Here is a 115,343-nt window from a genome sequence, read left to right as displayed (position 1 = left end):
ACTGAAGCGCTTGCTGCGACGATCCCCCATCTACCTGACGCTCGCGCTGGTCGTCGCCACCGGATTGAAAGCCGAACAGCTACTGGGTATTTCCGACCGCGGCCCGCTGTTGTTCAAACAGGAGAAGCGAATACAGGGGAACGAGACGATCACCGTCTGGAAGTTCCGGACCCTGCCGGAGGACGAGCCGGAAGGACCCACCAGCAGCGCCGCCGTCGATCGGGCCATGCCCTTCCAGCGGTATCTGCGCGACACATCGCTCGATGAACTGCCGCAACTGCTGTCGATCGCGAGAGGAACCATGTCCTACCTGTCGGGCAGACCGATGCTCGACGGCGACCGTGTCCAAATGCGGAAAGTACTCACACCCGAGGAATACGCATTCTGGGAGCAGCACCGCAAGAACGACCTGTGGTCGGCGCTGCACTTCCCCGGCTGCCGCGGTTTCGAGGACCGCGAGTCGCCGGAATTCCTGCGCACCAGATATCTCGCGGCCCGGCTCTATTCGCTGATCGGAAGCCGCTCGGTCGACGAGTACATGCTCGGGGTAATCGACCGGTACCTGCTCGGCATGGTTGGCAGCAAGGGCCGAGTACTGATACAGCAGCTCGCCGCCCACCTGCATGGCCGTTTCCTCTCCAGCCCCGCTGTGAATACGGGGACGACCGATGCCGCGGCACAACCGTCGTCCGACGCCGAACCCACGCGATCATCCGCTGGTGACACCGATCGACCGGCCATGGACAGCGGCGCGGCGCAACCGTCACCCACCCCGGTGGAGCCCGCGCCCGACGACCCCTTGCTCGCGCGGATCCGCGGCATCAACCCACTGCGCAACCGGGACAACAGCGCCGAGTGCACCATCGCCGCCGACCTCCGGCTCAGCGGCCGACCCGACATCGTCGCCGAACCGTCGGCAGCAGGACGAGTACCCGGTGACGACAGCCGATCCCACATCCGGTTCATCCAGGCCCACTACGACACGACGTTCCAGCACGTCGAGAGCTGGACCGACCTCGAACAGCAACTCCTCGACGCCGGCCACCTGGCACGCGGCATCATCGCCTACCGCCACCAACCCTTCGGAGATCCGCAAGGCCACACCGTCAACGTCGTCAACGACCACGACACCATCCGGTACCTCGATGGCCAGACCGGCCGAGACGTCACCGAGAACATCCACGCACTGATCGGCCGGTTCACAAACCCCGAACACCAACGCCTCCATGGTTATCCCCTGGTGGAGATCGACGCTCACTTCCTCCGCACCGACGGCCACTACACCGGATCCCGCCCCGGCGCACCGGGTGTAGCGACGCCCGTCCCTGGCTCGCCCACGGTCGACGAACCCGCCCGCGAGCCCGGGCACTCCGACCGGGACCCGCAAAGCCCGCCGGAATCCGGAATTTCCTCGAGCACGTCGAGCACCCGCGGTAACACAAAGACCCCCGGCAACAGCGTCGACTCCGTCGCGATCGACCTCGACGACGAAGACGCCGAGGACGATAATTCTGCCGAAGGTCCGCCGGCCGACGCTCCTGTGAATCCGCTCGACGGCGCTCAGGTGGTACGGCTGATCCTCGACGGCCCGTCGGTACCCGTGCGATGGCAACCGGCCGCGCAGTTGCCGGACAGTGTGCTGCTCGCCTCGGCCGTCGAGCAGGATGTCGACCTCGACACGATCCGTCGGAGGTGGGAAGAGCTCCAGGAGGAGTATCCGGAATCGGGGTGGCGTATCGGCGGAGGGCTGTTGTTCCGTGGCGACACACGTCCGCGCAGCGACCTGTGGGCGAACGGGTTCGTCCCGCTGTCACAGCGCGACGGCAGGGTTGTCTACACGACGGTGCGGGTGAATCGAGCCGCCGATTACGGCGAATCGGTGCTGGTGGACGACGAGACCTCGGAGTGGACCCTCGTCCATCAGATCTACGTCGTCGACGCGCCCGGCGGATTCGGAGTGGTGGACGAGAACGGCGGTGTCGTCTCCGTGCACTGGCCGGGAGGCCTGCGTAGCGATCGCGTCATGGGCTGTTTCGAGATCCCCGCGCAGATTTGGCGGGGCAATTTCGCCGCACTTGCCGACGAATTACCGCAGTACTGGCGCCCCAACCCCGGATACTTGCCGGACGGCCCCACCGATACAGGGACGACTCCCGGCACGCCCCAGGACCCCGTCGCGATCGACCTCGGCCCCTACGACGACGACTCCGCGGGCCGCGATGTCGTCGTTCCCGGGCACGCTACCGGTACCCCGGCGGGGGTTGCCGAGCTGGTGGGCGAGGATCTGTCGTTTCGCGGCGATGTCGCCGAACAGCTTTTCGCACAGCACATCCCGGAGGGAGAGCCGCCGGTGACGACGACTCGCGCCGCCTGGGAGCGGGATGTCCGCCGTGCGGTGCGCGGTGCGGAGGCGAGGCTCGCGGGCCTACGCCCCGGGCCGGGGACGGAATCGGGATCGGGCTTGCTCGGCCTGCCGCCGTTGTCCGAGATGTTCTGGTCACGAGAGGATCCGGAGGACGACGGCGCGCAGCCTGTCGGCCTGCACAGCCCGCCGATACTCGACGGCCTCGTCCGGGACAGCGCACAGGCGGGATCGCATGAGAATCACACCGCGTTCGGCCCACCCGCCTGGGTGTACGCGGCATTCGCCGTCCGCAATCCCTGGCCGCCCGAGGTACGGCCGCAGGTGCTCAACTGGTGCATGCAGCAGATTCGGCAACGGCACGACGGCGCTGCGGAAGCCGACTTCCACCGCTACCTCGCGGTCGAAGCACGAATCGCGGCCATCCGCCAGGCACTCCACGCGCCCACGGACATCGCTACCGACCCCGGCCGGTACACCGATCTGGTGTCGGCGTTTTCCACGAACCTCACCTTCGTGCGCCGCGAAGCGGCCATCGGCCGGGCCCTCCGGAATCGTGGGAAGCTCAGCGCCGGGTCCGCGTACGTGGCCGGCCTGCGTCGGGAAACGGAACATCGACCGGTACCCGAGGACGAAGGTCAGCGTGTGCTCGAAGCCTTCGCGAGCCACCTGTCCCGGGGACGGCCGTCGAACCTCGACGCCTATATGACACCGGCACTCGATGAGCCGCTCCCACCGCGGCTCGGGTCTTCGATTCGAAGATTGCTGGAAAAGCGACGGCAGGTCGAGTTGAGCAGCGCTCTCCGGCCTCCGGCGACACAGACACAGCGCAGAACACACAGACTGAACGTGACCGGCGCCGCCTACGAGCCGGACCCAGCCCGCGAGGGGGCGGTACGCCTCCGCATGCACGCCGCGGTGATGATCGATGGAGCCGAATTCGGCGATATAGAACTGATTTTCGAGCTCGATGCCGCCGGAATCGTCACGGCTTACGTCGATCCCGGCCCGGCCGGCGACTTCCTACCGGAGTATCGGTCCGCTCGGGGCGGCACAGGACGAGGGTCGTTCCTCGACTTGGTTCGGCACTTCGTGCGCGGCATCGGCGCCGATGTGCTGCAGGTGAAGGTGACCGACGACGCGGGCGCCGCGGAACTGTCCGGTCGCGACCTGCTGTCGCGCGCGGGCCTCGTACCGGTCGAGAACGCGCCGCAGTGGCTGAGCGAACGCTGTGCACCACCGGCGGTCGCGGCCGACCCCGTCCCTTCGGGCCTGGATCGACGACTCACTCGCGAGCAGGTGCTCGGGTTGATGGAACAGGTCCGCGTGACCTCGCCGCACGAATCCGAAAACCAATGCGGTGTCTGGCATCTGCCGCTGCCCGCCGAGCCGAGCGCGACCTCGGTACCGATGGTGACGGTCCGGGTGTACCTGGACGAGGCGCAGCGTTTGGGCTTCGATCTGGACTCGCTGGCCGCGCCGGCAGCGGAAGCGTCGGACCTGTTCCACCAGGCGGGGGTGCGTGGCCCGCGGCTGCTCTATGACTCCGAATCGTCGTCGATGGCACTGGACTTCAAGACCCGCGTGACGATTCACGAGCACATCGCGGGCGATGAAGTCCTGCCGGACGAGGGTTGGGACCGCACAACCGAGGACGTCTTCCTCGAGTTGTCTCGACTACACGGCCTGTCCTCCACTCCCCACACGAAGCATCTATGGGACCGGCAGCAAGAACACCGGGTGCTGGAACTGGAGCACGGCGACTTCGACCACAGGCTGGACACGCTGATCGGCGGCGTCCCGCTCTTCGTCTTGTGGCAACCGACGCTCCTCAACGATGGCAGCGAGCTGATGGGCTTCACGCACGGCAACCCGATCCGCCGTAAGATGCGGCGCGGCGCCGACGGCCGCATCGGGTTCACCGATTCGAAACTCGCGCAATACGCGCCCATCGCATGGGATTGGGCCCGGTATTACCTCGTCAACGACTGGGCCGACGACGCAGAACGACGTGCCGTGCACTCCGAAATCCGCACGATTCTGCAACACCGATACGGAGACGGTGTCGGTGACGAACTGGTGGCGGACTTCGAGCGCTACGTGCTGCTGGAGGCACGCAAGTCGATCATCGGCGACGCCTACCGGCTACCCAAGAAGATCGCCACAGGGTTCGCGACCATCGAGGAGGTGCTTCCGGACTTCTACCGGAACATCGCCCTCGTCCGCCGCGCCGCCGGGCAGGACCCCATCTCCGAGGACGCGGTGCACGATCTGCTGGCGGAATGGGCGCTCCGTGAGCTGGAACTGCTGGACACGTCCGCCGCCGCGGCGACTGCCTGGGAGATTCCGCCCGCCCGCGCGACGGAACCACGCCGGTGGATGCGGCGGCTGCTGCACGCGGCCGACAGAGAGCTCGGTACCGGTCAGCAGGATGTGGACAAGTCGGCGGCACTGGCCGCCGTCCAACGCTGGGACGGACCGCGCCGGCTGGAGCCGACCAGGGTGCGGTGGCTGGGCTCCTCGGAGGGCTTCGTCACCGCCGTCGTCACGGCTGCGGTCGTGGAGGGCACCCGCATCAGCAGCGAGATCTATTTCACCTTTTTCACGGATGCCTCCGGCCGGATGGTCGCAGATTGCGTCGGCGACCTGGAAGCCCAGAAGGTCGAACCTCTCGTGCTCGACTTCGTTCGTGACGCGGGCGCGGACCGGCTCCGGGTGACGTTGATCAGCGACTGGCCGGCGGCGGCTCGGGCCGGATTCGACTTGAACAGGGAGCATCCCGGTGAGAGAGAAGCAATCCGCGAGGCCTTGTGCGACGCCATAGACGACCTCGAACAGCGCGTGCCGACCGTCCCGCCCGGCGTCGCAGAAATAGGCCGAAGGTTGCGAGCAGGTGACCTCCCTACGCTGAGGGAACTGTGGGATGCCGGGCTGATCGACGCCGGTGTTCCGCTCGAGGAGATCCTCGCACCGTGGGCCGCGTGCATCGACATGGCCGACGCACCCGCTGCCACGGACCTCGAATGGAGCCAACCCGAAGCGCGGCCGGTCGTAGCCATCCCCACGGACCCGCCTGCGCAGGAAACGTTGCTGGACAACATGAAACGCGAAGGCCGCGGCACGCTGGACTCGAAGGTTGCCGCCAGGCAGATCCTGCGGGCCCGACTCCGAGCACCCGACTACGAGGGAAACAACAAGCGAGCGTGGCGCTATCGAGACGACAACGGCAACCGGATAGTCGTGCACCAGATACTGCCGACGACCACAGGTGAAAAAGACCTCACCCGCAACCCCGATCCGTCGCATCGGAATGTCCGCTGGTTCCATTGGCTTCCGTTCGATGCACCCGATGCCGTGCAGCTTGCCGGAACTGTGACCGATGTTCCCGCACGGGTATACCGGTGGCGCGATTACTACGTGGAGGAGTATGCCGACGGACGCACCCCGGAGCCGGATGATCCGAACTGGGAGTTGAACTTGAACAAGATGTTCGAGGTGAAGCGACGTCTGCTGAATGTGCAGCTACCCCCGCATCTGCAGGTGCGCCCTGTGACCGAACACCTTCACCTCTACCTGGATCATCAGCGCCGCAATTACCGTCGCCGCGCGCCCTGGCTGGATCGGCTGTTCCGCCTCGCCCCGCATCAGGCCTGGTCGCCGGAGACCGACGACGCGATCTGGCGGCCGAGCCTCAATCACAACGACATGACGCTCAACAACCTGCGAATCGACGACGAGAACGACACCGCGACGCTGATCGATTGGGACAACGCCGCCGTCACCCACCCGCTGTGGGATTACGTGACGATGCTGTGGTCGAACTGGCCGCCGGAGGTCGCCGAGCAGGTCGAAAACAAGATCAGAGCCGAGGTCCGCGACCTCGAGGCCGAGGGGCTGGTCGGACCGGGCGCCGAAGCGGAGCTGGATCGGCTGCTGACAATGGGTTGCCTCGACTCGCTCTACGCCGATTCGCGCAATTTCGTCCAGCAGATCGCGGAGGATGCCGGCAAGGCCGACCGGCTCACCGGACGGTTCTACTCCGACTATCGACGGCTGTGCCGCCTGCGCGGATGGGAGCCGGAGTCGCCGGATGTCGTTCGCACACTGATGCTGGAAGCGGTGAACGAGGTGTGCAGGAGGCAGGGTCTGCCGCCGCTGCCGAATGAGCCTGCGGCGCAGCCGAGTCGGCAGGCCCCATCATCCGCGGAACGTCCGGAGGCTGTCGCGCCCACCGCACGTCCGCATCCGGTTCTCCCGGCCGCCGAGGTCGCAGGCGACACCGAACTTCTGGCTGTCGTGAACGGTCTGCTGGATCGACGGTACGGTCCTCGCGACTACGCCGTGACACCGACCGCCGCACGGTACACCGACAACGCCGGAAATCGGTGCTTGACCGTATCAGCCACCATTGTCGCCGCGGGCACGTGGCGCGTCGGCGAATCGGGCGACTTGCGTTTCCATGTCAGCCAGGGCGGAGTCGCCGAGGGCCTACCGGGCGTCGATGAAGCAGGCGATATGCGTTTCCATGTTCGCCAAGACGAAAACGGCCGGGTCACGGTGACTTTCGACCACCTGGTGGTCGACCCGGCCTTCGCGGGCGGGCACTTCGCGCAGCACTTCGTTCCGCAACTGCGCCAGTGTGTCGGCACGGATGGCCGGGTCATCGTGCCCGTCAACGGCCCGACCGGCTTCACGATCGCGGCACAGCACGGTCTTCGGCTGGATTCCGATCCGCGCCATCTGGCCGAATCGCGGGAGAGCACGGCGCACCTGCTGAGCACCGACCCGCGGGAACTCATCGCCGACCCGATGCTCGACCGGTTCGACCGGCCCGCCGAGGCACGACCGACCTTCACGGAGCTGGCCGCGTATCTCCAGCCGCCATCACAGCAGTGGCCGCAAGACCGCCGGTGGTGGGGCGTGCTTGACGGTGCGCCCACGGACGTTTCCGATCCACTCCCCGGTGCGGCTCCGCGACCGACAGCCCGGATGACGTCCCTCGGTGCCGAGACCGAGGATCCCGCATTGACCGGAACCGACATCGAACTTCTCACCACGCTGTTCCGCAATCGAGCCCACTTCGCCGGGAATCATCACGGGGTCTGGATCTTCGAGCTGAACGGCCGGAAGGTTGTCATCCGGGCGTCGATCAATACGCCGAATCCCAATTTCGATCCCCGGATCGGCCTCACGTTCGGGGAATCCGCCGCGGTCCAGCTGTGCCGGAAGGCCGGTGTCCGGGTACCGGCGCTGTATCACGTCGGCGCCCAGGAGTCCTATCCCGAGCACTACCTGTTCCACGAGTACCTCGACGGGGAACACCCCACACCGGATGATCCGTGGCAAGACGTCGCGGAGGCCCTGTTCCCGGCGCTCGATCGCCTGCACGCCCTGCACGCCGAGCACTGGGCCGAGGCCGAACCCGAGCAACAAGTACCCACCACCCGCGTCGAATGGGAGCAGCGACTGGTTCGCGAGGTGGCACGGATCCCCCTGGAGTTCGACACCGATGATCGGCTGCACGGCGAACTGGGTCTGCCCGGCCTGTACGAGATCTTCGCTGTCCGGCCCGCAACGGACGACGATATCCAGCTCGGTGTACTGCACGGCGATCCGACCTTCCTCAATATGAAGCTGGGCCCCGACGGGGCCGGGCTGCTCGACCTGGAACTGACCCAGCCGGGATCGCCGGTGTGGGATTACGTGGCGTTCGCGACAAGGAACCCGTGGCCTACCCCCACCGTCCGGAGCAAGGTCATGAACTGGTGCCGGGCGCGACTGCGGCGCGACCACGGCGCGGACGCTGCTGCGGACTTCGACCGATATCGGGTGCTGGAAGCATGGAAATCCGTTGCCGGAGACAGCTTCCGGTTGCCGCTGCTGATCGCCCGCGACCCGAGTTTCCTCGCCGACGCGACGGATGCGTTGCACCGCAACCTGAAGGTCGTGTTCGCGGCCGCGGGTCGACGGGCACCGGATGAGGCCCAGGTGCGTAGCCTCTTGCAGCGATGGTCTCGCCAATTCGTACGGCAACGCGAAAACCACCTGACGGCGACGGATTCGGCTGCCGACCGATCGGCGGCCGTCGCACCGGCTATCCAGGCGACGAATCCGGACACGTCCTGGCTGCCGCGGCTGTCGGTGCGCGAGTTGCTGCTGCGGGGCACGATCGGGCACGACAGCGCCGCAGCGGAGGCCGGCCTGTCCGAAGCCGTCGCCACCCTGCGGTGTGCCGACGGACCTGCCAGGCTGGAAGCTCTCGCGGCGGAATACGAGCCACTCGATGACGCCGACCCGGGCGTGGTGAGACGCATTCGGCTGCGCACCGTGCTGATGGACGGCACCCGCGAATACGGCGAAATCGCCGTGCGTTTCGACCTCGACGAGCACGGACGAGTCACCGCACGTCCGGAACCGATCGGCGCCGACCTCGATCGCCTCGCCGCCGACTACGGCGGCCCGTACCTCCTCGGACCGGCCGAAGACCTGGCCCGGCGGATGGGCGCCGATGCGGTCGAGGTCGAGGTTTCGCGCAAAGACGGCGTCCGAGCGGCGCGGTGCGGGTACAGCTGGGTCGCCGAGCCCGGCGGGCAGGCCGGGCCGAGCGCGTGGTTCGCCCGGCGATGGGCGTCCAAGGACCTCACCGATCCGGCGCTGCCGACCACCCCGATCACATTCCGCCCTGCCCTACGCCGCCCGCAGGGCACCGATTACCTGCTCGACATCGCCGAACCGGTCCCCGACGGCGGCTTGCAGCTCGACGATGCGGCCCGCATGCTGATCACCGTCGTGACGAATTCCCCCGATGTCGCCGGCCATTACACGGAGGTCTGGTGCGTCACCGACGGCGGCGGAAAGCCGGTGAAGGTGCGGCGCATCGTCGCCAAGCCTGGAGACAAGGATCTGGCCGCCAATCCCACGCATCCGAAACTGCTCGCCGGAGACCGGCTCGTCGACCAGGTCGCCCTGGACGACGAACGCGCGGAAGATCTGGCCCGGCAGGCAGGTGTCGACGTGCCGACGACGATGGCCCACTCCGACGACTACTCGTTCCGCGAAATGGGCCCCGGCCGCGTCCCCACGACCGGTGACCAGGACTGGCCACGGACTTTGCGCGCCCTGCTCCGGCAGTTGCGGCGGTTGCAGGCGGTCGAGCTGCCCGACGATCTGTCGGTCCGCACCGTAGCCGACCAGGAACAGCTGTACCTGAGCATGCAGCGGATCAAGCAGGAACAATCTCATCCGTTCCTGCACTGGATGCGAGTACCGCTGCCGCACGAGATCTGGGTGCCGGGCGACACCACCTGGACGGCCGGGCTGAGCCACGGCAACGCCACCTTCCGCAACCTGTGGGTCCGGCCCGACGGCGAAGTACGCCTCGACAACTGGAATCTCACCGGCGTCCGGCACCGGTTGTGGGACTACGTCACCATCTTCTGGAACTCATGGCCGCCGGAAGCCCTGGGCCGGGTGACGATCATGGTCGAGGACGAAATTCGCGACCAGCACGGTGAATCCGGTGTTCTCGAGTTCCGGCGGCTGCGCGCCATGGCCGCCCTCGACTCGCTGTACACCGACTCCCGATACTTCGTGCACAAGATCAGCGTCGACCCCACCACAGCCGGCCCCCTGACACGTCGCTTCTACTCCGACTACCTCGCCCTGTGGAGCTACGCCGAGACGACCGGGCAGTGGCCGTCACGGGGGACGCGACTGACCTATCAGCAGGTCCGCGACCTCATGCTGCATGCCGCCGACCCGAGCAGGCCCCGCCCCGACCTGCCCAGCACGGGTCTCGACACCACGACGCACTCGACTCGGCGGACCACCGTCGCACCGGACCCGAATCTGTCGGAGGTGCCGGCCATACCGGATCTGCTCGCCGAACCCCCCGCCGAAAGCGAGTTGCTACCGAGATTGGCCGGCCTGCAACGGGCGTACGGCCTCGAGCTCGAGCTCCGGCTGACCCGTGTCGACTATCTGCGCACCGACGACGAGTCCATCTCCGGAATACGAATCCGCGGCGTGTTCGTCAGCCGTGGCGAGAATCCTTCCGAGGCGGGCGATCTGGATCTCTCCATCGAGTTCGACGAAAAGGGCCGGCTCACCGCACGATTCGACAAGCTGTGGATAGAACCGTGGCAAGCCAACACCAGAGCGGGTGACCAGGTTGTCTCCCCACTCCGCGCTTACCTCCGCCGGTCCGAGGTGGAAGATGTGACCTTCACGGTGCACGGCCGCCGCGGGGCTCGCGCCGCGATCAGGCACGACCTCGACTGGAACGGCGTCACCGATCCCGACCATCTCGCCGCAGGCATGCGGGCGCTGAGCAGCCGCATCCGTGCGGATCTCGCCCTGGAACCGGACGCTGTGATCACCCGGGAGTTGCGACAACTCCTCGACGAACTGGATTCCCCACCGAACGACGCCGCACCGAACGACCGCTACCCCACCCTCGCCGAAATCGACCGCCACCTGCCGAGAGGAATGCACGCGGCCGACTTCTTGAAGGGATTCCACTGGATCGGCCACACCACGCCGTGAGATCGGTCAGGGTTGCCCCGGCTCCTCGCCCGGTCGTTCTACGAGCGTTTCCACGAGGGCCGAGGCTATGGCCGCCACGGTGCGATCCTCATCGCAGGACAGGTGCCGCAGGGCATCCAGCGCGATGGTCCCCGGCATTTCAGCGAGCGCCTGGGTCAGTCGGATTCGCACCGCCGAGTCCGCCGCATCTGCGGTGAGCTGTTCGACCAGCGCACTGATGATCCGATCCGCCCACTCCGCGTCCTGCGCCAGCGTTCCCAAGAGTTCGGCCGCCTCGACGTCGTTCGGGCCTTCGACCACCGTGTCGACAAGCGCGGGCACGGCCCGGGTCACGCCGCGCCCACCCAGGGCGAGAGCAGCGTGTCTGCGGACCGTCGTGTCCGGGTCCTCGAGCGCGTCCGTGAGCACCGCGGTCGCCTCGTCGCCCGGCAACTCGGCGAGCGCGAGGACCGCGCGCCGCCGGACGTCGACGTCCTCGGAGCCCAGGCCGGATGCCACGCTCGCCACGCCGTCACCGCCGGACCGCGCGAGTGCCCACCGCAAAGCCCCGGCCACATACGGATCGGATTCGGTGAGCACTGCCTCGGCCAGCAGCTCGGCCGGCACCGCAACGTCCTCGGCCGGGGCCAGGACGGCCTGCTGCCGCCGGGCGGGGCTCTGCGAACCGAGTCCGTGCAGCAGTTCGACGATACGCAGGACATCTTGCCAACCAGAGGGCTCGGCCGAATCCACCGTACGCAGCCGCTCCAGGAGTTCTCGCTCCCGGTTCAGTCGTTCTTCGGTCTTCCGGATGAGGTCGCCGACCAGCGTGGACGGGGTGAATCCGGCATCATCGAGAGCGCGTCCGATCTGGCTCAGTGACAGCCCCAGGGAGCGCAGGCCCTCCACGTGGAAGATGCGCCGGATGTCCTCCGGGGAGTATTCCCGGTAGCCACCCACGGTGCGGCCGGTCGGTCGCACCAGCCCGAGCGAGTCGTAGTGCCGGAGCATGCGGGCGCTCACACCGGAGCGGCGCGCCACCTCACCGATCAGCACGCAGTTGTCTCCTCCTGGTCCGGACCGAGCGCGACGACCCGTCTCGCCGCGTCGACGGCGAGGTCGAATCCGGCATCCGGGTCGCGCAGGAGCCGCTCCGTCGCGCGCGCGTGCGCCCGCACCGTCGGGTCGGAACTTGCCATCGCCGTCCGGAGGACCGGCTCGATCACCTCACCGAGCGCGACGAGAGCGCGGCTCAAACTCAACCGTACCTCCCGGTCTCCCCGGCCGAATTGCCTGGCCAGTTCCACACCCAGCCATTCTTTCGCTTCGTCGGGCACGAGAACGACGGCGGCACGCCAGGCACTTCGCGCGACTTCATCGTCGGCGTCGTGCAGCAATGAGCGCGTGATCGCCGACCACGCGCTCGGATCGCCGATCTTGGACAGCGTGTGCAACGCTTGGCTCCGGGCCTGCGCCCGCTCGGAACGAACCTCCGTGAGCAGCTTCGGCACCGTGAGCTCCGCCGGGAGCCGAGTCAGCGCCCACGTGAGCATGTCCCGCACGAAGAAGTCCGGTTCGATCGCGCACCGCTCCACCAGCGCATCGATGAACCCGGGATCGGGATGAGTGCCCGCTGCCAGTGCCGCCTCGAGCCGCGTCGACGAACTCCCCGCCGCCAATGCGTCGAGCAGCCGGGCGTGCTGTGGATTCTTGTGTGTCGAATTGATGGGAACCACCTCCGACAGCCAGTGAAGGCCTTGACACAGTGCGAAGGTCAAGCGAACTTCGGTGCGCTCGTCCACTTCTCCCCCGCGATCACCACGTGGTCGAGGAAGCGGAGGCCGACGGTGTGGGCGGCTTCGGTGAGCAGGGTGGTGGTGTGGCGGTCGTCGGGGCTGGGGGTGGGGTCGCCGGAGGGGTGGTTGTGCACGATGGCGAAGGCGCGGCCGTCGTGGCGCAGGACGGTGTTCAGGACCTCCCGGACGGGGACGGCGACCTGGTCGACGGCGCCCTCGGCGACGAAGACCTTCTGGCGGAGGCGGTTCTGCGCGTCGCAGACCAGCACGAGCAGGCGCTCGACCCGGCAGCCCGCGAACAGCGGGAGGGCGGCGGCGGCCACGTCGGCGGGGTTGGTGAGCCGGATCGATGTGTCCGGCCTGCCGCGCGCCCGCGCGCCGAGGTGGAAGGCGGCGATGACGGCGGCGGCCTTCGCCGCGCCGATGCCCGCCCGGCGCGACAACTCCTCCGGACGCGCGGACGCCAGCCCGGCGAGCCCGCCGTGCTCGACCAGCAACTCCACCGCCAGATCCAGCGCGCTCGCACCGCGCCTGCCCTGCCGCAGCAGCAATGCCAGCAACTCCGCGTCGCTCAGCGCGTGCGGCCCGAGCGCCAGCAAGCGCTCCCGCGGCCGCTGCTCCACCGGCACGTCGACAAGAGAGACCGCCATGACTCCCACCCCTCGGTCACGCCAACAGTGCCCGGGATTCTGCCAGGGGCCACCGACAGTTCGACCCCATATGCTGGCTGGTGTGCGGTTCGGTAGCCGAGTCGGTCGCGAGCTGGGGAGCTGATGACGATGTGGTACCTGAAGGCGCAATGGCACCACGATTTCGACGACGAGCCGGTCGAGCTGTTCAGCGAGATCGGCGACGACGGTTTCGAGGTGCGCAAGATCGAGGTGTTCCGCGACGGGCACCGCGACTGGGCCGATTCGGGCCGCGGCACCGGCACGACCGAACTCGGGCAGATCCCGGTTCCGGCGCCGGACGAGCTGAATGCGCAGACCGAGTTCACCGCGCTCCAGATCGACGCCGAGGAGTTCGACGAGGTCTGGCAGCGCGCTCTCGACGAGCGACGGCCCGCTTCTCCCAGATAGCCCGGGCCTAGCGGTCCACCACCGCGACGTCCGACCCCACGAACGCCTTCGCGGCGAGCCGCTGCAGATTGTGCAGCTGGCGCTCGTGCACGACGATCCGGCGCAAGGCCTCGTTGACGGTGGTGTCGCTGGTCGACGTGCCCATGATGGCGGCGGCCGCGGCGAGCAAGTCCTGGTCGAGATCGATCCGCACGGATTTCATGCGCCCTCCTTCATACTTTCGCCATCTTGCGGCATGACGCCCGCTCATGTCCGGCAAATCGCCAACTCCACCTTGCGTAGATACCCTACGGGGGTATAGTTCCAGTCATGGAACACAGGCACCACCCGTCGGGCGAACACCTCTCTCACGTCACGCACGCCGAACACCACAGTGGGCACCATGCCCCCGCTACCTGGCGGATGGCGGCCATGGCCACGCTGCACTGCCTCACCGGCTGCGCCATCGGCGAAATCCTCGGCATGGTGATCGGCACCGCGCTGGGCTGGAACAACGCCTCGACCATGGTGCTGGCCATCGTGCTGGCGTTCGTGTTCGGCTACGCGTTGACCATGCGCGGCGTGCTGCGGGCGGGCCTGCCGCTGGCGGCCGCCATCGGCACCGCGCTGGCCGCCGACACGGTGTCCATCACCGTGATGGAGATCGTGGACAACGCCGTGATCCTCGCCGTTCCCGGAGCGATGGACGCCCACCTGGACACCCTCCTGTTCTGGACCACCCTCGCCTTCTCCTTGGCGGTGGCCTTCGTGCTGACCACGCCGGTCAACAAATGGATGATCGGACGCGGCAAAGGCCACGCGGTGGTGCATTCACTGCACGGCGCGCACTGATCAGCACGCCGCCCGATCCGCGCCTTCGGGTGACACAGCGGCCCGATCTCAGCCCGTTCAGCTAGGCAGATTGCCCAGCTGGACGGGCTTTTGTTGTCGGCGGGCGCCGGCGGTGCTTGCATCGAGTCATGTTCAGCGAGGCGCAGTTGTACTCGCCGGTGACCCGCACCGGCGACGGCGACGTGACCGTGCACCTGAGCGATGAGCACCCGGGTGTGCACGATCCGGAATATCGGGCCCGGCGCAATGCCATCGCCGCGCTGGCTCTGGACTACGCACCGGGAAAGCCGCTACCCCACGTCGCCTACACCGACGAGGAGCAGCAGGTGTGGCGGATCGTGTCGGCCGAACTGGCGCGCAAACATCGCACCTATGCCAGCGCGGAGATACTGACGGCCGCCGAGGCGCTGTCGCTGCCCACCGATCACATCCCGCAACTGGACGAAGTGTCCGCGGCACTCGCCCCGTTGACCGGATTCCGCTACGCACCGGCCGCGGGACTGGTGCCGCTGCGGGAGTTCTTCGGCTCCTTCGCCGACCGGATCTTCCACTCCACCCAGTACATCCGGCATCATTCCGCGCCGCTGTACACCCCGGAGCCGGACGCGATCCACGAGATCATCGGCCACGCCAACCAGATCGCCAGCCCGCGCTTCGCCGCGATCTACGCGACCGTCGGCGCGGCGGTCGCACGGCTGAGCACCGACCACGCGCTGAAATTCCTCGCCGACGTCTTCTGGTTCTCGATGGAATTCGGCGTCGTCCGGGAGCACGGCGAGATCCGTTGCTACGGCGCGGGCTTGCTGTCGTCCTACGGCGAGATCGAGGAGTTCCGGCACGCCGAGCTGCGCCCGCTGGACATCGCCCGGATGGGTACCGCCACCTACGACATCACCCACTACCAGCCGACTCTGTACTGCGCGGACTCGATCGCCCAGATCGAGGACGTGATCGGCGGCTTCTTCGCGACCATGGACGACGACACGCCCGACCGTTTACGGCACGCCAGCCCCGCGGGCGCGTAATGGTGCGGCCGGACTTCAGCACTCGCGCCGCGGCGTCAGCGGCATGCCCGCATCCAGGAAATCCAAGGTGCGGGTGATGTTCTCGACGTTCAACGGCGTCATCGTCGCCATGCCGAGAGCCGCGCCCGCCATCGCGCCCGCCGCCACTCGCACCTCGAAGTCGTCGGCGGGCCGGCCGAGATGATCGGCCAGCAGGCTCGCGATGAGGTCGATGCTGCGGATGATCTCCAAACCGATGGCCGAGCGCAGCTCCGGCACGTGATAGAGCAGCGCCTGCCGCTCCTGCTCGAACGCCAGCTCGGCGGCGCCCAGTTTGCCGAAGACCTCCAGCACCGCGTTGCGGAAGGCCGCCATCGGCCCGATGTCGCGCGGCTGTCGCCGCAACGCCTCGATCATCGCCGGATCGAGATCGTCCGCGAGCACCAGCTGTTCCTTGGTCGGGAAGTAGCGGAAGAAGGTGCTCGGCGAGACATCGGCCGCCGCGGCGATCTGCTCGATCGTCGTCTCGTTGTAGCCCTGCTCGCGGAACAGCCGGAAAGCCTCGAGGCGAATCGTCCGGCGGGTCCGTTCCTTCTTCCGCTCGCGCAGACCCTGCGCCGTCCCGCTCGCGGGTAGCTCAACCGACATGAATCGATTCTGCCGCACCCGGCTCGGGCGCCCGGGCGGGTTGCCGGGTGCGCACCAACGTCGCCGTGAGCACCGCCGCCAGCACGCACAGCGCGGCGCAGGCCCACAGCATCGCGCTCATGCCGCCGAGGAACGCCACCTGCACCTGGTGCAGCATCGACGGATCGCCCAGCTTGTGCGCCGTGGCGACGCCCGCGTTCACGCCGTCGGAGATCGGTTCGCGATTCAGCGCGCCCAGTTCCGACCGGTATCGGGTGGACAGCACGGTGCCCAGCACCGCGACGCCGATGGTGCCGCCCGCCTGGCGCAGCGCCTGCAACAGCGCGGAACCGGAGCCGGAGCGCTCGGCGTCCAGGTCGCCCATCGCCATGCCCATGGCCGCGGGCATCACCAGCCCCATACCGGCACCGAGCAGCGTCAGCCACAGTGCGGCGAAGCCGTAACCGCTGTCAACGGTGGTCGACGCGCCCAGTGCCAGCGAGCCTGCCAACAGGGCGAATCCGGCGGCAACCACCACGCGGACGCCCAGTTTCGGCAGCACTTTGTCGACCAGCCTGCTGCCGACCAGCAAACCGGCGATCAACGGGAGCAACCGCAGGCCGCTGCCGAGCGCGTCCACGCCGAGCACCGCCTGGAAGTACTGCGGAACGGTGAAGAACATGCCGAACATGGCGAAGTTCACCACGATCGAAAAGGCCGTCCCCCAGCGGAATCCGTCGGCGGCGAAGAGACCGAGATCGATCAGCGGATGCGTGGTCCTGCGCTGCCAGAGCAGGAACGCGCCGAGCAGCAGCACACCGGCCGCGATGGTCGCCCAGGCCGGGCCGTCGCCCCAGCCCTTCTCGCCGATCCGGATGAAGCCGTAGGTGAGCCCGAGCATGCCCGTCGCGGACAACGCGACGCCGGGCAGGTCGATCCGGAAGCGCTGCGCGCTGCGCGACTCGGGCACCAGAGCGGCGACGGCGCACGCACCGATCACGACCATCGGCACGTTGATCAGGAACACCGAACCCCACCAGAGGTTCCGCAGCAACCAGCCGCCCACGATCGGGCCCAGCGGTAGGCCGATCGCGGTCGAGGTGATCCAGATGGTGAGCGCCCGCTGGAGATCGGCCGGTGCGGGGAACAGCGCGGGCAGCACCGACATCGACAGCGGCATCATCGCCGCCGCCGCGACGCCGAGCACGACGCGCGCCGCGATGAGCTCGCCGGGCGAGGTGGCCACGGCGCACGCGATGGACGCCACACCGAACAGCACCAGCGCGGCGAGCAGGAACTTCTTGCGGCCGTAGCGGTCGCCGAGCGCGCCAGCGGGCAGCATCACCGCGGCCAGCGCCAGCGTGTAGGCACTGCTGAACCATTGCAGCGCAGCGGTATTCGCGTTGAGGTCGACCGCGAGCGTGGGCAGCGCCACGGTCAGCACGGTGACATCGAGCCCGATGGTCAGCATCGCCACGGCCAGCGCGCCGAGGGCGAGCCAGCGACGGGGCGAGTCGTTCTTCATGACGCCTCCAGAAATGGTAGCTACAGTTTTTTGATAGTAGCTCTCATTTAGTAGTCGCTGTCAATACCACCGAAGGGATGGAATGACCGATCACCCGACCGCTCGCTAGGCTCATCGGCGATGAAGATCACTCGCCGTGCCTTGCTCTGCGTAGGCGCCGTGCTCGCCGTCGCCGCGTTCGGAGCGACGGCCACGCCGTCCCTGGCAGCGCCCAGCACCACCACGCCGTTCACCACCCCGAACACGGATGGGTGCCCGCAGAAGACATCGCCGCCTGCTCCGATCGACGCCTCCGAGGTGCCCGCGCCGGGACAGTCCACCCCTACGCCGCTCCCGATCCCTTCCCCGCCGATCGGAGGGACCCGCCTCGGCGAGTGCGGCGTCGTGCTCCCCAAAGCCGCGCCGCCCGCTCCACCGGACATTTCGGCGACGGCTTGGCTGGTGGCGGATCTGGACACCGGAGAGGTGCTGGCCGCGAAAGACCCGCACGGTCGCTACCGGCCCGCGAGCACGATCAAAGTGCTGCTGGCCACGCTGGCGCTGCGCACGCTGAATCTCGACAAGGTGGTCGTCGGCACGCAGGACGACGCCAACGTCGACGGCACCCGGGTCGGCATGGGGCCGGGCGGCCGCTACACCAACCGGCAGCTCATGCAGGCGCTGATCATGGCCTCGGGCAACGACGCGGCCCATGCCATCGCCGCGCAGCTCGGCGGCGACGCCGCGACCGTCGCGAAGATGAACGACCTGGCGAAGTCGTTGCGCGCCATGGACACTCGCACGGCCACTCCGTCCGGGCTGGACGGCCCCGGCATGAGCACCTCGGCCTACGACCTCGCGGTGCTGTTCCGCGAGGCGATGACCATCCCGCTGTTCGCCGAGTTGATCCACACCGAGCAGGTCGACTTCCCCGGCTACCCCGCCGACCCGGCCGTTCCGGGCGACACCGATCGCCCCGGCTACCCGATCGGCAACGACAACCAGCTGCTCTACAACTACGACGGCGCTCTCGGCGGCAAGACCGGTTTCACCGACGACGCGCGCCAGACCTTCGTCGCCGCCGCCCAGCGGGGCGGCCGCAGGCTCGCCGTCACCCTCCTCAAGGCCGACGTGCAGCCGGTGCGCCCGTGGGAACAGGCCGCACGCCTGCTCGACTACGGGTTCGCGCTGCCCCGCGGCGCCTCGATCGGCAACCTGCCCGGCGCGGTGGTACCCCAGCGCGACCACAGCGGAGCCACCCTGGCCGCGCCGCCCACGCCGGGCTCCGACTCGGCGACGGCATCGTCGCCGGGCAGCGATCCGTCCGCCATGCCACACACCGGAGATCGCCGCACCGGTGCGCAAACCGTGCTGATCATCGGCGGCGTCCTGGTGGTCGCCGCTCTCCTGCTGGCGGCACGGCGAGCCGCCCGGCGACGCTGATCGCTCACCGCCGGTCCGGTGACCTGCGCAATCCGGAAAGGGCAAGGGCGGCAAGCGCACCCGCGCCGAAGAAGGCGGCGCCCACTCCCATCGACACGTCACGTGCGCCGACCCGCGGCGCGATCACCGCAGGCCCCGGTGCGGGAATCTCGGCTTCCGGCTCGTTCTCCGCGGCGGTGGCGGCCCACGCCGTGGCGAACAGGACGATGCGGTAGGTGACGTAGGTGAACACCATCAGACCGATGATCGAGCCGAAGGTGGCGCCCGCCGGGCTGTTGAGCACCGATTGCAGGTAGATCGAGGCGACGATCTTGAACACTTCGAAGACCAGCGCCGCCAGACCGGCCGCCTTGGCGGCACTGGCCAGCGTCACCGGCTCCCGGGGCAACCGCGCGATGACCCACGCGAACACCGCCCAGGAGGCGAGGAAACCGAGCGCGATCGACAACAGCGACAGCAACACGTCCGCACCGGGCAGGTCGCCGAGGCCGAGGTCGTCGAGCAGCTGGCTGCCCAGGGAACTCGACGCCAGCGCCGACAGCCCCAGCGACACGGTGAACGCGAGACCGAGACCGATCAGCGCACCCAGATCGGAGAGCTTGGTCATCAGCCAGTTACCGTCCGGAGACTTCTGGTCCCATTGCTCGGTGAGCGCAGCGCGCAGGTTGGCCATCCAGCCGAGCCCGCTGTACACGCCGGTGATCAGACCGAGCGCGCCGACCGTGCGCCGGGAATCGACCGCCTGATCGATCAAATCGTTCAACTGGGTGCCGAACGAGCCGGGAATGTTCTCGACGATCTTGGCCTGCAACTCCCCGAGCAGATCCGGATTGCTGGACAAGATCACGCCCGCGACCGCGAAAGCGATCATGAGCAGCGGAAACAACGACAGCACAGTGAAATACGTGATGCCCGCCGCGTAGTAGTCACCCCGTTGCCGCTGATAGCGCCCCGCCGCACGGACCATATGGTCCAGCCACGGCTGCGCGTGGATCCGGCGTTCGATCCCAGCTTTGACATTGTCGATCACCTGCACCGTTCGCCCCTTCGACCGAGAGACCTCGCACCGGTGATACCCGGTCGAGCGCGCGACAACCGCCCGGCGGAGGCGAGCGGCCGCCTAGCGGCTCAGCAAGCCGACCCGGTCGTAGACCTGTGCGAGGGTGTTGCCGGCGATCTCTCGCGCGCGCTCGGCGCCTGCGGCGAGTATGCGGTCGAGTTCACCTTGATCCGACATGTACTCTTGCACCTTCGCCCGCAACGGCGTGACAAATTCGACCAGCGCGTCGGCCACGTCGGCTTTCAGCTCGCCGTAACCCTTACCCTCGAAATCCTTCTCCAGGGTGACGATCGGCGCACCGGTCAGGGAACTCAGGATCACCAACAGATTGCTGACGCCCGGCTTGCGCTCCGGATCGTAGCGGATCTCGCGTTCGGTGTCGGTGACCGCGGACCTCACCTTCTTCGCGGTGACCTTCGGATCGTCGAGCAGGTTGATCAGGCCCGCGTCGGTGGAGGCGGACTTGCTCATCTTCGCGGTCGGGTCCTGCAAGTCGTAGATCTTCGCCGTGCCCTTGACGATGTGCGCCTCCGGCACCACGAAGGTCTTCTTGAACCGAGTGTTGAAGCGCTGGGCCAGGTTCCGGGTCAGTTCCAGGTGCTGACGCTGATCCTCGCCGACGGGCACCTGATGGGCGCGGTAGAGCAGGATGTCCGCGGCCATCAGGATGGGGTAGGTGAACAGGCCGACGGTCGCGTTCTCCGCGCCCTGCTTCACCGACTTGTCCTTGAACTGCGTCATCCGGCTGGCCTCGCCGAAACCGGTGATACAGCTGAGCACCCAGGCCAGCTCGGCGTGCTCGGGCACCTGGCTCTGCGCGAACAGGGTCGACTTCTTCGGGTCGATGCCGACCGCGAGCAACTGGGCGGCGGCCGCCTTGGTGCGCAGCCGCAGCTCCTTGGGGTCCTGCGGCACCGTGATCGCGTGCAGATCCGGGATGAAGTACAGCGCGTCGTAATCGTCCTGCATGGTCACCCAGTACTGCAGCGCGCCAAGGTAGTTCCCTAGATGGAACGAGGAGCTGGTCGGCTGGATCCCGGACAGAACCCGCTGTTTGCGTTCGGCGGCCGGGCTGGGCGCAGGACTGGACATACCCCGATCTTCGCATGCGGCTCAAGCCGAATTTCGCTGCACCCAGTTGCGTGGGTCCACCCCGGGCATACTCGGCCGTCCGCCGCTGACCAGTTCGTGTTCCCGCTTGGACAGCATCTTGTAGACCGGCGCGCTGGGCCCGGCGAGCGTGCCCCGCAGCACCGGGGGCACCAGCGGAACCGACACGTGCGCGGTACGGACCGCCCGCGACAGCCCCTGGTAGGCGACCTCCTCCGCCACACCCCAGCGCATCCCGTACATCCGGCGGACGCGCGGCGGCAGGCTTCCCTGCACCAGCAGGTAGAACGCGGAGGTGACCTGCTGCAACGGCACACCCCGCGAGTAGGGGACGCGCTGTCCGGCCAGGTAGGAGCCGACCAGCCGCGCCTCGTCGGTGAGGAACAGGTCGTCGGAGGCGAGATAGCCGTCGAAGAAGGCCCGGAACTCCGGATAACTGGCGGGCGCCGCGTCCGCGGGCATGCCGAACAGCTCGCCCCAGCGCACGTAGTCCTGGTAGAGCCCTTCGCGCTCGCCGTCGGTCATGGTGCGCACCAGCAGGTCGTACATCACCTCGGCCGAGTCGAACGTGAAGGCCATCGTCATGAACATCAGGTGGGGGTCGAGCGCGGAGTATCCGGTGCCTGCCGGGTGCCGCGCTCCGGCGTCCTCCGGTAGCGCCCCACGTACCTCGACGTGCCGTTTCCTGGTGAACGACAGCGCGCGGTCGGCCTCGGCTTTGCTACCGAGGAACACCGCCTCGAACAGGCGGCCGGTCAGCGCCAGCCGAGTGTAGGGGGTCATGCGGTGCTCGGTGTTCTCCGCCGTACCGACGTAGAGCAGCGGGTGCACCGCGCCGATCACCAGCGCGCGCAAACCGTAGGTCAGCCCCACCGCCCGCTTGGTCATCACCCGCCGGACCATCGAGTGGTCACTGAAATAGCCGGGCTCGGACATGGCCGCCTCCTCGTCGAGAACATCTGGCAATAGCATCCACCAGAACAGTCTTTTCTGGCAATGGATGTATCCAAATTGCTGTGTTCGATTTGCCGCGACTACGGCGCGGCGTGTTCGCATGCTCGGTCTCACTTCGCTCGAAAGACGTGGTTGCGGTGCGGCGGGCACGTCGGTGATCATGCGCTGGAACACAGGGCACGCGGACTCAGTGGCCGGATGCCAAGCGCTACCTGATTGCCGCACACGCGGGGGACTCCGGCGGCGTGCGCGGCGATCGAGGGCACCGGCTTCGGCGGGCCTGTAAGAATCGAAGGGTGACGGCGCAACGGACTTATGGAGGTGTTTCCGCCGAGGAGCGCCGGGCGCAGCGGCGTGCGGCGTTGCTCGACGCCGCACTGGAGATCATCGGCACCGAAGGGCTGGGCAAGCTGACCGTGTCGGGGTTGTGCGCGCGGGCCGGTCTCAACGAGCGGTACTACTACGAGAACTTCGACAGTCGCGACGCCGTGCTCACCGCCCTGATCGACGGGATCGCCACGGAACTGGCCGCGGCCATCCTCGCCGCCGTCCGCACCGCCGCGCCGGACACGCGCGCGACCGCGCACGCCGCGATCACCGCGGGCGTGCACCTGCTCACCAACGACCCGCGCAAGGCGAAGGCCGCCCTGATCGCGGGCATGGCGACGCCGGAACTGCGGGCCCGCACCACCGAGACGGTGCGAGCGTTCGCGCGGATGGTCGCCACGGAGGGCACGGATTTCTACCGGATGTCCGACTCGGCCCCGGCTGCGGTGGTCGACTTCCGGGCGTTGTACCTGGTCGGGGGCCTGGTGCAGACGCTGACTGCCTGGCTCCAGGGCGGCCTCGACCTCACGCGCGAGGAGTTGATCGAGCAGACGGTCGACGTGTTCGTCCTGCTCGGCGAGGACCTGGCCGAGAAACTGCGGTAACGGCCCTGGTCACAGGCGCAGGGACACGTCTTCCAAGTCGGGCGCGTCGCCTTGCAGCACCACCCGGAAGAGCACGTCCCGCCGCGACCAGTAGGCCGCGCAGTCGCGCATGGCCTCGGCGAACCAGTCACGCTCGATCGGCTCGTCGGCGAGCAACTGTGCCGAATCGCGCACCACGGCAACGTATCCGGCCCCTTCGCCGAGAAAATCGTCCAGGTCGCGCAGGCATTCGTCGAACGCGTCCTTGTTCTCGCCGAAGTAGTAGGGGAACTGGAACGCGGCGGCGAACTCGTCGAAGAGCCGGGCGGTGGTGGGCATCTTCGCGCCGCGCAACTCGCGCACCAGGTATCCGGAGGGCGCCTTGTCCCGCACCCCGCTGAAGTCGGCGGCGTCGACCGCGAGGGTGCCGAAGGTGACGAGGGGCGGGGCGAGTCCGGCCCTGGGCAGCGCGTCGTCGGCGTCGGAGCGGGCAAGGAACTGCGACAGCGTGACGGTCTTTGTCATCAGCGCATCCTCGTGAAGGTCTTGTAGTGGTCGCCGGTGTACCAAGCCGAACCGTCGCTGCCGGTGACGATGCGTTCGGCGTCACGGGATCGGCCGGATTGCTTGGGATTGACGTCCCACTCCTGATAGGTGATCGGCTTACCGGAGCCATCGGTCGCGGGCAGGTCCCCACCCCGATTCATCCATCGCTCGCCCCCTTTGGTGCCGGGTGCGTTCGCCGAATCCGGCCACCGGCCCGCGTCGATCTCCCGCAGCGTGGCGTACGCGCGTTCCGGGACACCGGACGCCTGGGTGACCGGCGACGCGCTGTCCGCACCGCGCGGCGCCGCGCTGGTCGGGGTGACCGTGCTCGTCACGGCGGTGGTCGCGCGACTCGCCGGGGCGGACGTGGTGGTATTCCCACCGTCGTACAACGCGAGCACCGCGGCGAGCACCACCAAGGCCACCGCGCCGAGCAAGCCGATACCGCGCTTGATCGACCGGCTCATCGGTACTGCACCGTGACAGACGCATGGCCGGACCCGCGCTGATGGTCGGTGGCCCATGCGATCACCGCGACCTTGGGACGGGCGGCCGGCTCACCACGGAGGAGGTAACCGATACGTCCCGACTGGGTTCTAACCCGAGAATCACCCTTGAACAGGGAAGTAACCGGACTACAGACCCCGTTACGCCTCTTGCTGGTGGCGCGGCTACCCGTCATGACTGACGAATCTACGTCACCTGTCCGGCAGCTGGGCTCACTCGTCTGGCGTGTACTCGGCGTACCGCCCCGACTTGGGGAAGGTGACTACCGCCAACTCTTCCGCAGCTTTGAGCAGTGCGGCTATGGCCCGGTGGTCGGGACCGAGATACGGGTTCACTTCCTCGGCAATCTTCTGCAACCGATCACGGACCTTCACCGAAAGCTCTCGGGGCAGCTTTCCGGGGAACTCCGGCGGGTTGTCAGGATCTATCGGATACTCGATCGGTTCAGGCGTAGGCACGACTCTGGCTCCTTCAGAATCGGGGGTGACACTTCGAGGCAGGGACCTCCACCGTGCCGGATGCGTTGTTGTAGGTGAACTGGTGCCCCTGAATCTTGCCGCGTATACCGACGCTGACGCGCCACTTCCCGGCGTAGCACGCAGCCGACACCGCGTAGGAGTGTCCACCGCCCCGGAACGGTGGGGGGATGGTCGAATCGGTTCGGGTAGAGACAACCTCCCATCGACCGACCTCCTCGTGCTGCAACGCCAAGACGACTATGTGTTCGTCCGGCGGGACATCACACGCGGCAATACCGTCGCCCGTGATCTGGGGCGGTAGCACCGTCGGTACGCTGCGCGTGAACTCGAAATCGCAACTGCGGGCGGCATGGGCCGTGCCGGTAGCCGCTGGACTCACGCCGATCACCACAGCCACAGCGATCAGCCCAGTAATGGTTTTCAACGGTTATCCCCCGATTCCGATGTCAGGCCGGACCTGACTCGCTCCAGAAGAGCGGGCGTCGGAGGTTCCCACTCGTCGAACGCGGAGAGAAGAAACAGACCCAATCTGCTACGGGGATCACGTTCCGGAAGACCCTCGCCGGTCATCTAACTACCGCCTTGCTGACGCGCATCTTCGCGCTCGATCCGTTCCCGGACCTTCTCTTCCGGCATCCGCTGAGGCCAGAACACCACCGCGAAGAACGCGACCAGCGGGACAGCGAACGCCACGAACAACCCCATCACGCGGGCTCCGTCTCGTCGTCCGCCGAACCGAGCCGTTCCGCTTCACCAGGGCCGAACGCCCGAGCATCGTTACACAACTGCCGGCTGTGGTGGAACTCGACATACACGCCCGGCCCTGCCTCGCCGGTGTCACCCCACCGTTCGAACACGCCACCAGGGAACGGGTAAAGCTCTGTGCGCCTGCGTTGTTGGTCTCCGTCTGCGGTCATCTCAACCCCCTGTAGTAGGCAAGTGGTAGGCACCCCGTGACCGGATCACGGCACATGTCACGCGGGCCAGCCCAGACGCTACGAACCGTCTACCGAGCCAGTCCACAATCGTGCTCAATCGTGCACGGATTCAATATCTACTGTGCGTGCCCAGCTTCGCTGCGCCACAATCGATTCTGTACGTGCAATCTTGTGCACGACATGATCCGGAGGTATTACAGATGCCGTTACGTTTTCTGGGCAAAGGCGGAAGCACTAACAACGGATGCCCTACCCTGCTGACGAACGACCCTGGCAGGTACGTCGTCCAAGCATGGAAGACGGACCGGGCCGATACAGTCGAGTTGCCACACCTGCTACTCGGGTTCTTGGAACCGGATACGTTCATCGGTGCGACGTTGACCGACACCGGCCGGGGAACATTCCGGCTCACAGGTCGGCCGGTCACTGAACCGGAACTACTCGCACAGCTCGACATCGCGGACGACGAAACCGCTATCGAGGTTCCGAAGCTAGAAAGGACATTCTACGGTGCTGCTAGTGCCCGATGAAGGGTTCCCGGACCTACTCCGGACCTGCAAGCGGGAAGCGTTTCACCTCGAAGTGCTCGACACTTACGCCGAACCGAACGAGCATGAACCGTTCCGGCGATTCCTGGCAGACGAGCCGGATGACTACGCATGGTTCCAGCCGTGGGCCGAGCTTGTAGAGGAGACGACCAGCCGGGGCGTAGCAGTCACACGGGTACGAATCATCACCGAACCGCACACCGACTACACCCGGTTCGCGCTTGCCGTGGCGGAGCTCAATGCACGGGCAGGCGAAGACATTCGATATCTGCCCCGGCATGCTGCCGGGGAAGTCCCTCCGGACGACTACTGGCTACTCGATGACGAAACAGTGGTCTTCTCAGCGTTCGGGGAGTCCGGAGGTTGGTCCGGTGCGGTAACCACCGACCCGCACATTGCGGCGTACTGTCGCGGCCTCCGAGCCCGGTTCTGGCCTCTCGCCACGCCGTTGCCGGAGTACGTCACACGGTGACCGGTTCAGTTGACCAGCAGCGCGAATATCTCGGGGCGCAACTCCGAGGTATTCGCGTTGCCGCCGGGTTGTCCGGGGCGGAGTTGGCACGCCGTAGCGGATGGGACGCCAGCAAAATCTCAAAGATCGAATACGGACGGATACGGCCGTCTCTAGAGGACATCTCGGCGTACTGCCGACACTGCAACGCAGGTGACCAACTAGCAGACCTCCACGCGGCGCGGCAGAGCATCGATACCGCGTACCTCGAATGGCGGAAGATTCTCGGTACCGGAACCAAACGCAGACAGCAAGCATCGATCAAGTGGGAATCCGAAGCTCGGATCATCCGATCGTTCGAACCGGCCTTGGTTCCCGGTCTTCTACAGACCGCCGACTACGCGGCGGGCATCCTGCGGAAGGTGATCGAGTTCCAGCAGATTCCGAACGATCTGGACGCGGGTGTATCCAAGCGGATGCAGCGACAACAAGTCTTGTATCAGCGGGATCACTTGTTCCACTTCGTCCTTGGTGAACAAGCGTTGTACACCACTGTGGGCGACGCTCAGACGATGGTCGGCCAGCTCGACCGGCTCTTAGCTGTCCAAGGTATGCCACGTGTGACGCTCGGTATCGTGCCGATGCTGGCACCGTTCGAGACGGCTACCACGTCGTTTCTGATGTTCGATTCGAGCCGTGTCCTGGTCGAAAACATAACAGCAGAGCTGTCGATCACCCAGCCGCGAGAGATAGCGGTGTATCACCGGACATTCGACGTCCTGGCTCGTCAGTCCGTGACCGGTGAAGCAGCGCGGGTGCTGATCCGGAAGGCGATCGGCGCGCGGCGTAGCGGTGGACCCACCGAGTAGGAGACCAGCTAGATAATGGCGAAGACCACCGAGGCTACCGCGCCCCGCAGGCCAATGCCGCGCTTGATCGACCGGCTCATCGGTACTGCACGGTGACGGGCGCGTGGTCGGACCAGCGCTGGTCGTAGGAGGCGGCGCGCTCGACCACCGCGTCAGGCCGAGAGTCGAGGTTGCCTCTTGGGCGATGCTGCCGGGCTCTCGCGCCCGTGGCTCGAAAGGGTACGAGACGGACCTGCCAAATGCGAGTCTATACGGTGGTAACGATGCCGATCCGGTGCCCGCTCCGACCGAATTACTTGCGGCCGTAGAGGCGCGGGCCGTGGTCGAAGGTATCGAGCCGACGCCCATCGACGCGCACACGGGGTATGCCCGTTCCTAACTGGACTACTACGTTGCCCAAATCGTCAGCGCTGGCGACGGCCAGCGTAACGACGCTTGGATACAGCACGCGCTTCCCCTAGTCCGGCTATGCACCGTGCTCGGTGAGGCCAGATGCTGAGCTGATGACAGCGTATGAGCGTTCCGGCGGTGTCGATGTGCACTGGGCAAAATCCGCTATCCGTTCGGCGACCCGCAAGGCTCTAGGGAGCCGAGCGGACGTATGGAGCTTGGCCCGTTGGCGTCGGCCCGGTTGTCCGAGATGAAGACCTGGGCGCGGTTCACGCGGTGGCCGGCACGCTGCGCGAATCTATCCTCTTACTCATCGATAGTCGGATTTATTGCGCGAAGAATTTCCCTCCGGCGGATATCTGCTTCTTCATCGGTTATCTCACGAAATTCAACTGACTGAAGTATCTCGCGGGGGACCTCGATGGCGGCACCTATCAGCTCAGCGGCGATAACCGCTCGACCCAAGTCATTGCCGCCGATGTCATCAATAATCTTCTTGACAGTATCCGACTGGTCTCGAATAGCCTGCTGCCTCAGCTCGGCAATGCGAAAGCTACGGGCGTTTCGGAAGGTGGTTAATCTCAAGAAGAAGTCTAGGATTTCGTTCGCGTTCTTGAGCCCTGTCCAAGTCGCTCGCGCAATTATCCCGCTTGAAAGCGCCGCACCGCTCAGCGTCAGAACTTCTTGCCACGGATTTGCCAATGCAGTTGCGGTAAGTTGCACTGTCTCTGGGAAGATCAGATTGTAATGGTTCGCTGCAATTTTAGGCTCAGTTGAAAACTCGCCTAATACTGTGCTGTCGTGTGCCAAAATTTCCACAACTGAAATGGCCTGGTCGTGTCGCCCTACATGGATTATTGGTGTCCATTCTGGAGGGAACTCGTCTGACCGTTCTGGCAGCTGCGAGAGTTGATGTGCCACCGACTTGGCAATCAGGCTCCTAATTGATGATTGCGCTCCCGAGACCCATCCGAAGCCTCGGTTAGACCCAAAGTTCGAAGAAATCAGTATTGCGCCAGCGGTGTCGATGTCGCGGGTAGTGCTCTGTGTAGGACTGCCGGTGGCCTGGAAGCTCGTCACAGCCGAATCGTATCCGGTCTCAGGACTGCTGCCCTGACAGATACCGATAGACAGTCGCTCGAGAGCACCCAAGCATTTTTGCAATATCCGGAACGGAGATGTTCTTCGCTCTCAGCTCTCGCGCCTTTGTCGCCTCGACGTCGCCCATCTTTCGAGGCCGACCGCCCTTGCGACCGTTCGCTGCTGCCGCCGCCAGACCGGCGCGGGTGCGTTCGATCATCGTGTCCCGTTCCAACTGGGCGAATGCGGCCATGATCGTAAGCATGGCCTTGCCCATGGGGCCGTCGGTATGCAACGCCTCGGTGAGGCTACGGAATCCGATGCCACGCTCCGCCAGTTGCTCAATCAATTGCAGCACATGAACTGTGTTGCGGCCCAATCGATCCAGCTTCCACACCGCCAACACGTCACCTGCCCGAAGGTGATCCAGGCACCGATCCAGTTCCGGTCGTTCGGCTTTCGCGCCGGACACGCCGTGGTCGGTGAAGATGCGTTCACACCCGGCAGCGCTGAGCGCGTCCAACTGGAGTTGGGGATCTTGGTCGGTCGTGCTAACTCGGGCGTAACCGATGACTGCCACTGGAGTCCATCCTGTCTCAATACCCCGTGGATTCGAAGGTTATGAGACTAGAGGTTAGAGACTTGTTTTCAAGACAGTTGATCACACTGTTCCCAAGGACTGCGCCGGACTGGCCGGACGCCGGTCTCAGTCGCAAGAAGGGATCGTTTTCGAGATACCGCCTCAGGGGTGCGCCCCTCCCGCCTACTCCGGCGTCAGTACTCAGTCGACACGGGATGCCGCAGGCACGCTGCGGGGGAGTGGAGTGGCTGGGGTGTGGCAGGGGGTAGAGAGTGGCGTGGATGCCGTTTCGGGTGCCCGCTTGGCATGCTGGTGTGGCCGTGTCGTCGGCAGATGGCCGACTGTTGCGGGAATGCGTGAGCGGTCCAGTCCCCAGGTTCTCTAGAGAACTTGGGCGGGCACGCCTCGGAGTGCGACAGCGACAGTGGCCCCAGGGGTATACCCTCGCCCCCGTCTCGGGATCGGTGCGTTATGCGGCTCAGGCGTCCGGGTATTGAGGTCGTTCTGCTCGACGTTTGGAGCTCGTGGCTCATCGTCGTTCTGTGTGAAGTTTCGACTGCTGATTGGCGGCCTAAGAACAACAGTGGCGATACTGTGGGTGGTGTGACAACCACTGGTCTCGACGTGCGTCTGCGGGTCGGTCAGTCGCGCGTTGAGGTGACTCGATTCACCAAGACCATCGATCAGGTTGTGATCGCTTTGCGCGAGATCGACGCCCTGTACGTTCGCCGCCCACCCGAGCGCGTCACCTGGGTTGTGGCTGGGCTTCGACAACATGCGAGTGAACTGTCCGTGCGCGTCGAGGCTGAGTCGAAGGGGCGTCGGCCACTAGAGGACCTTCTGGTCCCCGCGGATGCACTGGTTTCGGGGGCGCGTCAATTGCAGGAGGTTGCGGAGGTGCCGGAGCTCTACAGTCCGCAGACCGTAGAGCGAGTTATCGACATCGCAACTCCTAAGGGTGGGTTGCACAGCGTGGAGGTTGCCACATACAACGGGAGCAGAGGAGAGCCCGTCACGTTGTCCAACAGCGTTCGTGATAATGCGAAGGAAGCGGTCCGGGGCAGGGGAGAGTCGTATGGCAGCTTCGCTGGCGTGCTGGAGGTCCTAGCTCGGCCACGACGGCGTACCGAGATGTTGAAGTTGAGCATTTACGACGTGCAGACACGTCGTGCCATCATCGGTATGGCGTCGAGCGAGTTTGAGGAAAAGGTCCATGCTCTGTTCGGCAAGCGAGTCCTTGCGGGGGGGCTGCTGACGCGTAACTCTAGCGGTCAGGCCATCCGGCTCGAGGTGAAGCAACTGGAGGGGTTCGAGGCTGTTCCATATCCGAAGGCCGATGACTTGCTCGGGGCTGCGCCAGACTGGCTCGGCGGGATGTCGGTGGATGCCTATATCGCGGAGGTGCGGCGTGGCTAGACGCCGTCATGAAGGCACGCCGTTGGTCTATCTCGACGCCTGCGTATTCCTCGATCTGATCGTCAAGAACGAGAACGACCTTCACAGGGACACTGGCGAAGTGCGTTGGAAAAGTGCTCGACTTGTGCTTGACGCTGTCGAGGCGGGGAAAATCCGACTCGCGGCCTCTGCGCTCCTTGAGGCTGAAGTTCTGGCCAATGGTGCGACTCGGCGCCGGTTGCGGACAAGCGAAAAGGTCGTCGCTGGACTACGCGCATGGTTTACAAGTCCCGAGACAAGGTGGACAGACGTCGACCGGTTCCTGGCATCCGATGCGGCGAAGATTGCAGCTTCATGCGAAGGGATGTCTGCTGATGCGGGGATGAGCCTTCGGGGAGCAGATGCAGTTCACGTGGCGGCTGCGGTCCGCCTGAAGGCGGACTACCTGATGACCCACGACGGCGGTTACCCGATCGGCCACAAGGTTGAGGACACCCAGATCATTCGCCCTACGCGAGTGTGGAACCCCGATTTGTTCGAGTAACACAACAGCCGATAGCCCTGGCCGGTGGTGGGTTGCACTCACAGGGGGCGGGCTACCCACCTGCCTGTTACCGAAAAGGTCGGCGTGTGCAGTGGGGCAGTCCGAGCGCACCCGAGTCGTTGGCCTGCCCGCGGCGCCGAGACACCGGGAGGGCGGAGGCGAGGTCCGAGCAGAATGGGATGGATGCGGGCGGCATGCGGACAGCGTGATGGTGGTGGGCGGTTTACTCCATCAGAAACCGCACCCAACCTTGGTACCGAGTGTGGGATCCGAACCGATATGTCCTTTCGGACGGAGGGTATCGAGGCCGTTTCGCTACGAGATCACAGGACTTCAGCGAGCGCCTGAAGCACCGCCGGACGGTCAGGCCCCTCCACGCCCTTGAGAACGTCGCGCGTCACCCTGACCTTGTTATTCGTGATAACGACCCTGGCTACGGCGGCGGATATTGATGCCGTCATGCCGGTTGCCGTCAGGCTGATCATGACCGCAAGTGCGATGGGGTCCACCTGGTCCTACCTCTCTCAACTGCCAACCGGCTGGTCAAGAGGGACGGCGAGCCTCACCTTGACCGGGTAATCCGGGTGGTGACGACTCAGTTCGTCTGACAGGCAATACCTTACGAGGCGCGCTAAAACAACGCAAACCGGCCGCTCAGCCTGAGCGCGGGTTCCCGAGAGTGATATACCGTTGGGGCACTACAAAGCCCGACTCTCCACCAGGTTCGGATCAGTGCGAGAACGGATGAGCCCTGGAATCTCGCTGAATGTCACCGTGACCGGGGCATGGTCGGACCAGCGTTCCGCGTAGGTTGCCGCCCGCTCGACTCGTGCAGACACGGCGAACTGTGCTATATCCTTCGTTGCGAAAACTGCGTCGATGCGCCAGCCGCTGTCGTTGTCGAACGCGCGGCCTCGGTAGGACCACCAGCTGTAGGGACCGTCGCCCTCCGGGTGCAACTGCCGCACCACGTCGACGTATCCGGCGGCCAGCAGCTCATCGATCCACGCCCGCTCCTGCGGCAGGAACCCGGCCGACTTCAGGTTGCCCTTCCAGTTCTTCAGGTCGCGCTCGGTGTGCGCGATGTTCCAGTCCCCGGCGACCACGAAATCACCGGTCCGCGCAGTGAGGTAGGCGCCGAGTTCGGCCATGAAGCGATACTTCTCGTCTTGCCGCACCGTGCCCGCCTCACCGGAGTGCACGTAGACGCTGGCCACGGTGACGTCGTCGAAGTCGGCCTCGAGATAGCGGCCCGCCGCCGCGAACTCGCTGCTGCCGAAGCCGACTCGCACCGCGCTGGGCGTCCGCCGGGACAGGATGCCGACACCGGCGCGGCCCTTGGACTCCGGCTCGGCGTGTGACAGCTGCCATCCCGCGTCCAGCGCGGGCGCCAGCGCGGCCACGACCTGCTCGTCGGTGGCGCGGGTCTCCTGCACGCAGACGATGTCCGCCTCCGTGGCCGCGAGCCAGGCGAGCAAGCCCTTACCCGCGGCAGCGCGGACACCGTTCACGTTCACTGTCGAGATATACGGCACTCCACGACCGTACAATGCTGGTCAGATGAAGTCCCTTGGACACTGCCGTCCAGGAAGGGGTGATGACGATGTCGTCCGACACCTCCCAGTCCTCCTCCGCCGCCGCGCGCGGATCCACCCGGGCGAAACAGCCTCAGCCGGTCAAGGCGTTGCACGTGGGATCCGGCGATCCCCTGCTTCTGCTGCACGGATTCATGATGTCGCCGCACTGCTGGGAGCAGACGGCGGCGCGGCTGTCGACGCACTGCGAAGTGTTCGCGCCTGCGTTCGCCGGCCACTGGGGCGGCGCGCCCACCGGAGGCCCGACGGTCGACGTCGCGTCGCTGGCCGACCGGATCTGCGAGCAGCTCGACGAACTGGGTTGGCGTACTTGCCATATCGCGGGCAACTCGCTCGGCGGGTTGGTCGGCGTCGAGCTCGCCCGCCGCGGACGCGCCCGCACCCTGACGCTCATCGCGCCCGCGGGCGGCTGGCACGCGCCCTCGCTGACCCAGTGGCGGATCAACCTGAAATTCCTCTCCCTGATCCCGCTCGTCGGAATCGGCAAGCGCATGGGCGGATTCGTGATCGGCAACCCGCTCGCCCAGCGGATCGCATTGCTCGCGCTGAGCAAGCAGGCCTCCGCGGTGTCCCGGCGCGACGCCGCCGCCGCCCTCGCCGCCGCGCTGCACTGCCCGGCGATGGTGCCGATGATCCTCGGCGCGATGCGGGCGCCCGCGCAGGAGGACCTGTCCACCCTGCGAACGCCGGTCCGGCTGCTGCTGTCGGAATACGACCGGGTCATCCCCAACCGCGTCTACGCACGGCGCTACCTGAAGGAACTGCCCGAATCCGCCGACCGCATCCTGGTCAACGGCGTCGGCCACGTCCCGATGCTGGAAGCGCCCGACCGCATCGCCACCCTCATCGCCGAGCACGTCTACGCCAGCCGGACACGCTTGCGGGCTGTGTAGTTTTGCCGCATGCTCGGTCTCGCCTCGCTCGAAGCCGATCGGGTGGTGGCCGCACGCGTTTGGTAGGCACGTGCTCCGGGCTGTGCGGACGAACGCACGGCGCCCCGTCGTCGAAGGCAGGGAACGCTTGCCGCGTGACCGCCTCACGACCGACGGGGGCGACCGATTCGGGACCTACTGAGCGAGAAGTCCTTTCGCGATATGGGTCACCTGGATCTCGTTGCTGCCCGCGTAGATCATCAGCGACTTGGCGTCGCGGGCGAGTTGCTCCACGCGGTACTCGGTCATGTAGCCGTTGCCGCCGAAGAGCTGGACGGCTTCCATGGCCACCTCGGTGGCGGCTTCGGAGGCGTACAGCTTCATCGCGGAGGCCTCGGCCAGGGTCGGGGGCTTGCCCGCCCGGCCTCGCTCCAGCGTGTTGAACACCATGTTCTGCACGTTGATCCGCGCGATCTCCATCTTCGCCAGCTTCAGCTGCACCAGCTGGAAGCGACCGATCTCCTGGCCCCAGAGCTTGCGGTTCTTGGCGTAGTCCACGCACAGCCGATGGCACTCGTTGATGATGCCCAGCGCCATGAAGGCCACGCCGACGCGCTCGGCGGTGAAGCTGGACCGGGCGCTCTCCCTGCCGTCGCCGCCCTTGTGCTCCTCGGTCTCGCCGAGCAGGCGGTCCCGGCCGACGCGCACGTTGTCGAAGAACAGCTCACCGGTCGGCGAGGAGTGCAGGCCCATCTTCTTGAACGGCTTGCCCTGGGTGAGGCCGGGCATGCCCTTGTCGAGCACGAAGGCGAGCACCTTGCGGTCGCGCTTGTCGCCGCCCGCGCCGTCGTCGAGCTTCGCGTAGACGATCATCACGTCGGCGTAGGGGCCGTTGGTTATGAAGGTCTTCTGGCCGTTGAGCAGGTAATCCTCGCCGTCGCGCTTGACGTAGGTCTTCATGCCGCCGAACGCGTCGGATCCGGAGTCCGGCTCGGTGATCGCCCAGGACGCGACCTTCCGCATGGTGACGATGTCCTCCAGCCAGCGCTGCTTCTGTGCCAGCGTTCCCCGCGACATGATCGTGGTCGCGCCGAGGCCGATGCTCACCCCCATCGCGGAGACCAAGCCCATGCATACCCCGGACAGTTCGCCGATGAGCACCGCCATCAGTGATTCCTGTCCGGCGAACGGACTCGAGCCGGAGGACTTCGGCTTCTGTTCCACTTCCTCCCCGGCGGACTCCCGCGCCGCTTGCCGCGCCAGCATCTTCTGCACGGCCTCGCCGCCCAGCGCATCGATCCCGAACTCCCGGAACAACTTCCGGATCACGGGGTACGGCGGCAGTTCACCGCTGTCGAGCGCGTCCAGGTTCGGGCGGATCTCCCTGTCGATGAACGCCCGGACGGCGTCGCGGATCATGACATCGGTCTCGGACCATTCGAACATCGTCGTTCTCCTCACATTCCCCGAGGTCAGGGCAGCCGGGCGGCGATGTCGTCGATCAGCCAGGGCCCCTCGGTCTCGATGGTCTTCACATCGTGCCAACCGGCCAGTTCGGAGATCGCGCCACCCTGCACCGCGAACACCTTGCCGGTGATCGGGCAGTCCTCGGCGGCCAGGTAGGCGACCAGCGGCGCGATATTGGCCGGTGCGAAGGCGTCGAACCCGCCCTCCGAGGCCTCCGCCTCGGCCGCCAGCATCTCGCCCATGCCGGGAGTGGCCAGGGTGAGCCGGGTACGGGCGATCGGCGCGATCGCGTTGACCCGCACGCCGTAGCGCGCCAGTTCATCGGCAGCCACCAGGGTCAGGGCGGCGATGCCCGCCTTGGCCGCGCCGTAATTGGCCTGTCCCGGGTTGGGCAGGGTGGTTCCCGATGCCGAGGCGGTGTTGATCACGGCGGCCTTGGGCTGGTTACCCGCCTTGGACTGCTTCTTCCAGTACGCGGCGGCATGGTGCAGCACCGCGGCGTGGCCCTTGAGATGCACCGCGAGCACCGCGTCCCACTGCGCCTCGTCCATGCCCGCGATGAACGCGTCGCGCAGGATGCCCGCGTTGTTGACCACGACGTCGAGGCCGCCGAACTCGGTGACCGCCTGCTCGACCAGCTTCTGCGCGCCGTCCCAGGTGGCGACGTCGTCGGTGTTGGCCACCGCCTTGCCGCCCGCGGCGACGATCTCCCGCACCACCTCGTGGGCGGGGCCGGCATCGATCCCCTCGCCCGCGTTGCTGCCGCCGAGATCGTTGACGACCACGGTGGCGCCTTCCTTCGCGAACAGCAATGCGTGCTCGCGGCCGATGCCGCGGCCCGCGCCGGTGATGACGGCGACCCGTCCGTCCAGTACACCCATGTGTTGTCTCCTGCGGTCGTGCCGAATCCGGCGTAAGTGGGATGTGCGCGGCGGATACCGCCGCGCGATGATCAGTCGGCGATCTCGGCCAGTCCGTCACTCAGCACGACATCGTCGCCGCGGACGGTCTCGAAGGCGTAGCGGGTGACGCCGTCGGCGCGGCCCGCCTTCCAGATACGGGTCTCGAGATCGTCGCCGGGGAAGACCAGCTTGGCGAAACGCACCGCGAATCGCTCGAGCCGGTGCACATCCGACGCCGCGACCTCGGTGAGCACCGCCCAGGACGCGAACGCCATGGTGCACAACCCGTGCGCGATGATGCCGGGCAGTCCGGCGTCCTTGGCGACCTGCTCGTCCAAGTGCAGCGGCACGGGATCGCCGGACGCCGGTGCGTAGCGGAAGGTCTGGTCGTGATCCACGTGCTGCGCCACGACGGCGACCGGATCCTGCTCACGCAGCCGTTCGTCGAACTTGTGCGCCGGAGCGGCTACGCCGACCGTCCGGCCCGCGTCGATGTTGCGGAAGAAGGCGGTGAGGTATTGGTCGTTGACCGGTTCCCCCGCCTCGGTGCGGCATTCGATGCGGATGGTGATGGACGTGCCGTTGGGGCGGCTGGTGTAGCCGATCGCCTTGGCGCGTGACACCAGCCGGTCGCCGGGGCGGATCGGGCGGTGGAAGTGGAAATCCTGCTCCCCGTGCACGACCCGGCCGAAGATGTCCATCGGCGCGACATCGATGACCGGCATCATCATGGCCTCGAAGACCGGGACGATCGCGAAGACCGGCCCGGCCACCGTGCCGGCCGAGTGCGCGGCGATCGGATCGTTCGTCGCGGCGGCGTACTCCGCGACCCGCTCGGCGGTGACCTCGAAACGCTCCTCGTCGGACCACGTCTCCAAGCCGCTGTCGTCGAACTCGACTGCGCGGGAGGAGGATTCGGCGCTCATACTGCCTGACCGCTCATGCCGATGCGGCGAGGGCGTCGAGTTGGTCGAGGGAGCGGTCCAGCTGTTTGATGCCGTCCTTCTCCACCGCTTTGCCGAGCGCGCCCTTGATCAACGCGCCTTCGAAGTCACCGGAGACCAGGATGGTGCTGCCCTGGCCGTTGGGCCGGATGTCGAAGGTGAACTCGGTCCGCACCCCGGCCATGCCGGTGCCGCCGAGGGTCAGTTTGTTCGGCGCGTCCACCGAGACGATGGTCCACTCCAGTTTGTTCGCCATGCCGAGCATCACGATCTTGGCGACCAGCTTGGCGCCCGCGCTGAGCACCGCCGGCGGCTCCTCCATGAAGCGCTCGTGGATGGTGAACCACTTGTCCCAGGTCTGGGGGTCGGAGACGACCGCCCACAGGGCTTCGGGGGCGGCGTCGACGTCCTTGGTGGCTTCGATGTGTCCCATGCGTTGCACTCCTCGTCGAGTTCGTCGGACCGGGCCGCGGTTCAGCGGTCGGCGCGCTGGTAGGCGGTGACGACGGCCGCGCCGCCGAGGCCGATGTTGTGTTGCAGGGCGGCGGTGACGCCGTCCACCTGCCGCTTGTCCGCCGCTCCGCGCAGTTGCCAGGTCAACTCGGAGCACTGCGCGAGACCGGTCGCGCCGAGCGGATGCCCTTTGGAGATCAACCCGCCGGACGGGTTGACCACCCATTTGCCTCCATAGGTGGTCTGGCCGTCGTCGATCAATCGCCCGGCCTCGCCCTCGCCGCACAGTCCGAGCGCTTCGTAGAGCAGCAGTTCGTTGGCCGAGAAACAGTCGTGCAGCTCGATGACCTGGAAGTCCTCCGGGCCGAGGCCGGATTGCTGATAGACCTTTCTCGCGGCCTGGACGTTCATGTCGTAGCCGATCAGGTTCTTGGCGGTGTCGTCGAAGGTCGAGGCGAAGTCGGTGGTCATCGCCTGGCCGACGATCTCCACCGCCTGCCCGGCGAGATCGTGGGCGTCGACGAACGCTTCGCTGGCGAGAACGACCGCGCCGGAGCCGTCGGAGGTCGGCGAGCACTGCAATTTGGTCAGCGGGTCGTAGATCATCCGCGAGGCGAGGATGTCTTCGAGGGTGTACTCGTCCTGGAACTGCGAATACGGGTTGTGCACCGAGTGCTTGTGGTTCTTGTGGCCGATCTCGGCGAAGTGCTCCGCCGTGGTGCCGTACTGCTTCATGTGCTCGCGCCCGGCCGCGCCGAACATCCACGGCGCCACCGGGAACAGCACCTCGGAGATCTCGGCCAGCGCCATGACGTGCTTGGCCATCGGCTGCTCGCGATCGTCCCAGGTGGATCCGAGCGACCCGGGTTGCATCTTCTCGAAGCCCAGCGCCAGCGTGCAGTCGGCCAGCCCGCCGCGGATCGCCTGCGCCGCGAGATACAGCGCCGTCGAACCGGTGGAGCAGTTGTTGTTCACGTTGACCACCGGGATGCCGGTCATGCCGAGTTCGTAGACGGCACGCTGACCCGAGGTGGATTCGCCGTACACGTAACCGACGTAAGCCTGTTCCACCCGGTCGTAGGAGATGCCCGCGTCCGCGAGCGCCTTGGTGCCCGACTCCCTGGCCATGTCCGGATAGTCCCAGGCGCGCGTGGTGCCGTCGGCTTCCTCGACCAGGCGGCGGCCCGGCTTCTCGAACTTCGTCATGCCGACACCGACGACGTAGACCTTGTTCGCCATCGAACTCCTCAGATTGTGCGTACGCCGCGAGCGGCCGGACGAGCGAAAACAAACATACATGGTTGTATGTAAAGTCGACAAGATGGTCTTTGTGGGCCCGCGATGCCTAGCGAATAACCAGGCGATTGCGGCCAGCCTGCTACATACAATGAGACATGCATGTTCTTCGACCACCGCACCGGAGAACGCGCCGAAGCAAACCTTTTCGCGCCGCGGGCATCGTCGGCGCCGCCAACAGCCGCCGATTCCGACGCTCCATCTCGCGAGTTACGAACGATCCCCGGAACCGCCGAGTCGACATCCGCGACCGACGCCGGAACATACAGTTCTGTATGTAAGTGTAGGATCGAGCGATGACCAGGAGCGTAGCCGGGAAGCAGCAGCGCCGGACGCAGGAGCAACGCAGCACCGAGATGCGCACCCGGTTGCTGGACGCGACGGTGGACTGTCTGGTCGAGTACGGCTACTCCGGAACCACGACGCCGCGGGTGGCCGAACGCGCCGGGGTCACCCGCGGGGCCCAGGTCCACCACTTCGGCTCGAAAACCGATCTGGTGGTGGCCGCGATCAGCCATTTGGCGCAGCTGCGCGCCGAGACGGCCATGCGGGAGATGTCGCGGGTGGAAACCGGTGATGATCCGGTGGCGGCGGCGCTGGAGTTCCTCTGGGAACTGCACCAGGGTCCGCTGTTCATCGCGACCGTGGAACTGTGGGTGGCGGGGCGGACCGACCCGGTGCTGGCCGCGGCGATGGAGAAGGTCGAGCCGTTCGTCAACAACGCCGTCTTGCTGGCGGTCGCCCGTTTCGTGCCGGACGACGTGCGCCGCAAAGAGGCGCGCGACTTCATCTACACCGCCATGGACGCGCTACGCGGCATCCTGATCTCGAATTTCATCGACCCGGACGACGAACGCGCCCGGCGCCGGTGGCGCCGCGCCTCGGCGCACCTGCACGAGATCGCCGGCCGCGCCCTGGCCGCCCGCCCCGCCGGACCGTCCTCGTCCGCCCCGGCGAGCCCGGATTCCGACGGGCACGGTGGCTGACGACCTTCGCGCGCGCGGCCGGTCGGGCAGTACTTCGGTGACTACCGCGCTGCCGGTTGCGTACGCCCGGCCGGACGTGATCTCCGCGCGGTCCAGACGGTCGAAGTGAACAACGCGACGCCGGTCGCGGCCAAGATGGCGCCGACTACGGCGGGGGCCGTGTAACCGAGGCCCGCGGCGATGACCAGGCCGCCGAGCCAGGCGCCCGCGGCGTTGGCGATGTTCAAGGCGGCGTGGTTGAGGGCGGCGGCCAGGGTCTGGGCATCGGCCGCGACGTCCATCAGACGGGTCTGCAGTCCGGGCGCCAGCGCGGCTCCGGACGCGCCCACCAGCAACGCACCGAAGGCCGCGGTGTACGGGTTGTGCGCGGCGGCGACGAAGCCGGCGAGGATGGCGGTCATCGCGACCATCGCCACCGAGATGGCGCGGTCGACGCCGCGGTCGGCCAGCACGCCGCCGACGATGTTGCCGATCACCATGCCCACGCCGAACAGCATCAATACCAGCGGCACCGCCCCCGCGCGCAGACCGGCGACGTCGGTGAGGGTGGTCGCGATGTAGGTGTAGACGGCGAACATGCCGCCGAACCCCACAGCGCCGACCAGCAGCGTCAGCAGGACCTGCGGACGACGCAGCGCGCCGAGTTCGGTCATCGGATTGGTCACCGTGATGCCGGTGAGCTCGGGGACGAAGCGCAGCAGCGCCGCCACGGTGGTCGCCCCGATGAGCGCGACCACCACGAAAGCATCGCGCCAGCCGAGATGCTGGCCGAGCCAGGTGGCTGCGGGAACGCCGACAACATTGGCGGCGCTCAAACCCAGCATAACTGCGGCAACTGCCTTGGCCCGCTGCCCTACGGGGGCGAGGGTGGCGGCGGCCAGCGAGGCGACACCGAAGTAGGCACCGTGCGGCAAACCCGAGACGAATCGCGCGAGCACCAGCGTCTCGAACGAGGGCGCCAGGACGGTCGCCGCATTTCCCACGGTGAACGCCACCATGAGCGCGACGAGCAGGCGCTTGCGCGGCATCCGTGCGCACAGCGCCGCGATCAGGGGCGCGCCGATCACCACACCGAGCGCGTAGGCCGACACCGCGTGCCCCGCGGTCGGCTCGGAGACGCGCATGGCCGACGCGATGTCCGGCAGCAAACCCATGGTGACGAATTCGGTGGTGCCGATCCCGAAACCGCCGAGGGCCAGGGCGAGCATCGCGGGCACATGCCAATCGGTTCGTCCGGGCGGCGCGGTGGTGCTGGTGGTCAGGGCGCTGGTCACGTGTTCATGTAACCGGCCTCGGCCTGCGTTCGCTTCCCGGGCGAACGTGAGTTCGGCCACGCGCCGCCGATGAACTACGCAGGTGAACGTGAGAATTCACGCAATACGGACGGAAGACCTCAGTGGCCCGCCACCTTTCAGCATCGTCGCGGTGCTCGCCGTCACCTCGCGATGGTGGACAGCGAGGACTTCACCGCGGGTGAGTTCACCGACGGCTTCTTGCTCCCGTGGTTCCGCGCGCTGCTGGACAAACAGTCCGGGCACCCGTTCCACCGATGGTGGGGCGGGTGCCCGATGTTCAGCCCGGCGCTGGGTGGCCACCCAGCGCCGGAGTCGGCCGAGCGACGCGGCTCGGCCCAGCGATCCGACCCCGCGACGACGCGGCGCCGGAACGGCTCAGCGCAGCGCGCGAGCCAGGTTGGCGTCCAGCGCGCCGAGGAACTCCTCGGTGCTCAGGTAGCCCTGGTCCCCGCCGACGAGCAGCGCGAGATCCTTGGTCATCTGACCGCCCTCGACGGTCTTGATGACGACGTCCTCCAGGGTCTGCGCGAAGCCGATGACCTCGGGGGTGTTGTCCAGCTTGCCGCGGTGCTCGAGCCCGCGGGTCCAGGCGAAGATGGACGCGATCGGGTTGGTCGAGGTCGGCTTGCCCTGCTGGTGCTGGCGGTAGTGCCGGGTGACGGTGCCGTGCGCGGCCTCGGCCTCACAGGTGCGGCCGTCCGGAGTCAGCAGCACCGAGGTCATCAGGCCGAGCGAGCCGAAGCCCTGCGCGACCGTGTCGGACTGCACGTCGCCGTCGTAGTTCTTGCACGCCCAGACGTAGCCGCCCTCCCACTTCATCGAGGAGGCGACCATGTCGTCGATCAGCCGGTGCTCGTAGGTCAGGCCCGCGGCGTCGAACTGGCTCTTGAACTCGGCGTCGAAGATGTCCTGGAACGTGTCCTTGAACATGCCGTCATAGGCCTTGAGGATGGTGTTCTTGGTCGACATGTACACCGGGTAGTTCTGCTGCAGGCCGTAGTTGAAAGACGCCCGCGCGAAATCCTCGATGGACTTGCGGAAGTTGTACATGCCCATGACGACGCCGCCCTCATCGGGCATCTTCACGACCTCGTGCACGATCGGCTCGCTGCCGTCGTCGGGGGTGAAGGTCACGGTGACGGTGCCGCCCTGGAACACCTTGAAGTCGGTGGCGCGGTACTGGTCGCCGAAGGCGTGACGGCCGATGATGATCGGCTTGGTCCAGCCCGGCACCAGGCGCGGAATGTTCGAGATGATGATCGGGGCGCGGAAGATGGTGCCACCCAGAATGTTGCGGATGGTGCCGTTGGGCGAACGCCACATCTTCTTGAGGCCGAATTCCTTGACGCGCGCCTCATCCGGAGTGATAGTGGCGCATTTCACACCGACGCCGTGCTTCTTGATGGCTTCGGCGGCGTCGACGGTGACCTGATCGTCGGTCTTGTCACGGTATTCGATGCCGAGGTCGTAGTACTCGAGGTTCACGTCGAGATAGGGGTGGATCAGCTTGTCCTTGATGAACTGCCAGATGATCCGGGTCATCTCGTCGCCGTCGAGTTCTACGACGGTGCCTTCAACCTTGATCTTGGACATGGATCTTCGTGTCCTCCTAGGATGGTGCCCTCATTGCACGGCCAGGCGAACACGCTTGTGAGCGGACCCCAGCTGTTCCAACAGACAACGTATATGTCCCGCGTTGTCGGCGGGACATGTGGTGCAAACAAGACAAGCGTACTGCTGCCGAAGTCCTCACCGCACGGGCAGCCCCCGGAGTGAGCTGGACCACCTTTGTTACCGATTGGTAGGCAATGCCTTCCAACGCCTCCGCGAGGGCGCCCGCGCAACCGCCGTCGCCGCCATGATCCGCCTTCCGCTCCGGCACGGCAACCGCCTGGCATACGACGAGGGTCCGCACGGCGCCGTGACGCCGCGCGGACCCTCGCTCCAGCGGATCAGACCGCGACCGGAAGCCGCGCCCCCTCCTCGGAGCCTTCGATCAGATTCTCCGGCCGGTCCCGGATCATCAGCGCGATGATCGGGATGGCCGCGAGGAAGAACCCGGCTCCGACGTAGAAGGCCACGTCGTAACTGTGGATCGCGGCCCGCGCGGCCAGGTTGTCGATGCCCGCGTTGTCCTGCGCGAAGGTCTTGGCGACCTGCACCGAGATGGTGGTCAGCAGCGCGGTACCGACCGCGCCTCCGACCTGCTGCGCCGCGTTGAGCAGCGCCGAGGCGACGCCCGAGTCCTCTTCTTCCACCTGATGCAGCGCGACCGTCTGCATGCCGACGAACAGCGGACCCATGCCGAGCGCGATGAGCACCTGAGCGGGCAGCACTCCGGCGAGGAAGCTGTCGCCGTAGCTCAGCTGGGCCAGCAGCACCAAGCCGATGACGCCCAGCACGGCCCCGGCCAGCATCAGCGGACGCGGGCCCAGTTTCGGCAGCAGGGCGCTGGTGACACCCGCCGAGATGGCGATGCCCGCCGGGAACGGCAGGAACGCGAAGCCCGCCTTCAGCGCGGAGTAGCCCAGCGTGATCTGGAAGTAGTAGCTCAGGAACAGGAACATCGCGAACATCGCGATCGGGATGAGCAGCGCGGCGAGGAACGCGCCGCCCCGGTTGATCTCCCCGGGGATGTGCAACGGCAGCAGCGGGTTCGCCGACCGCCGTTCGATCGCGACGAAGGCGACCAGCAGGCCAAGCCCGGCGACCAGCAGCGCCAGGGTGCTGCCTGCCAGCCAGCCGTCCTCTGCGGCGCGGCTGAAGCCGTACACGATGGCGATCAGGCCGAGCGTCACGGTGACGGCACCGGGCACGTCGTATCCCCCGCTGCGCGGCGCGGGCACGTCCTTCGCCACCCAGGCCAGCGCGCCGAACAGCGCGATCAGCGCGATCGGGGTGTTGACCAGCAGGCACCAGCGCCACGAGGCGTATTCGGTGAGCGCGCCGCCTGCGATCAGGCCGAGTGCCGCGCCGCCCGCGGAGATGCCCGCGAACACGCCGAACGCGGTGGCCCGCTCGCCGGGCTCGGTGAAGGTCACCGACAGCAGCGAGAGCGCGGCCGGGGCCAGCAGCGCGGCGAACGCGCCCTGCAATGCGCGTCCGGCGAACAGTTCCGCGCCGGTCTGCGCGAGACCGGCCAGCGCCGAAGCGCCTGCGAACCCGATCAGGCCGACGATGAAGATCCGGCGCCTGCCGAGGTAGTCGGCCAGCCTGCCGCCGAGCAGCAGCAGGCCGCCGAAGATCAGCGTGTAGGCGGTGAGCATCCATTGCCGGTTGCCGTCGCTGATGTCGAGATCACGCTGCGCGAACGGCAGCGAGATGGTCACGATGGTGGCGTCCAGCACCACCATGAGCTGGGCCAATGCGATCACGGTGAGCGCGAGCCACCGCGCTGAACCGCTCGCCTTCTGCGGCGGGTGCACCGCTGTTGCCGTCTCCGTCACGGTCTTCTCCTCGTCCTTCGATGTCCCGAGCCATCCTGTCATCGAGCGACATTTGTCGTCAAGCGAAAAATGTCGCATTACGACATTTGACCGTTAAGGACAGGAAAACGGCAGGTTGCGTTAACATGGGGGCATGCTCGAGTCATCGGCGCCGACGGGCGCGGGCGCAGCGGCCGACGGCGCCGCCGGCGGCCCGGCGACCCAGGGCCTGCGCGAACGCAAGAAGCAACAGACCAGGCAGCGGATCATCGCCACGGCCCTCGACCTGTGCGATACCCAGGGCTTCGACGCGACCACGATCGAGCAGATCGCCAACGCGGCGGACGTCTCACCGCGCACGATCAACCGCTATTTCGACAGCAAAGAGGACATCATCCTGGGACCGGTCCAGGATTTCGGGCGCACCATCGCCGAGACGCTGCGGGAGCTGCCCCGCACGGGCAACGAACTCGGGGCGCTGCGCGCGGCCTTCCTGCACGTGGTCGATGAAGCCGCCGCGGCGGGCGAGGCCGACCCGCTGTCGTTCCGGCAGTACCAGAAGATGCAGCGGATCCTGCGCAGCAGCCCTTCGGTCAGCGCGCGCAGCACGGAACTGGCCGACGACAAGAACACCGCGATCGCCGAGGTGGTCGCCGAGCGCCTCGGCACCACGCCGGACGCGCGGCCGGTGCGGCTCATCGTCGGCACTTGGCAACTGATCGGCCACATCGGCATGGAGTGTTCCGACGACGTGTTCCTCGACGACGACCTGGCGGTCGCGGCCAGGGCGGGGCGGGCGGCGTTCACCGAGGCCTACGACGAGTTCGTGCGCACCTGCTGCGGGGCGCCGACCACCGCGGACCAGTGAGTTCGATGGAGGATTTCGGGCGCTGACCGCCCGCCGGTTATGATGCCGGACAGGTCATGAGTACCAGCGCCAAGCCCCGGCTCGCTGGTCGGCAACCCTCCAGCCGCGGTGGGGTGCTCCGGGTGATGACCTGGCTCCCGAGGGCCGGGAGCAAGCGCGTAACAGGAGGTCGCCGGCATGTGTTGTTGTTCGTCACCCACACACCGCTAACCCCTGCTGTACCGGCGAATACCTGCTTGGAGCAAACCATGAGTGAATTCACCGCGCCCAGGGCCGAGCGAGGCCCGGCGCAGGCGGCCCCGCACAGCCGCGGTGCCGAGTTCGGGATCGTGCGTTTCCTCTCGGATCCTCCGGCATGCCTACCCGCCGGTTTCACGGCGGCGGCGACATGACAGTGAACACCGAAGCGAGCGCTCGGACCTCCGGCATCGCCCTGCCGCCCCCGGACGGGCAGCTCGGCACCATCGCCATCGGGGACGTGCGAGTCGAGAACGGCGCGGTCATCCCGGACGTCCACCTCGCGGTGCAGCGCTGGGGTGAACTCTCCCCCGAACTGGACAACGTCGTGCTGGTCGAACACGCGCTGACCGGCGACTCGCACGTGGTCGGCAAGCCCGACGACGTGCACCCGCTGCCCGGCTGGTGGGATGGCATGGTCGGGCCGGGTGCGCCGCTGGACACCGACGAATGGTGTGTGATCGCGACGAACGTGCTCGGCGGCTGCATGGGCAGTACCGGGCCGTCCAGTCCCGCTCCGGACGGAAAGCCATGGGGTGCACGTTTTCCCGAGATCTCCATTCGTGATCAGGTGACCGCGGAGGCGGCTCTGTTCGATCTGCTCGGTGTCGAGCGGCTCGCCGCCGTGGTCGGCGGGTCGATGGGCGGCATGCGGGTGCTCGAGTGGATGGTCGGCGCACCGGATCGGGTCGCCGCGGCGCTGGTGCTCGCGGTGGGGGCCCGCGCCACCGCCGATCAGATCGGCACGCAGACCACGCAGATCGCGGCGATCAAGGCCGATCCGGACTGGCAGGGCGGCAATTATCACGGCACCGGCCGCGCTCCGACGACGGGGATGGCCCTGGCCCGGCGGATCGCGCACCTGACCTACCGCACCGAATTCGAGCTGGATCACCGGTTCCAGAACAAGCCGCAGGCCGACGAGGACCCGTGGCACGGCGGCCGCTACGCGGTGCAGAGCTACCTGGACCATCAAGCCGAAAAGCTCTGCGCGCGTTTCGATCCCGCCACCTACGTACTGCTGACCGAGGCGATGAACCGCCACGACGTCGGACGCGGCCGGGGCGGCATCGAGGCGGCGCTCGCGGCGACGCCGGTGCCGTGCGTGGTCGGTGGCGTCGACTCCGACCGGTTGTATCCGCTGCGAACCCAGCAGGAGCTCGCCGATCTGCTGCCCGGCTGCGACGGACTGGAGATCGTGCACTCCCGCGACGGGCACGACGGATTCCTCACCGAGGCGGCGGCGGTGTCGAAACTGCTGACCGAGACCATGCGGCTGGCCCGCGCCGGTGTGCGACCCGAACGCTGAAAGGCCCACTTACCCGGATCGGCTCCGCCGGCGCCGTGCTGCCATCCGCTCTCAGAGCGCCGCGGCTCGCCGCGCCGCTTCGATGCGGTTGATGTTGGCTTCGATCCACTCCCGCAGCGCCGCTATCGGCGTGCGCAGGCTGTGTCCCAGCTCCGTCAGCGTGTAATCCACCCGCGGCGGGATCGTGGGATGCACTGTGCGCGTGACGAATCCGTTGGTCTCGAGCTGCCGCAACGTCTGCGTCAGCATCTTCTGGGAAATGCCGTCGATGCGGTGGCGCAGATCGGTGTAGCGCATCGTGCCGTCGGCGAGCGCGTCGATGATCAGGACCGTCCATTTCCCCGCGATGTGGTCGAGTATCTCCCGCGTAGGGCACTTCGCGGAGTACACGTCGGCGGGCAGGCCGGAGCTTTCGACAAAGGTGGGCACCTTCCAGAGTGTAGCGCACCAATTAGTGCCTTCTTCCCATTGGAGTGTGACTCTCCAATAGTAAGAAATATGGATAAACAGGAACTTTCAGTAGCCGATGCGATCCGTGGACGTCGCACGGTGCGGCACTATCGCCCCGATCCGGTGGCACCCGAGCTGATCGAGGAATTGCTCGAACTCACGATGCAAGCACCGAGCGCGTGGAACATGCAGGACCGGTCGGTTGTGGTCGTGACCAGCGCGGCCGGCCGCGCGGCGCTGTCGGAGGCGGCGTTCGGCCAGCCGCAACCGAAGGAGGCGCCGGTGGTGCTGGTCTTCGTCGCCGACGCCGCCGCCTGGCGGGACCGCAACGCCGACATCGCCGAACTGGCCGGTCGCAACGGCGCGTGGAACAGCGAGTTCACCGCGATGTTCGATACGCGCGCCGAATACCTGGCGCTGGAAGGGCGCGGACTGCTACGCGAGAACGCCGTCAAGAACGCGATGATCGCCGCCACCTACGCGATGCTCGCGGCCACCGGGCTCGGTTTGGCCTCCGCGCCGATGAACGGCTGGGACGCCGAGTTGGTGAAGCAAGCCATCGGCATCGGCGATCGCGCCGATCTCGCCATCGCGGTGCTGGTCACCGTCGGCTACAGCGACACGGTCCCGCCGCACCCGGGGCGTCGTCCGCGCGAGCGAACGGTCTTCGCAGAGCGATACGCCGCTGTTCGCTGACCCGGGGGCGACTCGGTTATCGCCGGGTCGCCCAGCCGTCAGCCGACGCCGAGTGTGTTGATCGTGGCCGCGAGGAACAGAATGCTCGACCCCAGCAGCGTCAGCGCGCCGACATCGAAAGGCTTGCTGCGCACCGCGAGCAGCCCCACCCGCGCGGTCGGCAGGCAGAGCCGGAACGCCGCCGCCAGCAGCGTCGCACCGCCGAAGAAGAACGCCCCGCGCCGCCACCGATCGGACGCCACGAACACCACCGCCACCACGATGACCAGCGTCACGACGACCATCGGCAGATGCGACCGCAAGAACTCGGCCCCCAAACTGCGGCGCCCCGCGAGAGGCATGTCGGCATCGGTCACCCCCCGATTGTTGCAGACTCCCCAACGGTCCGGTGATGACGAGTGGCACATGGCTGCGGCAAAAGGCGAGTCATCTGGGCATGTTCAGGTGGCTGGCATCATTCGATCATGATCTTGCGACGACTTTCCCTTCTCATGCTCGCCGCGCTACCGGCGATGGCATTCGGCGCCACCGCTACCGCGGCACCTCCACTGTCGCCTCCGGTGCTCGAGGAGGTCTTCTCGGTGCCAGGAACCGTGTCGGCGAAATTCCACAACCCCAACGCCGAGGGTGTGTGCTGGGTGTACAACGACGACACCGGGGAGATCTTCGGCGGCAACAACCCCACGTCGTTCGCCATCGCCGACGGCAAGATGGTCCAGACGTCGCTCGGTAACGGCTCCCTGCCCGCCGGACAGATGCGCGTGCGTGGCGCATGCGCCTGGGAACGCCCCACCGGTGATCCCCGCCAGGGCGATACCTCGAGGACGGACGTCGTCACCGTCGACGTGATCGGCAAGCCGAGCACGGGCAGCTTCGGCTGATTCCTGGCCGACCGCGGAGTCCGGGCCCGGTCAGGGCAACTCCTGCTCGATCGGGTCCGGAGTTCTCTCCGCGGGTCCACCAGCCAGGGATCGCCGTTCGCGGGGACTCTCGATCACCTGGTTGACTGACACCCGTGTTCCATCTGATGTTCCACGAGCCGTGCATTCCGCCGAATACCGGCAACGCGATCCGGTTGGTCGCGGGGACCGGGTGTCATCTGCATCTGATCGAGCCGTTGGGGTTCGACCTGTCGGAACCGAAGCTGCGCAGGGCCGGGTTGGACTACCACGATCTGGCATCGGTGACAGTGCACCCGAATCTGGCGGCGGCGTGGGAGGCGTTGCGCCCGGAGCGGGTTTTCGCGTTCACCACGCAGGGCACCACACGGTTCACGGATGTGGCTTATCGCGAGAACGACGTGCTGCTGTTCGGCACCGAGCCCACCGGCCTGCCCGCGGAGGTGCTGGCGGACCCGCGCATCACCGACCGGCTGCGCATCCCGATGCTGCCCGGCCGCCGCTCCATGAATCTCTCCAACGCGGCCGCGGTAACCGTCTACGAGGCATGGCGCCAACTCGGCTTCCCCGGCGGCATTTGATCTCAGGGACGTCAGGAGACGTCGATTTCGAATCGTTTGAACCGAGAGGTCGCGCCCGCGGTCAGCCGGACGGCGGACTTGGGGACTCCGTAATGGCCTGCGAGCAGTTCGATCGCCGCCTTGTTGGCCTTGCCCTCGACGGCGGGAGCCCGCACATACAGTTGCAGGCTGCCGTCGTCGAGGGTCTCCACCAGCGGGCCCTTACGGCTGTTCGGCTTGATCGTCGCCCTTACCACCGTCGGCACTCTTGCCTCCTGCGCTGGTTTCCGCGCCGTCGGAGGCGCTGCTCACCGGCTCCGCGGGAGCCGGTGCCGATTCTCCCGCACCCGGCGTGGGCCCGCGCCGCCGCACCAGGCGCACGATGCCCCACAGCACGGCGGCTACCACCGCCAGGAAGCCGAGCCACGGAATCGCCTTGCCGCTGAACACGATCGCGTCCTGCAACCAGTCGACCAGGGAATTCCAGCCGGAGACGATGCCGTCCCAGAAGTTGTCGGGGTCGTCGCCGGATTTCTTGGGGTCGGTGGTGACGTCGATGGTCAGCGTGGAGAGGGCGACCTGGTCGTCGAGCCTGCGCTTCTGCGCCGTGAGACTGTCCAGTTCGCCTTGGCGGCTGGACAGCGCCTGCTCCGCGGCGAGCAGGTCGGAGGTGGTGGTGGCGCCCGCGATGAGCCCGCGCAGCCGGTCGACCGAGGCTTGCAGCGCCTTGATCCGCGCGTCCAGGTCCTCCCAGTGCATGGTGACGTCGTCGCGGTTGGTGGTGACCCGGGTGATCTGCCCGACCTCGCCGAGGCCCGCGATGAACGCGTCGGTCTTGTCCGCGGGCAGCCGGACGACGAGCGTGGCGCTGGGCTCGGTGTCGTCGGTGCCTGGCTGCTCGGTGCGGCTGTCGACCCGGCCGCCTGCGACGCGCACCTGGTCGATGATGGCGCCCGCCACGGCGACCGGCGCGTCCGCGGTGATCTCGACGCTGCCGGTGACCACCTCCTTGCGCGTGGTCGTCGGTTCGGCGCCGGAGTTGTCCTCCTGCTTCGGCGGCGCCTGCTCGTGTAGCCCCGGCGGCACGAGCGCGGGGGCGGCGGGCCCGGTGACCACCGACGACGTCCGATCCCGAGCGGGTGCCGCGTTGTCGTCACCGCAGCCGGTGAGCAAGATCAACCCCAGCGCGGCGGCACACAGCACAGCAAGCTTCCTCATGCCAGGCACAGTAGCCTTTCCCGCCGCGCGGAAAGCCCCGCACAACAGTTCTCTAGAACCCTTCTAACACTTCCTTAAAGCAACCGGCTCAACGGAAGTCGCGCGACTTGGACGCCATCCGCAGATCCATTCGTTGCAGATGTTCGGCGACCACGCTGACCACGCCCTCGGCATTCTGCACCCGGCCGCGGATGAGCAGCGCGGCGGCGCCTTGGGCCTGCCGCCGGTAACGCCGCCACAGCCCCAGCGAACAGACGATGTTCACCATCCCGGTCTCGTCTTCCAGATTGAGGAAGGTGATGCCCTCCGCGGTCGCCGGACGCTGCCGGTGGGTCACCGCGCCGCCCACCAGGACCCGCGAGCCGTCGGACACGGTGAGCAGGTCGCAGGCGGGTATGACGCCGAGGGCGTCCAGGTGCGGGCGCAGGAACTGCGTCGGATAGCTGCCCGGCGAGACGCCAGTGGCCCAGACGTCGGCGGCGGCCGTCTCCAGATCGCTCATCCCGGGCAGGACGGGTGCGGTGGTGGCCGCGCCGGTGCCGGGCAACCGGTCCTGGCGCTCGCCCGCGGCGGCGCCCGCCGCCCAGAGCGCTGCGCGCCGGGTGATGCCGAGGCTGCCGAGCGCGCCCGCCGTGGCGAGTGATTCCGCCTGCGCGACGGTGAGTTCCACTCTGCCGGTCAGGTCGAGGAAGGACGTGTAGGGCCGCTCGCCCCTGGCGGCGACGATGCGTTCGGCGAGGTCGTCGCCGATCTGGCGGATCGTGGCCAGTCCCAGCCGCACCTCGGTCCCCCGGGCCTCGAGGGTGGGCTCGGCGCGACTGGCGTTGATATCGGGACCGTGCACTGTGACCCCGTGCCTGCGCGCGTCGGCGACCAGCGACTGCGGCGAGTAGAACCCCATCGGCTGCGCGCGCAGCAGGCCGGCGCAAAAGGCGGCGGGATGATGCAGTTTGAACCAGGCCGAGTAGTACACGATCGAGGCGAAGCTCTGTGAATGACTCTCCGGGAAACCGAAATTCGCGAAGGCGTAAAGCTTCTCGTAGATGCGGTCGGCGACCTCGCCGGTGATGCCGTGCCGCTCCCGCATGCCCTGATAGAGCCGCGCTTTGAGGCGCTCCATGCGCTCCGGTGACCGCTTGGAGCCCATGGCGCGGCGCAGTTGATCGGCCTCGACGGCGGTGAATCCGGCGACGTCGACGGCCATCTGCATGAGCTGCTCTTGGAACAGCGGCACACCGAGCGTGCGTTCCAGTGAATTCTTCAGCGCCGGATGGTCGTAGACGACGTCCTCGGCTCCGTTGCGCCTGCGGATGTAGGGATGCACCGAACCGCCCTGGATCGGGCCGGGACGGATCAGCGCCACCTCGACCACCAGGTCGTAGAAGCTGCGCGGTCGCAGCCGGGGCAGGGTGGCCATCTGCGCACGCGACTCCACCTGGAAGACGCCGACCGAGTCGGCGCGCGAAAGCATCTCGTAGACCTCGGGTTCGGCCAGATCGAGCGCGTGCAACTCGACGGTCTCGCCCTTGTGCTCGCGCACCAGATCGATCATGTAGTGCAGTGCGGAGAGCATGCCGAGGCCGAGCATGTCGAACTTCACCAGATCGATGGCCGCGCAATCGTCCTTGTCCCACTGCAAGACGCTGCGGCCCGACATGCGCGCCCATTCCACCGGGCAGACGTCGGCGATCGGCCGGTCGCAGATCACCATGCCGCCGGAGTGGATGCCGAGATGCCGCGGCAGGCCCTCGATGTCGGCGGCCAGTTCCAGCACCTCGGCGGGGATGTCGGTGTTCGTCTCGGCGCCCACACCGGTCCAGCGGCTCACCTGCTTGCTCCACGCGTCCTGCTGGCCGGGTGAGAAGCCGAGCGCCCGTGCGGCATCGCGCACCGCGGACTTGCCGCGATAGGTGATCACGTTGGCCACCTGCGCGGCGTACTCGCGGCCGTACTTGCGGTAGACGTGCTGGATCGCCTCTTCCCTGCGGTCGGACTCGATGTCGACATCGATGTCCGGCGGACCGTCGCGTTCCGGGGAGAGGAAACGTTCGAACAGCAAGTGGTTGCGCACCGGGTCGACATTGGTGATGCCGATCGCGTAGCAGACCGCGGAGTTGGCCGCCGAACCGCGGCCCTGGCAGAGGATGTCGTTGTCCTTGCAGAAGCTGACGATGTCGTGCACCACCAGGAAGTAGCCGGGGAATTCCAGGGCGTTGATCACCGCGAGCTCGTGCTCGATCTGCCGGTACGCCTCCGGGTTCTCCTGGGGAGTCCCGTAGCGCGCCGCGGCGCCCGTCATGGCGAGTTCGCGCAGCCAGGACTGTTCGTCGTGTCCGGCGGGCACGTCGAAGGGCGGCAGGTTCGGGGCGATCAGCTGCAGGTCGAAGGCGCATTCGCGGGCCAGGGCCGCCGCGTTCGCCACCGCCTGCGGGCAGTCGGCGAACAACCGCGCCATCTCCGCCCCTGACCGCAGGTGCGCCCCACCGGCGGGGGCCAGCCAGCCCGCTATCTCGTCCAGGCTCTGCCTGGCCCGGATCGCCGCGAGCGCCATGGCTCGGCGACGGTGGCTCGGTGCGGCGAAGTGCGCTCCGGTGGTGGCGAGCACGGGCAGGCCGAGACGATCGGCCAAGGCGATGAGATGCGCGTTGCGCTCGTCGTCCTCCGGGATGCCGTGCTGGGTGAGTTCCACGCTCACCCGGTCGGCGCCGAAGCGGTCGGCGAGCTCCCGCAGCGCGGCTTCCGCGCGTTCGAGCCGGGTGTTGCCCGCGTGCAAGTCGAGTTCGAGCGCTTGGCGCAGGTGCCCCTTCCGGCATCCGGTCAGGATGTGCCAGTGCCCCTCGGCCGCCGCGGTGAGCGTGTCGAGGTCGTAACGCAGGATGCCTTTCTCTCCCGCGGCCATGTGCGCGGCGGCGATCTCGCGGGAAAGCCTGCGGTAGCCCTCCTGGCCGCGGGCCAGCACCAGCAGGTGCGGCCCGGCCGGATCCGGCGCGCCGGTGCGCGGCGCCGAGTCGGGGGCGGCGGCGTGCCCGCGCACGGTGCCGGGCACGGGCGGTTCGAGTGCCGTGCCGAGCGATAGTTCGGCTCCGAAGACGGTGGGCATGCCCCATTCCTTGGCCGCCTCGGCGAAGCGGACGGTGCCGTAGAAGCCGTCGTGGTCGGTGAGCGCGATCGCGGTCAGGCCGAGCCGCACCGCCTCCTCCACCAGTTCCTCCGGATGGCTCGCACCGTCCAGGAAGCTGTAGGCCGAGTGCGCGTGCAACTCCGCGTATGGGACCGCCGGTTCATCGACAGGGCGCACCGGCTCCGGGCGGTACTCGCCGCGCTTACGCGACCACGCCGGGCTGTCGCCGCCGTCACCCGGATACCGCCCATCGGGATGCGCCCGCCCGGACAGCACCCGCTCCATCTCCGCCCAGCTCGGCGGACCGTTGCCCCAGCCCACGACTCACCTCCTCGCCTCGAACATACATTCGAAGCCTGGCGATGTACAGGCAGGTCAGGATGCCCGGAGCCGTTCGACGGAACCGGCGGCCAGAGCGGCCTCGACACCCCGCAGGCGAGTCCGGATGAGCGCGCCGTAGGCATCGGAGGCGAGGACGTCGAGATGCCCGCGAGCGATTGCCAACTGCATCCTGGCGACTTCGAACTCGCCGACCCGGCGATGACTGTCGGCCAGATTCAGATAGAGCGACGGCAAGAAGCCGCGCAGACCTTCGTCCAGCGGCACGCCGGGCCCGAACACCGCGGCCAGCGCGCGCTGATCCCAGCGCAGCGCCTCGGCGGGCTCCTCTTGGAGATCGGCGAGATGATGCGCGACCACGCAGCGCTGCAACGCTCCGCCGTGTTCACCGAGTTCGTCCCAGAGCTTTTCCAACGCCCGTCGCCCCGCCGCGGGGTCGACGCCACCGAGCCGCACCGCGGCAAACACCTCCGCCATCCGATCGTCCGACATGCGCTGAGTATCGCACATATGTTCGAACGTTTCGAGAGTTGTTCGATGCGTTTCGCACACCCGCAAATCCGCAGGCCGCGTGCGGTTCTCGAACCCGTCCGCCACGTCGGCGCGACACGCCGCGACAGCCGGGGCGGCCGATCCCGGACGCGATCGAGAGCACTTGGCAGAGAACTTACTTTGAAGTAAGTTCGTGGCTACCAGACCTGCAAAGGAGCAGCGATGACCGACGCATCCGCTGAGCCCGCCCCGCGCCGGCGCCACAACCGCGACCTCACCGGGCGGCACGTCCTCATCACCGGAGCGTCCTCCGGAATCGGCCGGGCGGCCGCGCTCGCGGTCGCGGGCAAGGGCGCCACCGTGTTCCTGCTCGCGCGCCGGGGTGAGGAACTCGCCGCGGTCGTCGACGAGATCAGGGCCGCGGGCGGCTCGGCCTACGGATATTCCTGCGACGTCACCGATTCCGATTCCGTCGACCACGTGGTGAAGACCGTGCTGGACGAACACGGTCACGTGGACATGCTGGTGAACAACGCGGGCCGCTCCATCCGCCGCGCCATCCACCGCTCCACCGACCGGCTGCACGACTTCGAACGCACCATGGCCGTCAACTACTTCGGCGCCCTGCGGCTGACGCTGTCGCTGCTGCCGCAGATGCGCGAACGCAAGTTCGGGCACATCGTCAACATCAGCAGCGCGGGCGTACAGATGGCCACGCCACGATTCTCGGCATATCTGGCCAGCAAGGCGGCGCTGGACAAGTTCACCGAGGTGGCGGCCGTCGAGACGATGGCGGACGGCGTCACGTTCACCACCATCCACATGCCGCTGGTGCGCACGCCGATGATCGCCCCGAGCGGCGACCAGGGCCCCGCAGAGTCGCCCGAGTGGGCGGCCGCCACCATCGTGCGCGCGCTGATCGAACGGCCCAAGCGCATCGACGTGCCGCTGGGCACCATCGCCGAATACGGCGCGCTGCTCACCCCGAAGATCCGCGACCGCGTCCTACACCGCTACTACCGCGCCATACCTGATTCCCCAGCGGCCAAAGGCGAGCAGACCACCCCCGGCGAATCGGCCGAACCCGCCACCGCGCTCCCCGAGCCCCGAACCCGATCGACCGCGCGCCGCGTCACGGGCACGGCCTTGCGGCGCGCCGCCCGCTGGGTACCCGGTACCCATTGGTGAACCTCCCCGCGGGGACACTCCGCGAGTGGCGGGAAGATCTCCGGACGCCACCGCGTGGGCGCCGCCCACGGTTGCGGACAGAGGCGTCAGCCCGCGAGGAACGGCCGCACAGCCGCGGCGAACTCGTGGTAGCGGTCGCGGTGGATGCTGTGACCACAGGTGAAGCTGGTCACCGTGCAGTCGGCGAGGCTGTCCCGCAGGATGGCGAGTTTCTCGGGATCGACCATGCCGCCCGGTCCGCCGCACAACACCAGAGTGGGCGCGGTGATGTCGGAGAGGCGGTCCCACCACTCCGGGTTCGGCTTGCGGAACTGCTCGAGCGCGGTCTTCGTCATGGAGCGGTCGAACGCGAGCACCGCGCCCGGGTGCCGGACCAGGCTGGAGGTGGCGTGCCACAGTTCGGGCACGGTGGGCAGCCTGCGAGCCAGGCGCACTTCCTCGGCGCCGGACCGCAGCGGAAGCGGGCACTCCTCGATGACCAGCCTGCGCGCCAGTTCCGGCCGCTCCTGCGCGACGCGCGACACCGCGTAACCGCCGAGCGAATGCCCGACCAGATCCACCGCGGGCAGCTCCAAGTGGTCGCACAGGCGCAGCAGATCGTCGCCGAACTCGTCGAAAAGATAGGAATCGGTATGTGAGCTACGGCCGTGTCCGCGGAGATCGGGGATGATCACGCGGCGTCCGGATCGCACGAGAACACGCGCGAACCGGTCCCACGTGTGCCCGTCGCCGCCCATGCCGTGCACGAGCAGCACGGGGATGTCGCTGACCGCGCCCACCCCCGAATCCCGATAGGCGATTCGCACGTCTCCGAATGTCACCTGGCCCAGCGTCAGATCCACGACCAACGAGGATACCGGCAGTCATGCCCCGGCCCCGCGTGGTGTAGCGCTGATCACCCAACGCGCGATAATTGCCTGGCGCGTGGGCGGACTCGGAGCGATACTCGCCGCATGCCCTCCTTCGCCGATTTCGATCGCCGCGACTATCGCACCGTCGACGTGGCCACGGGGTACGACGGTTGGGCCCCCACCTACGAGCAAACCGTCCTGGACGAAATGGATCTCGCACTGCTCGGGCGATTGCGGTCGGACCTCGGCGGAGTGCGGCGCGCGGCCGACCTCGGCTGCGGCACCGGGCGAACCGGAGCTTGGTTGCGCGACCGTGGAATACCGCACATCGACGGCGTCGACGTGAGCCAGGGGATGCTGGCGCTGGCCGCCGAACGCGGCGCCCACACCACGCTGACCCGAGCGGATGTGCGGGCCACCGGCCTCCCGGACGGCGCCTACGACTTGGTGATCGCCTCGTTGATCGATGAGCACCTACCGGAGTTGGCGCCGTTCTACGCGGAGGCCTGGCGGCTGGCCGCGCCGGGCGCGCGCTGCGTACTGGTCAGCTACCACCCGCAATTCATCATGGTGTCCGGAATGCCGACGCACTACACCGACCCGTCCGGCGAACCGGTGGCGATCAGCACCCACCTGCACTTGATCAGCGAGCACCTGTCGGCCGGTCTGGCCGCGGGCTGGGTCCTCACCGAAGTGGCCGAGGCACTGGTCGACGACGCGTGGCTGGCCCGCAAACCGAAATGGTCCGCCCTGCGCGGACATCCGTTCACGCTGGCGACCGTGTGGTCGCGCCCGGAATGAGGGCCTAGCCGTAAATCCCTTCGGCGCGCCAGGTTTCGTCGTGATAGACCAGCAGCAGCACGCGGCTGGCTGCGGGGGCGTCGTCGAGTTGGACCTGTGCGCGTGCGGTGAATTCCGCATCGTCCGAATCGGGGGCCCACCAGCGTTCGTCCACCGGCCACGGGCCCGCCCAGCCGGTGAGCCGCCACTGTTTGCTCCCCCAGCGCAGCAGCGCGGGATCGGCGTCGAACAAGGCGCGGTCGGTGACCTTGACGAGCGCGCCGTCGGCGGCTTCCAATCGCACCAGCGGACGGTTCAGCAGAATCACGGCGGGGGCGGGCTCGGGCAGCCGGCCCGGCCATGGCTGCGCGGGGTCGGCCGCGGGGACGAGTTCGTCACCCAACGCGACCATGGTGATTCGTTCGGCGGGTCCACGTCCGCCGCTCAGCACGCCGACCCGTACGGCTTCCCCGCCGAGCAGCCCCTGCACCCGGATCAGCGCACGGCGGGCACGCTCGTCCTCCTCCCCGTCCCCGCCCCACAAGCCGAGTTGCAGCGCGCCCGCGGTGACCACCTCGACCGGTTCCAGCCGCAGCACGGTGATCGGCGCGGTGGGCCGCGCGCCGTCACGCCGAGTGAGCCAGCCGTCCAGCTGCCAGCGCACCCGATCCGCCGTGCCCTCCGGCGTGAGCGGCTCGGCACAGCGCCAGATCCGCGAAAGATGCTCCCCCGCCGCGGTTTCCGCATGCACCGAAAGTCTGGTGCAGGCCAGCCCGGCATCGGCGAGCGCGCTGTGCAGCCGGATGGCGAGCAGGCGACCGGCGAAGGCCGCCGCATCGACTCGCTCGATCGGCGGATCACAGCGGTATTCCACCACCAGATCCGGCGGTGGCTGCCGCGCCGAGGGCGGACGCTCCGGTTCGGCTCTGGCACAGCGATGCGCGAGCACGGCGTCGGCGCCGAACCGGGAGCCGACCTCCGCCGCGGAGAGCGCGGCGAAATCGCCGATCCTGCGTAGACCCAAGCGGTGCAGCAGATCGACCAGATCGGCGCGTTCCGGGGCGGCCAGGCTCGGTTCGACCGCGAGCTCCCCGACCGGCAGCGGTGCGAGGAACCGCGCTCCCGCCCCCGCGGACACGATCGCGGCGCGCCGGGCGGCGATCACCGCCGTGGACAGCTCGTCGGCGATCCCGATCTGCGCTTCCGCCCCGGCCGCGGCCACCGCGTCGACCAAGCGCTCGGCCGCCGCCTCCTCGGACCCGAAGAACCGCGCCGCGCCGCGCGCACCGAGCACGAGCAGCCCGGGTCGCAGCACCTCCACCCCCGGCACCGTCGCGGCCACCGCGGCGATCAGCGGTTCGAACAGTCGCGCGTCCCGATCCCGATCCTGTTGCGCGAGGTACAGCTCGGGGCAGCGCGCCTGCGCCTCCCTGCGCTTCAGGCCGCGGCGGACCCCTTCGGCTCGCGCGATCGCCGAACAAGCCACCACCCGGTTGGCGAACAGCACCGCCACCGGCCGCGTCGCGGGCAGTCCCGCCACCGCCGCCGCGGCGACCGCGGGCCAGTCCGGGCACCACAGGGCGAGCACCCGCTTCGATCCCGGCCGGATCACGGCGCCGCCCTGCGGGCCGCCGCCCTCACGACACCGCCTCCTGGGTGTCGACGGCTTCGACAGGCAGAGCTGCTTTTTCGCGCAGTACCCATTCCACGCGCCCCGCATTCGGGCACAGATCCAACCGCCCGCGCCGTGGCGGTCCCGCCTTGCCGCGCACTTCGACCGTCAAACCGAGCGAACGCAAGCGTCCGCGCCCGCGGCCGAGACCGGCATACCCCGCGATGCGGGCATCGAGCTGAAGGGACGCACCGGGCCAGCGACCGTCGGCGACCACCAGGGTGGCGCCCTTGTTGCGGGCGCGGGCCGCGATCACCCGGCTGCGAGCGGGCGCGACGGCGGCGCCCCCGAGTCCGAGCACGACCAGATCGAGCCCGTCGAGCAGGACCGCGGCCACCTCAACCGGGTCGGGGCCGGGATCGGCGATCACGGCCAGCCGCCGCAACTGCGCCCCCATCTCCACCGCGGCGAGCAGACCGAGCCGGGGCATGCCCACCACCGCGGCGTGCCCGCCATCCTCGGTCACCGCGGCGAGCAGGCCGGCCAGCAGGGAACTCGCTCCCGTGTAGGCCACCACGGACCCCTTGACCAAGCCACCATCCGGCAACAGCGGCGCGAGAGCCGAGGGCACCGGCAGCGCCGCTCGACGCGCTCCGTCCCCGAGCGGAGCCCGATGCGCTGTCGATTCACCGCGCCCCGGCACCGCTGCCATGCGTCTACGCAGTTCAGCCAGGGAGGGCGCATTTTCCCGCCCACCACCGCGCGACAGCGCGCCCCGATTCACCCCTCCCTGCGATATCGCATCCGAACCCATCTCAACCACCTACTTCCCGCGATGGACCCGAGGCGAAGCATGCGGAGCGACCCTCTATTCGAGGGTCAGCACCGATTCAGCTATCGATTCGTATCGAATATACGTTCGATACCGAGACAGTAGAAACCGACCCCCGGGTTTCCGTCAAGGGTTCGGCGGCCCCGTGTCGCGGCCACGCGGGCGCGACCCGGCCCAGAGCGGAATCTGCGCAGGCCCGAGGCTCCCGGACGTCGATGCGAGAGACAGTGCGGGCAATCCCGCGAGAGCCCTCGCTTCGCGCCCGCAGCCCGTCGCCGGGAAAGCCGTCGGCGCGGCACGCGGCCGCCGCCGGCAACCTCGCCGCAGCTTTCCCTCTGCCCGCCGCGCGGCTCGTCGGACGGGATCCGGCGCGCGCCCGGCTATCCCGCCCGGCACCGATTCATCGGTATGGTATGCAGCACACATCCGAACCCGGAGCGGGCGTGGCACATAGCAGTGCCTCATGTCCGCCTATACGCGAACACGAATCAGGCCAGCTAGCCCCATTTTCCGATACCCTGCACCCGTGACCGAACGCGCTCGTCCCACTGTCGGCCCCCAATATCTCGTCGCAGGCCGTTACCGCCTCCAGTCGAAGCTGGGTGGCGGCGGTATGGGCGCGGTATGGCTGGCACACGACCGCCTGCTCGACCGGGACGTCGCGATCAAGCAGGTGCTCACCACGGCCGGGCTCGGCGAGGCCGAAGCCGATGCGGTCCGCAACCAGATCATGCACGAGGGCCGGGTCGCCGCGAAACTCTCGCACGACCACGCGATCGCCGTGTACGACGTGGTGCTCGAGGCCGGTGAGCCCTGGCTGGTGATGGAGCACCTGCCCTCCCGCAGTGTCGCGAAGGCGCTCGCGCTGGTCGACACGCTGCCGCCGATCGAGGTCGCGCAGATCGGCGCCCAGGTCGCCGACGCGCTGGCCGCCGCGCACGCGGTCGGCATCGTGCACCGGGATATCAAGCCGGGCAACATCCTCGTCGCCGACCGGGGCCCCGGCGTGGGCATGGCGAAACTCAGCGACTTCGGCATCTCCCGTGGTGCGGGCGATCTGCTCGACGAACCGGACGGCGTGATCACCGGCACCCCCTCCTACCTGCCTCCCGAGGTCGCCCGCGGAGCGCAACCGACCAAGGCCAGCGACGTGTTCTCCCTCGGCGCCACGCTCTACACCGCGATCGAAGGACAGCCGCCGTACGGCTTCGACGAAGACAGCGACGTCATCGTGCACCGCGCGGCCATGGCGCAGATCATCCCGCCGACCCGCAGCGGCATGCTCACCCAGGCGCTGCTGCACATGATGGAGCCCGCGCCGCAGCGCCGCCCGACCATGGCCGAGGCGCGCGACGAAATCCTCACCGCCGCTTTCGGTCCCGGCACCGGACCGTACATTCTCGGCGCGCCGGTCCGCACCGAGGACGGCACCATCCCGTTCTGGGCCGCACGCAACTCGGCGTCCGGGATCCGCAGCCCGCACTCCACGCCGCTTCCCCGCCCACAGCGCAACCTCGCCGGGGCGGCCGCGGCCACACCCCCGCAGCGCACCAAGAATTCCCAGCCGGGCAACGCCCCCTTGGCCATCGCCGTGGGACTGCTGATCGGCCTGGTCATCATCATCGGGATCATCGTCGCCGTCCTCTGACGCCGACGCTTCCGGCCGCGGGTACGCGCAACCGAACGGCGGTCAGTCGATGCGGCGGCGGTGGGCCCATCGGGTCAGGGCGTTGCGGTTGGACTGCTGGGTCTTGCGCAGCACGTTGGAGGCGTGCGTCTCCACGGTCTTCACCGAGATGAAGAGGGATTCGGCGATCTCGCGGTAGGTGTAGCCGCGCGCGAGCAGGCGCAGCACCTCCAGTTCGCGCGGGGTCAGGGAATCGAGTTCGGGGTCGAGGGGCGGCTCGGGCACCGGGGACCTCCCGGTGAACGAGTCCAGTACGAACCCGGCCAGGCGCGGGCTGAAGACCGCATCGCCGCCCGCCACCCGGCGGATGCCGTCGGCCAGCTCGGCTCCCGAAATCGTCTTGGTGACATACCCTCTGGCCCCGGCCCGGATCACCGCGATCACGTCCTCGGCCGCGTCGGACACACTCAGCGCCAGGCACACCGGCCCTGGCTCGATACCCGCCAGCACCGCCACCCCACCGCCGTCGGGCATGTGCACATCGAGCAGGACGACGTCCGGACGTTCGGCGTTGATCCCGGCCACCGCTTCCGCGACCCCGCCTGCTTCCCCGACCACCTCCATGTCCGTCTCGCGGCTCAATTCAGCACGCACACCCGACCGAAAAACGGCGTGATCATCGACGAGAAAGACCCGCACGGTCACCTACTTCTCCTAACCGACCCATGACCCCTCACCCGTACCACACTCGTCCCCCACGCGCTTCGCATCCCGCGCGGGCGCGCACCGCGCGCCTAGTTCGCGGCCCGAGCGGGCTCTTCGTCCGCGGTGGCGCAGCCGGAATCGGTCCGCGGCATGGTGATTCGGACCTCGGTGCCGCGACGCGGCGTCGACAGGATGTCCACTTGGCCGCCGCGGCGCTCGATCCGGCCGCGAATGGACTTCGCCACGCCGCGGCGATCCTCCGGCACGGACGCGAGGTCGAAGCCGCAGCCGCGGTCACGGACGAAGATGCTCACCTGATGCGGCTCGACCTCGGCGAACAGGTCGATCTCCGGCACACCCGCGTGCTTCGCGGCGTTGACCAGCGCTTCCCTGCTCGCGCCGAGCAGCGCGGTGAAGTGTTCCTTCGGCAGACCCGATCCGGAACCCTCGACGTCCATCGATACGTCACCGACGGTCACCGGCGCCACCTTCACGCCGTGCTGGTCCTCCACCTCGCCCGCGATGGTCCGCAGGGCCGCGGCCAAGCTCGACTGGGCGGGGCCGGAATCCTCGAACAGCCACTTCCGCAGCTCCCGCTCCTGGCTACGGGCCAACCGCAGCACCTCCTGCGGGTCGTCGGCCTGCCGCTGGATGAGCGCGAGTGTCTGGAGCACGGAATCGTGCAGGTGCGAGGCGATCTCCTCGCGCTCCTCGTTGCGGATGCGGGCGGCGCGCTCGGCGTTCAGCGCGCGCATCATGCGCAGCCACAGCGGGACCGTCAACAGTCCCGCGCCGATCAGCGTGACCGCCACCGCCAGCAGCGCCGATCCGATCGAACTCAGATTGATCCTGGCCAGCACCACCACCCCGAGACCGGCCACGATCAGCGTCGCACCGGCGACGATGCGCGACCAGGTGACCACCGAAGGACGCGCCGGCAACCCGAGCAGCGAACGCGGCCCGTCGACGTCGTACTCCCGCCACACCAGCGCCGCGCCGACCGCCACCACGATGATCGGCGCGATCACCTTCGCCGCGGTCCCACTGAACACCCAGGACACGGCGATCGCGAGCCCGAGCCCGAGCATCGCGAGCCCGATCGCCTGCCGCCGCTCCGCACCGGAGGGTTTCGCCTGATCCGACCCGCCGGGCGTGAAGATCCACAGCAGCCCGTACGCGACGATGCCCGCCCCGGCCAGCGCGGACAGCAGCACGAACGCCATCCGCACCTTGAACACGTCGACGCCGAGATGGTCGGCCAGACCGCCCGCCACTCCGCCGACGACTCGTCCGCCCGACCGGCGGACCATCCGCGCCTGCGGCGGCCAGGGGACCGGCGCGGACGCGGGTCCCAGCCCACGGGCGGCATCGAACCCCCGGGCGTCGAAGGCGGGAACAGACGGGTACATGTCTTCGATACTGGCACGGCGACGAAGCTGCCAGCATCGGGATTCACCCTGATCTTGCGCGGCCACACCCGCGCCGACCAGGGCCGACACGATCCGACCCGACCGAAGTCGTGCATAGCTGAAAGTTTGCTGCATCATCGGATCGGTCCAAAGTGTTCAGGCTGTTTTTCAGGGTTACCCCCGATGCGCCGAGTCCGCGATCGGCACACCATGGGAAACATGACGAAAACGAGCTTCGGCGACCAGGTCCAGCAGATATGGCAGACCCGGCCGGTCCGATTGCCGCAGCAGGGACCGGTCGCGGGCATCGCGGCGGGGTTCGCGCGCCGCTACGAGATCGATCCGGTGCTGGTGCGCGTCGCGTTCGTCGTCTCGACGATCTTCGGCGGCGCCGGCATCGTGCTCTACCTGCTGGCCTGGCTGCTGCTGAGCGCTGCGGGCGACCAGGCCTCCGCGGCCGAGTCGCTGGTCGGCAAGGGCCACAGCTCGCAGTCGCAGACCAAGACCATCGTGTTGATCGTGGCGCTGGCCATCGCGGTCAGCACGATGGGCCCGGTCGGTGTCGGTCTCGGCGGATCCGGCCTGATCAGCCTCGCCCTGATGCTGGCGGGCTGGTGGATGCTGCACCTGCGCACCCCGAATCCGCCGCCGGGAACCACCGATGTGTTCGGCGGATTCGCCCCGGAGAGCGGGATCAACGCCACGGGCTACCCCGGCGCGGTCTTCCCCCCGGGCACGACCCGGACGGTCGGCGATCTCTACGTGCCGCCCACCACCATGTACACGCCGTATACGAAACTGCCGGATTCCTACGTCCCGGAGACGCCCGCGCCCGCCGCGGACGGCGCAACGGTCCCGCTGCACAAGCCCGGGGCCGAGGTACCGGACGAAGCGGCGAAGCCCGCTGGCGATCCACCCGCCACCGTCGGCGATCAGGACGCACCGGCGGCCGACATCGGTCGGACCGATTCACCCGGTTCTGACGGCGAAGCCGGATCGGGCAAGGCTCACACTGTCCGAGCCGATTCGGAGGGCAGCGAACCGGGCACGACGATGTCACCGTCCGACGGCCCGGTCCCACTCGGCAAAGACCTTCCGGCACTCGGCCGCGCTGCGAACCCGTATGGCCCCGCAGCCGCGCACCCCGCGATCATCGGCGGCCCGACCCCACCGTCCTGGGACCCGCTCGGCGTCGCGCCACTCGCCTGGGACCTGCCGGAGCCCACCCCGGAACGCACTGTCGTCGCACCGCCGCAGAAGCGTCCGCGCTCGCGCCTGACGCCCGTGGTGATCGGCTCGGCCATCCTCGCGGCGGCCGGCGCGGGTGCGGCGGCGGCCTCGGGTGTGGAATGGATGACACCAGGCCGCATCGCCGCGGCGGCACTGGCCGTGATCGGCCTCGGCCTGGTGCTCGGCGCGTTCCTGCGGCGCGGCTACGGCCTACTGGTGCTCACCGCACCGCTCGCCGGGTTCGTCCTGCTTGCCTCCGCGGTCGGTCCGGTCGAATTCGACAAGGACCTGGGCGACCGCACCTGGGCGCCCGCCTCCGTCGCCGATCTGGCCCCGAACTACCAGCTGACCATGGGTACCGGCACGCTGGACCTGCGGTCTGTGAAACTGACCGAGAACCGCACCGTGGACATCGACGTCCGGATGGGCGAAGCCCACATCCTGCTGCCCGCGGACATGACCGTCCGCACCCGGTGCACGGCGACGATGGCCGAGGCCCTCTGCCCCGAGGGCATCAGCGGCCCTGCGACTCCGGGCGCGCCGGTGCTGGATCTGAACGTCGACGTCCGCGTCGGAAACGTGGAGGTGCAACGTGGCTGAGAACGAGAAGAAAGAGTCCACGCAGTCCCACCGCGGCCCCGCCGCCTCGCTGCTCATCGCGGGACTGCTGTCCCTCGCGATCAGCGTGTGGGCTTTCGTCGGCCCGGCGTCCTGGCCCGCGGCCAGCATGATCCCGATCGGCTGGATCGTCGTGCTCGCCGCGATCGTCATCGGCATAGTGCTGGTGATCTCCCCCCGCGGACGACCATGAGCACGCGGCCCGTCCATCCCGGACGGGCCGTTTCGCGTTCACAGCCGCACTCCCCTTCGTACGACAGGACACCGCATGAAGCGCGACGAACCCACCGAACAGAGACCACCCGCCGCCCGGACCACACCACCGGATCCCCGCCCCGGCGCCACGAACGGCGCGCTGCTCGGCCACCTGATCCTGCACAGCGCTTTCCATCGTCCCCGCTGATCTCTCCGCGGATTCGATGACGGCGGCGAGCAGTTACCGCCCGCCGGGCACCCGGGAGATCACTCCCACTCGATGGTGCCCGGCGGCTTGCTGGTCACGTCCAGGACCACGCGGTTGACCTCCGCCACCTCGTTGGTGATCCGGGTGGAGATGCGCTCCAGCACCTCGTAGGGCAACCGGGTCCAGTCGGCGGTCATGGCGTCCTCACTGGAGACCGGGCGCAGCACGATCGGGTGACCGTAGGTGCGGCCGTCGCCCTGCACGCCGACGCTGCGGACCTCCGCGAGCAGCACGACCGGGCACTGCCAGATCTGCGCGTCCAGACCCGCCGCCGTCAGTTCCTCGCGGGCGATGGCGTCGGCCCGGCGCAGCGTCTCCAACCGGTCCGCGGTGACCTCACCGACGATGCGGATGGCGAGGCCTGGACCCGGGAAGGGCTGGCGGGCAACGATTTCCTCCGGCAGCCCGAGCTCGCGTCCGACCGCGCGGACCTCGTCCTTGAACAGCAACCGCAGCGGTTCGACGAGTTCGAACTCCAGATCGTCGGGCAGACCGCCGACATTGTGATGACTCTTGATGTTCGCGGTGCCGCTGCCGCCGCCGGACTCCACGACGTCCGGATAGAGCGTGCCTTGCACCAGGAACTCGACCTTCGGCGTCGCGCCGTCGGCCTCGCCGTGCTCGAGCACCACCTCGCCCACCGCGTCCTCGAAGGAGCGGATGAACTCCCGCCCGATGATCTTGCGCTTCTCCTCGGGGTCGGTGACGCCCTTCAACTCGCCGAGGAACTTGTCGACCGCGTCGACGGTCACCAGCTTGGCGCCGGTCGCGGCGACGAAATCCTGCTGCACCTGCTCGCGTTCCCCGGCCCGCAGCAGGCCGTGGTCGACGAAGACACACGTCAGCCGGTCGCCGATGGCGCGCTGCACCAAGGCGGCGGCGACCGCGCTGTCCACCCCGCCGGACAGCCCGCAGATCGCGTGCCGGTCACCGATCTGCTCGCGGACCGAGGCGATCAGCGAATCGGCGATGTTCGCCGGAGTCCAAGTGGAGGGGATACCGGCGAGCTCGTGCAGGAACCGGCTCAGCACCTGCTGACCATGCGGCGAATGCAGCACCTCCGGGTGGTACTGCACACCGGCCAACCGACGCGCGCGATCCTCGAAGGCGGCGACCGGGGCGCCCGCGGTGGTGCCGGTGACCTCGAAGCCCTCCGGCGCGTCGGTGACCGCGTCGCCGTGGCTCATCCACACCGGCTGAATGGTGGGGAGGCCGCCGTGCAGCAAACCGCCATCGATGTTGAGTTCGGTGCGCCCGTACTCGCGGGTGCCGGTGTGCGCGACCGTGCCGCCCAGCGCCTGGGCCATCGCCTGGAAGCCGTAGCAGATGCCGAAGACCGGCAGCCCCAGATCGAACAACCGCGGATCCAGCCGCGGCGCGCCCTCGGCGTACACGCTGGCCGGGCCGCCGGACAGGATCACCGCGAGCGGCTGTTTGCCTGCGATCTCCTCCACCGTCGCGGTGTGCGGGACCACCTCCGAGTACACGCTCGACTCGCGAACCCGTCGCGCGATCAGCTGGGCGTACTGTGCTCCGAAGTCGACGACGAGGACCGGTCTCTGGGTTTGTGCCACCCGCCCAGTTTAGTGAGCGGCGAAACGAGCGAATCATCGGCACAGCGCCCCCGCATGCGAGGCGAGCCGCCCGCCCGAATCGTCACCGACGGCCGGGCTCGCTGGTTATCCTTCTGCTCGTGCCCTTCGCCCGCGCGATCGATGCCGACATCCATTACGAGGACAGCGGCGGGGACGGCCCGGTGGTACTCCTGGCGCACGAGTTCTTCATGGACCGCACCATGTTCGCCGCCCAAATGGCCGCGCTCGCACCGGAATTCCGGATCGTGTCCTGGGATGCCCGCGGCCACGGCCGCACCAGGGACGAGGGCCTACCCTTCACCTATTGGACCGCGGCCAGGGACGCCCTGACCGTGCTCGATCATCTCGGCGCCGAGCAGGCCGTCGTGGGCGGCACCGCGCAGGGAGGTTTCACGGCGCTGCGCACGGCGTTGATCGCGCCGGAACGCGTCTCCGCGCTGATCCTGATCAGCACCGAAGCGCACGGTCCCACCCCGGAGCAGTCCACCGCCACGCAGAAGTTCCTCGACGAGTGGTACGACGACGGCTCCCGCGAACGGGCCGTGCACCAGCTCGCTTCCTGGCTGATCGGCGACGACGAGTGGTACCGCTCGATCTGGACCCAACGCTGGCTGGTGCGCGACCGCCGCGGCATCGAAGTGGCCGCGGGCTGCCTGCTCAGCCGGGATTCGGTGCTGGACCGCCTCCGCGAAATAGCTTGCCCCGCCTTGGTGATCCACCCGACGCACAGCGGCATGGACCGCGGGCGCGCCCAAGAGCTGGCCCGGGGGTTGTCCGGCGCCACGTTCATCGAGATCGCCGAAGCCCGACTCGCGGTGACGATGACCCACGCCGAGCCGGTGAACCACGCGATCCAGCAGTTCCTGCGCGCCCGGACGAAACCGACCCGCGTGCGCTGAACGCTCAGGCCTACCTTCAAGCGCGGACGCTCAGGCCCACCTTCTGGAACTCCTTGAGGTCCGAGTACCCGGCCTTGGCCATCGAGCGACGCAGCCCGCCGACGAGATTCAGCGACCCGAACGGATCGTCGGACGGGCCGAAGAGCACCCGCTCCAGGCTCGGGCGCACCTGGTCGCCGACCGGCTCGCCACCGAGATCCCACGGATCCTCGACGTGCAGCATCGACCCGCGCGGCACCGACGGGTGGGCGGCCGCCGACGGCCAGTACCACCCGCGGCCGGGCGCCTCCGCCGCTACGGCGAGCGGAACCCCCAGCATGGCCGCGTCAGCGCCGCAGGCGATCGCCTTGGCCAGCTGCCCGGAGGTGGTGATGTCGCCGTCCGCGATGACGTGCACGTAGCGACCGCCGGTCTCGTCCAGGTAGTCGCGGCGGGCGGCGGCGGCATCCGCGATCGCGGTGGCCATCGGCACGCCGATGCCGAGCACCTCGCCGGTGGTGGTCGCGCCGGGGTAGGAGCCGTAGCCGACGATCACGCCCGCCGCGCCGGTGCGCATCAGGTGCAGCGCGGTGCGGTGATCGCTCACGCCACCCGCGACCACGGGCACGTCCAGTTCGGCGATGAAGGTCTTGAGGTTCAGCGGCTCACCGTCGCCGACGTGCTCGGCGGAGATGATCGTGCCGTGCACCACGAGCAGGTCGATGCCCGCCTGCAGCAGCGCCGGGGTGAGCGTGCGCGCGTTCTGCGGGCTCACCCGCACGGCCACGGTGACACCGGCGGCGCGAACCTGCGCGACCGCGGCGGCGAGCAGATCCGGCTGCATCGGCGCGGCGTGCAACTCCTGCAAAAGCGCCACGGCGCGCTCGTAGCCGCCCTTGCCGACCAGCTCGAGCAACTGGTCGATCTTCGCGCCGACATCCGCGTGCCGTGCCCACAGTCCCTCACCGTTGATCACGCCGAGCCCGCCGAGGCGGCCGAGCTCGATGGCGAACTCCGGCGACACCAGGGCGTCGGTGGGATGCGCGAGAAACGGGATCTCGAAGCGGTAGGCATCCAGCTGCCAGGACAGCGAGACCTGCTTCGACGAGCGGGTCCGGCGCGAGGGGACGATGTCGACGTCGTCCAGCTCGTAGGTACGCCGGGCGGTCCGGCCCATGCCGATCTCCACCATGTCGCGCACGCGAAATCTCCTTAATTTTTGGCAGCGCCTGCGGCGCTGCGTGTTCGCGGCCCTCTTGTGGCTCGCGTTCCAGCGGTCGAGACTCGCGCCTGCGGCGCATGCGCTTCGACCGCTGGAACGCGAGCCGGGCCGCGAACGGGCGCTCGTAAGACTCGCGCCTCCAGTGGTTACTTGTGGGGGCAGGTGGGGCAGCACGGAACGCGCCACCGACTGCCGCACGGCTCGCACACCGCCACAGCCGGTGGGCGAGCTCCATCATGCACGGACCGGTTGGTCCCGTACATGAACCTAGTGGGCTAAGCCCGTCCGGTGTAGTTAGGGGCCTCGACAGTCATGGTGATGTCGTGCGGGTGGCTCTCCTTGAGACCCGCCGCGGTGATCTGCACGAACTGGGCTTCCTGCAGATGCGCGATCGACTGCGAGCCGGTGTAGCCCATGGCGGCGCGCAGGCCGCCGACCAGCTGGTGGATCACCTGGTTGACCGGGCCGCGGAACGGCACCCTGCCCTCGATGCCCTCGGGGACCAGTTTGTCCTCGGCCAGGACGTCGTCCTGGAAATAACGGTCCTTGGAGAACGACTTCGCCTGGCCGCGGCCCTGCATGGCGCCCAGCGAGCCCATGCCGCGATAGCTCTTGAACTGCTTGCCGCCGACCAGGATCAGCTCGCCGGGCGACTCGGCGGTGCCCGCGAGCAGCGAGCCGAGCATCACCGTGGACGCGCCCGCGGCGATGGCCTTGGCGATGTCGCCGGAGAACTGGATGCCGCCGTCGGCGATCACCGGGACGCCCGCGGGCTTGCACGCGGCGACCGCCTCCAGGATTGCGGTGATCTGCGGCGCGCCGACACCGGCGACCACGCGGGTGGTGCAGATCGAGCCGGGGCCGACGCCCACCTTGACCGCGTCCGCGCCCGCCTCGACGAGCGCCGCCGCACCCTGGCGGGTGGCCACGTTGCCGCCGACCACCTGGATCCGGTCGCCGACCTCGGACTTGACCTTGGTCACCATCTGCAGCACCTGCGCCTGGTGACCGTGCGCGGTGTCCACCACGAGCACGTCGACGCCCGCGTCGGCCAGCGTCATGGCTCGCGACCAGGCGTCCTCGCCGACACCCACTGCGGCGCCGACCAGCAGGCGGCCGTCGCGGTCCTTGGTGGCGTTGGGGTACTGATCGGTCTTGACGAAGTCCTTGACGGTGATCAGGCCGCGCAGGCGCCCGTTGCCGTCGACGATCGGCAGCTTCTCCACCTTGTGCCTGCGCAGCAGTCCGAGCGCGGCCTCAGCGGTGACGCCCTCCTGCGCGGTGATCAAGGGGGCCTTGGTCATGACGTCGGCGACACGGCGGTTCTGGTCCACCTCGAAGCGCATATCGCGGTTGGTGATGATGCCCACAAGCGCACCGGTCTCGTCCACCACGGGAAGACCCGAGATGCGGAACCTGGCGCACATCGCGTCGACCTCGGCGAGCGTATCGGTCGGACGGCAGGTCACCGGGTCGGTGACCATGCCTGCCTCGGACCGCTTGACCGTCTCCACCTGGGAGGCCTGGTCGGCCGTCGAGAGGTTGCGGTGCAACACGCCCATGCCGCCCGCGCGGGCCATCGCGATGGCCATCCGCGCCTCGGTCACCGTATCCATGGCCGAGCTGACCAATGGAGTGCGCAGGCGGATCTCCCTCGTCAGCAAGCTGGAGGTTTCCACGGAACTGGGGATGAGATCCGAGGCGGCAGGCAGCAACAGCACATCGTCGAATGTGAGGCCGAGCATGGCGATCTTGTTCGGATCGTCGCCACCCGTAGGAGGGCGGACTGCGATTCGTTCGCCCGATACGGGATTACTCATTCGGATCGACCCCTCCTGGACGTCGATAGCGACCGGCGCCGGCGTAACCGGCGCCGTGACGGCTGATGGGATGGACGTGGTTCGGCGGCGGTGCGATCGGTACCCGCCGTAGCCTGTGCTCCATGGTATCTGTCCGGTGAACTCGCCGACGAAGTGAGCCCACCACCGAAACTGGCAGGCCGCATCGCTGGCGCAGACCACCCTGTTCTGCGTACCGTGGGGATGTGCGTGACCATCTACCACCTGGCTTGCCGCCGGATCCGTTCGCCGGAGACCCCTCCGACCCGTCCGCCGCGCTCGATGCCATCGAGCCCGGCGAACCGCTGGATCCCCACGAGCGCCTTGCGGTCGAGGAGGATCTCGCCGACCTCGCGGTGTACGAGGCACTGCTGGCCCACCGCGGCATTCGCGGACTCGTGGTCAGCTGCGAAGACTGCAGGCAGGACCACTACCACGACTGGGACATGCTGCGCGCCAACTTGCTTCAGCTGCTGGTCGACGGCACGGTCCGCCCGCACGAGCCCGCCTACGACCCGACGCCGGAAGCGTATGTCACCTGGGACTACTGCCGGGGTTACGCGGACGCTTCGATGAACGAGGCTTTCCACGGCGACGGATTCGACGGATTCGACGGCTGATACCGGCCCGATCGGGTCGCACGCGGGCCTCCCGAGGTCCGCGTACCTCGCGTTTGCCGCTGTGATTTTCGACGCACACGATCACTTCGGCAGGTGAACGGCGAGTCCCTCCGCGGGCCGACGCGCCGATGATCGCCGCCCTATGGTCACCAGCCGGATAGACCGGCCCCCAGAAAGACAAAAAGCCGACCGCCTGGCTGGCGATCGGTTCTTGCCTTGACCGATATTTTCGTTGTCAGCGGCCGGGCGGCACGAACTGGCCCGGGTTGGGAATGCCGGGAACGCTGAAGGTCGGCGGCTGATTGTTGCTGCTGTGGGTGTTGGTGTTGCCCGGCGCCGGCGCGGTGGGCGGCTGCTGCTGCGGCGCCGTCGGGTTGGTACCGGTGTCTCCCGTGGGTCCGCCCGCCGGCGGCGGCTTGACCTCGGTGACCGGCGGCTCCTGCGGCGCAGTCGGCTCCACCGTCGCCGGCGGCTGGGTGGTCACCGGCGGTTGGGTGGTCACCGGCGGCACCGTGGTCGGCGCGCCGCCGCCGTTCGACGTCCCGCCATCGGTCGACGTTCCACCATTGGGAGCCGTGGCGTCGGCCGAGGGCGAAGGCTTGTTCGTCGGCTGGCCCGGCTGCTGCATGATCGTCGACCCGCTACCGGGCGTCGGGCTGGGCTTCGTGGTCGCGCTGTTGCCCGAGGTGGCACGCGGGTCGGTGGTCTTGGGCACCGTCGACCCCAGCTGATCGGCCAGCTCCGGACTCACCTTGCGCAGTTCCGCGAGCAACCGCTCCCACTCCGTCATCAGCTCGGCGCGCTTTTCCGGATCGCTGACCTGAGCGGCGTTGTCCTTGGCCTGCTCCAAGCGCGCCTTCGCCTGCGTCGGGTTCTGCGTGACCAGCGTGGAGGCCTCGCTCAGGTCGTCGCCCGCCCGCTGCACAACGGTCGTCTGGGCCTGTTCGCTGAAGACGACCTCTTTGACCCGCCATAGCGGATCGCCCGGCTCGGCGTTGTACGAGAACGCCGTCATGCCGCCGATGACCAGGGCCAGCGCGGCCGCGGTGCCCATGATCGGGCGTAGCAGCCGCAACCGCCCGCCGCCGTGCGCCCCGATGCGAACCTGCCGCGCACCGATCTCCTGGTTGACCGCGGCCACGATCGCATCCAGATCCGGTTCGGCCGGCATCGGAGCCGCGATCAACTCCGCTCGCCAGTCCGCGAGCAACGTCGCGAGCTGATACTCCTCGGCGCTGTCGGTGTGCACCGGACCATCGCTGGCGATGGCATCGATCAGAGCATCGTCGCGGCGTACCGCGGCGATGTCGACCGGGCCGGTATCACCGGACGCCTCGGCGTAGGGACCGCTGTTCCGCGATCCAAGCCGCGCCTTCCAGTCACCCCGACCGCGCTCGCCATCCCTAGCCATACATTTCACCTGCCCTCGCCACTTGTGACTTGAGTTTCGCGAGTGCCCTGTGTTGGGCCACCCGTACCGCACCCGCCGTACTGCCCACGGCGACTGCGGTTTCTTCCGCTGACAAACCCATAACCAAGCGCAGGATCAAGATCTCCCGATGCTTCTCAGGAAGCGTCGCGAGCAGACGGTTCATCTGCCTGCTCGTCTCGGACTCGAGAGCTCGTTGTTCCGGTCCCTGGTCGGTGGATATGACATCTGGTACTTCGGCCATCGCCTCCGCCTTGTTACGGGCGGCGTTGCGATGCGCGTCGGCGACCTTGTGCGAAGCGATTCCGTAAACAAAGGCCATGAAGGGCCTGCCCTGGTCTTGATACCTGGGCAAGGCTGTCATCACAGCCAGGCAAACCTCCTGCGCAACGTCGTCCGCGGAGAGCTGCCCACGCTCCGCGGCTCCGATCCGCGCGCGGCAGTAGCGCACCACCAGCGGGCGGATCATCTCCAGTACCTGAGCTAAAGCGGATCTGTCGCCCTGCGCAGCGGCAGCGACGGCGAGGTCCAACTCTTCGCCCGTGTGCGTCATCGTCAGAGATATTCCCGGCGTTACAAAGTGGCACGGTCAGGTGACGACCAGTGCTTCCACCGAAGGGGCGGAACGGATCTAACAATAGCGACCCGTTGGCCGGAACTTGGCAACACGGTGGACTCCGTGATCACCTACCAGCCGACCATGGGGCGCAACACGCCGCCGGAGCGGGCGATCGCCGCGGCGCATTCGGCCGCCTCCGCCGCCGCGTTCCGCTCGCCCGATCCGGCGCGGAGCATGGCACAGGCCCAGCGCAACGGCAGCAGGCCGTGCTCGCGGCACTGCTCGGCGACATCCTCGGCCGAGACGCCGGACCGCCCGCGCGCGTCGCGCGCCGCGTCGGCCGCGGCCACCAGCAGCCGGGACTTGACCCGGTGGCGCACCGACGGGGATCGCTCTGCCAGCTCCAGCGCGGCCGCCGCGTGCGCCGCCGCCGCCTCGAAATCTCCTGCCGCCAGCGCCGTTTCCGCGGATACCCAACCCAAGCGGATCGCCGGACGCCAACCGGCCCGATACTGCCGCGCCGCCGACGCGCTGCGCCGCAGCAAGCGCTCGGCCAGCGCGAGCCGCCCGGTTCCGAGCGCGTCGGCGGCGAGTCCGGTGAGCGCGTCACAGATCGCGTCGGCGCGGCTGGGGCGGTAACCGCCGACCGCCTCGGCGGAACCGTCGGCGGTCTCCGGCTCCGCTTCGGCATCGGCATCGGCATCGGCATCGGCATCGGCATCGGCATCGGCATCGGCATCGGCGGTGAGGATCAGCGCGGCCGCCCGACCGTCGAACGCGGCGGCACGCTCGTGCCAGCCGAGCTGGCGAAGAAAAGAACCTTCGGTACTTCCCGCCAGTGAGAGGAGGACGGGGTCGGTGCTGTGGTTGCATACCCTTCGCAATTCGGTGCGCGCCGCGGCGTAACGGCCCTGGCCGCCGAGGACCACCGCGCGGTACCACCGGCCGAGCGGGTCCGACGCGGACGGCAGATCGGCGACGGCACGCCCTGGAGCGGCGCCGAAGGCGGCCTCCGCCAGGACCGCGACGTGAGGATCTCCGAGCGGAGCGGGCACGAACACGGGCGCACTCTATCCTGTGCGGCGCCCCGGCCCCGGCGAGGAAAGGTGATCGAGGGCCGGCCGGCGCTCGCTCGGATTTCCGTCGCCGAGCCGATGTTGCCATTAGGTAAATCTCGTCCTGGCAATCGCCGAGCGGCCACGCCGGGAATTCATGCGTGTTTCGCGTAATTAACCTGCCCGCCCCGTTACCGCCATCTTCGGATCCACCCGCCGGGAACACCCTCGTCCACAGTGGTGACCGACGTCATGGGCCCGGCATCGGCGCCGCGGCGGCGCGGCGACCATGAAATCGCCGCTACCAGCGAAAACGCTACCTGCCATGGCCCATGCGGCAGCCACCAGCCTCCGGCCAACCGAACAGTATCGCCGGAACCAACGCGAAAAGTAAACAGTTCGGAGGTTAAATTTGACAGCGCGAGATTTGGAAAAGTGCTGCGTCGAACTATTGACGGAATTTCGCGGCTGGACCTAACGTAGCTCATCGCCACGGACGGCGCCGCGCGAAATTGCAGCGACCACGAAGGGCGAGGCCCCCCGGGCACCCCCGCCGACACGGCGTCGTGGCCCACAACTGTTGCAGAACAACTGCTCGACAACGCTGACGAGCTCGCACCACGAGGAGTTCACCATGCCCATGCCGACCCACCTCCCGGGACCCAACGCCGATGTCTGGGATTGGCAGATGCGAGGATCGTGCCGCGGGCAGGATTCCGCGGTGTTCTTCCATCCCGATGGTGAACGTGGCCGAGCCCGCACCGCGCGCGAGATGCGCGCCAAGGAGATCTGCCGCACCTGCCCGGTGCTCATGCAGTGCCGCGCCCACGCGCTGAAAGTCAGCGAGCCGTATGGCATCTGGGGCGGCATGTCGGAGACCGAGCGCGAGATGCACGCGCGGCGCAACCGCCGCCGCATGGCCGTCTGAATCAATCGGCTCCCATCCGCACGCCACCGGGCATCGAATCCCTAGCAAACAACGGGCCACTGCAACATGCTTCGGCCGAGCCGCTCACGCGACACGGTGATCGGTTCCTTGCCGAAGGTCGGCGCGTGGGCTCCGATCGTCACCATCGATCGGCCGGCCGCCGAGCCAGGCCCCGGAACCGCGCACGCGGTGGTTCCGGCACGGTGCGACAGTGCTCGGCGTGTCACGGCTTGTCTTCCCGAGATGTCCGGCGTATCGGCGCTTTCCGCAACGCGGCGCCGGTCCACGACGAGCTTGTGGCCACCCCACCGGAAGGGAGGTCATAGCGGCAAGCTACGGTAGTGACCGATGACACAGAATGGAGCGTTGTGACAACGCGGCCGTCGGCCGCAGAGGGCGACTCGTTCCGAAGAGAAGCCTTCCCACCCACGGTGGATTCTGCGGTTACGGCACGCGCAGCCGAAAGTATCGAGCTAGCCGCGCTTTTACTTCGATGCGGTCGAGCCGACCAGGAAGCATTCGCCGAACTGTACGACCGGACGTGTGCGCGCGTCTTCGGTCTGGTGTTGCGCGTTCTGCACGATCCGGGATACGCGGAGGAGACCACGCAAGAGGTCTATCTGCAGATCTGGCGGATGGCATCGAGTTTCGACCCGGCGAAAGGTTCCGCGGTCACCTGGTTGATGACGCTCGCCCACCGGCGTGCCGTCGACCGGGTCCGCGCCGAGCAGGCCCACACCCAGCGCGAAGTCGCCTACGGCATCCGGGTGCTCGGCAACGAATTCGACGAGGTCACCGAAGAGGTCGAGCGCAGGCTCGAACAACAGGCCGTCCTGGCTGGTCTCGCCACACTCACCGAAACCCAGCGGGAAGCCATCTCGCTCGCCTATTACGGCGGGCGCACCTACGCGGAGGTAGCTACCTACCTCGACGTAGGTTTACCCACTGTGAAGTCCCGGATTCGGGACGGATTGACACGACTGAAGAAAAGTTTGGGGGTGACGTGAGATGAACGAACGCCGGATCGATCTCGCGCACACCGTCGCGCTCGGATCGATCGACGACGAAGACCATCAGGAAGTGCAAGAACTGCTCGACAGCGAGGACCCCGTGCTACGCGCGGAGTTCATCCAGGAAGTCAGAGACACGAAAGAAGCGCTCGCCGTTCTCGCCACAGCCACGGCGGTCACTCCGCCGCCGTCGCTGCGTGCTCGCCTACTCGCGGCCATCGCCGCCGAGCAGCCACCGGTCGCCAGCTGAATCCGGCGTCCCGCCAGGCTTTCCGCTCCACGCGTACCCGACTCCAGCGGTCCGGACCCTCCCGCGGCCTCCTTCCGGCCCTGCGGAAGACAGCGTGTCGAGCCTCGGAACTCCCTCGGTCTCACCGGTAGTCACGGTCCCGCCCCGCTTGCGGGGCGCGGTCGGATACGGCAAGGCCCCCGAACCACGCGGTTCGAGGGCCTTGTCCGTGCGTTGTACCGAAGGGTCAGTGCGCGTGGCCGTGGTGGCCGTGATCGTTCTGCTCTTCGGCGGGCTTGTCGACCACGGCGCTCTCGGTGGTGAGCACCATGCGCGCGACCGACGCCGCGTTCACGACGGCCGAACGGGTCACCTTCACCGGGTCGACGACGCCGTCGGTGAGCAGGTCGCCGTAGGTGAGCGTGGCGGCGTTGAAGCCCTCCTTGCCCTCGGCCACCTTGCTGACCACCACGGCGCCGTCCAGGCCCGCGTTGGTGGCGATCCAGTACAGCGGCGCCTGCAGCGCGGTGCGAACCACCTCGACGCCGACGGCCTCGTCACCGGACAGCGAATCGCGCAGCTCGACGAGCTTGCCGCTCGCCTGCACCAGCGCGGTGCCGCCACCGGGCACGATGCCCTCTTCCACGGCGGCCTTGGCGGCGCTCACCGCGTCCTCGACGCGGTACTTGCGCTCCTTGAGCGCGGTCTCGGTGGCCGCGCCGACCTTGATCACCGCGACACCGCCGGCCAGCTTGGCCAGCCGCTCCTCCAGCTTCTCGCGATCCCAGTCGGAATCGGTGGCCTCGATCTCGCGGCGCAGCTGCGCGACCCGCGCCTCCACGTCCGCGGCGGAACCGGCGCCGTCGATGATCGTGGTGTCGTCCTTGGTGACGACGACGCGACGCACCTTGCCGAGCACGTCCAGGCCGGCCTCGCGCAGGGTGATGCCCAGGTCGGGGTTCACCACGGTGCCGCCGGTGACCACGGCCAGGTCGTCGAGGAACGCCTTGCGGCGGTCGCCGAAGAACGGCGCCTTGACCGCCACGGCCTTGATCGTCTTGCGGATCGCGTTGACCACCAGGGTCGACAGCGCCTCGCCTTCGACGTCCTCGGCGATGATCAGGACGGGCTTGCCGCTCTCGGCGATCTTCTCCAGCAGCGGCAGGAAGTCCGGCAGCGAGCTGATCTTCTCGCGGTGCAGCAGGACGAACGCGTCCTCGAGGATCGCCTGCTGGCTGTCGGGATCGGTGACGAAGTAGGGCGAGAGGTAGCCCTTGTCGAACTGCACGCCCTCGGTGACGACGAGTTCGGTCTGCAGCGTCGAGGACTCCTCGACGGTGACCACGCCGTCCTTGCCCACGGTGGTCAGCGCCTTGCCGACCATCTCGCCGATCTCCTCGTCCCGCGAGGACACGGTCGCGACCTGCGCGATGGCCTGCTCGCCGGAGACCGGGGTGGCCAGCGCGAGCAGCGCCTCGGAGACCGCGTCGGCGGCCTTGGCGATGCCGGAGCCGACCGCGATCGGGTTCGCCCCGGCCGCAACGTTCTTCAGCCCGGCGCGCACCAGCGCCTGGGCCAGCACGGTGGCGGTGGTGGTGCCGTCGCCCGCCACGTCGTTGGTCTTGGTGGCGACGCTCTTGACCAGCTGCGCGCCGAGGTTCTCGAACGGGTCTTCCAGCTCGATGTCGCGCGCGATGGTGACGCCGTCGTTGGTGACGGTCGGGCCGCCGAAGGACTTCGCGAGTACGACGTGCCGTCCGCGCGGGCCCAGGGTGACCTTCACGGCGTCGGCGAGCTTGTCGACGCCGCGTTCCAGAGCCCGGCGAGCCTTCTCGTCGAACTCGATCTGCTTTGCCATGGGGATTCGCTCCTGTAGTGGATTGCGGCGCTCCCGGGTCCCATCGTCGCCACGCAGGCTGCCGCCTCCGGGCCCGTCGCTCGCACCGCGTGTTTCAGTGCCGTGGTGTCGGCGCCGAACGCACTCCGCCCCGGGTCGGGAAAGACACCGGGGCGGAACGCATGCGTGCCTGATCGGCTACTTGGTGACGACGGCCAGCACGTCGCGCGCCGACAGGATGAGGTACTCCTCGCCCTGGTACTTGATCTCGGTGCCGCCGTACTTGCTGTAGATGACGGTGTCACCCTCCTGGACATCCAGCGGGATGCGCTTCTCGCCCTCGTCGTCCCACCGGCCGGGACCGACGGCGACAACGGTGCCCTCTTGCGGCTTTTCCTTCGCCGTGTCGGGGATGACCAGGCCGGAGGCCGTCGTCGTCTCGGCCTCGTTGGCCTGGACGAGGATCTTGTCCTCGAGCGGCTTGATGTTCACGCTCGCCACGTTGAGCCCTCCACTTTCAGGGGATTCGGTCGTCCGGAACTCGTCGCTCCGAACTCGTCGGTTGGTCACGATGCTGACCCTGCGCATAGCCCCGTCGTCGCGGGTGCCGGGACCCCTGCCCAGTGGTCAAGCTGCTGGCACAAGCACTACACACAGTGCCGACTAGCACTCTATACATGAGAGTGCCAGCGCTCAAGGCTGGGCGGTGCCAACTTTTGCGCGGCGCGCCCGCCACGCCGTGGGCTTGCCGATAAGTTCGGGAAAACAGTAACGTTCGGATAACGGATTGTGACACTATTGACGACGGCTGCGGTCCGGCCGCCGGTTCGTCGCTCCTCGGGCGGCGGCGCGGCGGCACAGGGATGACCACAGCGTCGCCGAAACTCGCAGCGCCGCAGCACGATCGTTGCACCACCAGCTTCACCAGAGAGCAAGACACACGTGATCCATGGCCGGTCCCCGCGACCCACCCGGACAAGGGGCCGGTTCGTTTCCCGGTCCGGGTCGCGCGTCATCCATACGGCGGTCCGGCAGTCCATTCGAGATGGTCGGCGACACCATGACCATCCGCTCGAAGGGAGGTGAACATGCGAACATCCCTCGGCATCTCGGCCGGGGCAGAGGTCGTGTGCTCGGCGTTGGTCTCCACCGCGCCGAACGGCACGCAGAGCTTCGATTACCGCGTCGTGTCCGCCGACGCGGCCCATTCCGATCTCGGCGACCTGGTGGCGTCCTCCATCGAGCTGATGACGACCCAGCTGCCGACCACGCAGCCGCCGCGCGAGATCATCCGTCCGGTCGGCGGTCGTTTCGCGGGCGGGCCACGTGACTTCGAGCCGGTGACCGGGCGCCCGCCCACCAGCGTCGCGGTCGCCTACCGCACCAAGGAGCAGGCCCAGATCATCCGCTCGGCCACCGGCAAACAGCGTGAGCTGCGGCTGATCCCGGAGGGCACCGCCGCGCTGACCTACCTGCGGCACACCGGCCTGCTCGATCGCTACGACACCGTCGCCATCGTCGATCTCGGCGCCTCCGGGCTCAGTGTCACCGTCGCCGACCGCGCCGACGGCTCCCTGCTCCGTTCCGATCGCACCGCGACCGTCAGCGGCAAGGCGATCGACGACCTCATCTACCACCATCTGGTGGACCTGCACTTCGCCCGGCGCGGTACCCGCCCGAACCGCGGCATGCTCACCAACCGGGGCCGCGCGGCGAAGGAGCACCTGTCCATCGCACCCGCGGTCACCATCGACCACGTCGCAGGCCGTCCGCTGAAGCTGACCAGGGCCGACTTCGAAGAGTTGATCGCCGACCTGCTGCGTGACCTGGCGCGGTTCGTCACGATGTCGTTCACCCGGGCGCCCAGGCAGCCGCAGGCGGTGGCGGTCATCGGCGGCGGCGCCAACATTCCCGCGGTGCTCGACACGCTCACCGCCGCTTTGGACGTCCCGGTGTTCACCGTGCCGGATCCCGAGGCGGTGACCGCGAAAGGCGCGGCGCTGGTCGCCGATTCGGTGCAGCCCTCGGTGTTCCCGGTGGGCGGGCTCGGCGGCGACGCGCCCGCGGGGACCGTCACCAAGGTGTTCGGCACGCTGGCCGGCGCGATCGTTGTCGTCGGACTGATCGTCGGTTACGGGGTCAAGACGTTCGCGCCGACCTCGGATGACGAGGTCTCCCCAGCGGGGACCACGAGCAGCGCGTCGCAACTGCCGAACCCGACATCCGTACCGCCGGCGACCACGGCGGCCACCACGCCGCACGGCCGCACGCCGGACAGCACCGGCATCGCCCCGACGACCACGGAACGCGGACCGCAGAGCACGACCGGCGGGCCGTCGTCCACGCAGGTGATCACACCCACGCAGCCCACGCTGCGCCCGGATCCGAACCTTCCGCCGATTCCGTTCCCCGAACTGCTCGGCCCCCTGTTCGGGAATCCGAATGCGGCATCGACCAATTCACCCGAGTCGCCGAACCGGACGTGGTACCCCGCGGGGCCCGGCGCGAGTCCGGCGCCCACCCAGACGCCCGCGCAGTCGAGCCTGCCGCTCCCGCTCCGGGGGAATTCGGGGTCGGCGACGCATCCCGGACTGCTCACACCGAACTGATTCGGCCGCACGACGGCCCGGCGATCTCACCGGAATCCCGTGCGGCCACGCCCGTTGGTGCGCTGAATCCGGCCCGGTCAGCGAACCATACTGACCGACACCGGCAGACCAGGATCCGTGGCGACCGTCAGCGGCGAAGCGGCCGCGCCACCCGCGATGACATGCGCGCCGAGCGCGGCGATCATCACCCCGTTGTCCGTGCACAGCCGGGGCTTGGGCACGCGCAGGGTCAAACCGGCCGCGGCGCAGCGTTCCTCGGCCATCGAGCGGATCCGCGAGTTGGCCGTCGCGCCACCACCGAGCACCAGCGTGCCGACACCGACGTCCTGGGCAGCGCGAACCGCCTTCATGGTGAGCACATCCGCGACCGACTCCTGGAAGGACGCCGCGATATCGGGGATGGGCAGATCCTCGGCGGCGACGCCGTCGCGCTGGGCCGCCTCCACGTAGCGGGCCACCGCGGTCTTGAGGCCGGAGAAGGAGAAGTCGTAGCGCGGGTCGCGCGGCCCGGTCATGCCGCGGGGAAAGGCGATGGCGCGCGGATCACCGGTCGCCGCGGCGGCATCCAGCGCCGGACCGCCGGGGAAGCCGAGTCCGAGCAGCCGCGCCACCTTGTCGAACGCCTCGCCCGCCGCGTCGTCGACGGTGCTGCCCAATTCGACGATGGGCTCGGCCAGATCCGTGACATGCAGCAGGTGCGTGTGCCCGCCCGACACCAGCAGCGCGACGCACGGCGGCATCGGCCCGTGTTCCAAGGTGTCCACCGCGACGTGCCCGCCGAGATGGTTGAGCGCGTAGAAGGGCACATCCCACGCCGCCGCATACGCTTTCGCGGCGGCGACACCGACCAGCAGCGCACCGGCCAAGCCGGGGCCGATGGTCACCGCCAGCGCGTCCGGTTTGGCGATACCCGCGGCCGACAGCGCGCGGCGCATGGCGGGCACGATCGCCTCGAGATGGGCGCGCGAGGCGATCTCGGGGACGACGCCGCCGAAGCGCGCGTGCTGGTCGACGCTGGAGGCGACCTCGTCGGCGAGCAGTTCGCAGCTGCCGTCGGGGTTCCTGCGGACGATACCGACACCGGTCTCGTCGCAGGAGCTTTCGATGCCCATGATGATCACGACAGCACCTCGTCCGGTGTGCGCCAGCGGTGCTCGCCGGCCAGCGCGGGGCGGCGCATGGTGTACGCGTCCGCGCCACTGGGGTGGTAGTAGTTCTTGCGCAATCCGATGATGTGGAAACCGTGCTTGGCGTACAGCGCGATCGCCGGTGCGTTGTCGGTGCGGACCTCCAGGAACACCGGTCCACCGCGGCGGTCCGCCTCGGCGAGCAGCGCCTCCAGCAGAAGCGTGCCGACACCCGCGCGATGGCGGCCGGGATCGACGCCGATGGTGTGCACCTCGGCCTCGGGGTGTTCGGCATCACCCAGCAGGGCGATACCCGCGTAGCCGACCATTCGCCCGTCGTCGTCGCGCGCGGTGATGTAGCGGTTGTGCCGCCCGGCCAGCTCGGATTGGAACGCCACGGCGGCCCACGGGTCGTCCTCCGGGAACAGCAACTGCTCCAACTCGACGCAGCGCGTGATGTCGGCGGTCACCATCGGCGCGATTCGGAATGTCACCGGCCTCACGCACCCGTCCGGTCGAGTCGGCGGTAGGCGTTCTCGACCGCGTCCGGCCTGCGCAGGTACAGCGGAACCAACGGTTCCGGCACACTGCCAGACAGCAGCTCGGCAGCCGCGACGCGCACCAGTCCGGCGGGCGACGGCGTCTCGGCGGGAAGCACGGGGAGATCGAAGTAGTCGACGTGCGAGGCGGATCCGGCGATCGCCGTGGCCTCGGCCGTGTCCAAATCCGAAGGCTTGCATACCTCGGGTCCAGCCACGCGCGCGCCCTCCCGGTACCGCGCCCAATACACTTCGCGCCGCCGGGCGTCGGTCACGACGAGCAGTTCGGCCTCGGGCGGGAGCTCGACCGGGGGCGGCACCGCGGGGTCGGCGGCCGCGTCGGCGGCGATCGCGTCGAGGCTGCACACGCCGTACACCGGGATGCCGAGCGCGTCACCGAACGCGGCCGCGGTGGCCATGCCGACGCGCAGGCCGGTGAACGGGCCAGGACCGACACCGACCACGATCGCGTCGATGTCGGTTCTGGAACGACCTGCCTCGGTGAGGCATTCGAGGATCTGCGGGGTGAGTACCTCGGCATGGGCCCGGGGGTCGACCCGCACCCGGGAGGCGACGGTGCGCACCAGGACCGGATTCGCCGCGCCTGCGCCCTGCTCCAAGTCCACCAGTCCCGCGGTGACGGCGGGTGTCGCGGTGTCGACGGCTAGTACAAGCATGATTGGGCCAACGATACCGGGTGGTAGCGGGCGCCGACGCAGAGCTACCTGGTAGCTAATTCACCCATTCCCAGCTGGCGGTGCGCACATCGGAGTCCGGCGCCCGCGACAGCACTACGCGCAGGTGGCGCTCCGCGAGGTGCTCCACCACGCCGCGGCCCCACTCCACCACGACCACCGCCTGATGCAGATCGGTGTCCAGGTCCAGCGCGTCCAGCTCGTCCAGATCGCCGCTGAGCCGGTAGGCGTCCACGTGCACCATGGGCACCGACGGGCCGCCGGCACGCCGCCCCGCGCGGTGCTGGCGGGCGATGATGAACGTCGGCGAGCTGACCCGACCCTGCACGCCGAGGCCTTCGGCGATGCCGCGGGTGAGCGCGGTCTTGCCCGCGCCGAGCGGACCGTCCAGCACCACCAGGTCCCCGGCGCGCAGATCGGTGGCCAGTTCCCGGCCCAGCGCCTCGGTGTCGGCGACGGTGGGCAGCACCCGATGCCGCGGATCAGCCACGGGTCACCTCCGATGCCTCTCCCGGCGCCGGGTCGATCGCGCCGGCACGCACCAGCAAGCGATCCAGTGCGGCGTTGACTATGTCCGGGTACTGCAGGTGCGGCATGTGCGCCGCGCCTTCCAGCCGGATGAGCTCGCTGCCCGGCAGGGCGGCGGCCAGCGCACGCGAGTTGCGGAACGGGATCACCAGATCGTGCCCGCCGCTGAGCACCAGCACCGGCGTGCCTGTCAGCGCTGGTAACGACGCCGACTCGTCGTGCAACTCGATGGCCTGGAGGAACTTCACGATGGTCTCCACCGGCGTCTGGTCGATCATCAGCGTCGTGAAGCGCGAGAGGGTCGGGCTCACCGGTCCGTGGAACGAGCTGACGTGCAGGATCGGCGTGATCACATGGCGAGCGGTGACTCGGCCCGCCTGGACCAGTGCGGGCGCGGTGTACACCGCCAGCCGGAAGCCGTCGATCGCGGGATGGCGCAGCAACTGCCCGATACCCGCCGCGGTGACCCCGGCGGCCGCGGTCGAAAGGAGTGCGATCCCGATCACCCTGGCCGCGAACAATTCCGGGAATCGCGCGGCAGCGGCCAGGATCGCCATCCCGCCCAGCGAATGCCCTACCAGCACCACCGGCCCGGCCGCAGCGGTGGCGTTCAGCACGGCGGCGAGGTCGCTGCCGAGCTGGGCGACGGTGCAGCCCGCCGCGCTCGGCACGCCGGAGCGGCCGTGCCCGCGCAGATCGAAGAACACCATGCGAACCCGTGCGCCGTAGCGCTTTTCCAGGTCACGACGCTGAAAGTGGAACGACGCCATGGTGTTGCAGAAGCCGTGCACGAAGATCACCGTCACCGGCGCGTCGTCGGGGCCGCAGGTCCGTGTGGCGAGGGGCACACCGTCGTCGGCGAGCACCGTCCCCGCGCGGTCGGCATCGATGAGTGCGAAATTCTCGTCGCGGTAGTCGTCGCCCCGGGCGGGCCACAGCACCCGCGCACCCGCGCGGCGCAGGGCGTGGGCGCCCGCCAGCGCACCGACGAAACCCACCGTGGCCAGCCCGCCGCGCAGCGGGGTCACCCGGAAGCGGCTCATCGCGCGCCACCGACATAGCGCCGGGTGACCCGGCCGCGCGGCGCACACACCACTTCGTAGTGGATGGTGTCGAGCAGGTCCGCCCACTCCTGAGCGTGCGGTCGCGCACCGAAGAGAATCGCGGTGTCGCCTTCCTGGACGCCCGCCGCGTTGTCACCGAGGTCGACGACGAACTGATCCATGCACACCCGCCCCACGTTCTTGCGCAACGCACCGCCGAGCCAGACGCCGAATCGTCCACTCAAGGGCCGGAACACGCCGTCGGCGTAACCGGCGGGGATCAGTGCGACGGTGGTGTCGTGCGGCGCGATCCACTGGTGCCCGTAGGAAACGCCTTCGCCCGCGGCCACCCGTTTGACCAGCGCGACGCGGGCCTGGAACGTCATCGCGGGCCGCAGGCCGAAATCGTCGTCCGGTATCGGGGACAGGCCGTACATGGCGATGCCCGGCCGGACCAGGTCGAAGGCCAGGTCCGGGCGGGCCAGGGTGGCGGCGGAGTTGGCGATGTGCACCAGTTCCGGCTCCAAGCCGTGCTCCTTGGCCGTGGCGATGGCGTCCAGGAACCGGGCGCGTTGCGCGTCGTTGTTGGCGTGCTCGGGTTCGTCGGCGTGCGCCAGGTGGGAGAAGATCGCGCGGAACCGCACCACACCCTCGTCGACCAGAGCGCGCAGCGCCGTCAGGACCTCCGGGTATTCGACCGGCGACACGCCGTTGCGGTTCAGGCCGGTGTCCACCTTCAGGGTGACCGTCGCCGAACGGCCGAGGTCGCGCGCCGCGGCCTCGACCGCTCGCAGGTGAGCCGCCGAGGAGACGCCGATCTCGACGTCGGCGGCCACCGCGGCCGCGAAGTCGGTGTCCGTGCTGTGCAACCAGCACAGGATGGGCGCGGTGATCCCGGCCGCACGCAACTGCACGGCCTCGCCCACCGTCGTGACGCCCAGTTCCGCCGCGCCCGCCGCCAGGGCGGCCCGGCCCACCTCGACCGCGCCGTGGTTGTAGCCGTCGGCCTTCACCACCGCCATCACCGCGGCGTCGCCCGCGTGTTCCCGCAGGATCCGCACGTTGTGGGCGATGGCGTCCAGGTCGATGACCGTTTCCACTTGCGCTGTGCCGCCTCTCCGCGTATTCGGGCCGTACCAGTCGGGCGCGCGAGATTCGCGTTCAGGTCCTGCGTTCGATGCCGTCTGGATGGTGGACGTGCCCGGCGAGTTACCCATGTGCTCTCGAGATCAGTCGTCGCGTTGATTCCGGTCGAGTCTATTGGCGCGCTCGGTTCTGCTTCCAACCGGTTTGCGTGGCGCCCTTGCCTGTGTGTCGAGCGCCACGACCAGCATCGATTGCGCCGACGTAGGTGACGCACGGCTCTGAGCGCGCCGGCCGGCTCGCTCGCCGGAAACCGGCAGGTGACTTTCGGCACCTTCGGATCGAGTCGCGCCCGTGCCGGTGCGGCTTTCCGGCTGGCACCGGTTCCATCGCCGACGAGCGAACCGGTCAGAAGGGATGGGCGAGGCCGCGTAGGACGCCGATCGCGGGGCGGACGTGAGCTGCAAGGACGCTTGCCGAGATGGGCGTTCCCGCGGAAGCGCCGTCATGAGCGGCGAGGTTCGCGGCCAGTGCGTGCACCCGCGCGGCCGCCGCGGCCGACCACGCGGGTTCGCGCCCCGCCGCGAGCAAGGTTCCGATGATGCCCGACAGTACGTCGCCCGCGCCCGCGGTCGCCGCCCAGGAACCGCCCGCCTCGTTGACCAGCACGGGACGGCCGGGGGCGGCGACAAGCGTGGCTCGGCCCTTCAGCAGCACCGTGACCTGCCAGGAAGCCGCGAAGTCGCGAACCGCGGCCACCCGGTCCGGACCGACCTCGTGGCCGGTGAGCCGGGCGAACTCGCCCGCGTGCGGAGTCAGGACGGTCGGCGCCGCACGACCGCGCACCAAGTCCGGCTCCGCGGCCAGCAAGGTCAGGCCGTCGGCGTCGATGACCACCGGGAGGTCGGTGGCCAGGATCTCGCGCAGGCGTTCCCTTGCGGCGGAATCGGTGCCCGCGCCGGGCCCGAAGACCCAGGACTGGACCCGACCGGCCGCGGCGATCTCCCGAGTGGCGATCACTTCGGGAAAGTGGTTCAGCACCTCGGCGGCCGCGGTCCCGGCATACCGCACCATGCCCGACGTCGCGGCCACTGCGGCACCCGCGCACAGCACCGCCGCGCCCGGATACGTTGCGCTACCGGCGCATACGCCCGTCACACCCTGCGTGTATTTGTCGTCGGCCGGGCCGGGAACCGGCCACGCGGCGCCGATGGCCGCAGGCTCCAGCGCGACGAGACCCGCCTCAGGAAGACGTAAACCGATGGGCACCAGTTCGATTCGGCCGCATTGCGGCGCGGCGAGGGCGTGCACCGGCTTGTACGCGCCGAACGCGACCGTGACGTCCGCGCGCACGGCCGGGCCCTCGATCGCGCCGGTACCCGGATCGACGCCGCTGGGCAGGTCGGCCGCGACGATCGGAGTTTCGAGGGCCGCGACGATTTCCGCGGCCCGCGGCCGCAGCGGCCCACGACCGGATATGCCGACGATGCCGTCGATCACCAGGTCCGGCCTGCCCGCGTCGTCGGCGACTCGACCGCCCGCCCCGCGCAGCGCGGCGAGGCCTTCGGCGTGCGCCCGCTCCGGGTTGAGCAGTACCGCGGTGACCGCGACACCGCGGCGGCGCAACTGCGCTCCGGCCCAGAGCGCGTCGCCGCCGTTGTCCCCGGAACCGATCAGCAGGGTCACCGCCCGCCCCGCGACACCGCCGGTACGCTCCCGCAGTTCGCCCGCCACCACGGTGGCCAAACCGTGCGCCGCCCGCCGCATGGGCACGCCGTCCGGCACCCGGGTGAACAGTTCGGCCTCCGCCGCGCGCACCTCGTCTACGGTGAAATAGCCCCGCTGCGTGGACATCGCCGCTCCCTCCGTCGGTGTGGCCTACTACGCTTGGCCATCATGCCAAGCGTCCGCCGCATCGGGATCGTCCGCGTCGTCACGGGAGTCGCCCTGGCCTGCGCGCTGCTGCTGTCCGGTTGCGGCGGTGACGAATCCGGTCCGGCCGCCACCACGACGCGGAAACCGGCCGGGCCGACCTCCACCGCTCAGCAGACCGGTGACCGCGAGCCCGCCGCCGCCACCGTCGTGGTGCACGACATGAAATTCTCCCCCGCCGAGGTCACCGTCGAGGTCGGCGACACGGTCACCTGGAAATTCGACGACAAGGTCCCGCACACCGTGCAGGGCATCGGCGACAAGGCCATGGGGATCAACAGCCCGATCTTCGACAAAGGCTCGTGGAGCTATACCTTCACCACACCGGGCACCTACCGCTATCTCTGCTCTCTGCACCCGGACATGCGCGGCTCGGTCACCGTGAAGTAGGCCGATCCGCATCTGCCGACCCGTCTCGCGCTCACACCGGACGGTAGTCGCGAGGCCGGGCGCCATGGGTGTTCAGCGCCTCGACCGCGGCCACGAGCGGAGCGAGTTCGGGATTGGCGGCCGCTTGTCCGAGTGCGCCGGCGAGGGCGGCGTCGTGGGTCGGACGAGCCTGTTCGAGCAGGTCGAGACCCGCCGGAGTGACATCGGTGTAGATACCGCGACGGTCGTCGGGGCAGAGGTAGCGCTGGAGCAAGCCGCGATCTTCCAGCCTGGAGACCAGTCGGGTGGTCGCGCTCTGGCTCAGCACCACGGCCTCGGCCACCTGGTTCATCCGCAGGTGCCCGCCCGGCCCGTCGTGCTGGCGGCTCAGGACGACCAGCAGGGAGTACTCGCGAACGCTCAGATCGTGGCCGGATTGCAGGGCCCGTTCGATGTGCGCCTCGATCCGGTCGTGCAGCAGCGAGAGTGCGTACCAACCATCGGCGAGGCCGGTCAGGGCGGCATCCGCGGTCATCGGCGTTCCTTCGGCATCGGGGGTCGTGCCTTCCAGGATAGCCAGGGATCACAATAGCCCGCGCTTGCAATTAAAGCGCGTCTGCAATTATTGTTACCGCCTGTAATGGTTTGAAGCAATGTCATGTGGAGGCTCACTCATGCCCCTCGCACTCCTCGCCCTGACCCTCGGGGCATTCGGAATCGGGACGACGGAATTCGTCGTCGTCGGCCTGCTACCCGACATCGCGAGCAGTTACTCGGTGTCCATCCCCACCGCGGGCCTGCTGGTCACCGGTTACGCGCTCGGTGTCGTGGCGGGTGCGCCGCTGATGACCGGGCTGGGCACCCGGGTGTCGCGCAAGCGCATGCTGCTCGGCATGCTGACGCTGCTCGTCTTCGGCAACATCCTGTCCGCCGTGGCGCCGACCTTCGCGCTGATGCTGACCGGACGGATCGTCGCTTCGCTGGCCCACGGCGCGTTCTTCGGGATCGGCGCGGTGGTCGCGGGGACCCTGGTCAGCCCCGACCGGCGCGCCGGAGCGATCGCGATCATGTTCACCGGACTCACCGTCGCCACCGTCGTGGGCGTACCGCTGGGGACGCTGCTGGGCCAGCACTTCGGCTGGCGGCTGACCTTCTTGTTCGTCGCGCTGGTCGGATTGATCGGCCTGCTCGGCGTCGCGGCGCTGGTTCCGGAGCAGCCTGCCGCGGCGAACGCCGCGCTGCGCACCGAGCTGGCGGTGTTCCGCAACCCGCAGGTGCTGCTGGCGATGGCGATGACGGTACTCGGCTTCGGCGGCGTCTTCGCCGCGATCACCTATCTCGCGCCGATGATGACCGAGGTCACCGGCTATGCGGAGAGTTCGGTCACCTGGCTGCTCGTGCTCTTCGGCCTCGGTTTCTTCGCGGGCAATCTGATCGGCGGCAAGTTCGCCGACCGTCACCTGATGCCGATGCTGTATCTCACCCTCGGCGGGCTCGCGGTCGTGCTCGCGCTGTTCACCGTCACCGCGCACGACAAGATCGCCGCCGCCGTCACGGTGGTGCTGATCGGCGCGCTCGGCTTCGCGACCGTGCCACCGCTGCAGAAGCGCGTCCTCGACCAGGCCGCGGGCGCGCCCACCCTGGCTTCGGCGGTGAACATCGGCGCGTTCAACCTCGGCAACGCCGTATCGGCGTGGCTCGGTGGCGTCGTGATCGCCGCGGGCTACGGCTACACCGCACCCAACTGGGTCGGCGTCGGCCTGGTGCTGGTCGCGCTGCTGCTGGCGGTCCTGTCCGGGCAGCTCGAGCGCCGCGCGACGGCCACCATCCCGGAGGGATCCCTGGCTACCGCACAGGCGTAGCCGACCGATACCCGGGCGATGCAGCGGCCGCGCACTCGTGAGTGCGCGGCCGCTGAGCTATTCCACGGTGACGGACTTGGCCAAGTTGCGCGGCTTGTCGACGTCGTAGCCGCGCGCCTGCGCCACCTCGGCGGCGAAGATCTGCAACGGGACGGTCGACAACAGCGGCTGGAACAGCGTCGGCGCGCTCGGGATCTCGATCAGGTCGTCGGCGAACGGACGCACCGTGTCGTCGCCCTCCTCCGCGATCACGATGGTGCGCGCGCCGCGAGCCTGGATCTCCCGGATGTTGCTCAGCAGCTTCGAGTGCAGCACCGCACGCCCCTTCGGCGACGGCATCACCACGATCACCGGCAGGCCGTCCTCGATCAGCGCGATCGGGCCGTGCTTGAGCTCACCCGCCGCGAATCCCTCGGCGTGCATGTAGGCCAGCTCCTTGAGCTTGAGCGCGCCCTCCAAGGCCACCGGGTAACCGACGTGTCGTCCCAGGAACAGCACGGTCGGCACCTGCGCCAGCTCCCGCGCGATGGCCCGCACCTGCGGTGCGGTCTCCAGCACGCGTTCCACCAGCTTCGGCATCGCCTCGAGCTCGGCGAACTCGCGGGCCACCTCGTCCGGGTACTTGGTGCCGCGCGCCTGCGCCAAGGCGAGCCCGACCAGGTAATTCGCGGTCACCTGGGCCAGGAACGCCTTGGTGGAGGCGACGCCGATCTCCGGCCCGGCCCTGGTGTAGAGCACCGCGTCGGACTCGCGGGGGATCTGTGCGCCGTTGGTGTTGCAGATCGCGAGGACGCGCGCCTTCTGCTCCTTCGCGTGCCGCACCGCCTCGAGCGTGTCGGCGGTCTCGCCGGACTGGGAAATCGCCACCACCAGCGTGGAGCGGTCCAGCACCGGATCGCGGTAGCGGAACTCGCTGGCCAGCTCGACTTCGACGGGCAGCCGGGTCCAGTGTTCGATGGCGTACTTCGCCAGCAGGCCGGAGTGATAGGCGCTGCCGCACGCCACGACGAACACCTTGTCGAAATCGCGCAGTTCCTGGTCGGCGAGGCGCTGCTCGTCCAGCACGATCCGGCCCGCGCCGTCGTGGTCGGTGCTGAAATGGCCCATCAAGGTGTCCGCGACCGCGGCGGGCTGTTCCTCGATCTCCTTGAGCATGAAGTAGTCGTGGCCGCCCTTCTCGGCGGCGGCCAGGTCCCAGTCGATCGTGAACGGGCGGGTGCGCGCACTCGCGTCGTCGCCGGCGAAGTCGGTGACCCGGTAGCTGTCCAGGGTGATCACCACGGCCTGGTCCTGACCGAGCTCGACCGCCTCCCGAGTGTGCTCGATGAACGCCGTGACATCCGAGGCGATGAACATCTCGCCCTTGCCGACGCCAACCACCAGCGGAGTGGAGCGGCGCGCCGCCACGATCATGTCCGGATGGTCGGCATGCGTGAAGACCAGCGTGAACGCGCCCTCCAAGCGGCGAAGCACGGACAGCGCGCTGGCCGCGAAATCACCGGCGGTCGGGCCATGGGCGTACGCGCGGGCCACCAGGTGCACCGCGACCTCGGTGTCGGTATCGCTGCTCAGCTCGACCCCGGCGTCCTCCAGCTCGCGACGCAGCGGTGCGAAATTCTCGATGATGCCGTTGTGCACGACGGCGACCTTGCCGCTGTGGTCCCGATGCGGGTGCGCGTTGCGGTCGGTCGGCGCGCCGTGCGTGGCCCAGCGGGTGTGCCCGATGCCCGTGGTGCCCGTGAAGCGATCGTCCCCGGCTTCGGCGAGTTCGGCCTCCAGATTGGCCAGGCGGCCCGCCTTGCGCTCCACCGCCAGCGCACCCGCGCCGTCCAGGATCGCCACACCCGCGGAGTCGTATCCGCGATATTCCATGCGGCGCAACGCGTCAACGACGACGCCGAGCGCGTCTCGGTACCCGACGTACCCCACGATTCCGCACATGGCTCACCACACTACTTATCGGATAACGTTCACGTCGTGTCGGCGTCTGTGAAATCGCTATTGAGCACCCTGACCAGCCGGGGCCCGCACCGCGTGTTGCGCGGCAACCTGGCCATCGCCGGCCAGCCGGGGGTGGTGTTCACGCCCGAGGCGGGGCGGAATCTACCCGCCGTCGCGTTCGGACACGGCTGGTTGACCGGGGCGAGCCACTACCGCACGCTGCTCGAACACCTCGCTTCGTGGGGAATCGTGGCCGCCGCGCCCGACACCGAGCGCGGACCGATTCCGTCACATCTGGGGCTGGCCGCCGATTTGGTCACCACCCTCGATATCTGCACCGGTGTGCGCCTCGGTGACGGCGAGATCAGCGTGCATCCGGAGCGCCTCGCCCTGGCGGGACACGGCATGGGCGCGGGCGCCGCGGTCATCGCCGCCGGTCGTCGCGACGTCGCCACCGTCGCGGCGCTGTTCCCCGCGCCGACGGCGCCTGCCGCCGAAGCCGCCGCACCCGGGCTGGACGTTCCCGCGCTGATCCTGGCCGGCGCGACCGACATCACCTCGGTCAGTTCCAACGCCATCCCGCTGGCCGCCGCGTGGGGCGGCCCCGCGATCCTGCGCGCCATCGACAAGGCGTCGCACAACGGCATCATCGAGGGACGACGCGTCCTCGCCGCCGTGGGTGCGGGGAAGCACGAGTCGAAGACCGCCCGCACCACCCGCGCCCTGCTGGCCGGTTACCTGCTCGCCACGCTGGCGGGCGACAAGACCTACCGCGCCTTCGCCGATCCCGAAGAGGTCATCCCGCACACCACCGTCGTCGACCCGGCGGCGCCGCAGGAGAAGGAGCCGCCGAAGCTGAAGGTCGGCCAGCTCGCCGCGCTGCTGCGGCGATAGCAGGCCGGCCGGCCCGGAGGCTCGCCGGTCAGATCAGCCAGCTCTTGCGTTGGTAGAACTTGGCCTCCTCGTCCTCCTCGTCGACCGGCGTCACCGTTCGATTGGCCCGGCGCGCGGCCATCGACCGTGCGATGGCCGCGCGCTGCTCCTGTGCTTCGTCTTGCAGCCGCTGCTGCTCCTCCGCCGCGGCGGCGGCCTTGTCCAGGTCGGCGGCGTGCGTCACCCAGAACTCGGCCATATCGGCGGTCAGCCGGTCGGTGAATTCCCGGCCGGTCGCCGCGGTCTGCTCGTTGATCGCCTGGATCTCGCCGAGCAGCAGCGACATGCGGCGCTGATTCTCGGCGGCGAGTTGCCTCGCTTCCTCGGCGTAGTCGACCATGCTGCGCCTCCTCGCTCATCCGGTGTGCGACCTCGTCCCGACCGGGCTCACAGTGGACCCGCCTCGGCGAACCCCGCGTCCAGCGGCCCCGCTTCGGCGAGTTCCGCGCCGCTGTCCACAGGGGCGTCCGGCTCCGCCTCGCCCTGTTCCGGCATCGGCTTCGGGTAGTGCTCGCCGTCCTCTTCACGCCGAGTGCCCGGCAAGGTTCCGCTCGGTAGTCCGGGCCTGCCGTCCCCGGCGTCCGGTTCCGAGCCTGGCGGGGGCGCTTTCTCGTCCTCCTGAGATTCCGGCACCGGCGACTCCTCGTTCCGGGACTCCGGCGTAAGCGCCTCCGGCGCCGAAGGCTCTGCGTTGTCGGCTTCCGGCTCGGTCGTCGAGATGACCGGTATGCCGTGCTCGTTCAGCTCGAGGGTGAACTGCCGCTCCGCACCCGTGGCATCGGAGAGCAGCAGTGCCAACCGGCCGTCCGGCCCCATCTCGAACTTCACATGCTGACCGCCGATATCGAATTCCGCCTCGGCGTGGAACTTCTCGTTCCGCGCTTCCTCGCTGCGGTCCTCGGCTTCGGCACGCTGCGGATCGGCGCTGTGCACGAGCTTCTCGATCGCGTCGTCGACACCGCTCTTGATGATCCCGCTCAGCGCGGACACGCCCTGCTCCACCGCCTGGCCGAGACCCGTTGCCACCGGCACGAATTCCCGCGCCACCTGGCTGAGTGCGGCGAGACCGTCGAGCGCGGGCATCCTGAGCGCGGGGGCGGTCGGAACGCTGGGTGCGCTCGGGGTACTCGGCGTGGTCGGCGAGTCCGGTGTGGTCCACGCGGGAACGGTGCTCGGCGCCGTGCTCGCCGGGACCGTGGCGGCGGGCGCGCCCGGCGGCCCGGGGGCACTTGTCACCTGCGGCTTGTCCTGATCGACCGGTGTTCCGGGTTGTGGTTTCGACGGGCCTTCCGGACGCGGGTAGGACTGCTCGGACACCTGCGCCAATGCGTCGGTGAGGTTCTTGTACTGGTCGGTGAACAGTCGATCGACCTCGGCGCAGACGTCGACGTACGACGCCAGTTTGCGGTCGAAGTCCGGCTTGAACGTCTTGGTCAGCCACTCCTCGGTGACGCTGCGCACTCGGTCGCCGTACGCGCCGGTGAGCAGATTCCTACTGTCGGAGTTGATGAAACCGAGCACGCTTTTGTTGATCTTGTCCTCCGGCACGGCGAGAGCCGGGAAGATGCGGCCGAGTTCCCGGACCTGGTCCGCGTCGATCCATTCGCGTGCGTTGTGCACGTCGACGATGACCTTCACCTCTTCCGGCGTCTTACCGTCGATCGCAACCGCTTTGCTGCCGCCTACCGGCCCCTCCAGCAGCTCCCGGGTGGCGAATGCCTTCGCGGCCACCGCCGACCGCAGCGAGCTCGCCATGTCCGCGATCACGGTCATGGCGGCCCTGGCGTGCTGCCGGTCCTCGTCGGCCAGGACCGATTGTTTGCCGAGCATATCGAGCGCCGCGGCGGCCGCAGGTCCCTGCCACAGTTCGGGCAGCCGACGGGCGTAGCTCTGCTGCGCGTCCCATTGCCGGTCCACTTCGGACAGAGCGATTTTCAGCGCCTCCCCTGTCTGCTCCAGCTTCTCCAACCGCACGCCGCGCTGCTCGTCGTACATCGCCAGCAGCTTGCCGACGTCACCGCGCCCCCCGTTGCCGCCGAACGCCGCCTCGTACAACGGCAGGAACTGGATCCAGTACTGCAATCCCGCGCTGCCCTCGTCCAGGAGGGTGTCGATCGACTTGCCCTGCCAGGAAACCGTCATGATCCCGACTCCTCGAATGTGCGGCGTCGCCGGTGCGAGCACATGTCATTCGGCGGTCTCATGTCTTGTTCGTCTCGGAGGCGCGCTGCTGGTCGGTCTCGGCGTAGGCCACCACGGCGGCGCCGAGCGCGTCGGCGGTCGCGGTGGTGGCGTCACTCCAGTTACGCAGCCACGAACCGATCCGTTCCAGCCCCTGATGCACCGCGATTCCCTGCGGCGCGTAGTTCCGGCCCGCCTCGCCACCCATGCCGAACAGGTGATCGGCAACTCGCTTCGCCTGATCGCGGACGGCGTCCGCCGATCTGCGATAGTCGCTGCCGAGGGCACCGAGCTCCCCCGTCCGGACTCCGACCATTTCCGACCCGCCCACGACTCCCCTCCGTCCTCGTAGTGTCGTTGCGCCGACGCGGATCTCGTTCGCGCCGGAATGCCGCCGTACTTCCTTCGACGCAACACAGCGACACTCGGTTCCCCCGAATTCCGCTCTCGCGGATTCGGTCAGCTGCCGATCTTGCCTTTGTCGGTGCGGACCCACTCGGAGGTGCCGTCGGGATGGCGGTGGAATTCCCATGCGGCGTAGTCGCCGTCCTTCTCCACCACGGTGACGTGGTCGGCGAAGCCGTCGTGGTCGTAGTCGGTCCAGACCTGCATCGCCTCGTCACCCGTGGTGGTGATGGTGTCGAGCGAGCCGTCGCCGTCGATGCCCTGCGTCGGATGGTGCAGTTCGATCGCACCCAGGCCGTCCAGTGACGAGGACGCGTCGATGCCGAGTAAATCCAGGCCTGGGAATTCGCTCGAGGTGATCATGACCCCTCCTCAGCAGGACTCGAACCGGTGGTGCGGCGCCGCTCGAGCGGCATCGTTCCATCCTGTCACTCGCGCGGGCTCGACGCAGCCCCCGCGGGTTCACTTCTTCGGCATCAACAGCCACAGCACCAGGTAGATGACGAACTGCGGACCGGGCAGCAGGCACGACACCACGAACAGCAGACGGACGACGTTGGCGTTCCAGCCGAGGTACTCGGCGATGCCACCGCAGACGCCTGCGATCCACTTGTCGTGGGTGGAGCGGGTGAAACGGCGGGTGGGGGCGGTCATTGGTCTTCCCTCTCGTGCGGTGATCGCTACGTCCTCCACTGTGCCCGTCTCCGCAGGCCCCGCCATCGGTCCGGTGACGGATACCGACCCTGATTTCTCCCGGGGTCGATCTCAGGGTGCGACCCCGAGCACGGCAGACTCGTGCTGGTGAGCACCACTCTGCATGCCCGCGGCCTGTCGGCCGGCCACGGCGAGCGCACGCTGTTCGCCGACCTGGATCTGACCCTCGCGCCGGGCGACGTGATCGGCCTGGTCGGCGTGAACGGCGCGGGCAAGTCGACGCTGCTGCGCATGCTCGCCGACCGGCACGCACCCACGGGCAGCATCACGCTCAGTCCCCCGGACGCGACGGTCGGTTATCTGGCCCAGGAGGCGCAGCGGATCGACGGCGAGACCGTCCTCGAATTCCTGGGCCGCCGAACCGGAGTCACCGAGGCGCAGGCCGCGATGGACGCCGCGGCCGAGCGCCTCGCCGACGGCGGGCCGGACGAGTACTCCCCCGCGCTGGAGCGCTGGCTCGCCCTCGGCGGAGCCGATCTGGACCAGCGTGCCCACGAGATCGCCGCGGATCTCGGCCTCGCGGACAGCCTGCCCAGCGGCTTGGACACGCCCATGACCGGTCTGTCCGGCGGTCAGGCCGCGCGCGCCGGACTGGCCTCGGTCCTGCTGTCCCGCTTCGACATCCTGCTGCTGGACGAGCCGACCAACGACCTGGACCTGGACGGCCTGGCCCGGCTGGAGCAGTTCGTCGCCGGTGTTCGGGTGCCGCTGATGGTGATCAGCCACGACCGGGAGTTCCTGGCGCGCACCGTGAATCGCGTCGTGGAGCTGGATCTCGCGCAGCAGCAGGTCGGGTCGTACGACGGCGGTTACGAGTCGTACCTGATGGAGCGCGAGATCGCGCGGCAGCACGCGCGCGAGGCGTACGAGGAGTACGCCGACACCAAAGCGGGCCTCGAGGCCCGTGCGCAGATGCAGCGCAACTGGCTCGAGCACGGTGTCCGCACCGCCCGCCGCAAGGCGCGCGATCCCAGGAAGCTCGACTCGGACAAGGCGGGCCGCAAGGTGCGGGCCGAGTCCACCGAGAAACAGGCCGCCAAGGCCAGGCAGACCCAGCGCCGCATCGAACGGCTCGAGGTGGTGGAGGAACCCCGCAAGGAATGGGACCTGCGCATGAGCATCGCCGCGGCCCCGCGCAGCGGCTCGGTGGTGGCGACGCTGTCCCGGGCGACCGTCACCCGCGGCGACTTCACGCTCGGCCCGATCACCACCCAGGTCGACTGGGCCGACCGCATCGTGCTCACCGGAGCGAACGGCTCCGGGAAGTCGACTCTGCTCGCCCTGCTGCTGGGAAAACTCCGGCCCGACACCGGGACCGCGAGCCTGGGCTCCGGCGTCGAGATCGGCGAGGTCGACCAAGCACGCGGGCTGTTCCGCGGAACCACGGCTTTGGCCACCACTTTCGGCATCGAACTGCCGGAATGGCCGGAGGCGGAGGTGCGCACACTACTGGCGAAATTCGGTCTGCGGGGCCCACACGTGCTGCGGCCGTGCGACACCCTCTCCCCCGGTGAACGCACCCGCGCCGCCCTCGCCTTGCTCCAAGCCCGCGGCGTGAACCTGCTCGTGCTCGACGAGCCGACCAACCACTTGGACCTCCCCGCCATCGAACAACTGGAGCAGGCCGTCGAATCCTTCACCGGCACACTCTTGCTCGTCACCCACGACCGCCGCATGCTCGACACCGTCCACGCGACCCGCCGCTGGCACATGAACGCGGGCGTACTCACCGAAACCCACTGACCCACGGCCGCGGCACTCACGGCGCGCGAGCGATCACACTCCCGCGACTCGCTTGGCGAGGTCGTCCGCCAGTTGGCGCGCCTGGGCCGGGTCGGTGGCCTCCACCATCACCCGCACCAGTTCCTCGGTGCCGCTGGGTCGCAGCAGTACGCGCCCGGATTCGCCGAGTATCCGCTCCGCCTCCAGCACGGCCTCGCGAATCTCGGGTGCGCGTGCGACCACGGATTTGTCGTTGACCGGCACGTTCACCAGAATCTGCGGCACGGTCTGCAGCACGCTCGCCAGATCGGCCAGGCTGCGCCGGGACTGCGCCATCCGCGCCATCAGGCGCAGGCCGGTGAGGATACCGTCGCCGGTGGTGCCGTATCGGGGGAACACCACGTGTCCCGACTGCTCACCGCCCAGCGTGAAGCCGCCGCGCCGCAACTCCTCGAGCACGTAACGGTCGCCGACGGCCGTGGTGCGCACGCTGATTCCGGCCGCCCGCATCGCGATGTGCAGGCCGAGGTTGCTCATCACGGTGGCGACCAGGGTGTCCTCGGCCAGCTCGCCCGCCTCGTGCATGGCGAGGGCGAGGATCGCCAGGATCGCGTCGCCGTCGACCACATTGCCGTAGGCGTCCACGGCCAGGCAGCGGTCGGCGTCGCCGTCGTGCGCGAGCCCGAGATCGGCGCCGTGGCCCACCACCGCGGCCCGCACCTGGTCGAGATGGGTCGAACCGCAGCCGTCGTTGATGTTCAGACCGTCGGGCTCGGCGTTGATGGCGATCACCGTCGCCCCCGCTTCGCGATAGGCGGCGGGCCCCACTTCCGCGGCGGCGCCGTGCGCGCAGTCGACCACCACGGTCAGCCCGGACAGGTCCTGCCCGGTCGCCTCCACCAGGTGCTCCACATAGCGTTCGTGGGTGCCCGCGAGGCTGTACTGATCCGGGATGTCCGACCCGTGATCACGCGCGCCCGCCGCGTTGCGCACCCGTCCGATGCCCGCGCCGGTCGGGCGGAACGGCGTCTCGGCGGTCACGAGCGCCTCGATCCGGTCCTCGATCGCGTCGTCGAGTTTGTGGCCGCCCGCGGCGAAGATCTTGATCCCGTTGTCGGGCATCGGGTTGTGCGAAGCGGAGATCATCACGCCGAGGCAGGCGTCGTACAGGCCGGTGAGGTAGGCGACGGCCGGGGTCGGCAGCACCCCCACCGAGAGCACGTCCACTCCCGCCGCGGTCAGCCCCGCGGTCACCGCGGCCTCGAGCATCTCACCGCTGGCCCGCGGGTCACGCCCGACCACCGCGAGCGCGCGCTTCTTGCCCCGGCTCAGGATCTGCGCGGCCGCGCCGGAAACGCGCAGCGCCAGCTCCGGACTCAGTGACTCGTTGGCAAGCCCGCGGACTCCGTCGGTGCCGAACAACCGTCCCATACCTCGCCCCTCATTGATGATCTGTGGCGTGGGCGCCGGCCCCGGAGGCACCGGCTCGTGCACCACGAAGGCCCCGCGAACGCCGCGTCTTCATATAGCGCGAGAGCAGGCGACCAGCTGTTCGCTGGGAGCCTGCTCTCGTACAGCTGCCGCGTCGACCGTACCGCGTCCGGCACCGCGAGAGTGCCGGATGCGGAGGGTCGACGATGCCGAAATCAGCGCTTCGAGTACTGCGGCGCCTTGCGCGCCTTCTTCAGACCGTACTTCTTGCGCTCGGTGGCACGCGGGTCACGGGTCAGGAAGCCGGCCCGCTTGAGGGCGGGACGATCCTCCGGGGTGACCTCGATCAGCGCGCGGGCGATGGCCAGCCGCAGGGCGCCTGCCTGGCCGGACGGGCCGCCGCCGACCAGGCGGGCGTGCACGTCGAAGGACTCGGTGCGCTCGACCGTCACCAGCGGCGACTTGACCAGCTGCTGGTGCACCTTGTTCGGGAAGTAGTCCTCGATGGTGCGGCCGTTGAGCACGAAGTTGCCGGAGCCGGGCAGCAGGCGCACGCGCACGACGGCCTCCTTGCGGCGGCCGACGGTCTGCACCGGGCGGTCGATCACGATCGGAGCGTAGGACGCCGAGGCCTCGGACTCCTCGTAGCCCGCACCGTCCTCGACAGCCTCGGCAGCGTCGAATTCCTCGACGTAGTCCTCGTTGAATTCCTCGGGAGCGGTCACTGGGCCACCTGCTTGATCTCGAACGGAATGGGCTGCTGGGCGGCGTGCGGGTGGGTCGGGCCCGCGTAGACCTTCAGCTTGCCCGCGATCGCGTTGCCGAGCTTGTTCTTCGGGATCATGCCCTTGACGGCCTTCTCCACGAGCCGATCGGGGCGGCTCTCCAACACCTGACCGACGGTCCGCGACTTGAGGCCGCCCGGGTGCCCGGAGTGGTGGTGGATCAGCTTGTCCTGCCGCTTGTTGCCGCTGATGGCAACCTTGTCGGCGTTGATGATGATGACGAAATCGCCACCATCGACGTGCGGGGCGTAGGTCGGCTTCGTCTTGCCACGCAGCAGATTCGCTGCCTGGACGGCGAGACGGCCGAGCACTACGTCAGTGGCGTCGATGACGTACCACTTACGGGTCACGTCACCCGCCTTGGGGCTGTACGTAGGCACAGTGCTTCCCTGTCTGTCGTCGGTGTTGCCAGCCGAGCGTGCGGTCGAGGTGTTCCCGGCGGCCGGTGGAGACCCGGGACTCGGCGGACGTCCACCCGATTCACCAGGAGTCGGCCGGACGTTCCACACGCCAACGAGCCACCATACCAGTGGGGTATCGCGGGAAGAAATCCGTCAGATCTCGATCGGCGGGCCGAGGTCGATGGCGCCGGGCGGGCCGGGGACCAGGTAGCGCAATGTGTCGACGTCCGGACGCCCGCACTGCGCGGCCCTGTCCTCCGCTTCCCGCTGGTTTCCCCGGGTAGCGGTGACTCCTGGTCTCGGCTGGGTGGTCGCGTAGGGCGCGGTCGGACACCCGACCGGCTCACCCCCGGCCCCCTCCTCCGCGACGACCGATCCCGCGTCGAGGACGACCGGCTGCGCGGTCAGCTCCACCTGGTGATTCCCGGACGGAAGCGCGACCACCGCCAGCGCCACCGCCCCGACGACGGTGTTGGCTCCGAACAGGTTGCCCTTCATCTTGTTCCACAGTTTGCCCTTGCGGTGCTGGTCCGCGTCGTCGGGCTCGGCGCCCTGGTCCTGCCATGGTCCCTGCCGCGGCCGGCCCGGGTAGGACGACTCCGGCGCGCCCGGATAGGGCGTACGCGCGCCGAGCGGCGGCACCGGACCACCGGGCGGCCCAGCGAGCTCGCCGGGCGGACGACCGCCGTCCTGCTGCTCGTCCGGCGCGCTCGGCGGCCGGGTGAAGCGGCTGCCCAGCTCGGCGAGGTTCGGCGGCAGGCCGCGGGGCGCCTCGTCGCGCCCGATCCTGGTCGTCGTCTCGTCGGGCTGGGTCGGGTACCCCGGGCCGTACTGGACGCCGGGCACCCGCCTGCCCGCGTCCGTCTGCTGCGGCGGGTACTGCGCCTCCACCGGGCGCGGCGCGGCGGGCGCGGGCTCGGCGTGCCTGCCCGCGGACTCCGGCTCGGCCGCCTCCGGATCGCTCACCAGCAGATGCGCAGCCCCGAGGACGAGCGCATGCATCGGATGGTCGGCCACGTGCAGGCGGTGCCCGAGATGGTTCTGGAAGGCCAGCCGCAACGCGTCGTTGAAACGCACGTTGCCCGACAGCAGGACCGTCGAGGTGTCCGCCCCGATGGATCGGGCGGCCGCCATGACCTCGATCACGACGTCGTCCGCCGACCTGGCGTCGCGCATGGCCTCAGCGTCCACCGGGACGTCGACCGACTCGGTGGGCTGCTCGTCGTCGCCGTGCACCGCGACCACCAGCATGCCGCGGCCGTCGGAGTACACACCGGTCGCGCCGATGCCGTTCGGCCTGGCCCGGTCCGGCGGGTGCACCAGTCCGAGGGCGCGGACGTAGCCGGACAGCGCGACGCTCTCCGGCAGCGGTTCCACGACGACATCGAGCTGTTCCACCATCGAGGCGTAGACATCGATCTTCTCGTCCGGCCAGCTGTCCGGATAGGGCAACGCCACCAGGTCCGGTTTGCCGCGCAGGTGCTTGCCGATCTCGGCGAGCGGGTTGTACAGGCGCGCGCGGAACACCAGCTCCGCGGGCCAGGTCGCGCCCGCGACCACGATCTGCGGATGCCCGAGGATGTCGCGCACGTCGGCGATCGCCATCCCGAGATCGGGTCTGTTGCGTTCCACGCCCGCCGTGTGCAACCGGCCCGACGAATCCGCCAGCAGATAGGCCGGCGGCGTCCACATGCCCTCCACCTGCACCGGGCGGATGGGGACGCCACCGCCACCGGCCGCCACGGACACCACATCCCAACCGAGATGCACTGCCCCTACTCGCACCGTCACAGGCATAAGTGTGCCCGGTTCGCGGCCGAGATGCTCGTCGTCGCCGTCCCACGCCGCCGGGCGCCGCTCGCGCGGACCGGGGCGAAGGCGGGCCGTCCGAACCGCGTCACGCGGCCGACTTCTTCAGTCGCAACCGGCGCCAGGTGATGACCGCGAGCACCACGGTGATCAGCAACAGCACGCCGACGTCCAACGCCCAGATCTCCGCCTTGTGCTGCCAGAGCGTGTCGGCCTGCGCGTTCAGGAACAGTTCGCGAATGTTCACCGTCGACGCGCCCGTCGCGTATCCCCAGCGAGCCGGGAACAGCCAGGACACCTGCTCCAGCACGACCCGCCCGGTGACCGGGATCAGGCCGCCCGCCATCACCAGCTGGCACATGATGGCCACCACCAGCAGCGGCATCACCTGTTCGTTCGACTTGGCCAGCGACGAGAGCAGCAACCCGACGACCACACAGCAGATCGCGGTCAGGGCGATATCGATGTACAGCTCCGCACTGCCGGAGGCCAGCACCGCACCCTGGCCCGGACGCTTCTTACCCGCGAGGACGATGCCGACCAGCACCGCCGATTGCAGCAGCGCGGTCAAGCTGAACACCGCGATCTTCGCCATCAGGTACGCCGAGGGCAACAGCCCGACGGCGCGTTCACGGTGGAAGATGGTCCGTTCGCCGACCAAGTCGCGCACCGTGAGCGTGGAGCCCATGAAGCAGGCGCCGAGAATCAGCACCACCAGCAACTGTTGCGTCTCACTTCCGCCTTCGGGCACGAATGTGCCATCGGGCAGCGCCTTCAACGCGCCGCGCTGGAAACCGTTCTTCCCCGGCACGACCAGGGACAGGCCGCCGAGGATGAACGGAAGCAGCACCAGGAAGGTCAGATAGCCGCGGTCGGCCAGGATCAGCCGGATCTGCCTGCGCGCCAGAGTCGAGAACTGCTTGCCGCGACTGGACTGCGGCGGACTGCCCGCAGGCCCGTACGGCTGCACGGGCGGCGGGGGCGGCGGCGCGGACGCCTGCCGGGAGCGGTAAGCGGCGAACGCCTGATCCGGGTTGGCCGCGACATCGGCGAAGATCTCCGCCCAGTCGCTGGTACCGAGCGTCGCGCCGACACCGGCCGGATTGCCGCAGTAGGCGGTCTTGCCGCCGGGGGCGAGCAGCAGCACCTGATCGCACATGTCCAGATGCGCCACCGAGTGGGTCACCACGATCACCACGCGGCCGGCGTCGGCGAGTTCGCGCAGCATCACCATGACCTGGCGGTCCAGTGCCGGGTCCAGGCCCGAGGTCGGTTCGTCCAGGATGAGCAGCGACGGGCCGGTCAGCAGTTCCAGCGCCACCGAGGCGCGCTTGCGCTGACCGCCGGACAGGCGGTCGACCCTGGTGTCGGCGTGCTCGGTGAGCGAAAGCTCTTGCAGCACCCCGTCGATGACCTTCTGCCGGTCTTCCTTGCTGTTGTCCCTCGGCAGCCGCAGCTCGGCCGCGAAACCGAGCGCCTGGCGCACCGTGAGCTGGCGGTGCAGCACGTCGTCCTGCGGCACCATGCCGATCCGGGAACGCAGTGCCTCGTACTCGGCGTGCAGATTGCGGCCTTCGAAGGTGACCACGCCGCCCGAAGGCCGGGTGGTGCCCGCGATCAGGCGCGACAGCGTCGATTTACCCGCTCCGGACGGGCCGATCAGCGCGGTCAGCGTGCCGCGGCTGGCCGACATGTTCACGTCGACGAGCAGTTGCTTGTTGCCCTCGACGGTGAAGCCGACCCCGTGCACCGCGAGACCCTGCTCGGCGACCGGCTTCTGCCGGTGCACCAGCGTGCCCTGCTGGACGACGAAGTCGACGTTGCCGATGGTGATGATGTCCCGCTCGCGCAGCACCGCCCGTTGCTGACGGTGCCCGTTGACGAACGTGCCGTTCGCCGAGCCGAGGTCCTCGATGGCCAGACCCTCGGCGGAGGCGACCAGGCGGGCGTGCTTGCGGGAGGCGAGCGGATCGTTGACGACGATCTGATTGTCTGTGGTGCGGCCGATGCTCAGACCGGTCTGTGGGATCCGGTCGGCGCGGGCGACGGGCGCCGTGCTCGCCCTGGCCCGGACCGGCGGCATGTTCGAGGTGTCCGCCCTGGTCGTCATGTTGATGTTCACCGCGGGCGCCGGTGCGTCCTGCGGAGGCGGATAGTGCGGACGCTGGAACTGCTGCGCGGGCCGCCGGACTCCGTGCGAGGGCGGGCCCGGGTGCGGCGCCTGCGCCGGATGCGGCGGGCGCACGGAAGGCCGGTGCGGCGGTTGCGGGTTCGCGGGCAGCAGGTGCAACAGCGGGCCGCTGATCGCGTCACCCAGCCGGACCTGCGTGGGGCGGTCGATCGACACCGGCTGGGTCAGCCTGCGCGCGTCCACGAACACCCCGTTGGTGCTCTTGTTGTCGGTCAACACCCAGGCGCTGCCCTGCCAGGCCAGCGTCGCGTGCACACGCGAGACGAGCGGGCTGTCGACGAAAAGCGTCACCTCCGGCGCGCGGCCCATCGTGACCTGCTGGCTCGAATCGAATACTCGTTCGTTTCCATCATGGCGCACGGTGATGGTCTGCGCCCCCGGTGAAGACATGCAGCGGATACTATTCCATCACCCGGACATCGGCGGTGCCCCCGATGCGCCAAATGCCCCGATCCGGCGACCGATGTGAACGTTGTAGCGGCCGACTAGGGGGAGCCTTGCCGAGAGTCCGAGCGACCGCGCTGGTTGCGACGTTGCTCAGTGTTCTACTGCTGGTCGGCGGCTGTATTCGAGTGGTCGACGGCCGGGCCGTCTCCGTCTACGACGATCCGTTCAAGGTTGCCGGGTTGCCCACCACGAGCGGCCCCAGCGGCCCACGCACCGGCGTCCCGGACAGCACGCTGACCGCGGCCAACGGTGACGGCGGCGCCGTGGACACCCTGGCGCTCAACGCCGTCGACGACATCCAGACCTACTGGCGGGGCGAGTTCGGCAAGGAGTTCCAAGGCGAGTTCAAGCCGGTCGAGAAGCTGCTGTCCTGGAGCGCCAAGGCCGGGCGTCCGGAGTCGCTCGAGTTCTGCAAGGAGTCCACCTACCGCTTGGTCAACGCCGCCTACTGTCGCCTGGACAATTCCATCGGCTGGGATCGGTCGGTGCTGCTTCCCACCATGGAGGAGACCTTCGGGAAGATGTCCGTCGTGATGGTGCTCGCGCACGAGTACGGGCACGCGGTGCAGACCATGGCCAAGATCGTCGGGCCGAAGGATCCGGTGATCGTCAAGGAACAGCAGGCGGATTGCTTCGCGGGCGCTTTCATGCGGCACGTGGCCGAGGGCAAGGCCGCGCACTTCACGATCAATACGTCCGACGGTCTCAACTCCGTGCTCGCCGCCACCGTCGCCATCCGCGACTCCGACCCCGATGACCCGGAGAGCGTGCACGGCTCCGCCTTCGAACGGGTCACCGCGGTGCAGATCGGTTTCACCGACGGCCCCAAGGCATGCAAGGGCATCGACCAGGAGGAGATCGACCAGCGCCGTGCGAATCTGCCGCAGAGTTTCAGCGACGACACCGGGCGCGGCGAGTACCCCATCACCAAACAAACCCTGGTCGAACTCACCAAAGCCCTCAAAGCCATTCTGCCGATCGGCCACGAGCCGACCTACGACTACTCGCGTGCGAAGATCGATTGCCCCGATGGTGTGGTGACCGAACCGGTCTCGTACTGCCCCGCCGAGAACACGATCGCCACCGACATCCCCGCTCTCGCCGAGCGCGGCACCTCGAGCTCCGGCGCGGACGACCCGCTGCCGCTCAAGGTGACCGGCGACTACAACGGCTACATCGTGTTCATCTCCCGGTACACCTTGGCCGTCCAGCAGAGCCGCGGCCAGAGCCTGGTCGGCGCGAAAACCGGACTGCGCGCGGCCTGTCTGTCCGGAGTGGTCACCGGCAAGCTCGCCGAATCCGGGCGACCGGTCAGTCAGGGAGATATCAAGCTCGCCGCAGGCGATCTGGACGAGGCGGTGTCGGGGCTGCTCACCGACGGCTTGGCCGCGAGTGACGCCCAAGGCAAGACCGTGCCGAGTGGCTTCTCCCGAATCGAGGCCTTCCGCGCCGGAGTCCTGAACGGCGAAAGCGTATGCGCCGCGCGCTATTCCTAGCGCGGGCTCAGCGGCCGAACGGCGGCGGCGCGGCCAGTTCGAAGCGCAGCACGCGGTTGCCGAGCATGATCTCGGTGCCCGGTACGAGCGCCATGGACTGGCGCGGCGCCAGGCGCACCCAGTCGCGGTAGCCCGGCAGGCGAGTGCGGGTTCCGTTGGTCGAACCGCAGTCCACCACCGTCACGTCCCAGTTCACCAAGCGGATCTCGGCGTGCGCCCTGGACATGCCACCGGAGGCGTCGTCGACCCGCAGCGGGACCAGTCCGCTCTCCGCGGCGGGCGAGCGCTCCGGATCGCGACCGATCACCGCGTCCGCGGCGAGCATGTAGGTCATGCCGTCGTCCAGGATCAGCATGCCCAGCGGCGGGCGGACCACTTCGATCAGCGCCTGGGTCTGGTCGACCGGCATACCGCAGACGGTGCAGAACGCCGCCCGCGGATCGCTGGGATGCGCTCGCGCGCATTTGAATCCCATCACCTTGACCGTCAGCGCGGTGGCCTTCGCGGTCGCCTCCAGCCGGCGCTGGAGCTCCGGGTCCGGCCGCGGCGCGGGATTGGTGCCGCCCAGCTGGGTCGGCGCGTGGTGCGGGTCGATCGGCGTCTGCTCCGTCTGGGCGTCGAGCATCGCGGTCGACGGCGCCGTCGGGTATCGCGGCGGTCGCGGCTGCGGCCGCTCCTGCGATTCGGCGGACGGCTCGTGGTCGACGCGCGCCGTCGGCAGCGGAGACGTCTCCGGGCGCCAGTGCGCGCCCGCGGAACCGGGCTCCCCGCCGTTCGTCGACGGACCGGTGCGGGAGCCCTCCGTCCAGACGATCGCGCCACCTGCCTGAGCGATGCCCTCGACCAGCCTGCCGATGCCGCGCTCCGGTGGCAGATCCGGGATACGGCCCTTCGCGTCGTCGACGAACAGCGCCGCCGCCCGCGCCGGAACCGCCGCGACCCGATCCACCGTGAAGGCCGCGTCGCTGCCGCGATATCGCTCCAGCACACCATCACCGGCCAGCACGGCGGTGATCGCCCCGTGCAGGAAGATCGCCACACCGCCGTGCTCGGCGGTGGACAGGATACCGAAGTCGATCGGCTCGCCCGGGCTGATCTGCTCGGCCTGCTTCATCAGCCAGCGCGTCGCCTGCCGCGCCACCAGGGCGCCCGGTCCGCCCGGCTCGCGATCGGTCGCGTCGCGCACCAGTTCGGCCAGCGATTCCAGCGCGACGACGGCGGGCGAGTCCTGAGTCGGCCGACCGGGTTTGCGGTGCGCGACGACCACGACCGCGCCCGCGACCCTGGCCACGGCGTGACTGCCGACGACGACCTCGACCTGCCGATCCTTCACCGGTATCGGCCTTCACCGGGGGTGCAGTGCAAGGTCGTCGCCACACCGACAAGGGTATTGCAATACGACGCGCATCGGTCCCCCTCCCCGGCCTCCGTCGGGTAACTTCAGTGTCAGCAACGGGAGGAACGAGGGGCCTGAGATGGTTCGGACGCAACGCATCGCGCTCACGGCGTCTTGCCTGGCACTGGCAGGGATGCTGGCCGGTTGCGCAGGCGTGCAGGGCACACCGACCGCGGGTGAGATCGATGTGCGCAAGCTGGAAGTCGGCACCTATCCCGTCGACAAGCACCAGTTCAACCAGGATTCGGCAGGCAAAGGCGCGCTGCTGGAGGGCATGCGGATGTCCGATGCCGTGGTCCCCACCGTGCGCATCGACTCCACACTGAAGTTCGGCCGCGGCAGCACCGTCGTCAAGGACGCCGAGCAGGCGCTCGACTTCGTGGCCAAGGTGTCCAGGCCGGTGCTCGACAATCGCAAGCTGGTCGTGGGATACGCCGCCAGCGGCGCCGACCGTCCCGATCCGGCCGGCCAGTCCAATCCGGCGCCGCAAGCCACCGCGGTCACGAACGCGGTGTTCCGCTTCCCCGACGAGGCCACCGCGAAGCTCGCGGCCCGTGAACTCGAGGACGTCGACATCGCCGTATCGCCGGACAACCGCAAGCTGTCGTCGACGAAGTATCCCGACTCCTACATCCACTGGCGGCCGGGCGTTGCCAACGTCGGCACCTTCATGGCGTACAAGGAATTCGTCATCTCCTTGTTCATCCAGCGTCCGACGGCGGAAGCCGACGACCTGGTCAAATGGGTCGACAAGACCTTGGCCGCCGAGGTCGCGCAGCTGGAGAAATTCGCCCCGACCCCGGTGAACAAGCTCGACACCCTGAAGGCCGATCCCGACGGCCTGCTCGCCCGCGTCGCGGTCGCCGACCGCAAGAACCGCGTGCCGGATCCGGCGACCTTCGCCGTCTACGGCGGCTATCACACGGTGCACCGCGCCGATGACGAGTCGGTACACCTGCGTCTGGTCGAGGAAGCGGGCGTGGACCACATCGGCCTGCTCGACGACAGTTACGTCGCCCGCACCCGCGACGCGGCCGCCGCCCAGAAACTGGTCACCGGCCTGTTGGAGAGCGAAGGCGCGCACTACGATCCGCTGGGCGCTCCCAAGGACATCCCCGGCGCCAAGTGCCTGCAACTCAACAGCAAGGGTGACCCGGACCGGGAGTACAAGTACCGGTGCTACGTCGCGTACAAGCGGTACGTCGGAGTCGTCACCAGTGATAAGGAACCGGACGTGCGGCAGAAGGTCGCCGCGGAGTACGCACTGTTGGCGAACAGTTTCTGAGATCGGCGGCGGTAGGCGCCCAGCGCTTTCGCGATCCTGGCCGCGGGTGGGCCGAAGTAGGATCCGGCGCAACTACCGCAGTCAGGGGAGGGAAGAGTGCAGCACGGCGCGATGCCGAGACCGATTCGATCCGCCGGTGCCCTGGTGCTGGCCTGTGCCGTCGCCTTGGGCGGCGGCGCGTGCGGCGACGAGGCCGGAACGGAGAAGGCCACGCGGCCCGTCGATCTGGCGCAGCTCGACGTGGGCAATTACGCGACGACGCCACGCGCGTACGGAACGGCGAAGAATCCCGAACAGGCGCGCATGATCGAGGCGGAGCGGCTGGCGAACTTCGTTCCCATGCCGTCGGACATCGATCCCGCGTTCGTCTCCGCGAATCCGTCGATCGCCAAGGTGTTCATCGAGCCGAAGGGTTCGCTGGGACGGATCATGGACGTCTCCCGATTCGCCGAGGCGGCACCGGATTTCGTCGCCGGGTTCCTCAGCAGCGCGGGCAGCGCGCCGGACAACCGCGGCACCGACCTGGTCAACGCCGTGCTGATCTTCCCGGACGAGCAGAAGGCCGCGGCGGCCGCGGCCGCGCTGGAACGCGTCGACTTCGAGGCCAACAACCGGAACACGCCGGTGCAGATCCCGAAGTACCCCGCCGCGCACGCGCACTGGCAGCCACAGGATCAGTCGATCGGATCGTGGTTCGCCACGGGGAAGTTCGTCGTCTACACCTGGGTCTACGACTACGTGAAGGTCTTCCTGGAGAAGGTGGACCTGCCCGAACTGCTCACCCTGGTCGAGAAGAGCCTCGACACCGTCGTCCCGGCGATCGGCCGCTTCACCCCCACCCCGGTCGACCAGCTGATGACGGTGCCGGTCGATATGGACGGCATGTTGAACCGGGCGCTGCCGCGGCCACGGGAAGACTCCTGGATCGATCCCCCTGGTGCGTACACCGGGCACGGCGCGCTGCACTTCACCACCGATTCGGCCGAGGATCGCAAGATCATCGAAGCGGCCGGAGTGGATCGGTACGCCACCGACGGCACCGATCTGTTCCGCACCCGCGACGCCGCCGCGGCGGCACAGCTGCGTGAGCAGCGCGGTGGGCTGACGAAGAAGTTCCGCGGAGCCGAGTCACCGAAGGGCCTGCCCGCCGCGCACTGCAAGGAGTACATCGGCACCAAGACGGTGGTCGTCCGGTTCTACTGCTCGGTGTCCTACGACCGCTACGCGGCGTTCGCGTGGTCGCATCAACTGCTCGACGCGCAACAACGCATCTCCGCCCAGTACGCATTGTTGGTGAACGCCGCATGACATTCTTCCGCACCGCCGCTGTCGTACTCGCGTGCACGGTGGCCGCCACGATCGTCACCGGCTGCGGTTCGACGCTCGGGGGAACCGCACGGCCGGGGGAGATCGACATTCGCGATCTCGACACCGGCAACTACCCCACCGAACCGCCGAACGCGCACGACGACGACTATCAACCGCTGTTCATCGACATGGGAAAGGTCGCCGCCATGCGGCTGGCCGATCACGTCGCGTCGGCCTACGACATCGACCCGAGAATGAAGTACAGCTGGACGCCGTCGAGCATCAGCAGAGGAACGCTGCCCGGCGAACTCGGACGCCAAGAGGATATGCGGCCGATCGCGGAACGGAACCGGATGATGTACGGGTTCCACACCAACGGCTCGGATCAGAATGTCAGCCTGATCGCGTCCGGGTGGCCGACCAAGCCCCGGCCCAATTCCACCACCGTCGGCACGATCGTCATGCAGTTCCCCGACCCGGAGCGCGCCCGTCAGGCCGCGACCGAGTTCTACGACGCCGATCTCGGCGCCTACCGCGACCAGAACGAGCCGGTCACGCTGCCGCGGCAGCCACAGGCGCGAGCGCACTGGCGTCCCGGCTCCCCCTTCCTGCGCGCGATGCTGGCGCACGGCTCCTATGTGGTGGCATTCCTCGTCTCGGCCAACGCTCCCGACCGCAACGCCCTTGTCGCTCTCGCGGAGAAGGCTTTCGACGTTCAGCTGCCACTGCTCGATCAGCTGTCTCCGCTGACCGAGGAAGAGATGCTGCGGTTGCCCTGGGATCCCGACCATCTGCTGAGCCGCACCTTGAATCCGGCCGGGGTCCAATCCCCCAGCTACGACGATTCGCACGCCTTGTTCGGTCTGCGCGGCATCATGCAATACGCCGAAGACCGCGAATACGCGAAACAGCGTTTCACGGCGATGGGCGCCGAGAAGTTCGCCGTCTCCGGCGACACAGTGGTGATCCGCACACCGAGCCGGGAAGCGGCGCGGAAGATCACCACGGAACGCATCACCCCCACGGTGGTCGCGGGCCCGGCCGATCCCCCGCCGCACCTGCCCGATTCGGCCTGCGTGGAGAACCGCGCCGGACTTTTCGACGACAGGCGGTTCACCTGCGTCGTCGCGTACAAGGAATACGTCGGATTCGTCGCGGCCAATCAACTGCTGGACGCTCAGCAGCGTGCCGCCGCGCAATATTCCGTCTTCGCGAACAGCCGATAATGCCGGACTTTCGTCGCGAAACCGGTCGAGTATGCTGCCCGGCGAACGTCGGCGGCCCGCGTGGAGTCAGGAGATCGTGCACATGGCGATTAGCCCCGGGACCATCGTCGGCGGGTACCGCATCATGCGAGTGCTCGGCGCGGGCGGTATGGGCACGGTGTATCTGGCCAAACATCCGAGCCTGCCCAGAACCGACGCGCTGAAGGTGCTCGGCGGCGAACTCAGCCGCGACTACGAGTTCCGTACCCGCTTCGAGCGCGAAGCCAATCTCGCCGCCGGACTCGATCATCCGAACATCGTCTCGGTCTACAACCGCGGCGAAGAACAAGGCCAATTGTGGATCGCGATGCAATACGTGGACGGCACCGATGCCGCCGCCGAGCTGGCGCGCGATCCGCATGCGATGAATCCGCTGCGCGCACTGCGCATCACGACCGAAGTCGGCAAAGGTCTCGATTACGCGCATCGTAAGGGCCTGCTGCACCGCGACGTGAAACCGGCGAACTTCCTGCTGTCCGCCCCTGCCGATGGCGAAGAAGAACGCGTACTGCTCACGGATTTCGGCGTGGCCAAAGCCAATGACGACACCACCGAACTCACGCAGACCGGCAGTTTCGTCGCGACCATCGCCTACGCTCCGCCCGAGCAGCTCACCGGCAGCCCGCTCGATCATCGCGCCGACGTCTACAGCCTGGCGTGCTCGTTCTTCAAGTTGCTCACCGCGCGAAACCCCTACCCGGGCACGCAACCCGCGCTGGTGATGATGGGGCATCTCCATGAGCCCCCGCCACTGGCGACCGCGGTCAACCCCGGCCTGCCGCCCGCCATCGACCACGTTTTCGCCCGAGCCATGGCGAAGAATCCGGCCGAAAGATTCAACAGCTGCCGGGAATTCACCGATGCGGCGGCAGGCGCTCTCGTTCCCGGCTACAACCCGGTCACCACCAACACTTCTCCCACCTATCCCATCCAGGTCTTCGATCCGCGGCCGGGGACCGATCCCCGCGTCGCCGTCTCCGGGCAAGGCGGCGCCGCGCGACCCGCGCCGAAGACGCGGAAGAACTGGCTGCTCGCGGCGGCCGCGGGGGTCGTGACCGTCGCACTCGCCGCGGGCATCGGCATCTGGGCGCTGAATCGCGAAGAGAACGCACCCGCACCGGCCGTCGCCGCACCGAGCAGCACGGCAGCCCTGTCGCCACTGGATCGGGCGCGGGCGGACAATCCGGTGTTCCGAGGCAAGACGATCACGATGGTCGACGTGCCGCGCGGTTCGCAGGTCTCGATCTTTCTGGGCGGCACCCCGCAGACCGAGTTCCTGGAAGATCTCGGGTTCGTCTACAACCTCAACTACCGGCGTACGGGCGACGAGGCATCGCCGCGCGAGCTGACCGGGTCCAACCGGCTGGATGTCGCGGCGGACGGCTACGTACTGGCCGTGCGCAGCGATGAAAAGGCAGGCGGCGGTGGCCTGCTCGGCCTTCCGTACCAGGTGGCGGGCACCCGCGCCACGGTGATTCCATTGGATGATCCCGCGGCCGTCGCCGCGGTCCGCGACTGGAGCGCGTCCTCCCAGCAGACTTTGCTCGACCGTCTGGTGCCGGTGCTGCGCAATCGCGTGAAGTGACCCGTCCGCGGAACGCAAGGCCTCCTGGACTTTTCGGTTTACGAGACCACCGGCTTTCGTCAATCTGCTGGTAGCGGCGGACTTAGGCGTTCGGTAAGGTGTACCGCAGCCAGCCCACTCGCCGATCATTTACAGCAGCGAGCAGGGGGAAGGAGGGGAGCCGAGCGCTGGCGTTACAAATCATGCAGACCCGGATCGCATCGTGGTCTTCCGAGCAGGCCCGTGCGCGGCCGCCGAAATCTACGGACGAGCCGGGCTGAGGGGCGCAGGGCCCTGATCCCGTGGGGCGATACCGAACTTTCTCGAGTCGGATGGAACCGATCAGACCCGCTCCGCGTCCAATCAAGATGTACAGGCCAACTGAGGCTTCCGCCGTTGGCCGAGACGGGAACCGAAAGGAGCCGAAATGGCAGGACAGCTCGAAGCGAGCGAAGAGGCGATCTCGAAGTTTGTAGACAACTGCCGGCAGCGGCACCAGGATCTGCAGACCGCGATCACCGCACTGAACAGCAAGTCGGATCAGACCACCGCCACCTGGAGCGGTGCGGCCCGTCAGGCGTTCGACACCTTCATGGACAGCTACTTCGCGCAGGCGCGGAAGCTGAACGACCAGCTGGATCAGACGTCGGACAAGCTCGCCCACGCCGGACGGAAGTTCGCCGATCAGGACCAGCAGTTCGCCCAGCAGGTGGCCGCGCAGGCCTCCAGCCTGGACCTTCCCTGATCCGATAGCCGAACCACAGACAACAAGGAGCTCCCCATGGTAGCGAACGATCCCGGTCGGATTGCTT

105 protein-coding genes and 1 riboswitch (2 of these 106 cut by a window edge) are annotated in these 115,343 nt (G+C 68.4%); of the genes, 40 read left to right on the top strand and 65 right to left on the bottom strand.

The genetic code is table 11. The features are described from left to right. Window positions 1-10,906, top strand: partial view of a sigma-70 family RNA polymerase sigma factor gene (locus tag ON21_RS05105; RefSeq protein WP_039795822.1) — the 3' portion only. The gene continues 23,501 nt to the left of window position 1, outside the view; 10,906 of the gene's 34,407 nt are visible here — the last part of the coding sequence; the start codon falls outside the window, past its left edge; it ends in the stop codon at window positions 10,904-10,906. Between the two features lie 6 nt (window positions 10,907-10,912). On the opposite strand, the gene ON21_RS05100 is transcribed toward ON21_RS05105, so the two are convergent. From ON21_RS05100 to radC, 3 genes are read right to left on the bottom strand one after another with little or no spacing between them, the layout of a single operon-like run. Further along, window positions 10,913-11,941, bottom strand: coding sequence for a HEAT repeat domain-containing protein (locus ON21_RS05100; protein WP_039795820.1), 1,029 nt, complete (start codon window positions 11,939-11,941; stop codon window positions 10,913-10,915). Further along, window positions 11,935-12,621, bottom strand: a complete 687-nt coding sequence (locus ON21_RS05095; protein ID WP_218004040.1) for a HEAT repeat domain-containing protein — start codon at window positions 12,619-12,621, stop codon at window positions 11,935-11,937. The genes ON21_RS05100 and ON21_RS05095 overlap by 7 nt, the downstream gene beginning before the upstream one ends. Before the next feature lie 38 nt (window positions 12,622-12,659). Then, window positions 12,660-13,331: a RadC family protein gene (gene radC / locus ON21_RS05090; RefSeq protein WP_039795818.1), complete on the bottom strand. Its 672-nt coding sequence runs from the start codon at window positions 13,329-13,331 to the stop codon at window positions 12,660-12,662. 123 nt (window positions 13,332-13,454) lie between these two features. Here radC and ON21_RS05085 point away from each other — a divergent pair, with 123 nt between their 5' ends. Further along, window positions 13,455-13,760: a DUF6881 domain-containing protein gene (locus tag ON21_RS05085; RefSeq protein ID WP_218004039.1), complete on the top strand. Its 306-nt coding sequence runs from the start codon at window positions 13,455-13,457 to the stop codon at window positions 13,758-13,760. Window positions 13,761-13,767: 7 nt separating this feature from the next. On the opposite strand, the gene ON21_RS05080 is transcribed toward ON21_RS05085, so the two are convergent. After that, a complete protein-coding gene (locus tag ON21_RS05080) occupies window positions 13,768-13,962 on the bottom strand; it encodes a type II toxin-antitoxin system VapB family antitoxin (RefSeq protein ID WP_039795816.1) in 195 nt (64 codons plus the stop codon). Between the two features lie 107 nt (window positions 13,963-14,069). Between ON21_RS05080 and ON21_RS05075 the strand changes: the two genes are divergently transcribed. Both ON21_RS05075 and ON21_RS05070 read left to right on the top strand, forming a co-directional pair. After that, window positions 14,070-14,591, top strand: a complete 522-nt coding sequence (locus ON21_RS05075; RefSeq protein WP_063821017.1) for a DUF4396 domain-containing protein — start codon at window positions 14,070-14,072, stop codon at window positions 14,589-14,591. 128 nt (window positions 14,592-14,719) lie between these two features. Beyond that, window positions 14,720-15,616, top strand: coding sequence for a phenylalanine 4-monooxygenase (locus ON21_RS05070; RefSeq protein ID WP_039795813.1), 897 nt, complete (start codon window positions 14,720-14,722; stop codon window positions 15,614-15,616). Window positions 15,617-15,631: 15 nt separating this feature from the next. Here the strand turns inward: ON21_RS05070 and ON21_RS05065 are convergent, their stop codons facing one another. Next, a complete protein-coding gene (locus ON21_RS05065; protein WP_039795811.1) occupies window positions 15,632-16,243 on the bottom strand; it encodes an acyl-CoA-like ligand-binding transcription factor in 612 nt (203 codons plus the stop codon). Beyond that, window positions 16,233-17,747, bottom strand: coding sequence for an MFS transporter (locus tag ON21_RS05060; protein WP_039795809.1), 1,515 nt, complete (start codon window positions 17,745-17,747; stop codon window positions 16,233-16,235). The genes ON21_RS05065 and ON21_RS05060 overlap by 11 nt, the downstream gene beginning before the upstream one ends. A gap of 120 nt (window positions 17,748-17,867) precedes the next feature. On the opposite strand from ON21_RS05060, the gene ON21_RS05055 reads away from it, so the two are divergent. Further along, window positions 17,868-19,169 carry a D-alanyl-D-alanine carboxypeptidase family protein gene (locus tag ON21_RS05055; RefSeq protein ID WP_039795807.1) on the top strand — a complete coding sequence of 434 codons (1,302 nt, stop codon included), beginning with the start codon at window positions 17,868-17,870 and terminating at the stop codon, window positions 19,167-19,169. Window positions 19,170-19,173: 4 nt separating this feature from the next. Here the strand turns inward: ON21_RS05055 and yhjD are convergent, their stop codons facing one another. The 3 genes from yhjD to ON21_RS05040 all read right to left on the bottom strand — a co-directional run bounded on the left by yhjD (window position 19,174) and on the right by ON21_RS05040 (window position 22,275). After that, the gene (yhjD, locus tag ON21_RS05050; protein WP_039795805.1) at window positions 19,174-20,205 is read right to left on the bottom strand and encodes an inner membrane protein YhjD; all 1,032 of its coding nucleotides are present in this window, start codon (window positions 20,203-20,205) and stop codon (window positions 19,174-19,176) included. A gap of 84 nt (window positions 20,206-20,289) precedes the next feature. Beyond that, entirely contained in the window at window positions 20,290-21,321 is a 1,032-nt protein-coding gene (trpS, locus tag ON21_RS05045; protein ID WP_039795804.1) for a tryptophan--tRNA ligase, read from the bottom strand. 21 nt (window positions 21,322-21,342) lie between these two features. After that, window positions 21,343-22,275 (bottom strand): oxygenase MpaB family protein, encoded by a 933-nt coding sequence (locus tag ON21_RS05040; protein WP_039795802.1) that lies wholly within the window; start codon window positions 22,273-22,275, stop codon window positions 21,343-21,345. A gap of 314 nt (window positions 22,276-22,589) precedes the next feature. Between ON21_RS05040 and ON21_RS05035 the strand changes: the two genes are divergently transcribed. Then, a complete protein-coding gene (locus tag ON21_RS05035) occupies window positions 22,590-23,225 on the top strand; it encodes a TetR/AcrR family transcriptional regulator (protein ID WP_039795801.1) in 636 nt (211 codons plus the stop codon). A 9-nt stretch (window positions 23,226-23,234) separates the two neighbouring features. On the opposite strand, the gene ON21_RS05030 is transcribed toward ON21_RS05035, so the two are convergent. The 5 genes from ON21_RS05030 to ON21_RS38110 all read right to left on the bottom strand — a co-directional run bounded on the left by ON21_RS05030 (window position 23,235) and on the right by ON21_RS38110 (window position 25,444). Continuing rightward, window positions 23,235-23,729, bottom strand: a complete 495-nt coding sequence (locus ON21_RS05030; RefSeq protein ID WP_039795799.1) for a barstar family protein — start codon at window positions 23,727-23,729, stop codon at window positions 23,235-23,237. Next, window positions 23,729-24,217: a guanyl-specific ribonuclease gene (locus ON21_RS05025; RefSeq protein WP_039795797.1), complete on the bottom strand. Its 489-nt coding sequence runs from the start codon at window positions 24,215-24,217 to the stop codon at window positions 23,729-23,731. The genes ON21_RS05030 and ON21_RS05025 overlap by 1 nt, the downstream gene beginning before the upstream one ends. 252 nt (window positions 24,218-24,469) lie before the next feature. Continuing rightward, window positions 24,470-24,715, bottom strand: coding sequence for a hypothetical protein (locus ON21_RS38115; protein WP_157111822.1), 246 nt, complete (start codon window positions 24,713-24,715; stop codon window positions 24,470-24,472). A 13-nt stretch (window positions 24,716-24,728) separates the two neighbouring features. Continuing rightward, on the bottom strand, window positions 24,729-25,160 hold the full coding sequence (locus ON21_RS05020) for a hypothetical protein (protein WP_039795795.1): 432 nt from the start codon (window positions 25,158-25,160) through the stop codon (window positions 24,729-24,731). Window positions 25,161-25,306: 146 nt separating this feature from the next. Beyond that, a complete protein-coding gene (locus ON21_RS38110; RefSeq protein WP_157170709.1) occupies window positions 25,307-25,444 on the bottom strand; it encodes a hypothetical protein in 138 nt (45 codons plus the stop codon). A gap of 740 nt (window positions 25,445-26,184) precedes the next feature. Between ON21_RS38110 and ON21_RS05015 the strand changes: the two genes are divergently transcribed. Together ON21_RS05015 and ON21_RS05010 are read left to right on the top strand one after the other, a co-directional pair. Then, on the top strand, window positions 26,185-26,694 hold the full coding sequence (locus tag ON21_RS05015; protein WP_039795793.1) for a DUF6879 family protein: 510 nt from the start codon (window positions 26,185-26,187) through the stop codon (window positions 26,692-26,694). Continuing rightward, window positions 26,691-27,542 (top strand): helix-turn-helix domain-containing protein, encoded by an 852-nt coding sequence (locus ON21_RS05010; RefSeq protein WP_051020349.1) that lies wholly within the window; start codon window positions 26,691-26,693, stop codon window positions 27,540-27,542. The genes ON21_RS05015 and ON21_RS05010 overlap by 4 nt, the downstream gene beginning before the upstream one ends. Window positions 27,543-28,238: 696 nt before the next feature. On the opposite strand, the gene ON21_RS38105 is transcribed toward ON21_RS05010, so the two are convergent. Next, window positions 28,239-29,012, bottom strand: coding sequence for a hypothetical protein (locus tag ON21_RS38105; RefSeq protein ID WP_157170708.1), 774 nt, complete (start codon window positions 29,010-29,012; stop codon window positions 28,239-28,241). Between the two features lie 19 nt (window positions 29,013-29,031). Next, on the bottom strand, window positions 29,032-29,592 hold the full coding sequence (locus tag ON21_RS05000; protein ID WP_039795789.1) for a recombinase family protein: 561 nt from the start codon (window positions 29,590-29,592) through the stop codon (window positions 29,032-29,034). Between the two features lie 603 nt (window positions 29,593-30,195). Here ON21_RS05000 and ON21_RS04995 point away from each other — a divergent pair. Further along, window positions 30,196-31,008 (top strand): hypothetical protein, encoded by an 813-nt coding sequence (locus ON21_RS04995; protein WP_157170707.1) that lies wholly within the window; start codon window positions 30,196-30,198, stop codon window positions 31,006-31,008. Then, window positions 31,001-31,531, top strand: coding sequence for a PIN domain-containing protein (locus tag ON21_RS38100; RefSeq protein ID WP_157170706.1), 531 nt, complete (start codon window positions 31,001-31,003; stop codon window positions 31,529-31,531). The genes ON21_RS04995 and ON21_RS38100 overlap by 8 nt, the downstream gene beginning before the upstream one ends. A 323-nt stretch (window positions 31,532-31,854) precedes the next feature. Here the strand turns inward: ON21_RS38100 and ON21_RS04985 are convergent, their stop codons facing one another. Both ON21_RS04985 and ON21_RS04980 read right to left on the bottom strand, forming a co-directional pair. Further along, window positions 31,855-32,040, bottom strand: coding sequence for a hypothetical protein (locus tag ON21_RS04985; protein WP_039795785.1), 186 nt, complete (start codon window positions 32,038-32,040; stop codon window positions 31,855-31,857). Window positions 32,041-32,229: 189 nt separating this feature from the next. After that, window positions 32,230-33,066, bottom strand: a complete 837-nt coding sequence (locus ON21_RS04980) for an exodeoxyribonuclease III (RefSeq protein WP_083880398.1) — start codon at window positions 33,064-33,066, stop codon at window positions 32,230-32,232. Window positions 33,067-33,128: 62 nt separating this feature from the next. On the opposite strand from ON21_RS04980, the gene ephH reads away from it, so the two are divergent. Beyond that, window positions 33,129-34,019 carry an epoxide hydrolase EphH gene (gene ephH, locus ON21_RS04975; protein ID WP_039796179.1) on the top strand — a complete coding sequence of 297 codons (891 nt, stop codon included), beginning with the start codon at window positions 33,129-33,131 and terminating at the stop codon, window positions 34,017-34,019. A gap of 174 nt (window positions 34,020-34,193) precedes the next feature. On the opposite strand, the gene ON21_RS04970 is transcribed toward ephH, so the two are convergent. The 5 genes from ON21_RS04970 to ON21_RS04950 form a co-directional block, all read right to left on the bottom strand. Then, window positions 34,194-35,444: an acyl-CoA dehydrogenase family protein gene (locus ON21_RS04970; RefSeq protein WP_039795783.1), complete on the bottom strand. Its 1,251-nt coding sequence runs from the start codon at window positions 35,442-35,444 to the stop codon at window positions 34,194-34,196. Window positions 35,445-35,470: 26 nt separating this feature from the next. Continuing rightward, window positions 35,471-36,346, bottom strand: coding sequence for an SDR family oxidoreductase (locus tag ON21_RS04965; RefSeq protein WP_039795781.1), 876 nt, complete (start codon window positions 36,344-36,346; stop codon window positions 35,471-35,473). A gap of 71 nt (window positions 36,347-36,417) precedes the next feature. Next, entirely contained in the window at window positions 36,418-37,293 is an 876-nt protein-coding gene (locus tag ON21_RS04960) for a MaoC/PaaZ C-terminal domain-containing protein (RefSeq protein ID WP_039795779.1), read from the bottom strand. Between the two features lie 13 nt (window positions 37,294-37,306). Continuing rightward, window positions 37,307-37,744: a type II toxin-antitoxin system Rv0910 family toxin gene (locus ON21_RS04955; protein WP_039795777.1), complete on the bottom strand. Its 438-nt coding sequence runs from the start codon at window positions 37,742-37,744 to the stop codon at window positions 37,307-37,309. A gap of 41 nt (window positions 37,745-37,785) precedes the next feature. Next, the gene (locus ON21_RS04950; protein ID WP_039795774.1) at window positions 37,786-39,003 is read right to left on the bottom strand and encodes a lipid-transfer protein; all 1,218 of its coding nucleotides are present in this window, start codon (window positions 39,001-39,003) and stop codon (window positions 37,786-37,788) included. Between the two features lie 353 nt (window positions 39,004-39,356). Here ON21_RS04950 and ON21_RS04945 point away from each other — a divergent pair, with 353 nt between their 5' ends. Then, window positions 39,357-40,046 (top strand): TetR/AcrR family transcriptional regulator, encoded by a 690-nt coding sequence (locus ON21_RS04945; protein ID WP_051020347.1) that lies wholly within the window; start codon window positions 39,357-39,359, stop codon window positions 40,044-40,046. Between the two features lie 41 nt (window positions 40,047-40,087). Here ON21_RS04945 and ON21_RS04940 read toward each other — a convergent pair whose 3' ends face one another. The 3 genes from ON21_RS04940 to ON21_RS04930 form a co-directional block, all read right to left on the bottom strand. Beyond that, window positions 40,088-41,308: an MFS transporter gene (locus ON21_RS04940; RefSeq protein ID WP_373281101.1), complete on the bottom strand. Its 1,221-nt coding sequence runs from the start codon at window positions 41,306-41,308 to the stop codon at window positions 40,088-40,090. Between the two features lie 408 nt (window positions 41,309-41,716). Then, complete coding sequence (locus tag ON21_RS04935) at window positions 41,717-42,934, bottom strand: NADP-dependent isocitrate dehydrogenase (protein WP_039795772.1); 1,218 nt, start codon at window positions 42,932-42,934, stop codon at window positions 41,717-41,719. Window positions 42,935-43,293: 359 nt separating this feature from the next. Further along, window positions 43,294-44,829, bottom strand: a complete 1,536-nt coding sequence (locus ON21_RS04930; protein WP_083880397.1) for an MFS transporter — start codon at window positions 44,827-44,829, stop codon at window positions 43,294-43,296. 91 nt (window positions 44,830-44,920) lie between these two features. On the opposite strand from ON21_RS04930, the gene ON21_RS40565 reads away from it, so the two are divergent. Further along, window positions 44,921-45,634: a TetR/AcrR family transcriptional regulator gene (locus ON21_RS40565; protein ID WP_051020345.1), complete on the top strand. Its 714-nt coding sequence runs from the start codon at window positions 44,921-44,923 to the stop codon at window positions 45,632-45,634. 52 nt (window positions 45,635-45,686) lie between these two features. Next, a riboswitch (SAM riboswitch) is annotated at window positions 45,687-45,797 on the top strand. Window positions 45,798-46,022: 225 nt separating this feature from the next. Then, window positions 46,023-47,180, top strand: a complete 1,158-nt coding sequence (gene metX / locus ON21_RS04920) for a homoserine O-acetyltransferase MetX (protein ID WP_083880396.1) — start codon at window positions 46,023-46,025, stop codon at window positions 47,178-47,180. Between the two features lie 51 nt (window positions 47,181-47,231). Here the strand turns inward: metX and ON21_RS04915 are convergent, their stop codons facing one another. Further along, window positions 47,232-47,609: a winged helix-turn-helix transcriptional regulator gene (locus ON21_RS04915; protein WP_039795770.1), complete on the bottom strand. Its 378-nt coding sequence runs from the start codon at window positions 47,607-47,609 to the stop codon at window positions 47,232-47,234. Window positions 47,610-47,678: 69 nt separating this feature from the next. On the opposite strand from ON21_RS04915, the gene ON21_RS04910 reads away from it, so the two are divergent. Further along, window positions 47,679-48,326, top strand: coding sequence for a nitroreductase family protein (locus tag ON21_RS04910; RefSeq protein ID WP_039795768.1), 648 nt, complete (start codon window positions 47,679-47,681; stop codon window positions 48,324-48,326). 38 nt (window positions 48,327-48,364) lie between these two features. On the opposite strand, the gene ON21_RS04905 is transcribed toward ON21_RS04910, so the two are convergent. Beyond that, window positions 48,365-48,667 carry a DUF3017 domain-containing protein gene (locus ON21_RS04905; RefSeq protein WP_083880402.1) on the bottom strand — a complete coding sequence of 101 codons (303 nt, stop codon included), beginning with the start codon at window positions 48,665-48,667 and terminating at the stop codon, window positions 48,365-48,367. 123 nt (window positions 48,668-48,790) lie between these two features. Here ON21_RS04905 and ON21_RS04900 point away from each other — a divergent pair, with 123 nt between their 5' ends. Together ON21_RS04900 and ON21_RS04895 are read left to right on the top strand one after the other, a co-directional pair. Continuing rightward, complete coding sequence (locus ON21_RS04900) at window positions 48,791-49,207, top strand: hypothetical protein (protein WP_157170705.1); 417 nt, start codon at window positions 48,791-48,793, stop codon at window positions 49,205-49,207. A 134-nt stretch (window positions 49,208-49,341) separates the two neighbouring features. Next, a complete protein-coding gene (locus ON21_RS04895; protein ID WP_039795764.1) occupies window positions 49,342-49,806 on the top strand; it encodes a tRNA (cytidine(34)-2'-O)-methyltransferase in 465 nt (154 codons plus the stop codon). Between the two features lie 11 nt (window positions 49,807-49,817). On the opposite strand, the gene ON21_RS04890 is transcribed toward ON21_RS04895, so the two are convergent. The 4 genes from ON21_RS04890 to ON21_RS04875 all read right to left on the bottom strand — a co-directional run bounded on the left by ON21_RS04890 (window position 49,818) and on the right by ON21_RS04875 (window position 54,955). Further along, window positions 49,818-50,051, bottom strand: a complete 234-nt coding sequence (locus tag ON21_RS04890) for a DUF167 domain-containing protein (RefSeq protein WP_039796172.1) — start codon at window positions 50,049-50,051, stop codon at window positions 49,818-49,820. Then, a complete protein-coding gene (locus ON21_RS04885; protein WP_083880395.1) occupies window positions 50,008-51,003 on the bottom strand; it encodes a DUF4349 domain-containing protein in 996 nt (331 codons plus the stop codon). Before ON21_RS04885 ends, ON21_RS04890 begins: the two co-directional genes overlap by 44 nt. 88 nt (window positions 51,004-51,091) lie before the next feature. Beyond that, on the bottom strand, window positions 51,092-54,445 hold the full coding sequence (locus ON21_RS04880) for an error-prone DNA polymerase (protein WP_039795762.1): 3,354 nt from the start codon (window positions 54,443-54,445) through the stop codon (window positions 51,092-51,094). 54 nt (window positions 54,446-54,499) lie between these two features. After that, a complete protein-coding gene (locus ON21_RS04875) occupies window positions 54,500-54,955 on the bottom strand; it encodes a hypothetical protein (RefSeq protein ID WP_039795760.1) in 456 nt (151 codons plus the stop codon). A 222-nt stretch (window positions 54,956-55,177) separates the two neighbouring features. Between ON21_RS04875 and ON21_RS04870 the strand changes: the two genes are divergently transcribed. After that, a complete protein-coding gene (locus ON21_RS04870; protein ID WP_039795758.1) occupies window positions 55,178-56,143 on the top strand; it encodes an SDR family NAD(P)-dependent oxidoreductase in 966 nt (321 codons plus the stop codon). An 86-nt stretch (window positions 56,144-56,229) separates the two neighbouring features. Here the strand turns inward: ON21_RS04870 and ON21_RS04865 are convergent, their stop codons facing one another. Beyond that, entirely contained in the window at window positions 56,230-56,985 is a 756-nt protein-coding gene (locus ON21_RS04865; RefSeq protein WP_051020340.1) for an alpha/beta fold hydrolase, read from the bottom strand. Between the two features lie 111 nt (window positions 56,986-57,096). Here ON21_RS04865 and ON21_RS04860 point away from each other — a divergent pair, with 111 nt between their 5' ends. Next, complete coding sequence (locus ON21_RS04860; protein ID WP_039795756.1) at window positions 57,097-57,795, top strand: class I SAM-dependent DNA methyltransferase; 699 nt, start codon at window positions 57,097-57,099, stop codon at window positions 57,793-57,795. Window positions 57,796-57,799: 4 nt separating this feature from the next. Here the strand turns inward: ON21_RS04860 and ON21_RS04855 are convergent, their stop codons facing one another. Both ON21_RS04855 and imuA' read right to left on the bottom strand, forming a co-directional pair. Next, on the bottom strand, window positions 57,800-59,386 hold the full coding sequence (locus ON21_RS04855; protein ID WP_245562467.1) for a DNA polymerase Y family protein: 1,587 nt from the start codon (window positions 59,384-59,386) through the stop codon (window positions 57,800-57,802). Window positions 59,387-59,411: 25 nt separating this feature from the next. Beyond that, entirely contained in the window at window positions 59,412-60,098 is a 687-nt protein-coding gene (imuA', locus tag ON21_RS04850) for a DnaE2-dependent mutagenesis accessory factor ImuA' (protein ID WP_245562466.1), read from the bottom strand. A gap of 646 nt (window positions 60,099-60,744) precedes the next feature. On the opposite strand from imuA', the gene ON21_RS04845 reads away from it, so the two are divergent. Beyond that, window positions 60,745-61,866 carry a serine/threonine-protein kinase gene (locus ON21_RS04845; protein ID WP_039795753.1) on the top strand — a complete coding sequence of 374 codons (1,122 nt, stop codon included), beginning with the start codon at window positions 60,745-60,747 and terminating at the stop codon, window positions 61,864-61,866. 42 nt (window positions 61,867-61,908) lie between these two features. Here the strand turns inward: ON21_RS04845 and ON21_RS04840 are convergent, their stop codons facing one another. Continuing rightward, window positions 61,909-62,544: a response regulator gene (locus ON21_RS04840; RefSeq protein ID WP_086006359.1), complete on the bottom strand. Its 636-nt coding sequence runs from the start codon at window positions 62,542-62,544 to the stop codon at window positions 61,909-61,911. A 95-nt stretch (window positions 62,545-62,639) separates the two neighbouring features. Continuing rightward, the gene (locus ON21_RS04835; protein ID WP_083880392.1) at window positions 62,640-63,959 is read right to left on the bottom strand and encodes a PspC domain-containing protein; all 1,320 of its coding nucleotides are present in this window, start codon (window positions 63,957-63,959) and stop codon (window positions 62,640-62,642) included. A 219-nt stretch (window positions 63,960-64,178) separates the two neighbouring features. Here ON21_RS04835 and ON21_RS04830 point away from each other — a divergent pair, with 219 nt between their 5' ends. The 3 genes from ON21_RS04830 to ON21_RS40560 all read left to right on the top strand — a co-directional run bounded on the left by ON21_RS04830 (window position 64,179) and on the right by ON21_RS40560 (window position 66,210). Beyond that, window positions 64,179-65,789, top strand: a complete 1,611-nt coding sequence (locus tag ON21_RS04830) for a PspC domain-containing protein (RefSeq protein WP_063821016.1) — start codon at window positions 64,179-64,181, stop codon at window positions 65,787-65,789. Next, entirely contained in the window at window positions 65,782-66,000 is a 219-nt protein-coding gene (locus ON21_RS04825) for a hypothetical protein (protein ID WP_039795747.1), read from the top strand. Before ON21_RS04830 ends, ON21_RS04825 begins: the two co-directional genes overlap by 8 nt. Before the next feature lie 75 nt (window positions 66,001-66,075). Beyond that, window positions 66,076-66,210, top strand: a complete 135-nt coding sequence (locus ON21_RS40560) for a hypothetical protein (protein ID WP_281032642.1) — start codon at window positions 66,076-66,078, stop codon at window positions 66,208-66,210. Between the two features lie 59 nt (window positions 66,211-66,269). On the opposite strand, the gene guaA is transcribed toward ON21_RS40560, so the two are convergent. Next, the gene (gene guaA, locus ON21_RS04820) at window positions 66,270-67,844 is read right to left on the bottom strand and encodes a glutamine-hydrolyzing GMP synthase (RefSeq protein WP_039795745.1); all 1,575 of its coding nucleotides are present in this window, start codon (window positions 67,842-67,844) and stop codon (window positions 66,270-66,272) included. A gap of 119 nt (window positions 67,845-67,963) precedes the next feature. On the opposite strand from guaA, the gene ON21_RS04815 reads away from it, so the two are divergent. After that, window positions 67,964-68,764 (top strand): alpha/beta fold hydrolase, encoded by an 801-nt coding sequence (locus ON21_RS04815; RefSeq protein WP_039795743.1) that lies wholly within the window; start codon window positions 67,964-67,966, stop codon window positions 68,762-68,764. Between the two features lie 16 nt (window positions 68,765-68,780). Here ON21_RS04815 and ON21_RS04810 read toward each other — a convergent pair whose 3' ends face one another. Together ON21_RS04810 and guaB are read right to left on the bottom strand one after the other, a co-directional pair. Beyond that, window positions 68,781-69,944, bottom strand: a complete 1,164-nt coding sequence (locus ON21_RS04810; RefSeq protein WP_039795741.1) for a GuaB3 family IMP dehydrogenase-related protein — start codon at window positions 69,942-69,944, stop codon at window positions 68,781-68,783. Window positions 69,945-70,240: 296 nt separating this feature from the next. Then, window positions 70,241-71,785 carry an IMP dehydrogenase gene (guaB, locus tag ON21_RS04805; protein WP_174372124.1) on the bottom strand — a complete coding sequence of 515 codons (1,545 nt, stop codon included), beginning with the start codon at window positions 71,783-71,785 and terminating at the stop codon, window positions 70,241-70,243. A gap of 224 nt (window positions 71,786-72,009) precedes the next feature. Here guaB and ON21_RS04800 point away from each other — a divergent pair, with 224 nt between their 5' ends. Continuing rightward, a complete protein-coding gene (locus ON21_RS04800; RefSeq protein WP_039795739.1) occupies window positions 72,010-72,423 on the top strand; it encodes a DUF5319 domain-containing protein in 414 nt (137 codons plus the stop codon). Window positions 72,424-72,658: 235 nt separating this feature from the next. Here ON21_RS04800 and ON21_RS04795 read toward each other — a convergent pair whose 3' ends face one another. The 3 genes from ON21_RS04795 to ON21_RS38095 all read right to left on the bottom strand — a co-directional run bounded on the left by ON21_RS04795 (window position 72,659) and on the right by ON21_RS38095 (window position 75,472). Then, a complete protein-coding gene (locus ON21_RS04795) occupies window positions 72,659-73,834 on the bottom strand; it encodes an anti-sigma-D factor RsdA (RefSeq protein ID WP_063821015.1) in 1,176 nt (391 codons plus the stop codon). Continuing rightward, a complete protein-coding gene (locus ON21_RS04790) occupies window positions 73,827-74,405 on the bottom strand; it encodes a sigma-70 family RNA polymerase sigma factor (protein WP_039795737.1) in 579 nt (192 codons plus the stop codon). The genes ON21_RS04795 and ON21_RS04790 overlap by 8 nt, the downstream gene beginning before the upstream one ends. A gap of 134 nt (window positions 74,406-74,539) precedes the next feature. Next, entirely contained in the window at window positions 74,540-75,472 is a 933-nt protein-coding gene (locus tag ON21_RS38095) for a hypothetical protein (protein WP_051020338.1), read from the bottom strand. Window positions 75,473-76,100: 628 nt separating this feature from the next. On the opposite strand from ON21_RS38095, the gene ON21_RS04780 reads away from it, so the two are divergent. From ON21_RS04780 to ON21_RS04770, 3 genes are all read left to right on the top strand, one after another. Then, window positions 76,101-76,394, top strand: coding sequence for a WhiB family transcriptional regulator (locus ON21_RS04780; protein WP_039796164.1), 294 nt, complete (start codon window positions 76,101-76,103; stop codon window positions 76,392-76,394). Window positions 76,395-76,825: 431 nt separating this feature from the next. Further along, window positions 76,826-77,401, top strand: a complete 576-nt coding sequence (locus ON21_RS04775; RefSeq protein WP_039795735.1) for a sigma-70 family RNA polymerase sigma factor — start codon at window positions 76,826-76,828, stop codon at window positions 77,399-77,401. A gap of 1 nt (window position 77,402) precedes the next feature. Further along, window positions 77,403-77,654, top strand: a complete 252-nt coding sequence (locus ON21_RS04770) for an RskA family anti-sigma factor (RefSeq protein WP_039795733.1) — start codon at window positions 77,403-77,405, stop codon at window positions 77,652-77,654. Between the two features lie 226 nt (window positions 77,655-77,880). On the opposite strand, the gene groL is transcribed toward ON21_RS04770, so the two are convergent. Together groL and groES are read right to left on the bottom strand one after the other, a co-directional pair. Then, window positions 77,881-79,491, bottom strand: a complete 1,611-nt coding sequence (groL, locus tag ON21_RS04765) for a chaperonin GroEL (protein WP_039795731.1) — start codon at window positions 79,489-79,491, stop codon at window positions 77,881-77,883. Window positions 79,492-79,668: 177 nt separating this feature from the next. Next, window positions 79,669-79,971, bottom strand: a complete 303-nt coding sequence (gene groES, locus ON21_RS04760) for a co-chaperone GroES (RefSeq protein WP_028479292.1) — start codon at window positions 79,969-79,971, stop codon at window positions 79,669-79,671. A 587-nt stretch (window positions 79,972-80,558) separates the two neighbouring features. Here groES and ON21_RS04755 point away from each other — a divergent pair. Next, on the top strand, window positions 80,559-82,079 hold the full coding sequence (locus tag ON21_RS04755) for a DUF7159 family protein (protein ID WP_039795726.1): 1,521 nt from the start codon (window positions 80,559-80,561) through the stop codon (window positions 82,077-82,079). 77 nt (window positions 82,080-82,156) lie between these two features. Here ON21_RS04755 and tsaD read toward each other — a convergent pair whose 3' ends face one another. From tsaD to ON21_RS04720, 7 genes are all read right to left on the bottom strand, one after another. Beyond that, complete coding sequence (tsaD, locus tag ON21_RS04750; protein ID WP_039795724.1) at window positions 82,157-83,200, bottom strand: tRNA (adenosine(37)-N6)-threonylcarbamoyltransferase complex transferase subunit TsaD; 1,044 nt, start codon at window positions 83,198-83,200, stop codon at window positions 82,157-82,159. After that, entirely contained in the window at window positions 83,197-83,700 is a 504-nt protein-coding gene (gene rimI, locus ON21_RS04745) for a ribosomal protein S18-alanine N-acetyltransferase (RefSeq protein ID WP_039796163.1), read from the bottom strand. The genes tsaD and rimI overlap by 4 nt, the downstream gene beginning before the upstream one ends. A gap of 5 nt (window positions 83,701-83,705) precedes the next feature. Next, window positions 83,706-84,422, bottom strand: a complete 717-nt coding sequence (gene tsaB, locus ON21_RS04740; protein WP_039795722.1) for a tRNA (adenosine(37)-N6)-threonylcarbamoyltransferase complex dimerization subunit type 1 TsaB — start codon at window positions 84,420-84,422, stop codon at window positions 83,706-83,708. Between the two features lie 55 nt (window positions 84,423-84,477). Next, entirely contained in the window at window positions 84,478-84,930 is a 453-nt protein-coding gene (gene tsaE, locus ON21_RS04735; RefSeq protein WP_039795720.1) for a tRNA (adenosine(37)-N6)-threonylcarbamoyltransferase complex ATPase subunit type 1 TsaE, read from the bottom strand. Beyond that, window positions 84,923-86,011: an alpha/beta fold hydrolase gene (locus tag ON21_RS04730; RefSeq protein WP_039795717.1), complete on the bottom strand. Its 1,089-nt coding sequence runs from the start codon at window positions 86,009-86,011 to the stop codon at window positions 84,923-84,925. Before ON21_RS04730 ends, tsaE begins: the two co-directional genes overlap by 8 nt. Further along, window positions 86,008-87,228, bottom strand: coding sequence for an alanine racemase (gene alr / locus ON21_RS04725; protein WP_083880391.1), 1,221 nt, complete (start codon window positions 87,226-87,228; stop codon window positions 86,008-86,010). Before alr ends, ON21_RS04730 begins: the two co-directional genes overlap by 4 nt. Window positions 87,229-87,502: 274 nt before the next feature. After that, complete coding sequence (locus ON21_RS04720) at window positions 87,503-88,948, bottom strand: NAD(P)H-hydrate dehydratase (RefSeq protein WP_039795713.1); 1,446 nt, start codon at window positions 88,946-88,948, stop codon at window positions 87,503-87,505. 42 nt (window positions 88,949-88,990) lie between these two features. Between ON21_RS04720 and ON21_RS04715 the strand changes: the two genes are divergently transcribed. Continuing rightward, window positions 88,991-89,416 carry a cupredoxin domain-containing protein gene (locus ON21_RS04715; RefSeq protein WP_039795712.1) on the top strand — a complete coding sequence of 142 codons (426 nt, stop codon included), beginning with the start codon at window positions 88,991-88,993 and terminating at the stop codon, window positions 89,414-89,416. Between the two features lie 31 nt (window positions 89,417-89,447). On the opposite strand, the gene ON21_RS04710 is transcribed toward ON21_RS04715, so the two are convergent. After that, window positions 89,448-89,930: a MarR family winged helix-turn-helix transcriptional regulator gene (locus ON21_RS04710; protein WP_039795710.1), complete on the bottom strand. Its 483-nt coding sequence runs from the start codon at window positions 89,928-89,930 to the stop codon at window positions 89,448-89,450. A gap of 139 nt (window positions 89,931-90,069) precedes the next feature. On the opposite strand from ON21_RS04710, the gene ON21_RS04705 reads away from it, so the two are divergent. Beyond that, complete coding sequence (locus ON21_RS04705) at window positions 90,070-91,257, top strand: MFS transporter (RefSeq protein WP_039795707.1); 1,188 nt, start codon at window positions 90,070-90,072, stop codon at window positions 91,255-91,257. Between the two features lie 57 nt (window positions 91,258-91,314). On the opposite strand, the gene glmS is transcribed toward ON21_RS04705, so the two are convergent. Then, window positions 91,315-93,198, bottom strand: a complete 1,884-nt coding sequence (glmS, locus tag ON21_RS04700; protein ID WP_039795704.1) for a glutamine--fructose-6-phosphate transaminase (isomerizing) — start codon at window positions 93,196-93,198, stop codon at window positions 91,315-91,317. Window positions 93,199-93,234: 36 nt separating this feature from the next. Between glmS and ON21_RS04695 the strand changes: the two genes are divergently transcribed. Then, window positions 93,235-94,092, top strand: coding sequence for a poly(ethylene terephthalate) hydrolase family protein (locus tag ON21_RS04695; protein ID WP_039795701.1), 858 nt, complete (start codon window positions 93,235-93,237; stop codon window positions 94,090-94,092). Window positions 94,093-94,120: 28 nt separating this feature from the next. Here ON21_RS04695 and ON21_RS04690 read toward each other — a convergent pair whose 3' ends face one another. From ON21_RS04690 to ON21_RS04670, 5 genes are all read right to left on the bottom strand, one after another. Then, entirely contained in the window at window positions 94,121-94,471 is a 351-nt protein-coding gene (locus tag ON21_RS04690; protein ID WP_039795700.1) for a hypothetical protein, read from the bottom strand. Window positions 94,472-94,518: 47 nt separating this feature from the next. Then, on the bottom strand, window positions 94,519-96,273 hold the full coding sequence (locus tag ON21_RS04685) for a hypothetical protein (protein WP_039795698.1): 1,755 nt from the start codon (window positions 96,271-96,273) through the stop codon (window positions 94,519-94,521). Window positions 96,274-96,331: 58 nt separating this feature from the next. Further along, entirely contained in the window at window positions 96,332-96,643 is a 312-nt protein-coding gene (locus tag ON21_RS04680) for a hypothetical protein (RefSeq protein ID WP_157170704.1), read from the bottom strand. A gap of 128 nt (window positions 96,644-96,771) precedes the next feature. Continuing rightward, window positions 96,772-97,080, bottom strand: a complete 309-nt coding sequence (locus ON21_RS04675; protein ID WP_039795695.1) for a DUF6802 family protein — start codon at window positions 97,078-97,080, stop codon at window positions 96,772-96,774. Between the two features lie 99 nt (window positions 97,081-97,179). Continuing rightward, the gene (locus tag ON21_RS04670) at window positions 97,180-97,371 is read right to left on the bottom strand and encodes a PspC domain-containing protein (protein ID WP_039795694.1); all 192 of its coding nucleotides are present in this window, start codon (window positions 97,369-97,371) and stop codon (window positions 97,180-97,182) included. 147 nt (window positions 97,372-97,518) lie between these two features. Between ON21_RS04670 and ON21_RS04665 the strand changes: the two genes are divergently transcribed. Continuing rightward, window positions 97,519-99,174: an ABC-F family ATP-binding cassette domain-containing protein gene (locus tag ON21_RS04665; protein ID WP_039796162.1), complete on the top strand. Its 1,656-nt coding sequence runs from the start codon at window positions 97,519-97,521 to the stop codon at window positions 99,172-99,174. Between the two features lie 33 nt (window positions 99,175-99,207). Here the strand turns inward: ON21_RS04665 and glmM are convergent, their stop codons facing one another. The 5 genes from glmM to ON21_RS04640 form a co-directional block, all read right to left on the bottom strand. Further along, a complete protein-coding gene (gene glmM, locus ON21_RS04660; protein WP_039795693.1) occupies window positions 99,208-100,584 on the bottom strand; it encodes a phosphoglucosamine mutase in 1,377 nt (458 codons plus the stop codon). A 215-nt stretch (window positions 100,585-100,799) separates the two neighbouring features. Continuing rightward, a complete protein-coding gene (rpsI, locus tag ON21_RS04655; RefSeq protein ID WP_039795691.1) occupies window positions 100,800-101,309 on the bottom strand; it encodes a 30S ribosomal protein S9 in 510 nt (169 codons plus the stop codon). Continuing rightward, on the bottom strand, window positions 101,306-101,749 hold the full coding sequence (gene rplM / locus ON21_RS04650; protein WP_039795689.1) for a 50S ribosomal protein L13: 444 nt from the start codon (window positions 101,747-101,749) through the stop codon (window positions 101,306-101,308). The genes rpsI and rplM overlap by 4 nt, the downstream gene beginning before the upstream one ends. Before the next feature lie 174 nt (window positions 101,750-101,923). Beyond that, on the bottom strand, window positions 101,924-103,561 hold the full coding sequence (locus ON21_RS04645; protein ID WP_444543657.1) for a hypothetical protein: 1,638 nt from the start codon (window positions 103,559-103,561) through the stop codon (window positions 101,924-101,926). 106 nt (window positions 103,562-103,667) lie between these two features. Continuing rightward, window positions 103,668-106,160 (bottom strand): FHA domain-containing protein, encoded by a 2,493-nt coding sequence (locus ON21_RS04640; RefSeq protein WP_039795685.1) that lies wholly within the window; start codon window positions 106,158-106,160, stop codon window positions 103,668-103,670. A gap of 143 nt (window positions 106,161-106,303) precedes the next feature. On the opposite strand from ON21_RS04640, the gene ON21_RS04635 reads away from it, so the two are divergent. After that, a complete protein-coding gene (locus tag ON21_RS04635) occupies window positions 106,304-107,713 on the top strand; it encodes a neutral zinc metallopeptidase (protein WP_373281100.1) in 1,410 nt (469 codons plus the stop codon). Between the two features lie 7 nt (window positions 107,714-107,720). On the opposite strand, the gene ON21_RS04630 is transcribed toward ON21_RS04635, so the two are convergent. Further along, window positions 107,721-109,046 (bottom strand): FHA domain-containing protein, encoded by a 1,326-nt coding sequence (locus ON21_RS04630; RefSeq protein WP_039795683.1) that lies wholly within the window; start codon window positions 109,044-109,046, stop codon window positions 107,721-107,723. Window positions 109,047-109,188: 142 nt separating this feature from the next. On the opposite strand from ON21_RS04630, the gene ON21_RS04625 reads away from it, so the two are divergent. The 6 genes from ON21_RS04625 to ON21_RS04600 form a co-directional block, all read left to right on the top strand. Continuing rightward, complete coding sequence (locus ON21_RS04625) at window positions 109,189-110,394, top strand: DUF7373 family lipoprotein (protein ID WP_039795682.1); 1,206 nt, start codon at window positions 109,189-109,191, stop codon at window positions 110,392-110,394. 111 nt (window positions 110,395-110,505) lie between these two features. Beyond that, window positions 110,506-111,702, top strand: a complete 1,197-nt coding sequence (locus ON21_RS04620; RefSeq protein ID WP_039796160.1) for a DUF7373 family lipoprotein — start codon at window positions 110,506-110,508, stop codon at window positions 111,700-111,702. Continuing rightward, window positions 111,699-112,928: a DUF7373 family lipoprotein gene (locus ON21_RS04615; protein ID WP_039795680.1), complete on the top strand. Its 1,230-nt coding sequence runs from the start codon at window positions 111,699-111,701 to the stop codon at window positions 112,926-112,928. The genes ON21_RS04620 and ON21_RS04615 overlap by 4 nt, the downstream gene beginning before the upstream one ends. Before the next feature lie 82 nt (window positions 112,929-113,010). Beyond that, on the top strand, window positions 113,011-114,552 hold the full coding sequence (locus ON21_RS04610) for a serine/threonine-protein kinase (RefSeq protein WP_039796159.1): 1,542 nt from the start codon (window positions 113,011-113,013) through the stop codon (window positions 114,550-114,552). 406 nt (window positions 114,553-114,958) lie between these two features. Then, the gene (locus ON21_RS04605) at window positions 114,959-115,276 is read left to right on the top strand and encodes a WXG100 family type VII secretion target (RefSeq protein WP_039795679.1); all 318 of its coding nucleotides are present in this window, start codon (window positions 114,959-114,961) and stop codon (window positions 115,274-115,276) included. A gap of 36 nt (window positions 115,277-115,312) precedes the next feature. Further along, on the top strand, window positions 115,313-115,343 hold the 5' end (the start) of the coding sequence (locus tag ON21_RS04600) for a WXG100 family type VII secretion target (RefSeq protein ID WP_039795677.1). It continues 272 nt past the right edge of the window; 31 of the gene's 303 nt are visible here — the first part of the coding sequence; it begins with the start codon at window positions 115,313-115,315; its stop codon lies off the right edge, out of view.

Source organism: Nocardia araoensis NBRC 100135, from assembly GCF_000308435.1.
Taxonomy (GTDB): Bacteria; Actinomycetota; Actinomycetes; order Mycobacteriales; family Mycobacteriaceae; genus Nocardia; species Nocardia araoensis.
This window is presented reverse-complemented; position numbering and strand designations above follow the sequence as displayed.

Coding starts and splice junctions, on each gene's coding strand:
- radC (WP_039795818.1), bottom strand. CDS start 13,331: ATGGCGGTCTCTCTTGTCGACGTGCCGGTGGAGCAGCGGCCGCGGGAG.
- ON21_RS05085 (WP_218004039.1), top strand. CDS start 13,455: ATGACGATGTGGTACCTGAAGGCGCAATGGCACCACGATTTCGACGAC.
- ON21_RS05080 (WP_039795816.1), bottom strand. CDS start 13,962: ATGAAATCCGTGCGGATCGATCTCGACCAGGACTTGCTCGCCGCGGCC.
- ON21_RS05075 (WP_063821017.1), top strand. CDS start 14,070: ATGGAACACAGGCACCACCCGTCGGGCGAACACCTCTCTCACGTCACG.
- ON21_RS05070 (WP_039795813.1), top strand. CDS start 14,720: ATGTTCAGCGAGGCGCAGTTGTACTCGCCGGTGACCCGCACCGGCGAC.
- ON21_RS05065 (WP_039795811.1), bottom strand. CDS start 16,243: ATGTCGGTTGAGCTACCCGCGAGCGGGACGGCGCAGGGTCTGCGCGAG.
- ON21_RS05060 (WP_039795809.1), bottom strand. CDS start 17,747: ATGAAGAACGACTCGCCCCGTCGCTGGCTCGCCCTCGGCGCGCTGGCC.
- ON21_RS05055 (WP_039795807.1), top strand. CDS start 17,868: ATGAAGATCACTCGCCGTGCCTTGCTCTGCGTAGGCGCCGTGCTCGCC.
- trpS (WP_039795804.1), bottom strand. CDS start 21,321: ATGTCCAGTCCTGCGCCCAGCCCGGCCGCCGAACGCAAACAGCGGGTT.
- ON21_RS05040 (WP_039795802.1), bottom strand. CDS start 22,275: ATGTCCGAGCCCGGCTATTTCAGTGACCACTCGATGGTCCGGCGGGTG.
- ON21_RS05030 (WP_039795799.1), bottom strand. CDS start 23,729: ATGACAAAGACCGTCACGCTGTCGCAGTTCCTTGCCCGCTCCGACGCC.
- ON21_RS05025 (WP_039795797.1), bottom strand. CDS start 24,217: ATGAGCCGGTCGATCAAGCGCGGTATCGGCTTGCTCGGCGCGGTGGCC.
- ephH (WP_039796179.1), top strand. CDS start 33,129: ATGACGATGTCGTCCGACACCTCCCAGTCCTCCTCCGCCGCCGCGCGC.
- ON21_RS04970 (WP_039795783.1), bottom strand. CDS start 35,444: ATGTTCGAATGGTCCGAGACCGATGTCATGATCCGCGACGCCGTCCGG.
- ON21_RS04965 (WP_039795781.1), bottom strand. CDS start 36,346: ATGGGTGTACTGGACGGACGGGTCGCCGTCATCACCGGCGCGGGCCGC.
- ON21_RS04960 (WP_039795779.1), bottom strand. CDS start 37,293: ATGAGCGCCGAATCCTCCTCCCGCGCAGTCGAGTTCGACGACAGCGGC.
- ON21_RS04955 (WP_039795777.1), bottom strand. CDS start 37,744: ATGGGACACATCGAAGCCACCAAGGACGTCGACGCCGCCCCCGAAGCC.
- ON21_RS04950 (WP_039795774.1), bottom strand. CDS start 39,003: ATGGCGAACAAGGTCTACGTCGTCGGTGTCGGCATGACGAAGTTCGAG.
- ON21_RS04945 (WP_051020347.1), top strand. CDS start 39,357: ATGACCAGGAGCGTAGCCGGGAAGCAGCAGCGCCGGACGCAGGAGCAA.
- ON21_RS04935 (WP_039795772.1), bottom strand. CDS start 42,934: ATGTCCAAGATCAAGGTTGAAGGCACCGTCGTAGAACTCGACGGCGAC.
- ON21_RS04930 (WP_083880397.1), bottom strand. CDS start 44,829: ATGACAGGATGGCTCGGGACATCGAAGGACGAGGAGAAGACCGTGACG.
- ON21_RS40565 (WP_051020345.1), top strand. CDS start 44,921: ATGCTCGAGTCATCGGCGCCGACGGGCGCGGGCGCAGCGGCCGACGGC.
- metX (WP_083880396.1), top strand. CDS start 46,023: ATGACAGTGAACACCGAAGCGAGCGCTCGGACCTCCGGCATCGCCCTG.
- ON21_RS04910 (WP_039795768.1), top strand. CDS start 47,679: ATGGATAAACAGGAACTTTCAGTAGCCGATGCGATCCGTGGACGTCGC.
- ON21_RS04905 (WP_083880402.1), bottom strand. CDS start 48,667: ATGCCTCTCGCGGGGCGCCGCAGTTTGGGGGCCGAGTTCTTGCGGTCG.
- ON21_RS04900 (WP_157170705.1), top strand. CDS start 48,791: ATGATCTTGCGACGACTTTCCCTTCTCATGCTCGCCGCGCTACCGGCG.
- ON21_RS04885 (WP_083880395.1), bottom strand. CDS start 51,003: ATGAGGAAGCTTGCTGTGCTGTGTGCCGCCGCGCTGGGGTTGATCTTG.
- ON21_RS04875 (WP_039795760.1), bottom strand. CDS start 54,955: ATGTCGGACGATCGGATGGCGGAGGTGTTTGCCGCGGTGCGGCTCGGT.
- ON21_RS04870 (WP_039795758.1), top strand. CDS start 55,178: ATGACCGACGCATCCGCTGAGCCCGCCCCGCGCCGGCGCCACAACCGC.
- ON21_RS04860 (WP_039795756.1), top strand. CDS start 57,097: ATGCCCTCCTTCGCCGATTTCGATCGCCGCGACTATCGCACCGTCGAC.
- imuA' (WP_245562466.1), bottom strand. CDS start 60,098: ATGGCAGCGGTGCCGGGGCGCGGTGAATCGACAGCGCATCGGGCTCCG.
- ON21_RS04835 (WP_083880392.1), bottom strand. CDS start 63,959: ATGTACCCGTCTGTTCCCGCCTTCGACGCCCGGGGGTTCGATGCCGCC.
- ON21_RS04830 (WP_063821016.1), top strand. CDS start 64,179: ATGACGAAAACGAGCTTCGGCGACCAGGTCCAGCAGATATGGCAGACC.
- ON21_RS40560 (WP_281032642.1), top strand. CDS start 66,076: ATGAAGCGCGACGAACCCACCGAACAGAGACCACCCGCCGCCCGGACC.
- guaB (WP_174372124.1), bottom strand. CDS start 71,785: ATGAGTAATCCCGTATCGGGCGAACGAATCGCAGTCCGCCCTCCTACG.
- ON21_RS04795 (WP_063821015.1), bottom strand. CDS start 73,834: ATGGCTAGGGATGGCGAGCGCGGTCGGGGTGACTGGAAGGCGCGGCTT.
- ON21_RS04790 (WP_039795737.1), bottom strand. CDS start 74,405: ATGACGCACACGGGCGAAGAGTTGGACCTCGCCGTCGCTGCCGCTGCG.
- ON21_RS04780 (WP_039796164.1), top strand. CDS start 76,101: ATGCCCATGCCGACCCACCTCCCGGGACCCAACGCCGATGTCTGGGAT.
- ON21_RS04770 (WP_039795733.1), top strand. CDS start 77,403: ATGAACGAACGCCGGATCGATCTCGCGCACACCGTCGCGCTCGGATCG.
- groL (WP_039795731.1), bottom strand. CDS start 79,491: ATGGCAAAGCAGATCGAGTTCGACGAGAAGGCTCGCCGGGCTCTGGAA.
- ON21_RS04755 (WP_039795726.1), top strand. CDS start 80,559: ATGCGAACATCCCTCGGCATCTCGGCCGGGGCAGAGGTCGTGTGCTCG.
- tsaB (WP_039795722.1), bottom strand. CDS start 84,422: ATGCTTGTACTAGCCGTCGACACCGCGACACCCGCCGTCACCGCGGGA.
- ON21_RS04730 (WP_039795717.1), bottom strand. CDS start 86,011: ATGAGCCGCTTCCGGGTGACCCCGCTGCGCGGCGGGCTGGCCACGGTG.
- alr (WP_083880391.1), bottom strand. CDS start 87,228: ATGGGTAACTCGCCGGGCACGTCCACCATCCAGACGGCATCGAACGCA.
- ON21_RS04720 (WP_039795713.1), bottom strand. CDS start 88,948: ATGTCCACGCAGCGGGGCTATTTCACCGTAGACGAGGTGCGCGCGGCG.
- ON21_RS04715 (WP_039795712.1), top strand. CDS start 88,991: ATGCCAAGCGTCCGCCGCATCGGGATCGTCCGCGTCGTCACGGGAGTC.
- ON21_RS04710 (WP_039795710.1), bottom strand. CDS start 89,930: ATGACCGCGGATGCCGCCCTGACCGGCCTCGCCGATGGTTGGTACGCA.
- ON21_RS04705 (WP_039795707.1), top strand. CDS start 90,070: ATGCCCCTCGCACTCCTCGCCCTGACCCTCGGGGCATTCGGAATCGGG.
- glmS (WP_039795704.1), bottom strand. CDS start 93,198: ATGTGCGGAATCGTGGGGTACGTCGGGTACCGAGACGCGCTCGGCGTC.
- ON21_RS04690 (WP_039795700.1), bottom strand. CDS start 94,471: ATGGTCGACTACGCCGAGGAAGCGAGGCAACTCGCCGCCGAGAATCAG.
- ON21_RS04685 (WP_039795698.1), bottom strand. CDS start 96,273: ATGACGGTTTCCTGGCAGGGCAAGTCGATCGACACCCTCCTGGACGAG.
- ON21_RS04675 (WP_039795695.1), bottom strand. CDS start 97,080: ATGATCACCTCGAGCGAATTCCCAGGCCTGGATTTACTCGGCATCGAC.
- ON21_RS04670 (WP_039795694.1), bottom strand. CDS start 97,371: ATGACCGCCCCCACCCGCCGTTTCACCCGCTCCACCCACGACAAGTGG.
- glmM (WP_039795693.1), bottom strand. CDS start 100,584: ATGGGACGGTTGTTCGGCACCGACGGAGTCCGCGGGCTTGCCAACGAG.
- ON21_RS04640 (WP_039795685.1), bottom strand. CDS start 106,160: ATGTCTTCACCGGGGGCGCAGACCATCACCGTGCGCCATGATGGAAAC.
- ON21_RS04625 (WP_039795682.1), top strand. CDS start 109,189: ATGGTTCGGACGCAACGCATCGCGCTCACGGCGTCTTGCCTGGCACTG.
- ON21_RS04620 (WP_039796160.1), top strand. CDS start 110,506: ATGCCGAGACCGATTCGATCCGCCGGTGCCCTGGTGCTGGCCTGTGCC.
- ON21_RS04615 (WP_039795680.1), top strand. CDS start 111,699: ATGACATTCTTCCGCACCGCCGCTGTCGTACTCGCGTGCACGGTGGCC.
- ON21_RS04610 (WP_039796159.1), top strand. CDS start 113,011: ATGGCGATTAGCCCCGGGACCATCGTCGGCGGGTACCGCATCATGCGA.
- ON21_RS04605 (WP_039795679.1), top strand. CDS start 114,959: ATGGCAGGACAGCTCGAAGCGAGCGAAGAGGCGATCTCGAAGTTTGTA.